Here is a 95077-nt window from a genome sequence, read left to right as displayed (position 1 = left end):
CAGGGCGCTCGGGTGAAGGTTTCCTCATCCTGAGGAGCCGCGAAGCGGCGTCTCGAAGGACGAGGAAACCTTCATGCGCTGCCATCTGGAGCTCCCCCTCGTGCTTCGAGACGCCCGCTTCGCGGGCTCCTCAGCATGAGGGGGAGGATTATCGTCCTACACCCGAGCGCCCTCATGGCCAAGGCCGCGGCTCTTGACGCAGCCCCAAAAATGTCGCATTTGAGCAAAGCTTTAGCAACAGAATAGACATTTGTGCGTAATGCGCGTCGGGGCGAGCGTTCGTGAAAAAGACTAAAATCGGCGCTCTCGTCGTTGCCGCGTGCGTTGCTTGCTTCGACGCTTCCGCGCATTCGGAGCCGGCGCCCGAGCAATCGGAATTGGAGCGTCTGGCGGCTCACGTCCGCACGCATCCGACCGATTACGAGCAGACCTACGCCTATATTCGGCTCGCGACGGAGCTGCACGACGAGGCCGCGATCGGCGCGCTCGAGCGCCTGCTGATGTATAATCCCGCGCTCGGCCGCGCGCGCAAGGAGCTCGGCTTTCTCTATGCGCGCATCGGCGCCTATCAGAGCGCGCTCTACAATCTGCGTGCGGCGTTGAAATCGGCCGATCTCGATTCCGCGCAGAAAGCGCAGATCGAAGCGCAGCTTCCCGATATCGAGAGACGCACGCAGGCGAGCCGCCTCTCGGGAAATCTGCAGATCGGCGTTCGCACGCAGTCCAACGCCGCCTATCTGCCGTCGAGCGGCCTCTATGACGTCGGCGGCGTGCAGACGCCGGGCGGCGTCACCGGACGACAATCCGACGCCAACACTTTCGAGCAGGCGCAGCTGACGCACGACTATGATTTCCAGAATCAGCGCGGCGACACGCTGGAGACGCGCGGGCTGGCCTATGCGACGCAGCAATTCGCATTGTCGCAATATAACGTCGCCTTGTTCTCGCTCTCCACGGGTCCGCGCTTCGGCCTATCGGACGTCGCGCCGGGCCTTTCGGTGAGGCCCCATGTCTCGGGCTCGGCCTCGCTCGTCGGCAATCTGAATTATCTCAACACGGGCGGCGCCGGCGTCAGCCTGCGTCAGATCTTCGGCGATCGGCTGTCGCTGGAGCCGGGCTTCGAATGGTCGCGGCTCTGGGTCAATTCGGGCGCCGCGTCGGGAAGTGGCGCGCAGACGGTGGCGACGATCGCGAGCGGCGATGTGTTCACCGGCTCGCTCGGCGTCAGCCTGCGCATTTTCGACAATGTGCGTCTCGAGGGACGCGGCGCCTTCTCGCGCGCGGCGGCCTATGTCGCGATGCAGGCCTCCGATCAATTCGACCTGCAGGCGATGTTGCGCCTGGAGGTCGATCCGCCGCTCGCGGAAATGCCGCGCCGATGGACCATCGCGCCTTACGCGCGATTCACGCAGATCGCCTTCGACATCGCCAATCCCGCGCTCGATCCGTTCCGCGTGCGACGCGACGACGCCTGGACCTATGGCCTCGCGCTGGACGCGCCGATAACGGCGGAATTGGGCGTCTCCGGCCATCTCGAGTTTCTGCGCAACGATTCGAACATATCGAGCTTCAAGATGCAGAATGTCTCCTTGACCTTCGGGCCGACGGCGAAATTCTGACAAGGGGGAGGCGATGCGAAATCTGCCCGGCGCGGCGCTCCTCGCGCTCTTTGGTCTTTGCGCGACGAATGTCCGCGCGGATGTCGTCGGCAATGTCGGCGCCGTCAATCCGGCAGCGCAAGGAACGCCGCCCGGCGGATCCGCCAAAGGATTGACGCTCGGCTATGGGGTCGTCGATCGCGAGCGCATCGACACCAAGACCGACGGCCGCGCGCAGATCGTCTTTCTCGACAAATCGACGCTCGGCGTCGGAGCGAACAGCTCGGTGACGATCGATCGTTTCGTCTACGATTCGGCCGCCGGCGCCGGCAAGCAGAGCCTGTCCATCACCAAGGGCGCGCTGCGTTTCATCGGCGGCGAGGTGAGCCATGGCGTCGGCATGGAGATCAAGACGCCCTCGGCGACGATCGCCGTGCGCGGCGGCATGGTGCTGGTGCGCGTCGGCGGCGCCGATTGCCGCGATATCGCTCGAGCGGGCGGATGCGACGAGATCGTGCTGCTGAATGGCGTCGCCACCATTGTCACTGCGAAAGGTCGTCGCATCCGTCTGACCCGTCCCGGCTATGGCGTGGTCATCGGCTCGGGTGGCGAAGAGATGTCCGATCCGGCGCCCGCCGGCGAGGCCTCGATCGAAGGCTTCGACCAGCAATTCGCCAGCCTGCCCGGCCAGACCGGCGGCGCGAGCCTCGGCTCGCTGCCGACGGGCGCGCAGGCGCTCGCGCATCTTGGGGCTCTTCGGGAGCCCGATCGCACGCCTTGGGCCGGGCTCGGGGCGATCGGCGCGCATTGGGGCGGCGCCGGCATAGCGCAGAGCCGCGCGCAGACGAATAATCAGACGGTCGCGACGCAGACGCACCAGGCTCTCGTCGCCATCGTCGCCGCGCAGCACGCCGTCACGGGCGGCGGGACGGCCTCCTCCGGCGTGACGATCGATCCCGGCAATCCCACCAGCGGCGCGGTGGGCGCGCTATTCGCGGGTGGATTTTGCGTGTGGGGCTGCGTGACGCCGACTTTCGTCTCGCAGAGCGTCTCGGGAACGATCACCACCATAACGCTGCAGGCGACTTTTCCCGGCTATGGCTATTTCCTGATCGCTTTGTCGGTGGATGCGGCGAACATAAATTATGTCGTAGGCCAGACCTCGGCGTCCTTCAACGGCGCATTCGGCGCTTCCATCGTCTATCATCCCGAGAGCGGCGCCGCGGCGCAGACCAATACCTATAACTTTGTGATCAATGAGCTGCTGAGCTGGTCCGGCGCGGTCTCGGCCAATGGGGCGCCGACCTCATTCACCGTCAGCGGCAGCGACACGCTGAATTTCGTGAATGCGGCCGGCATCGTCCTCGAGCCGCCGCCGACATCGACCAATGCATTCTTCAGCCTGCCGAACGGCTTCACGCAGACCTTCGACTTCTCTTATCCGTGACGGGCCGCCTTCGGCGGCCGAAGCCTCCAGTTCACGCCGGCGCTCGCGCGCCGCCGCCGTTTGCTGCGTCGCTGACCAGTCGATGCTCTCAGGACTTTCTCGGGGACGAATTCTGATTCGATCGAACGATTCCGTTCGATCGCAAAGCGCCCTCTCCAGCCGAAGCGGATGCCGATTCGGCGCTGGCAACCGCTGTGAACAGCTCTAGAGCCCGCGCCGAAGCGTCAGCGGCCGGCGATGTCGTCCCGATCTATCGAAAAGCGGCCGGCGATGTCGTCCCGATCTATCGAAAAATGGCGCGCCCGAAGAGATTCGAACTCCTGACCCCCAGATTCGTAGTCTGGTGCTCTATCCAGCTGAGCTACGGGCGCCTTACGGTCCGTTCCGCGTCACGAAGATGCGTCGAACCGGTGGAGAGGTCGTTTAGCGGCTACGAGGCCGCTTGGCAATAGGAAGATATTTCCCCCGCCAAGACGCTTGCGCTGCCCTACGGCTGCGATAATTACCGACGATCCTGATGCCGACGCTCCTTGAATGTAATAAAATAGGATTGATGATGGACGAGTTCGGGTCGAATGGCGTGCAGATCGCCTATATCGATTTTCCGCCGCTGACGGAGGATCGCGAGGAGCCGATCGTTCTCATTCATGGCTTTGCCTCGACGCATGCCGTGAATTGGCTCTTTCCCCAATGGGTCAAGACTTTGACCGAGGATGGACGGCGCGTCATCGTGCTGGACAATCGCGGCCATGGCCGCTCGGAGAAAATTCACGATCCTACGGCCTATGATCTCTCGATGATGGCCGGGGACGTCGCCAATCTGCTCGCGAGCCTCGGCGTCGCGCGCGCCGATGTGATGGGCTATTCCATGGGCGCGCGAATCGCCGTCACGCTGGCGTTGGACCATCCCGAGGTCGTCCGCTCCCTCGTGCTCGGCGGCATCGGCGCCAATCTCGTGACCACCGGTCTGCCGCGCGGCCTGGCCGAGGCCATGGAGGCCGAGCGCATAGAGGATATCGACGATCCGCTGCTGAAGATGTTCCGCGGCTTCGCCGAGGCGACGCGCGCCGATCTTCCCTCTCTCGCCGCCTGCGCGCGTGGCCCGAATCAGACCGTCGACCGCGCCCGGCTCGCCGCGATCACGGTTCCCGTGCTGATCTGCGTCGGCACGCGCGACGAGGTGGCCGGCGATCCGCATCCGCTCGAGCCGCTGTTCCCGGACGCCCATATCGTCGATATTCCCGGCCGCGATCACAATCGCGCCGTCGGCGATCGCGTCTTCAAGCAGGCGGTGCTCGATTTCCTCGCGCAGCGGGAATAGGCCGCGGAGCCAAGCCATGACCGACAGCGGCCCCGCTCGGCTCGTCGCCTTCTCCGGCGTCGATCCGCTTTTCACCCGCCTCTCGGCGGAGGCCGAGGCCGCCGCTGGCCGCGAGCCCAATATGGCGGCCTTTCTCTATGCGGCGGTTCTGGCGCAAGACAGCCTCGAGGCCGTGGTCGCGCATCGTATCGCGCAGCGTCTCGCGGCGCCGGAGCTGCCGGCGACCGTCATAGAGCGGCTCTGCCACGATCAGATGGCGCGAGATTCGGCCCTGGGCGCGGCGCTGCGCGCCGATCTCATGGCCGTTTTCGACCGCGATCCGGCCTGCACGCGGCTGCTCGAGGCGGCGCTCTATTTCAAGGGCTTCCACGCCATCCAGACCTATCGGCTGGCGCATGGGCTGTGGCGCTCCGGCCGCAGCGATCTCGCGCTCTGGCTCCAGAGCCTCGCCTCGGCGCGTTTCCAGACCGACATCCATCCGCAGGCGCGAATCGGCGCCGGCTTCTTCCTCGATCACGCAACCGGCGTGGTGATCGGCGCCACCAGCGTCATAGCGCACGACGTTTCCATGCTGCATGGGGTGACGCTGGGCGGCTCCGGCACCGCCGGCGGCGCGCGCCATCCCAAGGTGCGCCATGGCGTGCTGATCGGCGCGGGGGCCAAGCTGCTCGGCGACATTGAGATCGGCGAGCGCGCGCGCATAGCGGCGGGCTCTGTGGTGCTGGAATCGGTGCCGGCGCATAAGACGGTCGCCGGCGTGCCAGCCCGCGTCATCGGCGATGTGGGCGCGGCCGAGCCGGCGCTGACGATGGATCAGATCATCGACGAGTCGCACGATCCGGGGTTGTAGAAGAGTCGACTTCCACAACTTTTCCTCATGAGGAGCGGTCGGAGTCTCGCGGCTCACCCTCACTTCGAGACAGCGGCTTCGCCGCTTCCTCAGCATGAGGGCGAGACTGAAATCACGCGCTCACCCCCCGAACCGATTGCTCTTCGGGAACCCCCGCGGCGGCAGACGCCCCGCTTCCGCCCTATGGGCGATCCATTCGCTCAGCTCGCGCTTGTCCACGGTGAAGGTGCGGCTGGACGAATCGACCCAGGTCAGCCCGTCGGCGAGCGCGAAGACCTTGGCGTCGGCGACCCCGCCGTCCTTGTAGCGTTGCAGCCGCACGCCTTTGCCGCGCGCCATTTGCGGCGCCTCGGCGAGCGGGAACACCAGAAGCTTGCGATTCTCGCCGATGATGGCGACGTGATCGCCCTCAGCCGGGGTCACGATCCTCAGCTTGGACGGCGGCTCCACATTGAAGACGGCGCGGCCCTTGCGCGTCGTCGCGACGAGATCGTTCTGCGAGACGACGAAGCCGCGGCCGTCGTCGGCGATCAGCAGCAGCAGCGCATCCGGCGTCTGCGGCAGCACTTTCACGATCGCCGCATCCTCGTCGATATCGGCCATCAGCCGCATCGGCTCGCCATGGCCGCGCCCGCCCGGCAGCTTGGCGGCGTCCAGCGTATAGGCCTTGCCATTGGAGGCGAGCGCCAGAATCTTCGATGTCGTCTGCGCGAAGAAGGACGTTTCCAGCGCATCGTCGCCCTTGAACTGCAATTGCGTCAGATCGGCCACATGGCCTTTCAGCGCGCGTATCCAGCCCTTTTGCGTCACGACGATGGTGATCGGCTCGCGCTCGATCAGCGCCTCGGCGAGATCGATATCGGTCGCCTCGGGCGCATCCTCGAAAGTCGTGCGGCGCTTGGCGAGCTTGGCGTCGGCGCTGATCGTCTTCTTCAGCTCGCGAATCTGCGTGGTGATCGTCTTCCACTGCTTGCCCTCGTCGGCGAGCAGCGATTCGACCTCCGTCTTCTCCTCGAGCAGCTTCGCATGCTCTTTGCGCAGCTCCATCTCTTCCAGCTTGCGCAGAGCGCGCAGGCGCGTGTCGAGAATGTAATCGACCTGCACGTCGGTCAGCTCGAAAGCCGCTTTCAACGCCTGCTTGGGCTCGTCCTCCTCGCGGATGATGCGAATCACCTCGTCGAGATTGAGGAAGACGATGATCATGCCCTCGAGCACCTCGAGTCGGCGCACGATCTCCGCCAAACGATGACGCGAGCGGCGCTCCAGCACCTCGCGGCGATGATCGAGCCATTGGCGTAGAGCCTCGTCCAGCGAGACGACGCGCGGCACGGCGCCATCGACGAGCACGTTCATATTGACGGGGAAACGCACCTCCAGCTCGGAGAGCTTGAACAGCGTCTCCATCATCAGCGCGGGATCGACCGCGCGCGTGCGCGGCTCGATGACGACGCGCACATCTTCCGCCGATTCGTCGCGCACATCGCCAGCGAGCGGCGCCTTCTTCTCGACGATCAGCTCGGCGAGCTTCTCGATGAGGCGCGACTTCTGCACGCCATAGGGAACCTCGGTGACGACCGCGACCCATTGTCCGCGCGCGGTCTCCTCCTTGTGCCAGCGCGCGCGCAGGCGGAAGGAGCCGCGCCCGGTGCGATAGGTCTCGATGATCTGCGCGCGCGGATCGACGACGATGCCGCCGGTCGGAAAATCCGGTCCCTGCACGAAGGTGAGCAATTGCTCGGCATTGGCGTCGCGATGGGCGATCAGATAGAGCGCCGCGTCGCACAGCTCATTGAGATTATGCGGCGGAATGGAGGTCGCCATGCCGACGGCGATGCCTTGCGCGCCATTGGCGAGAAGATTGGGGAAGGCCGCCGGCAGCACCACCGGCTCCTGCTCCTCGCCCGAATAATTGGGGCGAAAATCGATGGCGTCCTCGTTGATGCCCTCGAGCAGCAGCCGCGCGACCGCGGTCATGCGCGCTTCCGTGTAGCGATAGGCCGCGGCGGCGTCGCCATCGACATTGCCGAAATTGCCTTGCCCGTCGACGAGCGGATAGCGCGAGGAGAAATCCTGCGCGAGGCGCACCAGCGCATCGTAGATCGCTTGATCGCCATGCGGATGGAAGGAGCCCATCACATCGCCGACGATCTTCGCGCATTTCTTGAATGGCGTGTTCGGGTCCAGCCGCAGCATCTGCATTCCGTAGAGAATGCGGCGATGCACCGGCTTCAAGCCGTCGCGCGCATCCGGCAGCGCGCGTCCGGTGATCGTCGAGAGCGCATAAGTGAGGTATCGCTCCTCGAGCGCCGTGCGCAATTCGACCGGCAGCGCATCTCCGCCGCCGTCTTCCGTCGTCGTCGTTCCGCTTTTCGCCATATCGCCGACTCCCGCCCTTTCGGCGTTTACTGCGTGCGCTTATATCCCGTCGCGACTCTGGCGTGAACCATTGCCGTCGCTGCGTGCTTCCACTAAGACAGCCGAGCTTTCGGCGTCCCGTCGCAGCGCCGTCTTTTCGAGCAGCATCTCATGAAGAAGCCTCTCCTGTTCGCGTTTTTTGTCGCCGCCGCCCTCGCAGGGGCCAGCGCCCGCTCCATGGCGCTGGAAGCCTCGCTGCTCGATTGGCTGCCCTTCCTGCATGAGGATGCGGCGGAGAAGAAAGACGCGCGTCACGGCTCGGCGCAGGCGCTGTGCAAGGAAGTGGAAGTGCCCATCGACGAAGGCTATGGCGTCAGCCGTCATGAGCGCCGGGTGGTGTGCGAGCAGGAGTGACGCGCCTCGAGCGAGCCTGAAGGCTCGCATCACGACGCCGCCGCAGCGGCCACATAGCGCGCGCGCGCCTGCGGCGTCGTGAGCCCGCGCGGGCCGAAGACGTCGCGCTGCAGAAAATGCCCGGTGAGGCGGAAAGCCGCCGCCAGCTCCCCCGCATCGGCCGGCGCAGGCGCCGGCATTCGGAGAAACTCCGGATAGGGCAGCAGCCTGTCGCGCCAGGGCGCGCCGGCGGCGCGGGCGACGGCGCGGCCCGTCTTGGGCGACACAAAGGCGAGATCGGCCGTCTCCCCCGTCAATGCGCAGCGCTCGAGATCGAGGCCGAAGCCCAGCGCCGCCAGCAGCGCCAGCTCGAAGCGCGCCATCAGCGCCGGGGCGAGATCGAGCGAATCGAGCCGATCGGCGATCACCTCGGCCATATCGAACAATTCGCCATGCGGGTCGCGCTCCGGCAGCAGCCGTAGCAGCGCGCAGAGATGTCCGACGCCATGCAGAGCGAAGGCGCGGTCGATGAGTCGCGCCGCCCGCGAGCGCAAAGGCTCCACGGCGAAAGCGCCGAGATGCTGCTCGAGCCGCGCCCGCCAGGCGACCTCGACACTATTGCCCGGCTGCAGCACGGAGCGCAGCGCGCGGCCGGCGCCGCCGCGGACCATGCCGGCGTGACGGCCATGCGCGCGCGTCATCAGCTCCAATATGACCGCGGACTCGCCGTGGCGCTTGACGCCGATGACGAGCCCTTCGTCCCGCCAATCCATCTATCCTGTCACAGCTCGGAGAGCTTCACATCCGGCGTGTATTTGAAATCATAGACGTCCTTGGTGATCGCCTGACCGCAGATCACCTTGCCTTTCGTGGCGTCGAAGGTCAGCGTCGGCGAGCCGTAGAGCGACCAGCCGAGGCTCAGCGCCTCGGTGACGCGCTTGCAGAACTCCACATCGTCTGGACCGGTCAGATAGCGATAGACGGTCGATCTCTTGCCTAGAGTTGCGGACATTGTGACCCCTCGAATGGCCGGCGGGCGATTCGCCCGGGCGCTCGCGCCGTCATCTTCGCGCCCGCGGCATCGCGCAAGGATTTTCTCTAGCGCCGCCCGGAATTGAAGAGCCGCAGCACGAACCAGATCGGCACCACGATGACCGCGCCGGTGATCACATAGCCGATGACCGTATGCACCGCGCCGAAGCCGAGCGAGGAGATGCGGTCGAAGAAGCGCCGCGCGCCATGGACGAGATCCATGGGCTCGATCTCCAGCCACATCAGCAGCGCGCCGACGACCAGCGAGACGAATAGCAGCTTGACGAGCACTTGCAGCGGCGAGCCGCCGAGAAAATCATGGAGTCGACTATTGGAGGCCATGCGTCCTTCGCTCTCGATTGCGGTCCCTGCCGATCGCCTCGTTTCGCGCTCTCCCTCTCCCCGCTCGCGGGGAGAGGGAGAAGGCGCGCCGCGAAACGATCACGCGAAATTCTATCAGAGGCTGTCGCCCTTGGGAGCCTCCTCGCGGAAGAGCTGCATCATGCGCCGCAGGAATCGCTCGGTAAAGGAGAGCGCGCGCTCGAACTCTTCCTCTCCGGGCAGGCCCTTGCGGGGGGCGGTCGCCTCGGGCGCGGCGCCGGGGAGCTTGGCGCGCAATTGCGCGTTCTCACGCGCGAGGCGCTCGATCTCCCCCTGCAGCGCGGCGCGCTCCTCTGCGGCGACTCGGCAGACGGAGAGCCCGCCGTCCACCGTGCAGAAGGAGACCGCGCCGGTCTGCTTGTCGAGCCGCAGCATGCCGCCCTCGGCCGGGCTCATGGCGAAGCGGCCGGCCTCGCTCTGGGAGGGCTCGGCGGCGGGGGCTTCGGCCCGCGCGGCGGCGGAAAAAAGCACGGCGAGACAGACGAGGGAAAAGATGCGCATCGGCTCCGACCAGTTTCAGCAGGCCGCCCCTCGAGGCCCCGCTCCGATGTGGCGAGAGGGGCGGCGCGCGTCAATAGGCGGGCAACAATCCTCCCCCTCATGCTGAGGAGCCCGCGAAGCGGGCGTCTCGAAGCACGAGGGGGAGCTCCAGATGGCTGCGCATGAAGGTTTCCTCGTCCTTCGAGACGCCGCTTCGCGGCTCCTCAGGATGAGGAAACCTTCACCCGATCGCCTTGCGGCGTTGCTCCCGCTCAGTCCTTGGGGCCGAGGAGCAGCACGCGCAGCAGGCCGGTCGGCCGGAAATCGGCGGCGCGCATCTCGAAGGCGGTGGGCGAGATTTTCTTCAGATCGGCGAGGCAGAAGCTAACGAGGCGCGTCGGCTTGCCCTTGTCCACCACGAGGCGGAATTGCCGAACCGGCGCGGCCGGCGCGCCGGCGCCGAGATCGAAGGAGATGCGGCGCTCCTGCAGCTCGGCGACATTGGCCTCGGGGAAGATCCGCGCCACGGGCTGCGGCTTTTTCGGCGCATCCGCCGCTATAGCCTCGTCCGGCGGAAGCGCGGCGGCTTCCTGCGCCGCCGAGCGCCGCGCCGCAGCGGCGGAGACCATTTTGTCGACGCCCGCGAGAAAGGCGCGATCGAGGCAATAATCGGCGCGGCGGCGCTCCACCTCCGCCGCCAGCTCCTTGGAGGAGCGCAAGGGCTCGCGCAGCACGCTGTCGCGCGCGACGCCGACGCTCGAGCGAAAGCGAAAATCGAGCAGCGCGCTCTGTCCGGGCGCGAGATCGAGCATGCGCGTCGCCGCGCCGAGCACCGACCAGCGCGGCGCGTAGATCGGATGTCCCGCCTGATCGACGCCATTCTCGGCGATGAGCCCGTCCTTGACGAGCCGCGCGCGGGCGTCCGGCGTCAGAGCGGCGAGCTTGTCGTGAAAAAAGCCGATCGGAACCAGCGGCAGGCCGCTGCGACGCAGCGCAGCGGTCACATCCTTGCCGTCGACGAAGGCGCTCTGCGTGACCGCGAGCGGCGCCGGCTTTTGATCGATGGTCGCGGCGAGGCCGATGTAATTGACAGGGTCGGCGCCCGGAATGGACCAGGCCGCATCGGGATCGGAAAAATCGATCTCGGGCAGAGGGAAGGTCACAGTGGTCCGCGCCGGCGCTGCGGTCGGATTGACGATGCGATATTTCAGCGAGCTGTTCTGCGCTCCGAGCGTCAGCTCCATCTGCTCGACGACGAGCCCCGCCGCCTCGAGCCCGGCGAGCTCCGGCCCGCGATGGACCAGCTCCTGAAGAGTCTCTTCCGCCCGCGCCCCCCAAACGCCGAGCGCCAGAACCGCCGCCGCCAATCCGGCGCTCCGGGGGAAAAGAAAATTCATCGAAAGCCGCCTTTCATTGCGAATGCGCGCGAGAATATCGTCTCCGGCGCGAAAGCGATATGGGCGGGCGCACAGCGCGATTGACGGCGATGGCCTATCGAATAGGCTGATATGCATTGCTCGAGATCATAGAGGGAGCGGATCATGGGACGGCCGGCTGCGCGCGTGAGCGATCCTGTGGCCCATCCTCTGCCGCCGGTGCTGACGCCCGGCCCCGGCAGCTTCAATGTGTTCATCGGCCAATTGCCGGCCTGGCGCGGCGTCGGCGGCGCGGCGGCTGCGGCCATTCAATCCGCGAAATCGGCCTCCGATGCGACGATCCAGGCCGCCGAGGCGGCGACGCTCGCCGCCGCCGGCACGCCGGGCGCGCCCGCCGCTCTGGCGGCCGAGCAGGCGACCAAGGCCGCGGCGGCCGCCAGCATGGGATCGCTGATCAGCGGCGCCGCCGGCGGCGCGGATATTCACATGTGCGCGACGCCGCTGCCGATCCCGCCCCATGGGCCGGGCGTGGTGGTGGACGGTTCCACCAGCGTCTTCATCAACGGCCTGCCCGCCTGCCGGCAGGGCGACACAATCGTCGAGGCGGTCGGCCCGCCGAACAAGATCGTCATGGGCCTGCCGACCGTGCTGATCGGCGGGTAGGGCGATCACGTTTTCAGGCGGTCGCGCTCTCTTCCTCGATCTTGGCTTCCAGAAGCCGCTCCGGCCGGGTCAGGAACGCCGCCGGAATATCGGCGCGGGCGTCCTCGGTCGGGCCGCGCACGGGCTCGGGCGGGGTCGCCCAGACGAAAGCGTCGAGCTTGCCGGTGACGGGGGAGGCCGGCGCCCAGCGCCGCGAAATGACGCCATCGGCGATCCAGGCCGGATCGCGCGGCGCGCGCGACCCGCGGGCGAGCCATTCGCGCACCGGCCCGCTGGGGCCGTTCTCGGCGTCCTCGAGCTCGGCCATCAGCAGGCAGACCTGGGCGGTCGGCGTCTTGCCCTCGGCGACCAGCGGAGCCAGCGCCTTGCGCGCGGCGCCGAAATCGCGCGCCGCGAGCGCCACGCGCGCGACGAGAATTCCCGCCTCCGGCGAATGGGAAACGGAGGAGGCGAATTTCTTCACACGCGCCAGACGCTCGGCGTTGGACTCGCTCGGCGCGATCTCGAGAAACGCTTCGGCGATATCGGGATGCGGATGCTCGGCATAGGCTTTCTCGAGCAGCTTCAGCGCTTTGGCGCTGTCGCCATGGCGGGCGAGCAGACGTCCGATCAGCGCGATCGCCGGAACCAGATCGGGCGCGCGCTTCACCGCCTGGCGGGCGAGATGCAGCGCCTCGCTCGGATGCTCGGCCTGCTTCTCCAGCGCCAGGGCGGTCTCCACCACGGCGCGCAGGCGCTGGGCGGTCGGCAGATCGATGGCCTTGGCCTTCAGATTGGCCTCGACGGCGATGCGCGCCTCTTCCCAATTGGCCTGGGCGCCGTGATGCTCGAGCAGCGCATGGCCGGCCCAGGGCAGCGGCGTGAGCTGATGCGCCTGATCGGCGAAATGATGCGCCGCCTCGTCGTCCTTGCGGCGCTTGGCCTCTATGTGCAGGCCGCGCAGGCCGAGAAGGCGCGTCTCCGAGAGCTGCGTCATCTCGTGAAAGGCGGTCTCGGCGCCGACGCGGTCGCCCTCGAGCTGGGCGACCTGCGCGCGCAGCAGATAGGTGAGCGGCTCCTTGTCGAGATTTTTCACCGCCTCCTTGGCGGCGCGCTTGGCCTCGGCGACATGGCCGGCGCCGGCCGCCACAATGCCGCGCGAGAGGGCCTGAAAGCCCCGCTCGCGGCGCTTGGCGCGGGAGTTCTGCTTCAAGCGCGCGGGCGCCTGGAAGAAATAGGCGATGATCGCCCAGGCGATGAGGATCGCCGCGATCGTCGCGAGCAGCGCCGCCGCGCCGACGACGAGCGTCGTCTCAATGTGATAGCCGCCCCAGTCGAGCGTGATCGAACCGGGCTGCTCGATGAGCCAGTGGAGGCCGATGGACAGAGCGGCCAGCGCCGCAATGAAGAAGAGCAGCAGAATCATGGGTCGTCGATCCTCGCCTCGGCTCTAAGCGCGCCTGCTTAGATTTTTTGTTTCAGCAGGATTATTGTCTGGCCCTGCTCAGTTCTTGGGTTTTGCGAGCGCATCCAGCGCGCCCGCGAGAATGGAGGCCGCCGCCTTTTCGGCCTCGACGCGCTGGCGGGCTTGTGTCTCCCACTCGCGCGCGACGGCCTTGGCGGCGTCGGGAAATTCGGCGAAAGCGGCCAGCGCCGTCTCGATCTCGCCGCGGTCGAGCGCCGCCTCCAATTTGTCGGCGATGTCGCCGATCGTGGCTTTTTCTTTCTCCGCGGCGCTGCGCACCTTCACCAGTCTGGAGGCGCCTTGCAGCAGCCGGTCGGCCAGGGGGGCGTCGGGCTTCAGATCGGCGGAGGCCTCGAGCTTGCGCACCAGCGGATGGAAGGAGGCGCGCAGCGCGCGCGCATCGGGAGCGCCCTTTTCGGCCAGAGGCGCGAGCGCGGCCAGCGCTTGCGAATCGGCGCCCTGGGCCGAGAGAATGGCGTATTCGGACGGGAAGGGGGCTCCCCGGTCCAGCGCCCGTTGCAGCGAATGCGCCACCACGGCGACGGTCGCCGGATTGGGGCCTTTCTCCTCCGGCGCGGCGGCCACGGGCGCGGGCGGCGGCGGGGCCGGCTCCACCTCGCGCGGGGCGCGGGTCTCGTCCTTGGCCGCGTCGAGCTTGTCGCGCAGCGCCTTCACCTCATCGGATAGCCAGTCGATCCGGCCCTCGAGGCCGCTGACATTATCCTCGACGTCCTGCACCTTCTGGTCCGGGACCTTCGCCTCTGCGCGGGGGGCGGCGGCGGGTTCTGCGCCATTGCGGGCCTGCTCCGCCAGCGCCAGGGCCGAGCGGGCGATGCGCTCCAGCTCGTCCAGACGGCGCGTCAGCGCCTCGATTTGGGCGATGGAAACCGGATTGGCCTCCGCCGCCGCCGGCTTGGCGGGAGCGGGCGGCGCCGGGGGAGGAGCTGCAACGACCGGCGCCGCAGGGGCCGGGACGGGCGCGGGCGTCGCGCTGGGCGCGTTCCAGGTGATGTGATCGCCGCCGGAGCGCGGCGGAACGGCGGGCTCGGCCGGCTTCGTCTCGACAGGGGCGGGCGTCGATTTTTGGAGGGGCTCGGCGAGCTTGGCCGGGCCGGGCTTGTCTGCCGGCTTCTCCGGCTTGCCGGTCGCTTTCACGATCGTCTCGCGCAGCGTGGCGATCAGCTTTTCCGGCCGCGCGAAAGTCTCGTCCACGACAGTGGCGAAGGCCGCGAGCTTCTCATTCTTGTCGCGGAAACGATAGGCGGCGATCGACCCCGCGGTCGCCAGCAGGCCGAGCGTCGCCGCCAGCAGCGTGAAGCGATGCCAATTCTTGCGGCGCGGCTTTTGCGCCGGCGCGGCCTCGCTCGCGGGCGCCGAAATTGCTTCGCTCTCCGTGCGCTCGGCCTCGGCCGGACGTTCGACGGTCGTCGTCGTCCAAGCGTCATTCGCCGATGATTCGCCGGCCGCGTGGCTATCCGCTGCGGGGTCTTTGTCGTGCTGCGCCATGTGCTAGGGGCTCCTCGCCGCAGCCCCTTATAGACGAGGCGGACATTCCGCGAAACATCCGCCGCTTCGTTCGAGCCACGCCGCGACGGGAATTTCCGGCGCGGGCGGCGGCGCCGCTCATCCCTGGCGGGCGAGCAGCGCCTTGATATGCTCGACCAGCTCGCTCTCCGGCGCGGAGAATTGCGCGGGCCGGGCGGATTTCCATTCCTCATTGGTGGAGATGGCGGCGCTCGCTCGCGCGCCCTCTATGAGGTCCTTGATCTGCACCTCGCCCTTGGCGCGCTCGTCCGAGCCTTGGATCACCACGGCCGGGCTGTTGCGCTTATCGGCATATTTCATCTGCGCCTTCATGCCGGAGGAGCCGAGATAGAGCTCCGCCGAAACGCCGGCGTTGCGCAGAGCGGCGACCATGCGCTGATAATCGGCGATATGGTCGCGGTCGAGCGCCAGCACGACGACCGGGCCGAGCCGCGCTGCCGCCGAAACGACCGGGCTGCCGACCAGCTTCAGCGCCGCATAAAGGCGCGAGACGCCGATGGAAAAGCCCGTCGCCGGCGTGTTGTCGGAGCGGAACCGGCCGATGAGCCCGTCATAGCGCCCGCCGCCGCCGACCGAGCCGAAGCGCACCGGATGGCCCTTTTCGTCCTTGGTCTCGAAGGTGAGATCGGCCTCGAAGACCGGCCCCGTGTAATATTCGAGCCCGCGCACGATGGAGGGGTCGATGCGGATGCGCTCCGGGCCGAAGCCGGCGTCACGAACCAGATCCTCTATCTCCAGCAATTCCTCGGCGCCTTCCGCGCCGACATTGCTGCGGCCGAGCAGCTCGAACAGTCCGAAGCGCGGCTCGCCGTCCTTATATTGCCCGCCGAGCGTGAAGGAGAGGATCGTCGCCACCGCGTCATCGGCGAGGCCGGCGCCTTTGGTGAAGTCGCCGCTGTCGTCCTTGCGGCCGGGGCCGAGCAGAAGCTTGACGCCTTCGGGACCGAGCCGGTCCATCTTGTCGATGGCGCGCAGCACGGTGAGGCGGCGGCCGGCGTTCTCGTCGCCCTCGAGGCCGATGGCCTTCATCACCCCGTCCAGCACTTTGCGGCTGTTGATCTTGATGACGTAATCGCCGCGCGGAATGCCGAGCTTTTCCAGAGTGTCGGCGGCCATCATGCAGATTTCGGCGTCGGCGGCCGGCGAGGCCGCGCCCACCGTATCGGCGTCGAATTGCATGAATTGGCGGAAGCGCCCCGGCCCCGGTTTCTCGTTTCGATAGACATTGCCGAAGCGATAGCTGCGGAAGGGTTTTGGAAGCCGGTCGAAATTCTGCGCGACATAGCGGGCCAGCGGCGCGGTGAGGTCATAGCGCAGCGACAGCCATTGCTCGTCGTCGTCCTGGAAGGAGAACACGCCCTCATTGGGGCGGTCCTGGTCCGGCAGGAATTTGCCGAGCGCGTCGGTATATTCGATCGCCGGGGTCTCCAGCGCCTCGAAGCCATAGAGCTCATAGACGGAGCGAATCACGTCGAGCATGCGGCCGGTGGCGGCCAGCTCTGCGGCGTCGCGGTCGGCGAGGCCGCGCGGGGAGCGGGCCTCTATCTTGGATTTCTTCTGGTCTGACATTGGGTGCGCCTTTTCGGCGCTCTTCCTAGCATTTTTGCGCGGCGAGGAAAGCCGGGGCGTCGCCCCTCGGCCAGAACAGCAGATGGCTGCGGCAGTGGGGACAGTCCGAGCTGCCGAATCCCTCGAGCGGAACCGGCAGCGCGGAGAGCGCCGCGACGAGATCGCATTCGCCCTTCGTCTCTGTGATCCAAGCGCCGAGCGATTCGCCGGCCTCGGTCAGCTGGTCGATATGCCAGCGGCGCAGCTTGCCCTGCCGCATATGCCGGCCGAGCCTCGCGCGCAGCCCGCCCGGCCCTTTGGCCGAGCCGCAATAGAGATAGAGCCCCGGCGCGAGCGTCGCCGTGCGACGTCCTGCGCTGGCCTCGAGCGGGCGCGATAGCGCGATGAGCAGCGCATAGGCGCCCGGCGTGGGCGGCGCCTTTGATGCGGCGTGGATGAAAGCGAGCGCGGAAAACGATTGGTCGGGGGCCGCCGGGCGCTCAGCGCGCGCCGAGCGGCGCATCGAGGCGGAAGTGGTTTCTGACGCCATATTGCAGGCCGAGCTTTCGTCCGGGAATCGAGACGCGCATTTCCGGCGGAATGAGGAGGTCGAGCGCCTTCTGGTCGAAACGCGCGGGCAGGCGGGCCTCGCGCGCCAAGGCCTCCACCGTGTCGAAGCGCAGCGTGGACGTCCGATAGAAGCCGTTGACATAGCGCATTCTGATCTCGCCGATCAAATCATAGGCGCGCCGCATCGGCTCGGGGACTCTGGCGCGATCTATTCCATAGGCGAGCAGCAGGCCCGGCCGGGCGAGGAAGAAAATGCCGAGCGCGGTCGCCTTCTCGCAGCGCGGCTGGCGCATGATCCAGAACAAGGGAGCGTCGCCGAGCTCGCGATTAAAGCCGAGCATCATTCTGTGCCAGTCGTCGCTGGAGGCGAGCGGCAGCCAATCGGCGATGAATTGCGCATATTCGCCGTCGCCCGGCTCGAGGCTCGCGGCGCGCTCCTCGACCCAGCGACGCAAGAGATCGTCGACCGCGAGAGGCATAGGAAGACTCCGGTTCTTCAAAAACGACGAAGCGACCGCGAAGCCCCATTCGGCGAGAGACTGGCGCTGAGCGCACTTCTCTCTTCCCGCGCGACGGGCTTCGACGTAAAAAGGGGCTCCCCGTCCCGCGCGTACGCGAAACGGGGAGTTGGACAACACCGTGAGAACCTGAACCGCAAAGGACCGACCTCGACGGATGAGGCCGCGCTCCGGAGGGGTAGAGCGTCGCAGCAAGGAGAACCGCCTCAACGAACAAAGCGATGTCGCAAGTCGCAGAGCAGTGGAGGCGGGACCTAGACTTGTTCTTTGCAAGACGATTGCCCGTTTGGGCGCTCTCTTTATGCCTCGGCTCGTTATGTAATGCAACTACATAAATTGGGCGCAATGCCCGATTTGGCGCGGCCGCTATGCATAAACAACCGGCAATTCGCGCTCGACGCATTCTCGCCCTCCAGCTGATCCGGGCCGTGACCAGACCGACTCGACGAGAGATTTTGGGCTTTGGAGCAGGCGCTTTCGCCACTCTCGGCGGCGGCGCGCGCGCTAACGCCGCCGCGCCGGACGCGACCGAATGGCTACAGCGGCGGCTGCGCGAGGCTGCCCGCGCCGGAGGCGCCCTGCGGTTGCCGCCCGGCGTTCTGCGCATTCGCTCGCTCGTCATCGAGGATAAGGTCACGATCATCGGCGCCGCCGGCGGCTCTGTGCTGCAGGCGATCGGCGCCGGCCCGTTGCTGCGCGCCGCCAATATACTGGCGCTGACGCTGGAGAATGTGAGCTTCGACGGCGGCGGCGCACGCTTCGCCGATCGCCGCCAAGGCCTCCTCGATCTCGCCGATATTCCAAAGCTCGCCGTGACTGGCTGCACGATCCGCCGCTCGGGCGGCAGGGGAATAAATCTCCTGCGCTGCGGCGGGCGCTTCGCGCAGAATATCGTCGAGGATGTGCGCGACGCCGGCTATTTCTCGCTCGATGGGCTCGGCGTCGACATAGACAATAACAAGCTGCGCCGCTGCGGCGACAATGGCGTGCAAGTGTGGACGACTTCGGCCGGCCGTTACGAGGGCTCGCGCATCCGCAATAATGAGATTGTCGATATTCGCAATCTCTCCGGCGGCGACGGCGCCTATGGCAATGGCGTGAGCATTTGGGGCTCCGGCTTCGTGCGGGTGGAGAAGAATGTCATTCGCCGCTGCGCCTATACGGCGGTGCGCAACAACGCCGGCCATGATGTCGAGGTCGTCGGCAATGATTGCGCCGGCTTCGGCGAGCGCGCCATGTATGCGGAGTTCGGCGCCAAGCGCGCGAGCTTCCGCGACAATAAAATCGACGACGCCGGCGCCGGAATCGCGCTCGCCAACGCCGAGCGGGGCACGGACATAGGCTTCGTGATCGGCAATCGGATCACCGGCCTGCACGAGACGCATCCCGATGACGAGTTCGGCCCCATTATGAGCTGGCTCACCGGCATAGAGGCCGAGAGCAATGTGGAGATCGCCGGCAACACTGTGATCGGCGGCTGGATGGGCGTGCGCTGTGGCGGCTATCGGCAGAATATTCGCGTCGAGGGCAATGAACTCGTCGAGAATGATTATGGCGTGACCTTTCAGATCGGCGAGGGCGTCGGGCCGGCGGTCATCGCGCGCAATAAGATCATCGGAGCGAAAAAGGCGGCGATAGCCGCGATCGCGGGTCAGGACATTCTGCCGGGAGACGTCGCGCGGCCGGGCGCCGCGGCCAAATATCCGCGGCTCACGATAGAGGGCAATGAGGTCGGCTGAAACTTAACATTGCGTCAACAACCTCGAGCGCATGATCGCGGGCCAGTCCCTTGGAATATCTTCATGACGACGCTCGCCACCTATCTGCAGATCGCCAATAATCAGTCGAAATGGCAGGCGATGACCGCCAAATCGCCGGACGTCGCGACTCAGACGCAATATTTCGAGGATAATATCGGCAAGGTGACGTCGATCGACGAATTCATGAAGAACTCGCGGCTCTTCAATTATGCGATGACCGCGTTCGGCCTCGGCAGCATGACCTACGCCAAGGGCCTGATGCAGAAAGTGCTCGAAGGCGGCGTCTCCAGCAACTCGGCGCTCGCCAACACCATCAGCAGCGCCAATATCAAGGCCTTCGCGCAGGCATTCGACTTCGCCGCCAATGGCGAGACCACGACCACTTCCTCGACGCTCGTCGACAATGTGGTGAGCCGCTACACGGAGCAGGCGCTGGAAACGAGCCAGGGCGAGCAGAATCCGGGCGTGCAGCTCGCGCTCTATTTCCAGCAGCATGCGCCGGATTTGACGAGCGCCTACGGCATTCTCGCGGACAGCAATATTTTGACGGTCGTGCAGACGGCGCTCGGCATTTCGTCGAGCACCTCGTCGCAGTCGATCGACACGCAATATCGGCTGCTGTCGTCGAAGGTGAATGTCGACGACTTCAAGGACCCGAAGAAGCTGCAGCAGTTCATCGCCCGCTTCGCCGCCCAATATGATTACAACAATGGCGGCGACGCCAATTCGCAGAGCTCCCTGCTCTCGACGCTGTTCGATACGTCCGGCTCCGGATCGACCTTCGGGCTCGATTCCAGCCTGATGCTGAACATGCAGGGGATGAAGTTCGGCTATTTCTGATCCGGCGAAAAGCGGCTTCCGCGCAGGAAGCGGAAACCGCTTTTGGCAAAAGCGTCAGAGAATATTCACCGTCACGGTGATATGCGCGATCCCGCCCGAGCCCGAATACCAGTCATAGGAGAATGTGTCGGTTCCCGAGGCGTTGGGGCCTGCGTGGTAGAAGAGCTTGGTGCCGGGCACGCGCTGGGTGTTGCAGCGCGACCGCGGATTGCCGGGACGGAAATAGGCATAGCCGGCCTCGCGCCGAATCTCGACCCGGCCCTGTGAGGGGGCTTGGGTGAGCGTGACGCGATCGGGACTGTCGGCGCGCGAGCAGTCTGGATTGATCTTGGCGGCAAAGCCGAGCGAGGCGGTGGAGCCGCGCGGGACAGAAATCGTCCTCTGCACGGAGGCCTGGCTGCCGCCAGCGTAAATATAGGCGCGCGGGCCGGTATTGCAGGCGGAAAGGCCGAGAGCGGCCGCCAATAAAGCGATGCGTGCAAAACTCATGGTCGGCAATCCATTGGTGAGCGACGGCGCGTTCTAGCGTGAAAGCGCTTTGTTCACAATGGCCAGGGTTCCGTTTGCATTCCGTTTGCGGCGGCGCGCCAAAAATTCGGCGCGACTTCGCCGCGAGCCGGAAACATCTCGAACCTCTCGGACAAACGGAGGAAATCCCTATCGACGAAGCCGAAGCGGGGGCGTCGTCGAAACGAGGATTTTTCATGAAGCCAGTCATCACGGCTCTGGTTCTGGCCGCAGCTTTCTCCGCTGGCGCGCAGGCGGCGGATCTGCCGTCGCGCGAGCGGGTCTTCCAGCCGCCCCCGACGCCGCCGGCTTTCGCATGGACCGGCGTCTATGCGGGTCTCGATATCGGCGCCGGCGCGTTCGCCTCCGGCACGTCCGACGCCGGGGTCTCGGGCGGCGGGCTCGTCGGCTACAATCACCGGATCGGCCCGCTCTTCGTCGTGGGCCTCGAGACTGATTTTTCGGGGACCAGCCTCTCCGGCGGTGGTCGCGGACCCGATCCGCTGGGCCTGCGCGGACCCGAGGGGGCGCGCTCGCTGCCCTGGTTCGGGACGCTGCGCGGGCGCTTCGGCGTCACCGGCTTCGATTCCCGCGTGCTGTTCTACGGCACGGGCGGCTTCGCCTATGGCGACGTCGGCGGATCGGTCCGCGAAGGCTGGACCGCGGGCGGCGGCGTCGAATGGGCCTTCGCGCCGCGCTGGTCGGTCAAGACCGAATATCTCTTCACCGATCTCGGCGAGAACGGCGGCGGCGATCCGGGCGCGGCGCGCGGCGCGAGTTTTCACACCGTCCGCGTCGGCGTGAATTATCATTTCGATCTGCCGTCGCGGTGATCGAGACGCGTTCGCGCGGCTTGCTCGCGGCGCGGCGAATTGCTAGATAGGGCGTGGATGGCTGGCGGGGTTTCCCTTCCAGCCTCTCCGTATTTTAAAAACACGGGCATTTTCGATCGGGCCGCGCCGGCCAGTTCTCTGAGCAGAACTCTCGTTTCCTCTAGGCCTCGCTTCGGCGGCGGGAGGGGACTTCCGATCGAGAACGCCCGATCCGCAACGCCAACCCCATGCCGGCGCCGCGCCCGAAAGGGCATTCCAGGAGAACTCATGTCAACTGCTACTGAGCGCGCCCCGTCGCGCGAGGACTTTGCCGCCCTGCTCGAAGAAAGCTACGGAGAAAACGAAGCTTTCGAGGGTTCCGTCATCAAGGGCCGCGTGGTCGCCATCGAGAAGGACGTCGCCGTCATCGATGTGGGCCTCAAGACCGAGGGCCGCGTCGCCCTCAAGGAATTCACCGGCTTCGGCCGCGACCCGGCTCCCAAGGTGGGCGAAGAGGTCGAGGTCTATCTCGAGCGCATCGAGAACGCGCTCGGCGAGGCCGTCATCTCGCGCGACAAGGCGCGCCGCGAGGAGAGCTGGGTCAAGCTCGAGAAGGCCTTCGAAAGCAATGAGAAGGTCGAAGGCGTCATCTTCAATCAGGTCAAGGGCGGCTTCACCGTCGATCTTGACGGCGCCGTGGCCTTCCTGCCGCGTTCGCAGGTGGACATTCGTCCGATCCGCGACGTCGGCCCGCTGCTGAACGTGCCGCAGCCCTTCCATATTCTGAAGATGGACCGCCGCCGCGGCAATATCGTCGTTTCGCGCCGCACCGTGCTCGAGGAGAGCCGCGCCGAGCAGCGTCACGAGATTGTGGCCAACCTCGAAGAGGGGCAGGTCATCGAGGGCGTCGTCAAGAACATCACCGATTACGGCGCCTTCGTCGATCTCGGCGGCATCGACGGCCTGCTGCATGTCACCGACGTGGCCTGGCGCCGCGTCAATCATCCGAGCGAAGTGCTCACCATCGGCCAGACCGTGCGCGTGAAGATCATCAAGATCAATCACGAGACGCATCGTATCTCGCTGGGCATGAAGCAGCTGCTCGAGGATCCGTGGCAGGGCATCGAGGCGAAATATCCGATCGGCGCCAAATTCCACGGCCGCGTCACCAACATCACCGACTACGGCGCCTTCGTGGAGCTGGAGCCGGGGATCGAGGGCCTCGTCCACGTCTCGGAAATGTCCTGGACGAAGAAGAACGTGCATCCCGGCAAGATCGTCGCGACGAGCCAGGAAGTCGACGTTCAGGTGCTCGAGGTCGATCCGGTCAAGCGCCGCATCTCGCTCGGCCTCAAGCAGACGCTGCAGAATCCGTGGGAGGCCTTCGCCGAGAAGCACCCGCAGGGCTCCACCGTCTCCGGCGAGGTCAAGAACAAGACCGAGTTCGGCCTGTTCATCGGCCTCGATGGCGATGTGGACGGCATGGTCCATCTCTCCGATCTCGACTGGAATCGCCCCGGCGAGCAGGTCATCGAAGAGTATAAGAAGGGCGATGTCATCACCGCTCAGGTGCTCGACGTCGACATCGAGAAGGAGCGCATCTCGCTCGGCGTGAAGCAGCTCGCCAATGATCCTTTCGCCTCGGTCGCCGAAGAAGGCGCGGGTGGCGAGGTGAAGAAGGGCGCTGTCGTCACCACCGAGGTGCTCGAGGTGAAGGAAGCCGGTCTCGAGGTGAAGATCCTCGGCACCGACCTCACCACCTTCATCAAGCGCAACGAGCTGGCGCGCGACCGCGCCGACCAGCGTCCCGAGCGTTTCGCCGTCGGCGAGAAGGTGGATGTCCGCATCACCCTCTTCGATCGCAAGGCGCGCAAGGTCGCCGTGTCGATCAAGGCGCTGGAAATGGCCGAGGAGAAGGAGGCGATCGCCCAATACGGCTCCGCCGATTCGGGCGCCTCGCTGGGCGACATTCTCGGCGCGGCCCTCAAGGCCCGCGAGGAAGCGCCGAAGAAGTAAGACGACGATCGAGGGAAAGCGCTTTCCCTCGCTCTGTTCTCAGCGCCCGCTCTCTTCAGAGAGCGGGCGTTTTCTTTTTTGAAGCCGTCATGCGCCGCCTTCTGGACCTGTTCGCGCTTCGAGACGCCCCGCTTGCGCGGGGCTCAGCACGAGGGAGGCATCACGCGGCTCTTTGGTTTCGATTCCTCGCCGTCATCGCGAGCGGAGCGAAGCGATCCAGAGTCGCGGGGCGGCTCCTGGATTGCTTCGCCTTCGGCTCGCAATGACGCGCCGGTCACTCCGCGGCGGTCTTCAATTCCTCCGCGCGCACCACATCCAATCCGCGGAAGATCGCGCAGCGCTGGAATACGGCGATATCCGGCTTGACCTGCTTCTGATGGCAGAATTTCGCCGTCAGCTTGGCGAGGCCCTTGATGTCGCGGCCCGTCGCATAGGGGAAGACGGTGACGAGATCGTCGATCAGCGCATCGGCGAGCTTCAGCTCGAACTGATCCGACATCACGCGCCAGATGCGGCGCTTCGCGTCATCGTCCGGCGGGCTGTATTTGATGAGCGCGATGCAGCGGGAGACGATCGCCTCGTCGATATCATCGACGCGATTGGTCGTCAGGAACAGCAGGCCGTTGAAATATTCCAGCACACGCAGGAACACGCCGACCACGGCGTTCATGGCGATGTTGTCGTCGCGCCGCTTGATATAGACGTCGGCCTCGTCGATCAGCATCACCGCGCCCCAGCGTTGCGCGCGGGTGAGGATTTCCTTCAGCGCGGTCTCCATCGTCGCGACATTGAGGCCGAGCTGGCCGGAATGCACGCGATAGAGCGGCCGCTGAATAATCTCCGAATAGACTTCCGCAGTGAGCGTCTTGCCGACGCCGGGCGGGCCGGCGCAGAGCACTGTGGTGCCGCCCGACTTGCCGGCGACGATATCGTCCATCAGCACGTCCATCTCGGCGGTCAGAATGTCGATGAGATCGGTCTGCTCGGCGGGCAGCACCAGCTTCTGCTTCAGTGCGGGCTTATATTCATAGAGCTTCATCTCGTCGACATGCACCCACACATGGTGATGCAGATCGAGATGGAACATCAGAATGTAAGGGTGCACCGGAATGCGCTTGAAGAGATGTTCCGGAATCTGCTGCTGCATCACCGCGAGCTCGTCCTCGACGGTGAACTTATTGCTCTTCGACGCTTTGCGGATGAAATTGCCGAGCACGTCGCCGGGCGATTCCAGCGTCAGGCTGCGCGCCGAGAGAATGGCCTCGTCATTGACGAGGCGGGCGTCGCCGCCGCTGGTCGACAGCACCACGACATCCTTGCGCGACCAATCCGTGTCGCGATGCGAGGCGTTGGGGTCCTCGGCGTGAAAGCCGGTGCCGCGGCCGGTGAACTGCTGGCCATAGCGGCCGCGCCAATCGAAATAGGTCTCGGTCGCCGTGTCGAAGGCCGCGATCAGCTCGGGCGTCTCGCGGATAAAGCCTTTGACCGCGAGAATCTCGTTGATCGTGCGGCCCGCGATCTCCGCCGCCATGATGCGAATGGCGTTGGTGGTCAGCACGCCCTTGGCGTTGGATTTCAGCTCGATCATCACCTTGCCCGCCTCGTCGTTGGAGGCCGGCACATAATCGAAGCGGGTGATGACGTAAGGCAGAGGCTTGGAGGCGACGCTCGCCGTGAACAGCCAGCCGCGAATGGCGTCGGCGGTCAGATAGCGCACCATCGCCGGCAGAACCAGCTCGAGCTCGGTGGCCTCGAAGCGCTTGCCGCCGGCCTTCAGCGCGCCGCGCAGCGTCGCGAGCTGCGCAGCGCGGGCGCGCATGTCCGGGCCGGCCGCGCGATAGAGATCCTCGAGGAAGGTCAGCTCCTCGTCGGAGAGATGAGAGAATTCGACCTCGACTCTGTCGCTGAAGCGCAATTGTTCCGCGAACCCTGCACGGGCCGGGAATCGCGCCATCAGCGATTCGACATATTGGCGTTCGATTTGAATATTCATCGCCGCTCTCGCCTGTCATCGGGATAGGGGGGAAGCGTCAGAATGCGCGTGTCTTCGACAGGCCCTCCGACGGTGAAGTGGTAGACGTCCTGGAACTGCATATCGCCCGGCGTCAGGCCCAGAAGCTCATGGACCGTGTCGTCGAAGAAGCAGCCGATGCCGGTGCCGGCGATGCCCGCCGCGGTGGCCCAGAGATAGAGAGCCTGGCCGATGAGGCCGGCCTCGAAATGCAGGCGCCGATAGGCGAAGGCGCCGTCCGCCGCGAGCGCGCGGTCGAATTCGGCGATCATCGCGACGCTGAAGCAGCCCTTGCCGGAAATGGGCTGCAGACAAGCGAGCTTGGTCGCCTCTTTTTCCACAGAGCCCGCATAGAGCCGATAGAGCGGCAGACCTTCCAGCTCGACCAGCGCCCATTCGAAGTCCTTGCGCGAGGCGTCGCGCAGCCGCGCGGCGACATCCGAGTCGCGCTGCAGCGCATAGAGGCCGGGCTCCAGGCCATCGACGCGATGCACGAAGAGAATGAGCGTGATCGCCGCGCCCCAGGGGAAGGCGGAGAGCAGGGTGGATTCGCTCGGCAGCGTCGAGGCGATGAGCGCGGCGAAGGCCTCGCGCGAGATGGAGGTGGTTCCGTCCATCTTCTGCGCGCTGCGGCGCTTGCGCACGGCGGCGCCGATGGAGACGCCTTCGAAACCGGGCGCCGGCCATTGCGCGCGCGTCGGCGCCGGGGGCTTGGGCTGGCGCGGCTTGCGGCAGAATTGCCCGGCGAGATCGATGATCGGCCAGCCGTCGTGATCCTCGCTCAGCCGATTGGCCTGGCCGCGGAACTCGCGCGGCGCGTCGATGAGAGCGAAGAGATCGAGCGGCGTCGCCGGCCCCGGCTCGGTCGCGATCCACATCAGCAGATCGGGATGCTCCGGCTCGCGCTTGTGCCAGGCGTCGTCACGATCGAGGCCGACGAGCGCGGCGATCTCGCCGTCGGAAGGATCGGCCAGCGCCTGCGCGCGCCAGCCGAGCGCGGCGGCGGCCTGGGCGACGGCGCCGATCGCATGGCCGGCGTCGAGCTGGCAATAGCGAAAGGCGCGCTCGCCATATTTCCACGCCTCACGCCAGGGAATGGAGGAGAGGGCGAGCAGAAACCCGCCCTTGGGCAGCACGCGCGGCGCCGTATAGGTCGCGCGCTCCTCTAGCGCATGCAGCAGCGGCGCATAATGATAGAGTGCGGCGCCGGCGCCGAGCCCCTCCACCGCATCCAGCAGCACATAGCTTTCGGTGGGATGCAGATTGCCGGAGGAGGGGTTGTTGCGCAGCGCCCAGGTCGAGCCTTCATAGCTCTTCCAGGCGCTTATGCCGAAGGAAAGCTCGAGGAACAGGCCGAGCGCCCGAAGATCGAGCGCCGCCGGCTGCGGCGCAGGGCCGGGGAAGGAGGGCGTCTCCTCTATGATGGGCAGCGGCGTCTGCCGCACGCCCTCGAAGAGGCGGAAGGGCGAGGGCTGCGACGTCCAATCGAGAAAGCCCGGACCCATCGCATAGCGGTTCGGCGCATGCTTGGTGCGCCGATGGTAGCCGCGAATTTCCGTCGGCATGGTATCGCGATCGTCGAAGCTCATAAGCGCTCCCGCTCCCCGCCGCAGAGACGGGGAAGGTATGGATTTTGATTGTCGGCCACTCGATCGGATCCCGACACGCAGCCTAGGGGGATTCAAGGATCGTGCCTTGTTCGCTGCGCCGCAAAAAAATGATCGGCGCCAGCAAAATCAGTCTGATAGTTAAATGCAGCCGTGTCGGTTTGGGAACGGCTCGAACAAAAGGAGCCTACCGATGTCGCAAATTGTCGAAGTCGCAGCCGCCGAGCATCGGCATTTTGGCGCATTGGTGACGATTCGCGTGGGCGAGCAGCCGCTGCGGCGGCTGACCCCGAACGAGGCGGGCATTCTCTCCCGCGCGCTGGCGGCGGTCGCCAATGGCTCCAGCGCGGAAAAGACCATCTTCATGAGCCCGATCGCCAGCGATCACGAGTTCGAGGCGCAGGTCCAGGACGATGGCGTCACGGTGAAGGCCACGGACGGGCCGGAAATATTTCTGGACTGGACGCAGACCCGCATATTGGCCGAGGCGCTGGCGAAGCTGGCGGGCTGACGCGGGCTTCGTCCCGCTCGCGCGCTCATGCTTGCAACCCGAGGCGAAGGCGCGTATTTTCATCATCGGATCGGCGCAGCGCCGATGAGACCGAGGAACTGAGCTTTGGCGGCAATGGCCACCATCACGATTGACGCGGCGCGCTCCTCGGCGCTCGAGACCGCGCGTCTTCTTTCGAGCCTGCTGCTTCTTAGTCGCCCCTGAACGCCCCCAGGGCCGCCCGGCCCAGGCATTCAGGGGACTGCCGAGCTAAGACGAAACGAGAGCGCCTGCAGAGCGGGCCGAGCAGTTCAGGACGAAGCCATGACCGACAATAATCCTTCCGCCGCCCGCGACGCCGATCGCGTCGTCATTTTCGACACCACTCTGCGCGACGGCGAGCAGTCGCCCGGCGCCTCCATGAACTTCGAGGAGAAGCTCGAGGTCGCCGACATATTGGACGAGCTGGGCGTCGATATCATCGAGGCCGGTTTCCCCGTCGCCAGCCAGGGCGATTTCGAATCGGTGCTCGAGATCGCCAAGCGCGTGAAGAACGCGACCATCGCCGGACTCGCCCGCGCCGCCGCCAAGGATATCGACCGCTGCGCCGAGGCGCTGCGCCACGCCCGCAATCCGCGCATCCACACCTTCATCTCCACCTCGCCGGTCCATATGAAATACAAGCTCCAGATGGAGCCGGAAAAAGTATTGGAGATGATCGCGTCTTCCGTCTCGCGGGCGCGCAATCATGTCGCCGATGTCGAATGGTCGGCCGAGGACGGCACGCGCACGGAACATGATTTCCTGTGCCGCTGCGTGGAGACGGCGATCGACGCCGGCGCGACGACGATCAATATTCCAGACACGGTCGGCTATTCGACGCCGCAGGAATATGAGGCGCTGTTCCGCATGGTGCGCGAGCGCGTGCCCAATGCCGACAAGGCGATCTTCTCGGTCCATTGCCATGACGATCTCGGCCTCGCGGTCGCCAATTCGCTGGCCGGCGTGCGCGGCGGCGCGCGGCAGATCGAATGCACCATCAACGGCATAGGCGAGCGCGCCGGCAACGCAGCGCTGGAAGAAGTGGTGATGGCGATGCGCACGCGCCCCGATGCGCTGCCCTATCGCACCAACATCGACGCGAAACTCCTGACTCGCGCGTCAAAACTCGTCTCGGCGGTGACGTCATTCCCGGTGCAATATAATAAGGCCATCGTCGGCCGGAACGCCTTCGCGCATGAGAGCGGCATCCATCAGGACGGCATGCTCAAAAACGCGCATACGTACGAGATCATGACGCCGGAGAGCGTCGGCGTGTCCAAGACCTCGCTGGTCATGGGCAAGCATTCCGGCCGTCACGCCTTCAAGGAGAAGCTCAAAGAGCTGGGCTATGAGCTGGGCGAGAATGCGCTGGAGGACGCCTTCAAGCGCTTCAAGGATTTGGCCGACCGCAAGAAGCTCGTCTATGACGAGGATATCGTCGCGCTGGTGGACGACGAGATCGTGACCGCCAATGACCATATAAAGGTCGCGGCGCTCACCGTCATCGCCGGCACGGCCGGGCCGCAGACGGCGGCGCTGACCCTGGACATAGACGGCGAGAAGAAGACGCATCAGGCGACTGGCAATGGTCCCGTCGACGCCATTTTCAACGCCATCAAAGCGCTGGCGCCGCATGAGGCCTCGCTCGAATTGTTCCAGGTCCATGCCGTCACCGAAGGCACCGATGCCCAAGCGGAAGTCTCGGTGCGTCTGTCGGAGGACGGAAAATCGGTGACGGGCCGCGGCGCCGATCCGGATACGCTGGTCGCCTCGGCGCGCGCTTATGTGGCGGCGCTCAACAAGCTGATGGTCAAGCGCAATAAGACCAAGCCCGAGGCGATGAGAGCGGGCTGAGGCTTTCGCCTGTTCATATTATTCGAGGGACGCGGCGACGCGTCCCTTGTTTCGTTTTGCCGGCTGGCCCGAAATTCTCTACAAGGTTCGCGGATGGCGCGACGTCCCGTCATTGCGAGGAGCGAAGCGACGAAGCAATCCAGAGCCGCGGCCCACGGCTCTGGATTGCTTCGCTTCGTTCGCAATGACGGCTGTCCGCGCCTGTCATCGACTCCAAGCGAAGGAAGCGCGAAATGCCGTCACTCGACAGTTTCAAAGCCCTAGAGACGCTAAAGGTCGGAGACGACACCTATCACTTTTTCTCGCTGAAGGCGGCCGAGGCCAATGGCCTCGAGGGCGTCTCGCGACTGCCCTATTCCCTGCGCGTGCTGCTCGAGAATCTGCTGCGCAACGAGGACGGCCGCTCCGTCACCAAGGAGAATATCGAAGGCTTCTCCAAATGGCTGACCGAGAAGGGCAAGGCCGAACGTGAGATCGCCTTCCGCCCGGCCCGCGTGCTGATGCAGGATTTCACCGGCGTTCCCGCCGTCGTCGATCTCGCGGCGATGCGCGACGCTTTCGTCGCGCTCGGCGGCGATCCGCAGAAGATCAATCCGCTGGTGCCGGTCGATCTCGTCATCGATCACTCCGTTATCGTCGACGAATTCGGCACTAGAAAAGCGCTCGAGGCCAATGTCGAGCTCGAATATGAGCGCAATGGCGAGCGCTATCGCTTTTTGAAATGGGGCCAATCTTCCTTCGACAATTTCCGCGTCGTGCCGCCGGGCACGGGCATTTGTCATCAGGTCAATCTCGAATATCTCGCCCAGACCGTCTGGACGAAGAAGGAGAAGAGCCGCAACGTCGACGGCAAGAAGGAGACGATCGAATACGCCTATCCCGACACGCTGGTCGGCACCGATTCGCACACCACAATGGTGAATGGTCTCGCCGTGCTCGGCTGGGGCGTCGGCGGCATCGAGGCGGAGGCGGCCATGCTGGGCCAGCCGCTTTCGATGCTCATTCCCGAGGTCGTCGGCTTCGAGCTGACAGGCGAGCCGAAAGAGGGCGTCACCGCCACCGATATCGTGCTCACCGTCACGCAAATGCTGCGTAAGAAGGGCGTTGTCGGCAAATTCGTCGAGTTCTTCGGCAAGGGGTTGCCGCATCTCTCGCTCGCCGATCGCGCGACCGTCGCCAATATGGCGCCGGAATATGGCGCGACCTGCGGCTTCTTCCCCGTGGACGAGGAGACGCTGGACTATTTGAAAATGTCCGGCCGCTCCAATTCACGCATCGATCTCGTCGAGGCCTACGCCAAGGCGCAAGGGCTCTTCCGCGAGGCCGACACGCCCGACCCGGAATTCACCGACACCATCTCGCTCGATCTTTCAACCGTGGTTCCGTCCCTCGCCGGGCCGAAGCGCCCGGAGGGCCGCGTCGCGCTCGAGGATGTCGGAACCGCTTTCGCGAGCGCGCTCGCGAGTGAATATAAAAAGCCCGGCGATGTGACGCAGCGCTTCTCCGTCGAGGGCACGAATTACGATCTCGGCCATGGCGATGTCGTCATCGCGGCGATCACCTCCTGCACCAACACCTCAAATCCGAGCGTGCTGATCGGCGCCGGCCTGCTCGCCGCCGCCGCCCATGAGCGCGGCCTCAAGGTAAAGCCTTGGGTGAAGACCTCGCTCGCGCCGGGAAGCCGCGTCGTCGCCGAATATCTCGATAAGGCTGGCCTGCAGAAGGATCTCGACAAGCTCGGCTTCAATCTCGTCGGCTTCGGCTGCACCACCTGCATCGGCAATTCCGGTCCGCTGCCGGCGCCGGTCTCCAAGACGATCAACGATCATGACATCGTCGCGGCGGCGGTGCTGTCCGGCAATCGCAATTTCGAGGGCCGCGTCAATCCGGATGTGCAGGCGAACTACCTCGCTTCGCCGCCGCTCGTCGTCGCCTTCGCGCTGGCCGGCTCGGTCGCAAAGGATTTGACCAAGGAGCCGCTCGGCCATGACAAGAAGGGCGAGCCGGTCTTCCTGCGCGACATCTGGCCGAGCAACGCCGACATTCAGAAATACATCCGCAAGAATGTGACGCGCTCGCTGTTCCGCGACACTTATGCGGATGTCTTCGAGGGCGACAAGCATTGGCGCAAGGTCGACGCCCCCTCGGGCGAGACCTATAAATGGTCGGGCGGCTCCACCTATGTGCGCAATCCGCCCTATTTCGAGGGGCTGACCAAAGAGCCCAAGCCGATCCAGGACATTGTCGACGCGCGCATTCTGGCGCTGTTCGGCGATAAGATCACCACCGACCACATCTCGCCGGCGGGCTCGATCAAAGCCGCCTCGCCCGCGGGACACTGGCTCACCGAGCGCCAAGTCTCGCCGGCGGATTTCAACCAATATGGCACGCGCCGCGGCAATCACGAGGTGATGATGCGCGGCACTTTCGCCAACATCCGCATCAAGAACCATATTCTGCGCGATGAGGCGGGCAATACGCCGGAGGGGGGCGCCACCAAGCATTTCCCCGATGGCGAGACGCTCTCCATCTACGACGCCGCGGCGAAATATGCCGAGGAGGGCGCGCCGCTGGTCGTCTTCGCCGGCGCCGAATATGGCAATGGCTCCTCGCGCGACTGGGCGGCAAAGGGGACCATGCTGCTCGGCGTGCGCGCCGTCATCGCGCAGAGCTTCGAGCGAATCCACCGCTCCAATCTCGTCGGAATGGGCATTCTGCCTTTGACCTTCGAGGTGGGGACGAGCTGGGCCTCGCTCGGCCTCACCGGGGCGGAGAAGGTGACGATCCACGGCCTCGCCGGCGACACGCTGACCCCGCGCCAGACGCTCCACGCCGAGATCGTCTATCCGGACGGCAAGCAGCTGAGCGTGCCGCTGCTGGCGCGCATCGATACGCTGGACGAGCTCGAATATTTCAAGAATGGCGGCATTCTGCCCTACGTTCTGCGCCAGCTCGCCGGCTGATAAAGGCGGCGTCTCGGACGTTTTCTCCTTCTCCCACTTGTGGGAGAAGGCGCCCCTTGCGTCAGCGAGGGGCGGATGAGGGCTCGAGGGACTGCCGCGCGTTACGGAAAAGCGCGAATGCTGCGGGGACCCTCATCCGACCCCGCTTCGCGGGGCCACCTTCTCCCGTGAACGGGAGAAGGGAGCGCCCTTCCTGATAGATGAGCTGAATTCATTCATCATCTTACGGCAAAGCTTTTGACAAGCCGCCCGATCGGCTCCATGAGATGAATAATTCTCATCCATAGGAGGCGGCGATGCGGGCTCTGCCCTCGCTTGTGTCCTTGCGCGCGTTCGAGGCGGCGGCGCGGCGCGAGAGCTTCAAGCTCGCCGCTGCGGAACTCGGCGTCACGCCGACGGCGATCAGCCATCAGATCCGGGGTCTCGAAACCGAGCTCGGCCTGCGTCTCTTCACGCGCAAGGCGCGCGAGGTCGCGCTGACGCCGCAAGGTCTTGCGCTCTATCTCGATTTGCGCGTCGCCTTCGATTCCATGGCCGAGGCGGTGGATCGCGCGCGCCGGCCGAGCGAGCGCAAGCAGGCGGCGACCCTCTCCGCCACCGTCGCCTTCACCTCACGGGCGCTGGCGCCGCGCGCCGAATCCTTCCGCGGCCAGAATCCGGGCTGGGATCTGCGGCTGCACGCCTCCGACCGCCCGGCCAATCTGCGCGCTGGCGAGGCGGATGCGGCGATCCGCTGCGGCGTCGGCCAATATTCCGGCCAGGTGGCGACGCCGCTGTTCACAGACCGCTACGCGCCCGTGTGCAGCCCGCGGCTAGACATACGCCGCCCCAAGCATCTGGCCGGGGCGACGCTCATTCACCGCGAATGGGGGCCGCACGCCAATGGCCCGCGTCTGCCGAGCTGGCGCCGCTGGGCCGACGAGCGCGGCTCCAAGAGCTTCGACCCGGAGGTCGGAACCGTCGTCGCGGACGAGGAGAGCGCCATACGCGCCGCCGTCGCCGGTCAGGGCGTGGCGCTGGCCAGCCTGTCGTTGGTCGCCTCCGAGCTCGCCTCCGGCGCGCTGGTGCAGCCCTTCGGCCCGGTGCTCGACGGCTTGCAATATGACTTCGTCCATCCCCTCGGCGCCGAAGACCGGCCGGCGGTCGCCGCGCTGAAGGATTGGGTCGTCGCCGAATTCGCCGCCGAGCCGTGCAGTCTTCCGCGCGGCTGAAAACAGCCGCGAAGCGCGGTCAGTTGCCGAAGGGGCTCGTCATCGGCGCCGACTGCCAGCTCTTCACGCTGGTGACGGAGCGATAGCGCTGTCCCGGTCCATAGGCGAGCGCGTGAGAGCGATGCGGCCGATGATGCAGACCCGCGACATGGGTCCGATGCGGCTTATGGGCGGCGTAGCGCGTCGCCGGCGAGGAGCCGGTGATGGAGATCTGCGCGCCCTCCTCCTGCACCAGCTTGTAGAGCGTCGCGGCGTTGGCCGGCGAGACGCGCACGCAGCCATGCGAGGCGGGACGGCCCAGCGCGCCGGTCGCATTGGTGCCGTGGATCGCGTAGCCGCCGCTGAAGAAGATGGAATGCGGCATGGGCGACATGTGATATTTGCGCGAATAATGCATTTTCTGCAGGCCGGTGGGCGCATAGGTGCCGCGCGGCGTCACATAGCCCGCGCGGGCGGTCGAGACCGGCCAGCTATACGAGCCCTTGGAGGACTCGACCTGCATTCTCTGGGTGGAAAGATCGATATGGATTTGCACGGTCGCCTGCGCCGCGCCGATCGATGCGAACATCGCAACGAGAACGAGCCCGAGGGCTTTGAAACAACGCATCACAACACTCCCCGACGAACACGAGACACACGCCGCACAGTTAGGGCGGCATAAAAAGGCGCCGCCTACGTAGGGGCAATCTATATCCGAGGGTAAGGTTGACGCGAAAGCCAAAAAACGAGGCGAATCGATTCGCCTTCTCTTTCCGATGCTGCGCGGACTGGCGAAAAGACCGAAAAGCGCCCAGAATCTGACCGATTCTCGCTTCCGCTCCCTCACTTCGCCACGAAAGCCGCAGAAATGATCCAATCGAGATCGGCCGCACTCGTTCTCTGGCTCGCCGCGATCGCCCCGGCCTTCGCGCAGGACAGGGGCACGTTGGACCCCAAGCCCTTGCCGCCGCTCGCCCATCCCGACGATCCGTCGACGCCCGCCAAGGAGCTCTTCGGCCGCGCCACCAGTCCCGCCCCGCTCGATCCCGATCCGATCGGCTTTTATTCGCATGGCTGCCTCGCCGGCGCCGAGGCTCTCCCGGTGAACGGCCCGAATTGGCAGATCATGCGCTTGTCGCGCAATCGTTTCTGGGGCCATCCGGCGCTCATCGGCTTTCTGCAGCGCCTCGCCCCGGCGGCGTCGCAGGCCTCCGGCTGGCCGGGCCTGCTCATCGGCGATATTTCGCAGCCGCGTGGCGGGCCTATGCTGACCGGCCACGCCTCGCATCAGATCGGCCTCGACGCCGATATTTGGCTCACCCCCATGCCGCAGCGGGAATTGTCCCGCGCCGAGCGGGAGGAGATGTCCGCCACCGATATGGTGCGCGAGGATCGGCTCGATATCGATCCCAAGGTGTGGACCGAGGGGCATCTCGCGGTTCTGCGCACGGCGGCGCGCGCGCCGGAGGTGCAGCGCATCTTCGTCAACGCCGCCATCAAAAGGGCGCTGTGCCGGCAGGCGACGGGCGACCGCTCCTGGCTCGCCAAGGTGCGCCCCATGTTCGGGCACAATTACCACTTCCACATCAGGCTCTATTGCCCGAAGGATGCGGAGAGCTGCAAGGATCAGGACCCCGTGCCGGCGGGCGACGGCTGCGATTCATCCCTGGCCTGGTGGTTCACCGACGAGGCGCTGCACCCCAAGAAATCGACTAAAACCTGGCCGCCCATGACCATGGCCAAGCTGCCCGGCGAATGCCGTGAGGTGTTGAAGGCGCGATAGATGAATCGAATTCAGCTCGGATCGACGCTGAGCCCTACGGGGCAGGCGACGCCCGTCCCGCCCAGGCCGCAATAGCCGTCGGGGTTCTTGGCCAGATATTGCTGGTGATACTCCTCGGCGTAATAGAAGCGCGGGGCCGGCGCGATCTGCGTCGTGATCGGCCCGAAGCCTCGGCCCGCCAGCGCCTCGCCATAGGCGCGCTTGGACGCCTCGGCGATCCGCAGCTGGTCGTCCGAATAGCAGAAGATCGCCGAGCGATATTGCGTGCCGACGTCATTGCCCTGCCGATTGCCCTGCGTCGGGTCGTGGCTCTCCCAAAAGACGCGCAGCAGCTCCTCATAGGAGATTTTCGCGGGGTCGAAGACGACGAGCACCACTTCCGCATGGAAGGTGCGGCCCGTGCACACTTCTTTATATGTGGGGTTCTCCGTGGTCCCGCCGGCGTAGCCGACGGCCGTCGTATAGACGCTCTCGCCGAGCTTCCAGAAGCGGCGCTCCGCGCCCCAGAAGCAGCCGAGCCCGAAGACGGCCTGTTCCAGCCCCGGCGGAAAGGGGGCTTCGATAGGATGATGATTGACGAAGTGATCGGTCATTTTTATCGACCTTTCGCTCGATATGCGCCGAGCCCCCGATATGGCCCCGCGGCGCCGGCGGCGAAAGGGCGGTCAGCGTAAGGGATAGTCGATCGGCCGGCGGCGCTTGCGGCTCAATGCAATGAGCAGGCCGCCGAGGCCGGTGAGCGTGAGGCTCAAAGGCGCGAGCAGCAGAGCGAAGACGATGGAGCCCCAGATTTGCGGGGCCTTCTGCTCCAGCGCGATGCGAAAGGCCTTCATCTGCGCCGGAAAAAGATCGGCCGCGCCTTCGCTGAGCGGGGTGACATGCAGCCCGTCCCCGGCCAGCGAGCGCGTGCCGTCGACGATGAGGGCCGCAAATCCCCCGGCCAAAAGGAGGAGACCGAGAAAACGGACAATCAATCTCAGCATGGCGGTTTCGAGCCCCAAGGGGAGGCTGATGAATAGAATGCGCCGGGCCGTCTGTCCACGCCGGGCCGCCACGAGGCGAGAGAATGTCGCTTCGGCGTGGATTTCCCTACGGAAAGATTTGCACTCTGGCGGCTTGTGAATATAGTGCGCGCCGATCCGGGGCCGAATCTGAGCCGGCCAGGGTCGATGGAGGGGTGGCCGAGTGGTTGAAGGCGCACGCCTGGAAAGTGTGTATACGGGAAACCGTATCGCGGGTTCGAATCCCGCCCCCTCCGCCAGTTCGGCCGATTTTCCTCTTCGGTCCGATATTCTTGCCGCAAGACCGCAAGCGGCGTGGCGAACCGCCGTTTCCATTCCATCGCCTGACGTTGTTGCAGCCTAAAACGGCCGATCGCCGTCCGGCGGTAGGGTTACGCTACGCTCGTTCAGCCATTATTCTGGCGACACTCGCCAAAACGCCTTCCTGCGCCGCAGTGGAGCCTGGCGCGTTTCCGAGATAGGCGGCGACCACGATCGGCTCACGACCGGGCGGCCAGATCACACCAATATCGTTGGTGGAAATTCCCTCCCAAGTGCCGGGCTTGTTCGCAATGCGCCATCCGGCAGGCAGTCCGACGCGCAAGCGTCGCGTGGCCGCGTCCTTGGCCTCGACCATCCAACTCGTCAACCTTGCACGCGACGCTTGGGAAAGGGCATCGCCCAATAGCAGCCGGCGCAATGTCCCGACCATGGCGCGGGGCGTCGTCGTATCGTGCGTTTCGCCCGGCTTTACGACATTGAGCGCCAATTCGAAGAGATCGGACCGCGTGACATGATCGCCGAGGGATCGCAAATAGGCGGTAAGAGCGGTCGGACCGCCAAAACTGTTCAGCAACAGATTGGCGGCGGTGCTGTCGCTGACGGTGATAGCCGCCTCGCAAAGCGCCTCGATCGACATGCCTTCAGGGCCGACATGAGGGTGGGTCGCCTTGTAAGGGGTCACCAGGTCACGCTCGGTGAAGACGATGCGCCGGTCGAGCCTTTCCTTTCCGAGGTCGACACGGGCCAGGACATGGGCGACGGCCAGCGCCTTCATTGTGCTGCACATGGCAAAGCGCTCGTCGATTCGGTTACCTATGATCCGACCGGTCGCACAATCCAGCATGGCCACCCCCAGCCGCCCAGCGCTGCGCGCTTCGAGCTCCTCGAGCTCGGCTTCGATGCCTCGAGGGCTGCTCAGGGCATTGGAAGAGGTCGACAGCGGCGCTGCGACAGCCATTGTCATCGAGGCGATCGCGGTACGACGGGTCAGGATTCGAGAAGACATGGAGTTTCCATACTATGTGCCCATTCCGGTGAAAGGATGATACCTCTTGAAAAATCGACTTGTCGTGATTTCTGGCTGTTCGGGTGGAGGGAAGTCGACCCTCCTGGCCGAGCTGAAGGCTCGCGGCCATATTGTCGTGGAAGAACCTGGTCGCCGCATCATCGCCGAGGAAACGGCCAGCGGTGGCAGCGCATTGCCGTGGGGCGATCTCGCGATGTTTCTGCGTCGCGCAATCGGCATGGCGCTGGCGGACCACGTGGCGGCGGTGGAGCAAAAGGGCTGGGTGTTCTTCGATCGCGGCCTTGTCGACGCGGCGTCGGCATTGGAAGCTTTGATCGGCGAACCGGTCCTGCGTCCGTTGTGTATAACGCATCGCTATCATCGCCGCATGTTCATGGCGCCGCCTTGGCCCGACATCTATGTGACCGATACGGATCGCAAGCACGGGTTCGATGCGGCGGTGGTCGAGTATCGCCGCCTCATGGAGACCTATCCGGCGCTGGAGTATGAGGTGTTGCACCTGCCGAAGAGCACTACGGCGGCGCGTGCCGATTTCGTGCTGGCCTCCCTGGATGGCATGAACGCGGCGGACGGACGAAGCCAAGTGGCATCATAGGACTATAAGTGCAGTTGCAGTTCTTATCTTCGTCGGACGCAACCCAAGCTCTCGCCGCCACTGAATCGCCCTTCGCCGAATGAGCGCGACGCCCGCGGGTGAGCTGCGCCTTATGCGGAGACTTCCGTAACTTTCCTCGGCTATTCAGCGAACTCGCTCCGCGAAGCGCGCGCATTTCTGCTGCGCCTGCCAGACGCGTGGAGGTGGGCGCCGATGAGAGAAGCTCGGATCGCATGGATCGATAATGCGAAAGGGATAAGCGTCATCCTCGTCGTCATGATGCACTCCGCGCTCGGCGTCGGGGAGGCCATGGGGGGCGAGGGGCTGCTGCATTGGCTGGTGGCTTTCGCCAAGCCGTTTCGCATTCCCGGCTTCTTCTTCATCGCCGGGCTCTTTCTGTCGCGCGCCATCGATCAGGACTGGCGGAGCTATCTCGACAAAAAGGTCGCGCATTTCGCCTATTTCTATTGCCTGTGGCTGTTCATCCAATGGCTGTTCAAGAGCGCGCTGCGGCCCGGCGCCGATCCGCTGACCGCGCTCGGGCAATTGGCGCTCGCCCTGGTCGAGCCGTTCGGAACCTTGTGGTTCATCTATCTGCTGCCGATCTTTTTCGTCGCCACCAAGCTGCTGCGCCTCGTTCCGACGCCGATCATGCTGCTGGCGGCCGCTCTGCTGGAGATGGCGCCGATCGAGACCGGCTGGGCGGTTCCCGACGAATTCGCCGCCCGCTATGTCTACTTCCTGTCCGGCTATCTGTTCGCGCCGCAGGTCTTCGCTCTGGCCGAATCGGCGCGGCGGCATCCGCGCGAGGCGCTCTGCTGGCTGCTCGGCTGGGCTATGGCCGACACGGCTCTGGCTTTCTCGCCCTCGCCCTCGGCGGATTATCCGACGCTCGCCTTGCTGCCGCTGGTCAGCCTCGTCACGGGCTTCGCCGGCGCTGCGGCGGTCATCGCCGGGGCCGCTCTGCTCGCCGATCTTCCGTCGATGGAATGGCTCCGCTACTGCGGCGCCAATTCGCTGGCCATCTATCTCGGATTCTTTCTGCCGATGGCGGCCGCCCGCAAGCTGATCGTCGATCATGATCTCGTGGATAGCGTGGGCTTGGCCTCGCTCATCGTCACTATGGCCGGCGTCACCTTCCCGCTGCTGCTGCATCGCGTGACCGAGCGGGGGCGATTCCGCTTTTTGTTCGAGAGGCCGCGGTCCTTCCGGCTCGAGCCCGCCGAATCGGGCGCCGCGCGGTCGGCGCGGCAGAACGCTGCGTAGAGCGTCGGGGATTTTTGTCCTGTGGGTGAGGAGGGCCGCGGGCCTAGGCCGCGGACAACGGGACAGCGCCCGTAAGTCGCCTATCATCTGAAGCGATGATCTTTGGAGCGGGCGAAGGGATTCGAACCCTCGACCCCAACCTTGGCAAGGTTGTGCTCTACCCCTGAGCTACACCCGCATCCGTGTCGCGGCGACGCGACGGGGGTCCTTATGCCGTAATCGAAGCGTGATTGCAACTGTCTCGGCGACAGTCTCGCACGGCTTCGCACAGGCTGTGGATGATCTATCTTTTCGCCGCCGGCTGCGCTAATCCCTGCGGTCTCGCGCCGGCGCCCGAAATGGCGGCCCGGCGCGCGAATTCTTGTACTCGGCCCCTGTCCGCCCGCGGATTTCCGCCCTTGAGCCACTCGACGCCAGACGATTCCGACATCCGCCGCAAGCGCATAAAAATTCGCGCCTGGCGCCGCGGCATGCGCGAGATGGACATATTGATGGGCCGTTTCGTCGACGCCACGGTCGATTCTCTGCCCGAGGCCGAGCTCGACGATCTCGAAGCGCTGCTGGACGCCGAGGATGATGTGGTTTTCCGCTGGCTGTCGCGCGCCGAGCCGGTTCCCCCGCGCTACGACACGCCCCTCTTCCGCCGGATCGCAGCTTTCCACACGCATGAGAAGCCGATCGATCTTTAGAGCATGTTCCCGAAAGGCGCGAAGCGGTTTTCGGAAGAGAATATGCGAGTTCAAACAGCTCCAAACGGCCCCGACGTTCCGATGACCGATCTCAAATCCGCCGTCGCCCGCCTGGAAAAGGGCGACAAGCTCCGCTTCGTGAATGTCCCGGACGGTTTCGACGCTTTCGTCGCCGCCGATCTCACCCGCGCGCTGGCCCGCGTCGCGGAGGGGCGGCCGGCCGTCTTCGTCCATGTGGCGCGCGATGCGCAACGCTCGGCGGCTTTTCGCGAGGCGTTGCGATTCGCCGCGCCCGAGGTGGAGGCGCTGGATTTTCCCGGCTGGGATTGCCAGCCCTATGATCGCGTCTCGCCCAACGCCGCCATTTCCGCCCGCCGCATGACGGCGCTGGCGCGTCTCGCCCGCTCCAAATCCTCGGCCGAGCGGCCGCGAGTCGTCATGACCACGGTGGACTGCCTGCTGCAGCGCGTGCCGCCGCTGGAGAATGTCGCCGCCGATACTTTTTCCGCCGCGCCCGGCAATGTCGTGCATCTCGACGAGCTGGCGCTGTGGCTGGAGACCAATGGCTTTCTGCGCTCCTCCACCGTGCGTGAGACCGGCGAATACGCCCAGCGCGGCGGCATCGTCGATCTCTATGCGCCGGGAATGCCGGGGCCGATCCGCCTCGATTTCTTCGGCGACACGCTCGAATCGATTCGCAGCTTCGATCCCGAGAGCCAGCGCACCATCGGGCAGCTGCGCTCGCTCGATCTCGTGCCGATGAGCGAGCTGCGGCTCACCAGCGACACGATGCGGCGCTTTCGCCAGGCCTACACCACGCGCTTCGGCGGACAGACGCGCGGCGACGCGCTCTATGAGGCGATCAGCGAGGGCCGCCGCCATCAGGGCGCGGAACATTGGCTGCCGCTCTTTTATGCGCGCATGGGCAGTGTTTTCGATTATGTGGGCGAGGCGCCGCTGCTGCTCGATCCGCTGGTCGAGGAAGCCGCCGGCGAGCGGCTGACGCAGATCGCCGATTATTACGACGCGCGCAAATTCGCCTATGACGCGGCGCCGGCCGACTCCAACTACAAGCCGCTGCAGCCGGATCAGCTCTATCTCACCATAGAGGAATGGCGCGGCAAGCTCGAGGGCCGCAGCCTCGCGACCTTTTCGCCCTTCGCCGCGCCCGACGGCGCCGGCAAGGAGACGATCGATTGCGCCGCCCGCGCCGGCCGCGATTTCGCGCCCGAGCGCAATAATGAGGACACCAATGTCTTCGAGGTCGCCGTCGAGCATGTGAAGGCGCTGCGCGGCGCCGGCAGAACCGTCGTCGTCGCCGGCTGGTCGGACGGCTCCTGCGAGCGTCTCGGCAGCGTGCTCGCCGAGCATGGGCTGCGCGATCTCAAAACCGTCGCCTCTCTGCCGGCGGCCTTGGCGCTCGGCAAGGGCGCGGCGGCGCTCGCCGTGCTCGGCGTGGAGCATGGTTTCGAGACGGAAGGCCTCGCCATTCTCGGCGAGCAGGACATTCTCGGCGACCGCCTCGTGCGCCGCCGGCGCAAGACCAAGCATACGGAAAATCTGCTCGGCGAAGTCGCCGCGCTCTCGGCCGGCGATCTCGTCGTGCATGTCGATCACGGCATCGGCCGCTTCATCGGCCTGGAGACGATCACCGCGGCCGGCGCGCCGCACGACTGCCTCGAGATTCACTATGCCGGCGGCGACAAGCTCTATCTGCCGGTCGAGAATATCGAGCTGCTGACCCGCTACGGCTCCGAGGATACGGAGGCGGTTCTCGACAAGCTCGGCGGCGTCGGCTGGCAGACGCGCAAGGCGCGGCTGAAGAATCGCATTCGCGAGATGGCCAAGGGCCTCATCGCGATCGCTGCGCAGCGCAGCCTGCGGCAGGCGACCAAGCTCGTCCCGCCGGAAGGGCTCTACGACGAATTTTGCGCGCGCTTCCCTTACGACGAGACGGAGGATCAGGCCGCGGCGATCGAGGCGGTGCTGGACGATCTCGGCTCGGGACGGCCGATGGATCGGCTCGTCTGCGGCGATGTCGGCTTCGGCAAGACGGAAGTGGCGTTGCGCGCCGCCTTTTGCGCGGCGATCAATGGCCGCCAAGTGGCTGTCGTCGTGCCGACGACATTGCTCGCGCGCCAGCATTACAAGACTTTCTCGACGCGCTTCTCCGGCCTGCCGATTCGCGTCGCGCAATTGTCACGCATGACGCACGCCTCCGACATGCGCCTCGCCAAGGCCGGCATTGCGGACGGTACAGTCGACATCGCCGTCGGCACGCACGCCGTGCTCGGCAAGGCGATCTCCTTCAAGGATCTCGGCCTCGTCATCATCGATGAGGAGCAGCATTTCGGCGTCGGCCATAAGGAGCGGCTGAAAGAGCTGCGCGCCGAGGTGCATGTGCTGACGCTCTCGGCGACGCCCATTCCGCGCACTTTGCAGCTCGCCATGACGGGCGTGCGCGAATTGTCGCTCATCGCCACGGCGCCGGTCGATCGTCTCGCCGTGCGCAGCTTCGTTTCGCCCTTCGATCCGCTCATCGTGCGCGAGGCGCTGCTGCGCGAGCGTTATCGCGGCGGCCAGGCTTTCTTCGTCTGCCCGCGCATCGAAGATCTGGAAGACGCCGCCGCCTTTTTGCGCGAGGCTGTGCCGGAGGCGAAATTCGTCATGGCGCATGGGCAAATGGCGGCCGGCGATCTCGAAGAGCGCATGACGGCTTTCTACGAGGGGAAATTCGACATTCTCCTCTCGACCACCATCGTCGAATCGGGCCTCGACATTCCGACGGCCAACACGCTCATCGTCTGGCGCGCCGATATGTTCGGCCTCGCGCAGCTCTATCAGCTACGCGGGCGCGTCGGCCGCGCCAAGACGCGCGCCTATGCGCTGTTCACCACGCCCGCCAATAAGACCATCACGCCGCAAGCGCAAAAGCGTCTCGAAGTGTTGCAGAGCCTCGACACGCTCGGCGCTGGCTTCCAGCTCGCGAGCCATGATCTCGACATTCGCGGCGCCGGCAATCTCCTGGGCGAGGAGCAGTCCGGCCATATCAAGGAGGTCGGCTACGAGCTCTACCAGCAGATGCTGGGCGATGCGATCACGCTGCTGAAGGCCGGCATAGAGGAGCCGGAGGAGGAGGCCTGGTCGCCGACCATCGCCATCGGCGCGCCGGTGACGATACCGGAAGATTATGTGCAGGACCTCACTCTGCGCCTGCAGCTCTATCGCCGTCTGTCGACGCTGGAGACAGATCAGGACATCGAATCCTTCGCAGCGGAACTGATCGACCGTTTCGGCCCGACGCCGCCGGAGGTGGAGCTGCTCTTGAAGATCGTCGCCATCAAAGCGCTCTGCCGCCGGGCGCATGTGGAGAAGCTGGAGGCGGGCCCCAAGGGCGTCATCGTCGCCTTCCGCGACGGCAATTTCGCCGATCCAGCCGGCCTTGCGCGCTTCGTCATGGAGCCGGGCACTCAGGCAAAGGTGCGCCCAGATATGAAGATCGTCTTCATCCGCGATTTCGCCGATATGAAAAGCCGTCTCGAGGGCGCGCGCCGCATATTGCGCACGCTGGTGTCGATCGCGGAGAAGAAGAAAGCGGCGTGATCTCGTCGCGCTCATGCGCGACGAGCCCGACGGCCTCGGTCAGTGGCCGCCCTTGGCCTCGTGATAATTCTCCACATTGGTCTGGAAATCGGCGACGCATTCTTGCGGAACCTCGTCGGCGATCTCGGGCCGCGCGTCGAAGCAGCCGCCGAGCATTTCCGGGCCGGGCGGAAATCCCTTGCAGAGCGAGACATAGATCGCATTGCATTCGCGCGAGAGTTTTTCCTCCAGCGTTCTGGCGATGAGCAGGCCGTCGATCAGGTCGCGCGCCTCCTCATTCGTCTTCGCCGCGCCGATGATCATGGGCTCGCCGCGCAGATCGAAGACCATGAGCGTTGAGGCCGCGGCGCCGTCGGCGCGCTGATAGGCGACGCGCACGATCAGCCCGGCCGGCGCGCCGGCGGGATCGAGCCGCCATTCGGCCAGTTTCGCGCCCGTGACATTGGGAAAATTGCCGAGCGAGAAGGCCGAGGCCATGGGCCATTCCAGTGAATAGAGCGTTTTGCCGCGCTCCAGCACGAGGAAGCTGCGCGGATCATCGTCCACGACATAGACGGAAAAGCCGCCGACGCCGGCGCAGTGGAAAATCGCGGTCCTGCCGCTCCTCTCCAGCGTGCGGTTCGCGAGCTTCAGGCGATCCGTCGCGGGGCAGTTCTGGAGAGAGCTATATTGCGATTTCGGCTCCGCGGCGGGAGCGGCGCAGGCGTGGCAGGTGAAAGCGTGGGAGGTGAAGGCGAGAAGAGAAAGGGCTATTCCGCGGATCATGCCGGCTCGGCCTTTCGATGCGACGGGGGCGGCGACTATATAGCGACCGACGAAGGGCGAAGCGATGATCGGCGCTGCTCAGCCCTGGATCTCCTTCAGTCTCGCCCCGCGGGCGACGCAGACGCGATCGCGGCCCAGCGTCTTGGCGCGGTAGAGCGCTTCGTCCGCGCGGCGCATGGCGTGGGAGAAGCTCTCGTCCGCGGCGATTTCGGCGACGCCTATGCTGACGGTGATCGGGGGCAGGCGCGGCGTGACATGCAGCGCCGCCGCCTGCCGGATCATCTCGGCGACGCGCCGTCCTCGAGCGAGCGGCGCGCCTGCCAGGAAAATGACGAACTCCTCTCCGCCCAGGCGGCCGGCGAGCGCGCCTTCGGGGGTCGTCAGCCGCAGCAGCGCGGCGAAATATTGCAGAACCTCGTCGCCGACCGCATGGCCGAATCGATCATTGACCCGTTTGAAGTGATCGAGATCGAGGAGAACGACCGTCGTCGGATCGCGCTCGGCCTGCGCGCTCGCGAGCCGAGGCGCGCAAGCGAGGTCGAAGCCGCGCCGGTTCAAGAGCCCGGTCAATTGATCGATCTCCGCCGCGCGGCGCGCCTCGCGGATCGCCTCCTGCGCGACGATGAGCAAGGTGAGCAGCCCCGCTGCGATCAGCAGAACGCCCGTCGCCGATTGCGAGGCGATCGCATAAGAGCTGGCGACATATTCGCTCGGCGTGCGGCCGACGCCGAAGGCGGTCGCGAAAAAGGGCTTCGCGAGGAAATGCGCGGCGATCAGCCCATAGAGGCCGGCGAGCGCTATTTCGAGCGCCGCGCGTCGGCCCGCGAGCAGGATGATCCAGCCGCAGCAGGCTGTCGCCAGAGCATAGGGCGTCTGATAGACGAGGTTGAAGGCGAGACTGTCTTGCGGCCATTCGCCGATCGCCGCGCCGCTGAGCAGCGCCGCGCCATAGAGCCCCGCGACGGCGCTCCAGCGCGGGCCGCGACCATAGAAGCGGGCGAGAGAGGCCGACATCAGAAACAGGCCCGCGCAAAAGCCCACATAGTTCAGCGCGCCGAAGATATCGGGCCAGACTCCCAAGTGAACGACGAAAAGGCACAGCGGAGCCGACATTCCGAGCATGTAGCTCGCAGCGAACCACAACGCCCGGCGGTCGGCCGGATTGGCCAGAGCGACGAAGGCGAAGCTCGCAGCGAACAGCGCCGCGATCATGACATTGACGATGAGAGCGTAGGACGCGCCGAGCATGGGACTCCCGAGATGCCGGGAATAGACCTATAAGGTTGACAATTCGCGTCATTTTCATGTCGGCGATCATTGGAGGACGAAAGATTGCGACCGAACGAGACAGAGACGACGACCGGCCTCATCGCGCATTGGCGCGCCATTCCGCTCTATGCGCGCATCATCGTCGCCGTGGCGCTCGGCGTCGTCGCCGGCCTCGCGCTCGGCGATTCGGCGCATATCCTCGGGACGCCAGCCAAGCTCGTCCTGCGCCTGCTGGGCGCGCTGGCGCCGCCGCTGATCCTGCTCGCCATCGTGCAGGCGCTCATGCGCGCGCATCTCGCTGGCGGGCAGGCGCTGCGCCTCGTCGCTCTGCTCCTCACCAATACTCTGGTGGCGATCTTCATCGGACTCGCGGTGGCCAATGTGCTGCAGCCGGGCGCCTGGACGACGGCAGCCCCCGGCGCCCCGGCGAAATCTGCGGGCGGCGCGGCCGATCCGCTGATGCAATTTCTCGACAGCGTGCCGAAGAGCATTCTGGGGCCTTTCGGCGACAATGGCGCGGTGATGGGCGTCATCTTCATCGCCGTCGCTTTCGGAATCGCGCTGCGCGGGCTGCGCACGCATGAGGTGCGCACGGTGGAGGATCTCGTGCATGTGGCGCTGACGAGCCTCATCACCATTCTGCATTGGATCATCGATGTGGTGCCGCTCGCCGTCTTCGGCCTCATCGCCAGCATCGTCGGCGTCAGCGGCTTTCGCGATTTTCTCGCGCTCGGCGGATTCTTCATCGCTGTGCTGACGGCGCTGGCGCTGCAATTCCTCTATTACGCGCTGCGCATCAGGCTCGGCTCATGGGCGAGCCCGCTGCATGTGGTCGCCGGCGTGCGCGATGCGCTGCTGATGGCTTTTTCGACCGGCAGCTCCACGGCGACCATGCCTTTGACCTATCAGCTTCTGCGCGAAAAGGTGGGGCTGCGCGAGCAATCGGCGAGCATGGGGGCGCTGGTCGGCTCCAATTTCAACAATGACGGCACGGCGCTCTATGAGGCGATGGCGGCGCTCTTCGTCGCGCAATTGCTGGGGCTGCATTTGACGTTGGGGCAGCAATTTCTGGTGGCGCTGACCTCCGTCGTCGCCTCTGTGGGAGCGGCCGGCATTCCAGAGGCCGGCCTCGTGACCATGACCATGGTGTTCCGCGCCGTCGCGCTGCCGACGGATTATATCGCGCTGCTGCTGACGATCGACTGGCTGCTGGATCGCTGCCGCACGGCGATCAATGTGATGGGCGATGTGACGGTGAGCTGCCTGCTGGACGGCAAAACGCGGGCAATCGAAACGCGGGCAAGCGAAACAGGGGAAGGCGAGGGCGCGTCGCCCCCGCCTCTTTGATGCCCGCCGCTCAGGCCGCGCCGTAGAGCGCCAGCGTGCGCCGCGCGCCGTCGAGATGCAGGCGCTCCACCATGCGGCCGTCGATCTGCGCGACGCCGATCGCCGCATTCTCCGGCGCGTCGAACAGCTCGACGATCTTGCGCGCGAATTCGATCTCGGCCGGCGAGGGCGCGAAGACCTCGTTGACCGTGGCGATCTGGCCTGGATGGATCAGCATCTTGCCGTCCATGCCGAGATCTCGGCCCTGCTCCGCCTCGCGGCGCAGCCCTTCGAGATCGTTGAAATCATTGTAGATGCCGTCGATGATATCGACATTGTGCAGACGCGCCGCCAGCACCGAGGCGGAGAGCCAGGCGACGAGCGCCGGCCGGCCCGGCGTCAGCCTTGCGCGCGTCGATTTGGCGATGTCGTTCGGCCCCAGCATCATGGCCGAGAGCGGCGCCTCCTGCGCGGCGCTGGCGATCTTTTCAATGTCGAAAAGCGCGCGCGGCGTCTCGATCATCGCCCAGAGCGTGGTGTGGGCGGGCGCGCCGGCGGCCTTCATATCGCGCGCGGCGCGCAGAATATCGTCCCGGCTATTGGCCTTGGGGACGACGATGGCGTCCGGCCCCGCCGCGGCGACGGCGGCGATATCGGCGGCATACCAGGGCGATTCGAAGACATTGACGCGCACGATGATCTCGCGGGAGCCATAGCCGCCGCCCTTCACCGCGGCGACGACCTGCTCGCGCGCCGCCTCCTTGGCGGCCTCGGCGACGCCGTCCTCGAGCTCGAACATCAGCACATCGGCTGCGAGCGTCTTGCCCTTCTCCAGCGCTCTGGCGTTGGAACCCGGCATGGCCAGCACGCTGCGTCGCGGTCGCGAAATCATGGCTCTCTTTTTCTCCCCTTGCCTCGTCGGTCGCGCTCCACAATAAAGGAGCCGCCGCCGGCGCGCCATCGCCCGGCTGTCACGATCTGACGATCACGTGCGGAAGCGGAAATGGAGCGCGCCACCCTCCCCTTCAGGGGGAGGGTCGGACGGCGAAGCCGTCCGGGGTGGGGTGAGCCCGAAGAGTCGGGGCGTCACCCCCTCCCGAGCGCCTTCGGCGCTCGACCTCCCCCCTCGAGGGGGAGGTGGAAACGCCTCATCGGCCGATGATTATGATGATCGTTTGCGCGTCACGAGGAGCGAATATGACCGAAGCCGGCCCGACAGAGCAGCCCGGCGACATTCTCCCCGCCCATCTCGAGAAAGGTTACGAGACCTTTCTCGCCGGGCGGTTTCGCAGCGAGCAGCAGAGATTCCACGAGCTGGCGGCGGAAGGCCAGAAGCCGCGGACGATGGTGATCGGCTGCTGCGATTCGCGCGTCGCGCCGGAGGCGATCTTCGACGCCGGGCCGGGCGAGCTGTTCGTCATTCGCAATGTCGGCAATCTCGTGCCGCCCTATGCGCCGGACAATCAATATCACGGCACCTCGGCGGCGCTGGAATATGCGGTGATGGCGCTGAAGGTGAATCACCTCGTCATTCTCGGCCACGCCCAATGCGGCGGCGTGCGCGCCTATGCGGAGAGCCAGGCCGATCCCTACACGCGGCCGCTCTCGGCCGGCGATTTCATCGGCAGCTGGATCAAGCTGCTGGCCCCGGCCGCCGAGCGCGCCGGCGCCATTCCAGACCCTCTCACGCCCGATTATGTCGAGCGGCTCGCCTTCGAATCGATCAAGCAGGGCGTCGCCAATCTGCGCAGCTTCCCCTGGATCGCGACATTGGAGCAGCGCCATTATCTCTCGCTGCACGGCGCCTATTTCGGCGTGATGGACGGCAGGCTGCTGGCGCTGGATGAGGCCACGGGCCAATTCTCGCAGGTCGCGCCGCAGGCCCATGCCGCCGCCTTCGCCCAGCCGCGGTTCTGAATATGGCGATCCCGCAGATCGACGGCCTGTCGCAGCTCGCCGATCGCTATGACGCGATCCTCTGCGACGTCTGGGGCGTGCTCATCGACGGACGCTCGCATTTTCCGGTCGCCGCCGAGGCGTTGGAGAAATTCCGCGCCCGCGGGGGCAAGGTGGCGCTCGTCACCAACGCCTCGCGGCCGAGCGAGGAGGTCCGCCGGCAGCTCGACGGGCTCGGCCTGCCGCGCGCCGCCTATGACGATCTCGTCAGCGCCGGGCAATTGACGCTGGAGCAGATGGTCGCGCGCGACGGCGAGGCGTGCCATCACCTCGGCCCGCCGCGCGACAATGGGCTTTTCGAGGCCGCCGATCGGCTTCTCAGCGGAAAATTCCGCCGCGTCCCGCTCGAGGACGCCGATTATGTCGTCTGCACCGGGCTCATCGACGAGCGCCGCGAGACGCCGGACGATTATGCGAGAACGCTGGAGCGCATGCGCGAGCGCGGCCTGCCCATGCTCTGCGCCAATCCGGACATTGTGGTCGGCATCGCCGGGGAGCTGGTCTATTGCGCCGGCGCTCTGGCCGAGCGTTACGCCGCGCTGGGCGGCGAGGTGGTGATGGCCGGCAAGCCCTATCTTCCGATCTACGCCGCCGCTCTCGGCCGCATCGCCGCTCTCGCCGGCGAGGCCCCCGCCCGCGTTCTGGCGATCGGCGACGGAGTGGCGACGGATTTGCTGGGAGCTTCCCGCGCTGGCCTCGACTCGCTGTTCTTGACCGAGGGGGTGCATCGCGACGAGCTCTACCCGCCGCCGGACCGCCGGCTGGACGCCGCCGCAATGGGGGCGCTTCTGGCCGGGGCCGGAGTCAAACCGGTTGCATTTGCGCCGTTTCTGGTGTGGTAGATGGAGAAACGGCCCAGCGGCCTCTTCCGCCTGGGCGACAAAGGCCGGTGACCGCATCCATGTCGACGCCCTTCAAGACCTATTATTTCGAAGACCTCGCCATTGGAATGCGCGAGACCTTGATGAAGGCCGTCATGGACGACGACGTGATCGCCTTCGCCGATCTCTCCGGCGACCGCAATCCGATCCATCTGTCGGACCATTTCGCCAGCAAGACGCGCTTCGGCGAGCGCATCGTGCACGGGCTCTACACGGCCTCGCTGATCTCGACCGTCATCGGCATGTATCTGCCGGGGCCGGGCGCGGTCTATCTGTCGCAGACGCTGAATTTCCGCGCCCCGGTGAAGATCGGCGACGTGATTCACGTCGTCGTCGAGATCGTCGAGCTGATCGAGAAGGGCCGCCGCGCCCGCCTGCATTGCGAATGTCTGGTGGACGGCAAGGTGGTGCTGGACGGCGAGGCCTGGGTCATGGTGCCGAGCCGCGAGCAGGCGACCCGCGCCGCGCAATTGGCCAAGCCCGCCGCCTCCGCCTGAGCCGCGGCGTCTTCGCTGCGGCTCATTTGCGGCGCGCCACGATGAACAGCCGCGGAAAGAGCAGCAGAATCTTTCCGTCCGTCCGGCGCGGATAGGCTTTGGCGAGCGACGCTCGATAGGCGGCGACGAAGTCTCGCGCCTCCCCCTCCGTCAGCGGCGCGAGAAACGGGCGCAGCCCTGTCGCTCTCACCCATTCGACGATCGCATCCGCCCCCGCCAGCGGATGGGCGTAGGTCGTGCGCCAAACATCCGTCTCGCAGCCCGCTTCGTGCAGCAGATCGTAATAGGCCTCGGCGTCGAGGATTTTCGAGCGGATCGCCGAGGCGTCGCCGATTTTCTGCGCCCAGGGTCCGGCGACGGCGGTCTCCCGCATCAGCCGATGGCTCGGCTCGTCCTGATTATCGGGCATTTGCACGGCGAGGACGCCGCCCGGCGCGAGCTCGGCGACGAGGCGGGGGAGCAGCGCGCGATGATCGGGGAGCCATTGCAGCGAGGCGTTGGCGAAGAGGAGATCGGGCGCCGCATCGGGACGAAAATCGGCGATATCCGCTAAGGTGAAGTCGGCGGCGGGGAGGCGGGCGCGGGCGGCGGCGATCATGGCGGGCGAGGAATCGACGCCGAGCAGACGGGCTGTGGGAAAACGCCCGGCCAGCAATTCTGCGCTATTGCCCGGCCCGCAGCCGAGATCGATGATGAAGCTGGGCGCCTCGAGCGGAATGCGAGCCAGCAGCTCGCGCGCGGGCCGCGTGCGTTCTGTCTCGAAAGTCGAATAGAGAAGCGCATTCCAGTCGGCCATGATCGAGCCAATTCATCTGTCGCGGCCTCTGCGAGCCCGCTCGAGCGGCGCCGCTCGGCCGCATCATCCCTCGCCAATGCGGCGAGGATTCGTCCTTCGGCTCCTGCGCTCACGGACTTGCGCGTCGCAGACACGGGGCGGCCCTTCCAGCGCCGAACTCGCGCCCTTTTTCGCCGCCACGCTCACGTAGAAAACGTCTTCGGCGCCAGCATGATAGAAGATGAGACGCGGCAATGTGGGACATGAGGCGAGGAGACAAGGGCATGAGCGCGGGCATGAGCGTCAGACCTACGCTGTCCGGCGCCCTATTGGCCGCCGGCCTCGCCGCCACCACGGCCATGGCGGGCGATCTCGGCTATCCGGCCTCGGCGCTCGGCGAATTTTCGAGCAAGCCGCGCAGCGCCTTCGACAGTGCGCCGCCGCTCGCCGCGCCTTTCGTCCTGCCGGCGGACCCGGAGCAGACGGCGACCACGGCTCCCGCCCAACCTCCCGTCCAACCTCCTGCCCAAGCTCCCGTCCAAGCTCCCGTCCAAGTTCCAGCCCAAGCTCCCGCCCGAGCCCCGGTCCGAGCTCACGCGCCGCCTCCGGCCGCCGCCGCGCCGGCGCCGGTCGCCGAGGCCGAGGAGCCGGCGCCGCCGCCCTCCGATACGGCTCCCGCTCCTGCAGGCGCGCTCGACGAATATGAGGCGCGCTGCTTCGTGAAGCTCCAGGGCCGCGTCGTGACCGCCAAGCCGTGCCGCATCCTGCGCGAGCCGAAGGAAATCATCTTCGAGATCGACGAAGGCCCGCTGACGATCAAGCTGCGGCAGGGCCGCGTCTGGACCGCGCGGCTCAAGGATCACGATCTCGGCAATGTCTACCAGACCGGCCCCTGCTGGGGCGCAAAGGGTTTCTACGCCTGCGACCGCGGGAAGCTCTGATTTTACTGCGATTTAACGCCCCGGCCTTCTTCCTGCGGCTCGCTGCGCAGGCCCTTGGGGCCGAGCGTCTTGGCGATGATCGCCTCGGTCGCCGACGTCCAGCCGGGCTTCGCATGGGCGATGGGCGTCGGCCCTTCGCCGGGGACGATGTGAACGAGGCGGAAGCCGCGCGCTTTCAGCTCGCGTAGAAAATCCGGCATCATCGCCGCCGTCGAGGGCCGCGGATCGTGGAACAGCACGATGCCCTTGCCGGCCGCCTGCAGCCGCGACATCACCAGCTCCAGCTCGGCGCGCGGCGACATTTCCTGCCAGTCCGAGGCCCACAGATCGGCGCCGAAGACCGAGACGTCGCGGTCTTCCAGCCAGCGCACCAGCTGCGGCGTGTCGGCGAAGCCGGGAAAGCGGAAGAAGGGGAAATGCGGCGAGGGCTCGCCGGTGGGAAAGCCAGCGGCGGCGTCGACGGCGCGGAAGCCTTTTTCTATGTCGGCCTGCGCCGTATCCTCGCTCATCAGCCGCAGCGTGCGGGCGGGGTGGCTATAGGAATGATGTCCGGCGTTATGCCCTTCGGCGACGATGCGACGGACCAGCGCCGGCGATTCCGCCGCATGGGAGCCGACGAGAAAGAAGGTCGCCCGCGCGCATTCCGCCTTCAGCGCATCCAGCACGCGCTCGGTCGCGCCATGGGCCGGGCCGTCGTCGAAGGTGAGGACGACCTCGTGATCGGCGAGCGCCAGCGTGCGCGGATAGGTCTGCAGGCCGAGCGCCAATCCCTCGCTTCCGTCGATCGCGATCGTCCGCGAGACGCCCAGCGCCTGCGCGCCGCATTCGGCCGCGCCGGCGGCGGCGGGCATGAGGGCGAGCAGAGCCGCAGTAAGACGAAAGAGAGTCGAAAGAACATGCATAGGCGGTTTGCTTTCCCGGCGCGGCGCGTTATGGGAGCCCTGTCCCGGTCTCGCCGGCCGGTTGGCTCCCCTCGCGCATCGATCAGGCCCCCATATGTCGCAAGACCATGAAAAATCGGCGCCTGCGGAAGGAAATTTTCGTGACGAGGAAACCGGCGAGCCGCGCGCCGATTTCGTCGCCGCGGTGGAAGAGGCCATCGCCGAAGGCGATTCCGGCCATGTGAAGGAGCTGGTCTCCCCGCTCCACGAGGCGGATGTCGGCGCGCTGATCGAATTGCTCGATCACGAGGAACGCCCGCGCCTCGTCGAGCTGATGGGCGACGAGTTCGATTTCGCCGCTCTGACCGAGATCGGGGAGTCGACGAGAGAAGACATCCTCGAGGAGCTGCCGGTCGCGACGCTCGCCGAGGCGATGCGCGAGCTCGAGAGCGACGACGCCGTCGCCATTCTGGAGACCCTGGAGCCCAAGGAGCAGGCCGAGGTCCTCGAGGCGCTGCCGGCGCAGGAGCGCATCATTCTGCGCCGCTCGCTGGAGGCCGCCGAGGGCACGGCCGGGCGCCTGATGCAGACCACGCTGATCGCCGTGCCGCCCTTCTGGTCGGCGGGCGAGGTGCTGGATTTCTTCCGCGCCACCGAGCCGGACGAGCTGCCGGACAATTTCTTCGAGGTCTTCGTCGTCGATCCGGCCTATCGGCTGCTCGGCACGGTTTTTCTCGACGCGCTGGTGCGCGCCCATCCCAAGACGCGCGTCGAGGAGATCATGCAGGCGGACCGCCGCCGCGTGCAATTCGACGAGGACACCGAGGAAGTGGCGCGCCTCTTCGAGCGCTATAATCTTGTGTCCGTTCCCGTGGTGGACGAGGCGGAGCGGCTCGTCGGCGTCATCACCATCGACGACGTCGTGGACGTCATTCAGGAGGCGGCCTCCGAGGAGATCAAGGCGCTCGGCGGCGTCAGCCCGGACGAGGAGCTGACCGACAGCTTCTGGTGGATCGTCAAGAGCCGCTTTCTCTGGCTCCTCATCAATCTCGGCACCGCCTTCATCTCGGCGAGCGTGCTGAAGACCTTCGAATCGCAGCTGCAGCAAATGGTGGCGCTGGCCGTGCTCGCGCCCATCGTCGCCAGCCAGGGCGGCAATTCGGCGACGCAGACGATGACGGTGACGGTGCGGGCGCTGGCGACGCGCGAGCTCTCGCGCTCCAACGCGCTTCGCATCATAATGCGCGAGCTGGCGACGGGGGCCTTCAATGGCGCGGCTTTCGGCGTGATCACGGGGCTCGTCGCGGCCAATTGGTTCCAGACGATCGGCCTCGGCCCGGTGATGGCCATGGCCATGTTCACCAATCTCGCCGCCGGCGCGCTGGGCGGCATTCTGGTGCCCATGCTGCTCGAGCGCTGGAAGGTCGATCCGGCCGTCGCCTCCAGCGCCTTTGTCACCACTGTCACCGATGTCGTCGGCTATGGTTCCTTTCTGGGCATAGCCACGTTATGGTTCCGCCTGGGTTGAGTCGCGCGGCCGAGACTGTGGCGAATCGCGCCGGCTTTGGGGAATTAACGCTTCGTTACCGGCTTGCGGGATATTTTCGCGCAATGCGATCGAACGAGATTTTCGCGGCTGCGGCCGCCGTCCTCCTTTCCACGGCCCTCTCCGGCTGCGGCAGCGCCGTGGATCCGTCCTATAGCGCGCGCCCGCGCTTTGCGACCAGCGCGCCGCTGGTCAACACGCGCAAGGACCCGACCTATCTCGCCTATGCGGTGCCGGAGTCGCAGCTGCACGCCTATCCGGCGACGCGCAGCGCCGAATTCTCCGTGCATGGCGTCGATGTCTCCAAATATCAGGGCGATATCGACTGGCAGGCGGTGAAGGAGTCCGGCGTCGGCTTCGCCTTCATCAAGGCGACCGAGGGCGGCGACGCGCTCGACTCCAAGTTCCAGCGCAATTGGGCGGCGGCCAAGGCGGCCGGCGTGCCGCGCGGCGCTTATCATTTCGTCTATTGGTGCCGGCCCCCGCATGAGGAGACCGGCTTCTTCAAATCCGTCGTGCCGGTGGAGCCGGACGCGCTGCCGCCAGTGCTGGACGTGGAGGCGACGCCCACCTCCCGCAGCTGCAAGCGCACGCTCTATCGCGAGGAAGTGCTGCGCGACATGCGCGTCATGCTCCAGGATATGGAGCGCCATTACGGCAAGAAGCCGATCATCTACAGCTCGGTGGATTTCTATCAGGCGATCCTGCATTCCGGCGCGCTGGCGGAATATCCGATCTGGGTGCGCTCGACGAAATATCATCCGGCGGTGCGCTATGGCGACCGCAAATGGACCTTCTGGCAATATCGCTCCGACGGGCATGTGCCCGGAATCTCCGTCGCCGTGGATCAGAACACATTCAACGGCAGCCATGCGCAATGGCGGGAATGGCTGGCCGATCAGACCGGGCTGAAGGCGCAGCCGGTCGCCACGGCGGCCGCCAAGCCGATCGACGATCGCAGCATAGAAAAGCTGATCGAGGAGGATCCGGCGATGCTGCCCTCCGCGATGAAGAACGCGCAGTGATCCCCCGCCGGGCGGCGCGCGCGCGAGCCTTTTGGCTCGCCCTCGCGACGACGCTGCCCGCGGCCGAAGCGGCCGGCTGCGGCGCCGGCGATCCTTCGCTCGTCGGCCATTATTATCTCAGCGGCGTGATGGAGACCGGCTCCGAGCTGCTGCTGCGGCCGGACGGGCGCTTCGACTATATGCTCGCCTATGGCGCGCTGGACGAGATCGCCTCCGGCTGCTGGTCGCGCCAGGGCGATGTGGTGACGCTCGCCGTCTCGAAATTTCAGGCGAGCATGGACGATCCGATGAAATTCGATCGGCTCGCTCTGACCGTCACGCCGCGGGGCGGCCTGTCGCGGCGGTTCGAGGGCGGCCGAACAGGCGTCTATTCGCGGCCGCGCGGCGGCCGCTGAGCGCGCCCGGAGCTGCGCTCTGGCGAAATCGGGGCCGTTTTGAAATTCGCATTTTGACCCTGAGCGGTCATTCGATATCGACAAGAATTTCGTGCAGGCTCCTCGAGGATCAGAACGTGGTCGAGGTCAAACAGTGGCCGCGTCACGGCTTTCCGATTTGGGCGCGTTGCGGTGTCGAGGCGGTCTAATTCGCATACCTCCCTTCGCTCTTCAGACTTTTGGGATTATGCTGCTTCCAACAGGATATTGGCGTAGGTTGGCGTCGGTCCTCCAAGGTCGGGCGCTTCCCCATGGGAAGCAAAAAAGAGCGTGTGCAATGCCCGCTGTCAGACCAACGCAATTCGTGACCGAGGATCGAAAGCCCGGCGATGTCTGCGGACCAGCGAGTACGCTCTGGATCAGTGAAGCGGCGGCGCTGACGCAGTTCGGCGCCCTCATCGAGATCCTCGAGCCCGGGTCACTGTCCTCCCTCGAGCATTGGCACAGCGCTGAGGACGAGTTGCTCTATGTCCTGGAAGGCGAAGTAACGCTGATCGAGGGCGCTACCGAAACGATTCTCCGCGCTGGCGATGCAGCCACTTTCAAAGCTGGCGTCGCGATTGGCCACCATCTGCACAACCGCAGCGAACAACCAACTCGCTGCCTGGTTATGGGCGCGCGTGCGCCTATCGATAAAATCACATATCCGGATCATGATCGGGTCTGCCATCGAGATCGCTCCCTTCCCGACGACATCTGGACCGACGGCGCAGGGACGCCGGCAACTAACCCATATGCTTGAGATCTAGCGCTTCTGTATCGTTGAACGGCGTGCCGATTCATTCTCGATATTCGAAGCGATGCGTTTGGCGCCTCGGCGAAATTCGGCATGCCCACCGCCACTCTGCCGCCCCCTTGCCCAATCGCTGGCCAAGGCGGGCGAAATCGTCTAGTGTGCCGGAACATTCGAGAGCATCAACGCTTTTGAAGGATTCTCGGCGTCGTAATATCGACGCAGTTTCGAGCGTGTGCGCCGTTTAACGAATTTTCCAAAGGCCCGGACGGGGAACGTCCGAGGCGACGCCTTCATAGACGAAAGGATGAGGCCATGCGGCTTGCTGCGGCGATCTTCGCCACTTGCGTATCTTTTTCCGCGCTGGCGCTCGAATTGCCCGCCGCATCCCCGGCGGATAAGGCGCCCGCCGCCGTCGCCCAGCTCGACGTCCGCGTCCCCGAGACCGCTCCGGTCGTCGATGTCGCGCCTCTCCCGCCCGTGATCGAGCGCTCGGTCGTCGCGCGGCCGGCGTCCGCCGCCACGCATCGCAAGGTCAGGCGCATCGCCCGGCGGCCCGGCGCGCTCGCGCATCATTCGGCGCCGCCGCGCCGCCGGATAGAGGCGCACGCGCCCCTCCTTCCGACGCCTGTAGCGGAGGCGCTGCGCCCCGCCCCGCGGCGTTGCGACACCATCGCTTGCCCTCGCTTCGTGCTCGTCGGCGTCGGCTTCTGAAGAGAACCGATCTCACGAAATGACGCGGCCGCGCCGAAGAGGCGCGGCCTTTTTCGTTTCATGAGGCCGCGTCGCTGCGGACGCGGCCTCCACTCATGCTTCAGCGGTCACGGCGGTGATCGTGATGGCCGTGATGGTCGTGATCATGATCGTCGTCGTGATCGTGATCTCGATCGGCGAAGACGAAGAGATCGACGAGATCGCCGATGGCCGGCCGATTGGCGGGAATATAGGGATTCTCGCGCGAGGGAATCGGGTTCGGCAGATTGTCGCGGCTGAGATGCGAGACTGTCGGCAGCTTCCAGTTCCGCTCGATGAATTTCAGCAGCGAGATATGGTCGTAATAAGTATGGTCGACATAGCCCTTCTTGGCGTAGGGCGAGACCACGATGAGCGGAATGCGCGTGCCGTCGCCGAAGAAGTCCACCGGCTGAATATAGCCCGAGTCGTAATAGCCGCCGCCTTCGTCCGTGGTGATGAAGATCGCCGTGGAGTCCCAGGCGGAGGAGCCCTGCACGCGCGCGATCAGCGTCTTCAGGAATTGCTCATAGAGATGGCTGGTCGAATCGGCAGGATGCGCGGCGAAGGCCTCGAAGGGACGCACGAAGGAGACGGCCGGCAGCGCGCCATCGGTCAGATCGGTCAGGAAAGCGCCATAGTTCTGCAGCTTGGCGTATTCGCTCGTCGTCATCACCTGCAGATAGCCGGTGAGCGGATCGCAAATGCCGCAATAGGCGTGGAAGGGCGCCCCGCCCGCCACGGGGAAATTCACGCCATCGACGGAATTGGCGAAGACGGTGGGATCGTCGCCGCGATCGGCGCTGTAATATTTCCACGACACGCCATGCGCGGTCAGCACATCGACGATGGTCGAGGCCTTCTGCGGCGGCAGGGTGAAGTTCGTCGCGCCGAGCGCGCGCGTCACCGAGGGCTTCTCGTTCCAATACATGTTGTAATTGTTGACGAGGTAGTAATGCCCCGGCGCGCATTTGCGCTCATAGGTCCCGTTTCTGCGCAACTGCTGATCGACAGCGGCGACGCCCGGCTGCGAGAGATCATGGCAGTTCACATAGGAGCCGCCGCTATAGCCGTCCTGCGTGTAGTAATTATTCGTGCCGCTGACCGGATCGGGATTCTCGATCTGATTGACGGGCGGCGTCGCGGGCGAGCCGTCGAGACGCGCGGGATCGGTATAGAAGGCCGCATGGCCGGTGACGATCGCCTGGAAATTGGCGCCCGTGCCGCCCATCACCGCCTGATGAAAATTGTCGCTGATCGCATAAGAATCGGCGAGCGATTTGAAATAGGGCGCGTCGCCGGTCTGCGCGACGCCATGCGCGTCCGTATAGGCGTTCATGTTGAAGAAGCCCATGGAGATCGCGCCCTCCTTGGGATCGAAGCCGGCGGGGGGCTTGCCGTTGGAGCCGGTGCCGATCGTCTTCTCCACCCAGACGAATTTGTCGAGCTTGCCGCCGTCCCACTGCTGCCACATCTGGAAGAAGCGATGCACGGGGTCGCCGGTGTAAGCGGCGTAGGAGACATATTTGCTGATCTGATAAGGCCCGTTGGGCAGATCGGTCGGGAAGCGCGTATCCGGCACGCCCTGGGGAACGCCGGCCGCATAAGTGGTGTAGGGCTGCGGCAGCGTGGCGTAGGCGCCGGTCGAAGGCGTCACCACCTCATAATGATGGAGATCGGAGCCGATGTTCTGCGCCGCCTCGGAGAAATGCGGGCCGGGCGTTCCATCGGCCTTGATGATGCCCTTGCTCAGCAGATTGTCGACGCTCTGACCGGCGGCGGGACGATAGCCGCCGAAGAGATTGTCGAATGTGCGATTCTCGCCGACGACGATGATGACATGCTTGATCGGCGTCCGTGTGGACGGATCGGCCTTGGCGGAGATCGTGATCGACGTCGCGGTGAGCGCCGTCGTCGCGAGACAGGCGCTCTTCAAAAGCAGACGTATGTTCATGTGGCCCTCGCATTTTCAGAGGAAAAGCACTTTTCCAATCTCGAGGCCGGCGCTCGCCGTGAGCGTCGCGGCAGGCCAAGCTAGCGACGCCCGATCTCAGCGCGATGGCTGCGCAATGAAGCTCTCGTGACTGCGGTGGCGCTATCGGGCGCGAGCGCCGAGGCGACGTGCGACTTTGCCGCATGCTTGACGCGCCCCGCTCCGCAACTAGCTGACTGTCTAGAAATGCGCGTTTTTCGTTGTTTTTTCCGACAAAGTAGAAGAAGCCGGAAATTTGCGGCTTTCCCGCCAATCGCGCATCGTTTTCGCATATTGCGAGACTCTTCAACGCGTTCTACCTACACGCATGTAGTCGACGACAGCAGCAACAATGACGAAAGGCGTCACTGATGGCACATACGACAGCGGAGCTCGAGGCGATCCTCATGCAGCGCTCGCTCACCGACGTGGAACTTCTCGCGGCGGCGGACAAGGCCGAGGATTTTCGCATCCTGCCGGACGCGTCGGTGATCAAGATCGGGGGGCAGAGCATCATCGATCGCGGCCGCTCGGCGGTCTATCCGCTCGTCGATGAGATCGTCACCGCGCGCAAGACGCATCAGATGCTGATCGGCACGGGCGCCGGCACGCGCGCGCGTCATCTCTATTCCATAGCGGCGGGCGTCGGCCTGCCGGCGGGCGTGCTCTCGCAGCTCGGCGCCTCGGTCGCCGATCAGAACGCCGCGATGCTCGGACAGCTGCTCGCCAAGCACGGCATTTCCGCGGTGGAAGGCGCCGGCCTCTCGGCTGTGCCGCTCTATCTGCAGGAGGTCAACGCCGTCGTGTTCAGCGGCATGCCGCCTTATAATCTTTGGATGCGTCCGGCGGCCGAGGGCGTCATTCCGCCCTATCGCACCGACGCGGGCTGCTTCCTCATCGCGGAGCAATTCGGCTGCAAGGCCATGATCTTCGTCAAGGACGAGCAGGGCCTGTTCACCGCCAATCCCAAGACCGACAAGAATGCGAAATTCATCCCCAAGATCACGGTCGACGAGATGAAGGAGCAGGGCCTGCAGGATTCGATCCTCGAATTTCCGCTGCTCGATCTGCTGAAGTCCGCGCGTCACATCCGCGAGGTGCAGATCGTCAACGGCCTCGTGCCCGGCAATATGACCCGCGCTCTTTCCGGCGAGCATGTCGGCACCATCATCACCGCGAGCTGAGACAGACCATGACCCACACTTACAACATCAAGCATGTCGCCTCTCCGCTCGCGCGGCAGACCCTTCTCGACTCCGAGCTGACGCGCCCCGTCGCCGGCAAGCGGCCGATCCGCGTGCTGCCCTGGCTGCAGGTGGTGAAGATCGGCGGCCGCGCCATCATGGATCGCGGCGCCGAGGCGATCTTGCCGCTGGTGGAGGAGATCCGAAAGCTCATGCCCGAGCATCGGCTGCTCTTCCTCACCGGCGCCGGCGTGCGCGCGCGTCACCTCTATGGCGTCGGGCTCGATCTCGGCCTGCCGGTCGGCTCGCTGGCCCCGCTCGCCGCGAGCGAGGCCGGCCAGAACGGCCACATACTCGCGTCGCTGCTCGCGCCGGAAGGCGTCTCCTATATCGAGCATCCGACCATCGCCAATCAGCTGGCGATTCATCTGAGCGCGACCCGCGCCGTGGTGGGCAGTGGCTTCCCGCCCTATCACCATCATGAGTTCCCGGGCTCGCGCATCCCGCCGCATCGGGCCGATACGGGCGCCTTCCTGCTCGCCGACGCCTATGGCGCCGCCGGCCTCACGATAGTGGAGGATGTGGACGGTCTCTACACGAGCGATCCCAACGGTCCGGACGGCGAGAAGGCGCAGCTCATCCGCGAGACGAGCTTCTCCGAGCTCGCCGATCACAAGGGCACGCTGCCCTTCGACCGCGCCTTGCTCGAGGTGATGGCGACCGCGCGCCATATCGATCATGTGCAGATCGTGAACGGCCTCGTCCCCGGCCGGCTCACCGCCGCTCTGCGCGGCGAGCATGTCGGCACGATCATCCACACGGCCGCGCGCCGGAACAGCTGACGAAAGCAACACCGACATCTCGCGCCGTCGATTTTCGATGGCGCGAGATATATGCAAGATGGGTGAGGCAGCCCTCACCCCTCCCCGTGCAAATTCCTCTCCTCCATGCGCGCGAGGAAGAAGAAGCACAGAGCGATGAACATCGCCCCCACCAGAAAAGCCGTGCGGAAGGTCTCGCGCAGCGCTTCCACATCGGCGCGGGTGGCGGCTTCGGCCACGAGAGCGCCATGGCCGGCGCCGATGACGATCGCGCCCATGATCGCCACGATCAGCGCCGCGCCCAGCTGCCGCGAGAATTGCATCACCGCTGTCGCCGTGCCGAGATTATGCCCCGGCGCCGCGCTCTGCACGCAGACCGTCGTCACCGGCAGCATGGCTCCGACGCCGAGGCCGACGATCGCCAGCAGCGCATCCAGCGCGGCGAGCGGCAGATCGGCGAGAAATTGCCGCGCGGCGAGCAGAGCGACGAAAGCGAGAACGAGCGCCGTCAGCGGCGCCGCCTTGTAATGGCGCACACGGCCGAGCAGCCGTCCAGAGATGGTGGCGCCGGTGACTGTCGCCACGGTCAGCGGGATCAGCGCGAGGCCGGATTGGTCGGCTGAGAGGCGCAGCGCGCCCTCGAAATAAATCGGCATATACATGGTCAGCGCGACGAAGGTTCCGAGCCCGAAGCCGCCCGCGAGAATGGCGTTGCGAATAACGTCGTCGGCCAGCACGGCGAGCGGGATCAGAGGCTCCTCCGCCGTCTTGGTGCGCCAGGCGAAGATCGCCCAGCCGGCGAGCGCCGTGGCCAGCATGGCGAGAATGGGCGCCGAGCCCCAGGGATAGCGCACGCCGCCCCAGGAGAGCGCGAGCAGCGAGGCGACCGACGCGATGACGAGCAGCGCGGCGCCGCCGACATCGACGCGATGCGGATGGCGACGCAGCGGCAGCCGCGCCAGCTTGAAATAGGTCATGAAAAAAGCCGCGAGGCCGAGCGGCAGATTGATCCAGAAGATCAGAGACCAATGCAGATATTCGGCGAAGACGCCGCCGAGGATCGGCCCGCCGACGCTGGCGCCGGCGAAGACGACCGAGAAATAGGTGAGCGCGCGGCCGCGCTCGCGCACGCTGACGAGATCGGCGATGATTGTCTGCGCCAGCGCGATGAGCGCGCCGCCGCCCGCGCCCTGCACCGCGCGCGCGATGGCGAGCCAAGTGAGGTTCGGCGACACGGCGCAGGCGACCGAGCCGAGCACGAAGGTGCTGATGCCGATCAGCAGCATCACGCGCACGCCATGAATATCGGCGAGCTTGCCATAGAGCGGCGTCAGCGCGGTCGCAGCCACGAGATAGGCGGTGACGATCCAGGGCAGATGCGCGAAATCGCCGAGGTCCTGGCCGATCGTCGGCAGAGCGGTGGCGACAATGGTCTGGTCCAGCGCCGAGAGCAGCATGGCGAGGCCGAGCCCGATCATGATCTGCAGCATCTCGCCTCTACTCAGATCGGCGTGCGAGAAGCCGGCGGCGGGCTTGTTCACTTTTGGGGGTCCTCTCCGCGAATCGCTGGGCGAAAGCCTGAGCGTGCGAGTATGGCGCCGTCGCGGCCGACGACGATGATCTCGAGCGCGGTCGCCGGATTGGCGAGCGCCGCTGCGGCCGTGTCCCATGCGCGATGCGCGATCGGCGCGGCGAGGTCCAGCCCGGCTCCACGGGCGGTCGCCTGCGCCTCCAGCGCGCTATTGGCTTTTTCGATCGCCGCGCAGAGCGCCTCGCCGGCGCCGGCCGCGCGGGCGGTCGCCGCGAGATCGGGTAGATCGACCGAGGAGCGGCTGGAGTGAAGGTCGAGCCGGCCCTGCGCCAGCTTGGTCAGCTTGGCGAAGCCGCCGGCGAGGGTCACGCGCGGAACCGTATGCCTGCGCAAATATTTCAGCAGGCCGCCGGCGAAGTCGCCCATTTCGATCAGCGCCTCCTCCGGCAGGCCGTAGAGCTTGCGCACGGCGTCTTCCGAAGTGGAGCCGGTGGTCGCCGCGATATGGTCGAGGCCGCAGGCGAGGGCGACGTCGACGCCGCGGTGGATGCTGTCGATCCAGGCGGAGCAGGAATAGGGCACGACGATTCCCGTCGTGCCGAGAATGGAGAGCCCGCCGATAATGCCGAGCCGTCCGTTGAGGGTCGAGCGGGCGAGCTCCTCGCCATTCTCGACGGAAATCTCGATTTGCGCGTCCGGCGCAGCGCCGAGCTCGGCGGCGGCTTCCGCTATCGCCTGCCGCATCATGGCGCGGGGAACGGGGTTTATGGCCGGCTCGCCCGGCGGCAGCGGTAGGCCGGGGCGCGTCACCACGCCGACGCCGGGGCCGGCGGCAAAGCTCACCCCCGCGCCGGCCGGCGCGCGCCGCACCTTCGCGCGGATCAGCGCGCCATGGGTGACGTCGGGATCGTCGCCCGCATCCTTCACCACGCCGGCCTCGGCATAGTCCCCGCCGCGGGTGAATTGCGCGAGCGCGAAGGCGACGCGTCTTCCGCCCGGCAGGCCGATCTCCACCGGATCGGGCGGCTCGCGCCCGGAGACGAGCGCGACGAAGGCCGCCCGCGCCGCCGCAGTGGCGCAGGCGCCGGTGGTCCAGCCGCGGCGCAGCGGGGGCTTTGTCGAGTCCGCGTCTGTCATGGGCGACACATAAACCGCATTCTCTCCGCGCGACACTGCGCGCGAGTTGGACTAGAAGAATGTCCTCGTCCAGAGCAGCGAGACAGGGGGCCGAAATGACGCGCAATCTCCTCGATTTCCATATTCTCCTCGCGCCGGCGGAGGCCGGAGGCGGCGGCTTTTCGCTGTCCAGCCCGGATATCGCCGAGGGCGCGACCATCGATCGCAAATTCGTTTTCAACGATTTCGGCGGGACGGGCGACAATGTCTCGCCACAGCTGAATTGGAGCGAGCCGCCGGCGGGAACCAAGAGCTTCGCGCTCTTCTGTCATGATCCCGACGCGCCGACCGGCGGCGCCGGCTTCTGGCACTGGCTCGTCGTCGATATTCCCGCCTCCACGCGCGCGCTGGCGCAAGGCGCCGGAGCGGTGGGCGACGCTGGTCTCCCGGCGGGCGCGAAGCCGATCCGCAACGACTATGGCTTTTCCCATTGGGGCGGTCCTTGCCCGCCGGTCGGCGATCCGCCGCATCGCTATGTCTTCACCATCTATGCGCTGAGCATCGAGACGGTGGAGGCGCCGGAGGGCGCGACGGCCTCGCTCGTCGGCTTCATCGTCAATCAGAATGTCCTCGCCAAGGCGAGCCTCACCGGCCTCTACGGCCGCTGAGCTTTGCTCGCTGCTCTCGCGGATAATTTGGCGCTCGCCGCGCTCGGTCTTTCGATCGAGGCGGCGATCGGCTATCCGCAATGGCTCTTCGCCGCCATCGGCCATCCGGTCACTTGGATCGGCGCGCTGATCGCCGCGCTCGATCGCCGGCTCAATCGGGGTGGCGCGCCGCCGCTGCTGCGTCGTCTCGCCGGCGTCGGCGCGATCCTCATCGTCGTCGCCATCGCTTGCGGGATCGGCCTTCTGCTGCAGGCGGCCTGCCTCGCTTTGCCTTTCGGGATTGTCCCGCTCGCCGTGCTGACCTCGAGCCTCTATGCGCAGCGCAGCCTCTATTCGCATGTGAAGGATGTTGCAGAGGAGCTCGACGTCTCGCTCGAGCGCGGCCGCGCCAGCGTCGCAAAAATCGTCGGACGCGACGTCTCGCGGCTGAATGAGGCGGGCGTGAGCAGGGCGGCGATCGAAAGCCTCGCCGAGAATTTCTCGGATGGGGTCATCGGCCCGGCCCTCGCCACCGTCTTGTTCGGACTGCCCGGGGCACTCATATACAAAGGCGTGAATACGGCCGACAGCATGATAGGCCACAGGACGATGCGACACGAAGCGTTCGGTTGGGCGAGCGCCCGATTGGACGATCTCCTCAATCTTCCCGCCGCGCGCCTCTCGGCGGCTCTCATCGCGATAGGCGCCGCGCTGACGGGGACCTCCTTCCGGGCCGCGATTTCGACCTGCCTGCGCGATGCGGGCGCGCATGCCTCGCCCAACGCCGGCTGGCCGGAGGCGGCGATGGCCGGCGCCCTGGATTTGCGGCTCGGCGGCCCGCGCGCCTATGGCGCCCATGAGGTCGCGGGCGTCTGGCTCGGCTCGGGCCGCGCAGAGGCGACGCCGGCGGATATTCGCCGCGCCTTGCGGATTTTCAGCTGCGCCGCGGCGACGGCGATCTGCGCTTTCGCAGGCGCCGCTCTGGTGTTGCTCAGTAATTGAGCAGATTAGCTGGTGCTCGAGCGGGCGAAGTGAAAAATTTTTGGCGCCTAGCGCAAAACATCACCAGATTTCATTTCAGGAGACATTGACTATGCTATAATTTCTTTTTTGTGCGTCGCAGCACAGCTCGAATGAGCGGCGGCCGCGCATGAAGGGAGCGTGGAGAGATGGACCGGATATCGTACCAGTTCTATGAGATGATGCATCTGGCTTTCGCCCCGGCGCGGGCGATGTCGGACGCGACTCTCACGACCTTCAAGAGCCCGTTCAATCCCTTCGCGCATACGTCGGTAGGGCGCAGCGTCGCGGCGGCGGCGGAATTGTTCGAGCGCATGACGCGCCGCTATGGCAAGCCGGTCTTCGATCTTCCCGAGACGCTCGTCGATGGCGTGGCGACGCCCATCGTCGAGGAGGTGGTGTGGGAGCGGCCTTTCTGTCGGCTGCTGCATTTCCAGCGAATCTTCCAGGGCGAGGCGCCGCGCCAATCCAAGCTGCTGATCGTCGCGCCAATGTCCGGCCATTACGCCACGCTGCTGCGCGGCACGGTCGAGGCCTTTTTGCCGAGCCATGACGTCTACATCACCGATTGGTGCGACGCGCGTTCCGTGCCGACCGAGAAAGGCGTCTTCAGTCTCGACGATTATGTCGATTATCTCGTCGATGCGCTGCGCCTCTTGTCGAAGCGCGACGATGGCGTTCCGCTGCATACGCTCGGCGTCTGCCAGGCGTCCGTGCCGCTCATCTGCGCCATTGCGGCGCTGGATGGCGAGGGCGGCGTCGATGCGCCGGAATCCATGGTGCTGATGGGCGGACCGATCGATCCGCGCCGCAGCCCGACGGCGGTCAATCGCCTCGCCGTGGAGCGCGGCGTCGACTGGTTCCATCGCAATTGCATCCACAGCGTGCCCTTTCCCCATGCCGGGTTCGGGCGCAAGGTCTATCCGGGCTTTCTGCAGCTCTCGGGCTTCATGGCGATGAATCTCGAGCGCCATGTCGCCGCGCATTTCGATATGTTCAACCATCTCGTCGAGGGCGACGGCGATTCCGCCGAGAAGCATCGCGACTTCTACGACGAATATCTCGCGGTCATGGATCTCGCCGCCGAGTTCTATCTCGAGACGGTCGAGAAAGTGTTCATCCGCCATGAGATTCCGCAGGGCCTGCTGCGCCACCGCGGCGAGATCATCGATCTTTCCGCCATACAGCGCACCGCGCTGCTGACGGTGGAAGGCGAGAAGGACGATATCTCCGGCGTCGGCCAGACCTACGCCGCGCAAGAGCTGTGCGCCAATATTCCGGAAGTCCGCAAGCAGCATTATCTGCAAGAGGGCGTCGGCCATTACGGCGTCTTCAACGGCTCGCGCTTCCGCCGCGACATCGTACCGCGCATCCGCGATTTCTTCACGCGGGTGGAGACTTATTCCAGCTGAGCGGCGCGCGCTTCTCCCCGCGCGCTTCGCGGCGGGGAGAAGCCTCGAAATCGTCAGGCGCGGCCGAAGATCAGGATGAAATTATTGGCCGGAAGATCGACGATCTTCTTCAGCGCGATTCCATGCGGCGTGGCCGCCTTCTCGAGGTCCCGCACATCCTTCAGCCCCCATTCGGAGACCTGGGCGGCGAGGATTTCCTTATCGAAGGCTTCATTGGAGGCGGTCGTATATCCGCCCTCCACCTTGAACGGGCCATAGATGGCGACGAATCCGTCCTTGGCCAGCAGCTTCGCCGCGAGCTGCGCGATGCCGTCGGCGATGGCGACGGGCGCGACCTGGAACAGATTGACGACGAAGATCACGTCATAGAGGCGATCTTTCGCATCGGGCCAGGTCTCGGAGTTGGTGAGATCGATCTTCAGTGGATCGGCGACATTGGCGGCGCCGGCTTCCGCGCGCTTGGCTTTGATCGTCTCGAAGACATCGGCGTCGTAATCAGAAGGCTGCAGGAACAGCTCCTTGAAGTGCGGCGCGAAATAATTGATGTGATTGCCGGCGCCGCTGGCCAGCTCGAGCACATTGCCGCTCTTTGGAAAAATTTCCTTGAACACGTCGAGGATCGGATCGCGATTGCGATTGCCCGCCCAAGCGACATAGGGGCTGAGCGGATAGGGATCGATCGGCGGACGGTCGGCGGGAATGACGACGGCCTCGGCGGTGACGTTCGACATTGCTTGCTCCTCCTTTACGCTTGCACAGGGAATTCGCGCGCCGTCAGGCGGCGAGCAGCTCGGCGAGATGGCGATCGATCGCCGAATTATAGGCGGCGTCCGCTCCAAAGAGAGCGAGATGGCCCCAAGTCGACGAAACGCGGCGCAATCGGCTCTTGGGGATGAGCTTCTGCTCGGCCTCTATGTCGGCGAGCGGGAAGAATCCGTCCTCGTCGATGGCGATGACGGAGGTCTCTGCGCGAATTCGGCCGAGCGCCGTCGCGAGATCGCCATCGGCGTTTCGCGAGACATCGGCGTCGCGCCACTTGCGCAGCAGCAGAAGAAGATTGTTGGGGTCCTGCGGCAGGAAGTGATTCTCGACGAAGCCGGTGACGAAATCATCCGTCGTCGTGAAGCCCAGCTCCGCAAAGCCGCGCGTGTTGTAGAGCGCCGGAGAGAAGCCGGAGGCAGCAAAGACGCGCGAATGTCGGCGCAAGCCGCGATGGACGCGAGAGGCGCGCTCGTACCAGCCCTCCTCGAAGGCGGGATCGGAGGTGATCGCGTCGATGAATGTCTGCACCAGCAGGCGATTATGCGGCGTGCCGCGCGCGAGGCCGGCGATGGGCGCGGCGCGGCGCACCGCCTCGGGAAAACGCACGGCCCATTCATAGGTCTGCTGCGCGCCCATGGAGCCGCCGAGCACGAGAGCGAGGCGCTCGATTCCGAATGTCTCCGTCACCAGACGATGCTGCGCGCGCACGTCGTCGGCGATCTCGACCTTGGGAAAGCGCGCGGCGCCGAAGGGTGCGCGCGTGTTGCTCGGCGAGCTGGAGAGGCCGGCGCCGATCTGATTGACCAGGATGATGAAATATTTTTCTGGATCGAGCGCGCGGCCGGGGCCGACATAGGCGAGCTCGAGAATTTTCGACGAGCCGGAATACCAGCTCGGAAACAGCACGGCGTTGTCGCGCGCCGGCGAGAGCTTTCCGAAAGTGGCGTAGGCGATCTCGAGGTCGCGTATCTTCTCTCCGCTCACGAGATCGAAATCGCCGAGCGCCTGCGTCTCGAAAGGGCCGTGGGTCTTCTGCGAGTAGTAAGCCTCGGTCACGAATGCCTCCGCGTCGGTTCGCGCAGATGCTGCTAAATCATATCGAAAATATCAAGAGATAAAAATTGGGCAGGCGAATTGTCGCATATAAAACAAAACTGTCATATTGCCATGCTGCCGCTACGACGAAAATTAGCGTTGTTAGACTAGTGGGATTATGATTTTAATTGCCGCCGAATGCGCGTGAGGCGCGAGAGATTCGCGGAGGCCGGCATGGGTGAGAAGATATTTCTCTACGCTGAAATTCAGGTGTCGATTCCTTTCGAGCAAATCCCCTGGAAAGAGATCGATGTCGCGATGAAGAAAAATCCCGGCATAAAGAGCAAGACTTGGCTCAGCGGGATCAACACCAACACAATCGGCGGCTTCTACGAATTCGACTCGCTCGAGAACGCCAAGGCCTACGCCACCGGCTATCTCGCCGAGGCGGCGCAGCAGCTCGGCGGCTCGCTGACGGTGCGGCTCTACAATGGCGATGTCGTCGCCGAGGCCAGCAAGGCGATCTACTCGCCCTTCTACTAAAGACGCGTCGCTCGCGAGGTCGAAGGCCGCGAGCTTCGCGGCCTCCGCGCCCGAGCATGCTTCTCTCGCGCCACGCGCGAAACATCATGCTCATAGGAGGCGGCCCGCGGGGCGCCGCGCTTTTCCGCATGGAATCTCCCCACTGGCGCGGAAACGATCTTCTCCGTGACGCCCGGTCCCGATAAGCTTCGTCATGTCGCCGGCGGCGAACCGAACGCTCTCGAGGAGGACGCCATGACCAGCGGAGATCAATTCCCCGTCACCCGTACCGAGGAGGAGTGGCGCGCGCGCCTCACTCCCGATCAATATGTCATAATGCGCCGCCATGGCACCGAGCCGCCGGGCAGCTGCGCGCTCGACCAGGAGAAGCGCCCTGGCGTGTTCTCCTGCGCCGGCTGCGATCAGCCGCTCTTCGCTACGCGCCAGAAATTCTCGAGCGGCACGGGCTGGCCCAGCTTCTTCGATCCGCTCGACGGCGCCATCGCCACCTCCGTCGATCACACCCATGGCATGACCCGCACCGAGGTGCATTGCAGCCGCTGCGGCTCGCATCTCGGCCATGTGTTTCCCGACGGCCCGCCGCCCACCGGTCTTCGCTATTGCATCAATGGCCTCGCCCTGACTTTTTTTCCCGAGTGACGGGCGGGTAGGCGCTACCCCATTCGTCGAGCGACCCTCCCCTCCCCCGCTCGAAGGGGTACGGGTGGGCCGCGACGACGCTCTGGCGCGAGCTTATACGCTCCTTTCGATCGGGAGCGCGGGCGCACGGGACTATATTTCCCACTCTGGATATTGATTTTCAAACCTATACGGGACGAGCCGGCCGCGGCGCGCGCGCCATGCCAGTCGATCACGAACGCTCTGATCGGATAGGTAAAGGGTGGGCGGACGGCCCCGGCTGTTCGAATGTGCGAAGAGAGCGGGACGCGACTCCGAACGAAGAGGAGAGCGTCGCAATCGCTCGATTTCCGCGGAAACTGTGGGCTATATCGCCTGATATTTTCGCTTGACGAGGAATTTCGATCTCTCCATAGCCACGGGGCCGCGGATATCGATCGGCGTCTTGCGGGCAGGAGACGATGTCGCAGGGCCGAATGTCCGCCAGCCGTGGTTCTTGATGAAACTATCGGAAGGTTCTAGTTTCGCGGAACAATGACGGCGAAGACCGGGTTTCTCGGTCTTGGCCCGACGGTCGTTGGCGGCGCGCGCAGGGATTTCCACTGCGCGGGGCATGGCCACTCGGCCCGGATAAATCTTCGAGGGCGGGCGAAACGCTTTCTGCGAGGGGAGAGAAATTGTAATGTCCGATACGTCCATCCCGGCCAGCGGGAAAGGCAACCAGCATCTTTCTCCCAAATCCGATATCGAGATCTCTCAAGCGGCGTCCATGCGTCCGATCGTCGACGTCGCCCGCGAGAAGCTCGGCATCCCCGCCGAACATGTGTTGCCTTACGGACATTACAAGGCGAAAATCTCCCTCGACTATCTCAGCTCCCTGCAGGACCGCCCGGACGGCAAGCTGATCCTCGTCACCGCCATCACGCCGACGCCCGCCGGCGAAGGCAAGACGACCACCACGGTCGGCCTGGGCGATGCGCTCAATCACATCGGCAAGAAGGCCATCATGTGCCTTCGCGAGCCGAGCCTCGGCCCCTGCTTCGGCGTGAAGGGCGGCGCCGCCGGTGGCGGTTATGCACAAGTCGTGCCGATGGAGGACATCAACCTCCATTTCACCGGCGACTTCCACGCCATCGGCGCGGCCAATAATCTGCTCTCCGCGCTCATCGACAATCACGTCTATTGGGGCAATTCGCTCGGCATCGATCCGCGCCGCATCTCCTGGCGCCGCGCTGTGGACATGAACGACCGCTCGCTGCGCTCGATCGTCTCCTCGCTCGGCGGCGTCGCCAATGGCTTCCCGCGTGAGGACGGCTTCGACATCACCGTCGCCTCCGAGGTGATGGCGATCTTCTGCCTCGCCACCAGCCTCGAGGATCTTCAGCGCCGGCTCGGCGACATCATCGTCGCGCAGACGCGCGACAAGAAGAACATCCGCGCCTCCGAGCTGAAGGCGCAGGGCTCCATGGCCGCGCTGCTGAAGGACGCCATCGCCCCCAATCTGGTGCAGACGCTCGAGAATAATCCGGCCTTCATCCATGGCGGGCCTTTCGCCAATATCGCGCATGGCTGCAATTCGGTCATCGCCACCAAGGCGGCGTTGAAGCTCGCCGATTATGTGGTGACGGAAGCCGGCTTCGGCGCCGATCTCGGCGCGGAGAAGTTCTTCGACATCAAATGCCGCAAGGCCGGAATCAAGCCGGACGTCACTGTCATCGTCGCGACAATTCGCGCGCTGAAGATGCATGGCGGCGTCGCCAAGGATGATCTGAAGGTCGAGAATGTCGCGGCGCTGGAGAAGGGCTTCGCCAATCTGAAGCGCCATATCGCCAATGTGCAGAAGTTCGGCGTGCCGGTGATCGTCTCCGTCAACCGCTTCAGCACCGACACGCAGGCGGAGATCGAGCTGCTGCAGAAGCTTTCCCAGGCCGAGGGCGTCGATTGCGTGCTCGCCGATCATTGGGGCTCGGGCGGTCCGGGCGCGGCGGAACTCGCCCATAAGGTCGTCTCGACGATCGAGGCCAAGCCCACGCAGTTCAAGCCGCTCTACGCCGATGATCTGCCGCTGGTGGAGAAGGTGCGCACCATCGCGCGCGAGCTCTATGGCGCCTCGGACATCGCGCTCGATCCGTCGGTGAAGACGCGCTTCGCGGAGCTGGAGAAAGAGGGCTTCGGCCATCTGCCGGTCTGCATCGCCAAGACGCAATACAGCTTCTCGACCGACGCCAACGCCAAGGGGGCGCCCTCGGGTCATGTGATCCCGGTGCGCGAGCTCCGGCTGTCGGCGGGCGCGGAATTCGTCGTCGTCGTCTGCGGCGACATCATGACCATGCCGGGCCTGCCCAAGGTTCCCGCCGCCAACAATATCGAGGTCGGCGCGGACGGGCGGATCGCCGGCCTGTTCTAGAGCGCTCTTCGCTCGAACGATCTCGTTCGAGCGATCAGAGCCCGCTCTGAGCGCGGCCGCCGCGGGAAGAAGCAACGGGCGCCGGGCCTCGTTCCCCGCGTCCGACGAAAACAAACTCGAACCGATGAGCTCGAAGGGAGCCCAAGACATGTCGAATTCCAGAATTCCGGGCCGCAATTTTCTGTTCGTTCCCGGCCCGACCAATATTCCGGACCGTATCCTGCGCGCGATGAATGTCGTTTCCGAGGACCATCGTTCGCCGAAGTTCCCCGAGTTGACGCTGCCGCTGTTCACCCAGCTCAAGAAGGTCTTCAAGACCGAGAGCGCTCAGGCCTTCATCTTCCCGGCTTCGGGCACCGGCGGCTGGGAAGCGGCGATCACCAACACTCTGTCGCCCGGCGACAAGGTCATCGCGCAGCGCTTCGGCCAGTTCACCCATCTGTGGATCGACCTTGCCAAGCGCATCGGTCTCGATGTGATCGAGCAGGACGAGGAGTGGGGCGTCGGCAACAATCCCGACCGCATCGAAGAGACGCTGAAGGCCGACAAGAATCACGAGATCAAGGCCGTCTTCGCCACCCATAACGAGACAGCCACGGGCGTGACCTCGGACATCGGCGCCGTGCGCAAGGCGATCGACAACGCCAAGCATCCCGCCATGCTCTTCGTCGATGGCGTGTCCTCCGTCGGCTCGCTGGACTTCAAGCAGGACGAGTGGGGCGTCGACGTCGCCGTCTCCGGCTCGCAGAAAGGCTTCATGCTGCCGGCCGGCCTCGCCATCATGAGCGTCAGCCAGAAGGCGCTGAAGGCCGGCGAGACCGCCAAGCTGCATCGCGCCTATTTCGACTTCCAGGATCATGTGAAGGCGAACGCCACCGGCTACTTCCCCTACACGCCGGCGCTGCCGCTGCTCTACGGCCTGCGCGAGTCGCTCAATGTTCTGTTCGAGGAAGGCCTCGATCAGGTCTATGCGCGTCATCACCATCTCGCCGAGGGCGTGCGCGCCGCGGTCGCGGCCTGGGGCCTCAAGCCCTGCGCCAAGGAAGCCAAGTGGAACTCCGACACTGTGACCGCGATCGTGGTGCCGGAAGGCTTCGACGCAGCCAAGGTCATCGAGATCGCCTATAAGCGCTACAATCTCGCGCTCGGTGCCGGCCTCAACAAGGTCGCCGGCAAGGTGTTCCGCATCGGCCATCTCGGTGATCTCAACGAGCTGATGCTGCTCGGCGCCATCGCGGGCGCGGAAATGGCGATGCTCGACGTCGGCATTCCGGTCACGGCCGGCAGCGGCGTCGCGGCAGCCCAGGCCGTCTATCGCGCCAATCCGATCCTCCAGGCCTGATGATTCGCGGCCTCGCCCCATTGCGGGCGAGGCTGCTTCTTCAATACGAGACGCGACGTTTCGACGTCGCAAAATGTCGAGCCGAAATGGCCGAGCGACTTCGGGGGAAGCAGCAAACATGTCGCACAAAATCGTCTTTCTCGATCGCGAGACGCTCGACGCCAATTTGCGCAAGCCGAATTTCCCGCACGACTATACGGAATATGCGCAGACCTCTCCGGCCGATGTGGTCGAGCGCCTCAAGGGCGCGACCATCGCCATCACCAATAAGGTTCCGCTGCGCGAGGAAGCGCTGAAGCAGCTTCCCGATCTCAAGCTGATCGCCGTCGCCGCCACCGGCACCGACGTGATCGACAAGGCCTATACGACGGCCAATGGAATCACCGTCTCCAACATCCGCAATTACGCCTTCAACACGCTTCCCGAGCATGTGATCGCGCTGATCTTCGCGCTGCGCCGCAATCTCGTGAACTATGTGGATTCGGTGCGCCGCGGCCGTTGGCAGGAGTCGAACCAGTTCTGCTATTTCGACTATCCGATCTATGACATCGCCGGCTCGACGCTCGGGATCATCGGCTATGGCGCGCTCGGCAAGTCGATCGCGACGCGCGCCGAGGCGCTGGGCATGAAGCTGCTCATCAATGACGTCGTTCCCGGCCCCGGCATCGTCGACATTCCGACCATTCTGCGCGAGGCCGATGTCGTCACGCTCAATCTGCCCCTGACGCCGCAGACCAAGAATCTCATCGGCGCGAAAGAGCTCGCCTCGATGAAGAAGACGTCGATCATCATCAACACCGCGCGCGGCGGCATCGTCGATGAGCAGGCGCTCGCCGATGCGCTGCGCAATGGCGTCATCGCCGGCGCGGGCTTCGACGTGCTGACCGTCGAGCCGCCCAAGCAGGGCAATATTCTGCTCGATCCGACGATTCCCAATCTCATCGTCACGCCGCATGTCGCCTGGGCCTCCAAGGAGGCGATGCAGGTGCTGGCCGATCAGCTGATCGACAATGTCGACGCCTTCGTCGCCGGCGCGCCGCGCAATCTGGTGACGGCGTAAGCGCAGTTGCAGTCTCGCGCCCGACCAGGCGTCATGGCCGGGCTCGTCCCGGCCATCCACGCCGAACGGCGGTGGAGCGGTCGAGACGAAACAGGAATGACTCGGCGCATGTCGGGCGCCTTGCGTGGCCTCGTGGCGTGGATGGCCGGGACGAGCCCGGCCATGACGGACAGCCTTTCACAGGAACTGCTATGACTCAAAAGCTGCTCTTCCTTCTCGACACCGATGCGGTCCCGAGCGTGTTCGACACGGTCGTCGCCTATGACGGCGGCGCGGATCATGTCATCGGCTACGCCAATGTGACGCCTGCGAATGTCGGCGCGCTGGTCGATGGCGCGATCTACACGCGCGGTCCGAAGGAGAAGCAGTTCACCGCGCTCTTCGTGGGCGGCGGCGATATGGTCGCCGGCGAGACCTTGTTCAAAGCGGTGCGCAAGCGCTTCTTCTCGAATTTCCGCGTCTCCGTGATGCTCGACTCCAACGGCTCCAACACGACGGCCGCCGCGGGCGTGGCGCTGCTCGCCAAGGCCAAGCCGCTCGCCGGCAAGAAGGCCATCGTGCTCGCCGGCACCGGCCCGGTCGGCCTGCGCGCCGCGGCCTTCCTGCATTCGGAGGGCGCCGAGGTCGCCATCACCTCGCGCCAGAAGTCGCGCGCCGACGCTGCGGCGGCCGCGCTGCAGGAGCGTTTCGGTTTCACGCCCACCGCGATCGAGGCGGTGGATAACGCCGCCCGCGCCGCGGCGGTGAAGGGAACCAATATCGTCTTCGCGGCGGGCGCCATCGGCGTGCAGCTGCTGGAAGAGCAGGATTGGCAGAATGATCCGACGATCGAGCTGCTCGCGGACGTCAATGCGCAGCCGCCGCTCGGAATCGGCGGCGTCGAGGCGATCGACAAGGCGAAGGAGCGTCACGGCAAGATCGTCATTGGCGCGCTCGGCGTCGGCGGCTTGAAGCTGAAGCTGCATCGCGCCTGCATCGCGCAATTGTTCGAGAGCGCCGACAAGGTGCTCGACGCCGAGGAAATCTACGTGCAGGCCAAGGCGAACGCCTGACTTTCGAGGGATCGACGAGAATGACCAAGGACGAAACGATCGGCAAATTTCTCGACGATCTCGCCAGCGAGCGTCCGACGCCGGGCGGCGGCGGCGCCGCTGCGGTGATGGGCGCCATCGGCGCGGCGCTGGTGTCGATGGTCGCCAATCTCACCATCGGCAAGAAGAATTACGAATCCGTCGAGGAAGATCTCAAAGCCGCGCGGGCCGAGGCGGAGCGCGTTCGCGCCGAGCTGACCGCCGCGATCGACGAAGATGTCGTCGCCTTCAATTCTGTGATGGGGGCCTATGGCCTGCCGCGCGCCACCGATGAGGACAAGGCCGCGCGCTCGGCCGCCATTCAGGCCGCGCTGAAGGACGCCACGCTCGCGCCGCTGCGCGCCGTGAAGGCCTGCTTCGAGGTGATCGTCCTCTCCGAGGCCGCCGCCGACAAAGGCAATCTCAACGTTATCAGCGACGCCGGCGTCGCCGTTCTCGCGGCCAATGCCGGATTGCGGAGCGCCGCGCTCAACGTCTACATCAATGCAAAAGCGATCAAGGATCGCGAGTTCGCAGAGAAACAGATCGGCGAGGTCGAGGCTCTGCTGGCCGCCGCCGCCGAGAAGACCGAAGCCGTCTACAAGGTCGTGAGAGACAAGATCGGCTCGTAATTTCACTCTCGAGCCGGCGATAAAACTGCAAGGGGAGAGGAAACATGGACGTCCATGAGTATCAAGCCAAGGAATTATTGGCGAGCTGCGGCGTCGCCGTGCCCCCCGGCACCGTCGCTTTCAGCCCCGATCAGGCCGTTTACGCGGCGACCGAGCTCGGCGGCTCGCATTGGGTGGTGAAGGCGCAGATTCACGCCGGCGCGCGCGGCAAGGCGGGCGGCATCAAGCTGTGCCGCACCTATCACGAGGTTCAGCAGGCCGCGCGCGAATTGCTCGGCAAGCGTCTCGTCACCAAGCAGACCGGGCCGGAAGGCAAGCCGGTGCAGCGCGTCTACGTCGAGCTCGCCGACCCTTACGAGCGCGAGCTCTATCTCGGCTTCGTCCTCGACCGTAAGCTCGAGCGCGTGCGCGTCATCGCCTCCAAGCATGGCGGCATGGAGATCGAGGAGATCGCCAAGACCGATCCGGACGCTATTCTTCAGGTCATCGTCGAGCCGGCCGTCGGCCTGCTGCCGTTCCAGGCGCGCGAGTTGGCCTTTCAGCTCGGCCTGAATCTCAAGCAGGTGTCGCGCGCGGTTCAGTCGATCCTCGGCGCCTATCGCGCCTTCCGCGACAATGATGCGACCATGCTGGAGATCAATCCGCTGGTCGTCACCAAGGACGACAAGGTGCTCGCGCTCGACGCGAAAATGTCCTTCGACGACAACGCCCTGTTCCGTCGCCGCAACATCGTCGACATGAATGATCCCTCGCAGTCCGACCCGCGCGAAGCGCAGGCGCTGGAGCATGCGCTAAACTACATCGGGCTCGACGGCGAGATCGGCTGCATCGTCAATGGCGCGGGCCTCGCGATGGCGACGATGGACATGATCAAGCACGCGGGCGGCAATCCGGCGAACTTCCTCGATGTCGGCGGCGGCGCCTCGGCCGAGCGCGTCGCGACGGCGTTTCGTCTCGTGCTCTCCGACGCCAATGTGAAGGTGGTGCTCGTCAACATCTTCGCCGGCATCAATCGCTGCGACTGGGTCGCGCAGGGCGTCATCGACGCGGTGAAGGCGACCAACATCACGGCGCCGCTCGTCGTGCGTCTCGCCGGCACCAATGTCGAGGCCGGCCGCAAGCTGCTCGACGAGAGCGGCATCAATGTCATCACCGCCGATTCGCTGGCCGACGCCGCCCAAAAGGCCGTCGCCGCTTGGCGCTCCGTGAAGTGAGCGGCGAGGCCGGGAGGAAACAATGAGCATTCTCATCGACGAAAAAACGCCCATCCTCGTCCAGGGCATCACCGGCGACAAGGGCAGCTTCCACGCCAAGGAGATGATCGACTACGGCACCAATGTCGTCGCCGGCGTCACTCCGGGCAAGGGCGGCAAGACCGTGCATGGCGTGCCGATCTTCGACACGGTGCGCGAGGCGGTGAAGCAGACCGGCGCGACCACCAGCATCACCTTCGTGGCGCCGCCCTATGCGGCCGACGCGATCATGGAGGCGGCCGACGCGGGCATTCGCCTCATCTGCTCCATCACCGACGGCATTCCGGCGCAGGACATGATGCGCGTGAAGCGCTACTTCCTGCGCTATCCGCGCGAGAAGCGTCCGACGATGGTCGGGCCGAACTGCGCCGGCATCATCAGCCCCGGCAAGGCCATGCTCGGCATCATGCCCGGCCATATCTACAAGCAGGGAAATGTCGGCCTCATCTCGCGCTCCGGCACGCTCGGCTATGAGGCGGCCTCGCAGCTGAAGGAGCTCGGGCTCGGCATCTCGACCTCGGTCGGCATCGGCGGCGATCCCATCAACGGCTCGTCCTTCCTGGATCATCTCGTGCTGTTCGATCAGGATCCGGAGACGGAAGCCGTGCTCATCATCGGCGAGATCGGCGGTCCGCAGGAGGCCGAGGCAGCGGCCTGGATCAAGGAGAATTTCTCCAAGCCGGTGGTCGGCTTCGTCGCCGGCCTCACGGCGCCCAAGGGTCGCCGCATGGGCCATGCGGGCGCCATCATCTCGGCGACCGGCGACAGCGCCGCGGAGAAGACCGAGATCATGAAGTCCTACGGCCTCGCCGTGGCGCCGAGCCCGGCCGAGTTCGGCTCGGCCGTCGCCGCCGTGCTGAAGCGCGCGTGACACGAGAAACGCCTCTTCCCGCGCCGCGGGGAGAGGCTCCCATCCGCCTCACCATAGCCAGGGAGACTGCATGACCGCCGACCAGAAGGTCTTGTCCGAATCGACCTCGTCCGCCGCCCCTTCGGCGCTGGCGACGCGATCGGTCAAAGAGGCGGCGGCTTTTCTGCTCGACCAGCTCGTGGGCGTGGTGAAGCGCCATCAGCCGGAGATCGCGCCCGTGCTGAGCGGCTTCGGCTCCTCCGCCGGCCTGCCGCCGGCGCTGATGGCGCGGGCTCTGCAGGCGCAGGGCATATGGTTTCAGCTGCTCTCCATCGCCGAGCAGGCCTCGGCCATGCGCCGCCGCCGCACCATAGAGCGCGCCAAGGGCCGCGACGAATTGCTCGGCTCCTTCGCCCATGTTCTGGCGGACGCCGCCAAGTCCGGCGTCACCGCCGACGAGATTCGCGCGCAGCTCAAATCGCTGCGCATTCGCCCGGTCATCACCGCCCATCCGACCGAGGCCAAGCGCGTCACCGTCCTCGAGAAGAATCGCAAGATCTATCTGCTGCTGAAGGATCTCGAATCCTCGCGCTGGACCGATCGCGAGCGCGCCAGCCGCATCGGCGCCGTCGGCGATCAGATCGAGCTTTTGTGGCTCACCGGCGAATTGCATCTCGAGAAGCCGACCGTCGAGCACGAGGTCGCCTGGGGCCTGCATTTCTTCGCCGAAAATCTTTTCGATCTCGCGCCGGAGATGCTCGCCTCCTTCGAGAGCGCGCTCGCCGCTCATTATCCCAATGAGCGCTTCGATATCACGCCCTTCTTCCAATTCGGCTCCTGGATCGGCGGCGACCGCGACGGCAATCCATTCGTCACCAATGCGGTGACGCGCGAGACGATGACCGTCAACGCGCTCGCCAGCCTCGAATATTATCGCCAGCGCATTCTCGATCTCGCGCGCGTGCTGTCGATCAGCGAAGGCTCGGTGACGATCCCGGCCGAGTTCCGCGCCGCGCTCGAGGCGGAGCTGGCGCAGGTCGAGGACGCCGACAGGATCAAGACGCGCAATCACGGCGAGGCCTTCCGCCAATATCTCACCTGCGTGCTGCGCAAGCTCGACGAGACGATCCTCACCACCAAGGGCGAAGGTCGCGGCAAGGCGCGCTACGGCAACGCCGACGAGCTGATCCGCGATCTGCGCATTCTGGAGCAGGCGTTGATCGAGAGCCGCAGCCCGTCGCTCGCCGCCGATATGGTGCGGCCGGCGCGGCGCGCGGTGGAGATTTTCCGCTTCAGCACCGTGCGTCTCGATCTGCGCGAGAACACGACGCGCACCAATAATGCGCTGCGCGACATTCATCGCATCAAGACCGGCAAGGATGCGCCGGACGTCGACTCGCCCGAGTGGCAGGCCTGGCTCATCGCCGAGCTGGCGCAGCCGCGCAATGGCGTTCCGCTCACAGGCCTCGCGCCGGAGTCGCAAGATACGCTCGACATGTTCGCGCTGGTCGCGGACATGCGCTCGCGCCTCGATCGCGAGGCCTTCGGCAGCTTCATCCTCTCCATGACGCATTCGGTCGCCGATGTTCTCGGCGCCTATGTGCTGGCCAAGCATGGCGGGCTCTATCTCGATGACGCCGGCCTCGAGCTGTGCACCCTGCCGATCGTGCCATTGTTCGAGACGATTCCCGATCTGCGCGCCGCGCCCGTCATCATGCGCGAGCTGCTGCGCGTGCCCGTCGTGCGCCGCAGCACGCGCTGGCAGGGCAATGTGCAAGAGGTGATGATCGGCTATTCCGACTCCAACAAGGACGGCGGCTTCATGTCGTCGAACTGGGAGCTGGCGAAAGCGCAATCCAAGCTGACGCGCCTCGGCGAGGAGCTGGGCGTCGCCATCGCCTTCTTCCACGGCCGCGGCGGCTCGGTCAGCCGCGGCGGCGCGCCGACCGGACACGCCATCGCCGCGCAGCCGGCGGGCTCCATTCGCGGCCGCTTCCGCGTGACGGAGCAGGGCGAGGTCGTCTCCTTCAAATACGCCAATCGCGGCACGGCCTCCTATCAGCTGGAGCTGCTGGCGAGCAGCGTCTTCGCCCATGCGCTGAAGTCCGAGCGCGAGGATGCGCTCGTTCCCCGCGCGGAGTTCGACGATGCGCTGGAGGCGCTCTCCGGCGCCTCGCTCGCGGCCTATGGCAAATTCATCGCCGATCCCGATCTCGTCGCCTATTTCCAGGCGGCGAGCCCGCTCGAGGAAATCTCGCTGCTCAATATCGGCTCGCGGCCGGCGCGTCGCTTCGGCGCGCGCAGCCTCGCGGATCTGCGCGCTATCCCTTGGGTCTTCGCCTGGGCGCAGAACCGTCACGCCATCACCGGCTGGTATGGCGTCGGCTCCGGCCTCACCAGCTTCATCGAGGTGCGCGGCGAGCGCGGCCTGCAGCTGCTGCATCGCATGTTCGAGGATTCGCGCCTCTTCCGCCTCATCCTCGACGAGGTGGAGAAAACGCTGGCGATGGTCGATCTCGGCATTGCCCGGCAATACGCTTCGCTGGTCGCCGACGAAGCCGTGCGCAAGAAAATCTTTTCGGCGATCGAGGCCGAATATCACCTCACTTGCGAGAGCGTGCTGCGCATCACCGGCGGCGGCGAGATCGGCGCGCGCTTCACCGACTATCAGGCGCGGCTCGCGCATCGCCTCGCCACCATCAACGAGGTCAACCGCGAGCAGGTGGAATTGCTGCGCCTGTTCCGCACCACCGAAGAGGAAGCGCTGAAGGAGGAATACAAGTCGGCTTTGCTGCTGTCGATCAGCTGCATCGCCGCCGGCCTCGGCGCCACCGGATAAGCTCTTACACAGGGAAAGGGAGTCATCATGAGTTTCACTTTGATCGAGCAGGCGACGCCGCGTCTCCATCGCTCCGAGCTGGCCGTTCCGGGCTCTGCCCCGGGCATGTTCGAGAAGGCCGCGACCTCCAAGTCCGACCAGGTCTTCCTGGACCTCGAGGACGCGGTCGCTCCGGACGACAAGGAGCAGGCGCGCAAGAACATCATCCAGGGCCTCAATGAGATCGATTGGGGCTCCAAGACCATGACGCTGCGCATCAACGGCCTCGACACGCATTTCTGCTATCGCGATGTGGTCGATGTCGTCGAGGCCTGCCCGCGTCTCGACGTGATCCTCATTCCGAAGGTCGGCGTTCCGCAGGACGTCTACGCCATCGACATGTTGGTCACGCAGATCGAGAGCTACAAGAAGCGCACCAAGCGCATCGGCTTCGAGCTGCTGATCGAGACCGCGCTCGGCATGGCCAATGTCGAGGCGATCGCTCAGGCTTCGAAGCGCAATGAGGCGCTCTCCTTCGGCGTCGCCGACTATGCCGCTTCGACCCGCGCCCGCACCACCGTCATCGGCGGCGTGAACCCGGATTATGGCGTTCTCTCGGACAAGGACGCCGAGGGCAATCGCCAGTATTTCTGGGCCGACCAGTGGCATGCGGCGCAGACGCGCTTCCTCGTCGCCGCGCGCGCCTATGGCCTGCGTCCGATCGACGGCCCGTTCGGCGACTTCGGCGATCCGGATGGCTATATCGCCGCCGCCAAGCGCGCCGCGGTCCTCGGCTTCGAGGGCAAGTGGGCGATTCATCCCTCGCAGATCGATTTGGCCAATCAGGTCTTCACGCCTTCCGAGGCGGAAGTGAAGAAGGCCCGCCGCATTCTCGAGGCGATGGAGCAGGCGGCCAAGGAAGGCCGCGGCGCCGTGTCTCTCGACGGCCGCCTGATCGACATCGCCAGCATCCGCATGGCGCAGGCGCTGATCGACAAGGCGGATCAGATCGGCGCTGCGTAAGCAGCCGAATCGTCGGGCGCGCATCCTTCTCCCACAAGTGGGAGAAGGGAGAACACGACGGTCGTAGCGCTCTCTCCCTTCTCCCTCAAGCGGGAGAAGGGAGAACGTCGAGATTCAGGGATTTGGTCTATGTCTGACGACTACCGCACGCTTCTCCGCGCCATGTTCGACGCCGCTGTCGGCGCGGCGCATCCGTCCGTCTGCCTGCCGGCCTTCCTCGAGAAGATCGCGCCGCCCAAAGGCCGCACCATCGTCGTCGGCGCGGGCAAGGCGGCGGCCTCCATGGCCGCGGCGGTCGAAGCGCATTGGCCGCATCCGATCGAGGGCCTCGTCGTCACCCGTTACGAGCATGGCGCCCCCACTTCCAAGATCGAGGTGATCGAGGCCTCGCATCCGGTGCCGGACGCCGCCGGCCGCGCCGCCGCGGGACGCATCCTCGCGAAGGTCCAGGGCCTCACTGAGGACGATCTCGTGCTCGCGCTGATTTCCGGCGGCGGCTCGGCGCTGATGGCGCTGCCCGCGGACGGCGTCAGCCTCGAGGAGAAGCAGGCCGTCAACAAGGCGCTGCTGAAGAGCGGCGCGACCATTTCCGAGATGAATTGCGTGCGCAAGCACCTCTCCGCCATCAAGGGCGGACGTCTCGCCCGCGCCGCCGCGCCGGCCAAGGTCGTCGCGCTGATGATCTCCGACGTGCCGAACGACGATCTCTCCGTCATCGCCTCCGGCCCCACAGTGCCGGACCCGACGACGCGCGAGGACGCGCTCGCCGTCATCGCCAAATATAAGATCGACGCGCCGGCCGCCGTGCTGGCCTATCTTTCGTCGGACGCCTGCGAGACGCCGAAGCCCGGCGACAAGATTTTCGATCGCGTCGAGAACATTCTCATCGCGACGCCGCAAGGCTCGCTGGACGCCGCCGCCGCAGTGGCGAGCAAGGCCGGCTTCACGCCGCTCATCCTCGGCGATCTCGAGGGCGAATCGCGCGATGTCGCGCTGGTCCACGCGGGCATCGCCCGGCAGATCGCCCGCCATGCGCAGCCGATCGCGCCGCCCGTCGCCATCATCTCCGGCGGCGAGACCACCGTCACCGTGCGCGGCAATGGCAAGGGCGGCCGCGACGCGGAGTTCCTGCTGGCGCTGACGCTGGCGCTCGAGGGCTTCGGCGGCATTTCCGCCATCGCCTGCGATACGGATGGAATCGACGGCAGCGAGGACAACGCCGGCGCGATCATGACCGCCGATTCCTTCGCGCGGGCGGCGGCGCAGGGCGTCGATCTCAAGGCGCTCTTCGCCAATAACGACGCCTATACGGCTTTCGAGAAGCTCGGCGATCTCCTCGTCACCGGCCCGACGCGCACCAATGTGAACGACTTCCGCGTCATTCTCGTGCCCGGTCGGGCGAGTTGAGGGCATTCCGGGCTTGCCGGCCGCATCTGTTATAATATAACATTTGAAAATGAACCGACCGCAATCGGCGATTTTTCAAAAGGACGCGCCCGCCGCTCATGCGCATGGCGAGCGCGCCGACGGCCGCGTCTCGCTGCTGCGCCTTTCGGCGGGCGAGCGGCTTCTCGCCGCGGCCGCCGTGCTGGCGCTGCTCTGGGCCGCGGTCTATTGGGCGCTGAGCTGAAGGCGCGACGAATGAGCGCTGGCGCGATCCGGCTGGAGAATGTGACGCTCGGCTATGAGCGTCGCCCGGCCGTGCATCACATTTCCGGCGTCGTCGAGGCCGGCGCGGGGCTCGCCGTCTGTGGGCCGAACGGCGCCGGCAAATCCACTCTGCTCAAAGCGCTCGCCGGCCTGTTGACGCCGCTCGGCGGTCGCATCGTCTATGACGGCCTCGCATTGCGCGATATCGCCTATCTGCCGCAATCCGCCGAGATCGATCACGCCTTTCCGATAGATGTGCTGGATTTCGTCTCCATGGGCGCGATGCGCCGCATCGGGCTTTTCGGCCGCGTCGGCGCGGCGGAGCGCGCCCGCATCGCATCGGCGCTCGCCGCGGTCGGCCTCGCGGGTTTCGAGGACCGCGCGATCGGCACGCTCTCCGGCGGCCAGATGCAGCGCGTGCTGTTCGCGCGGCTGCTGGTCGAGGATTGCCCGGTCATTCTGCTCGACGAGCCTTTCGGCGCCATAGACGCCCGAACCATCGACGATCTGGTGAAGATCATCGCTCGCTGGCGGGAGGAGGGCCGCACCGTCATCGCGGTTCTGCACGAGCTCGATCTCGCCCGCCGCGCCTTTCCGCAGGCGCTGCTGCTGGCGCGCGAGCCGATCTTCTGGGGCGCGACGCAAGAGGCGCTGTCCGAGGCGCATCTCGCGCAGGCGAGCCACATGGTCGAAGCGTACGATCGTGAGGCCGAGGAATGCCGGCGCGACGAGACTCCCCATGCTGCATGAGCTCTTCATCGCGCCTTTCGTCGATTACGAATTCATGCGCCGCGCGCTGGTCGGCGCAATCGCTCTGTCGATCTCCGGCTGCCCGCTCGGCGTCTTCCTGATTCTGCGCCGCATGTCGCTGGCCGGCGACGCGCTCTCGCACGCCATTCTGCCGGGCGCGGCGCTCGGCTATCTCGCCTGCGGTCTGTCGCTGCCGGCGATGACATTCGGCGGCCTGCTCGCCGGCCTTGCGGTCGCCGTGGCGTCGAGCGCAGCGGCGCGCTGGACGGCCCTGCGCGAGGACGCTTCACTCGCGGCTTTCTATCTCGTGTCGCTGGCGCTCGGCGTCGCGCTCGTCTCGCTCAAGGGCTCGAATGTCGATCTCCTGCATGTGCTGTTCGGCTCGGTGCTGGCGCTCGACGACGCCACGCTGATCTTCCTCGCCGCCATTGCGAGCTTCACTCTGTCGGCGCTCGCGCTCGCCTATCGGGCGCTGGCGCTGGACACTTTCGATCCGCTCTTCGCCCGCCGCGTCAGCCCGCTGGGCGAATGGATTCCCTTCGCCTTTTTGGCGCTGGTGGTGCTCAATCTGGTGGCCGGCTTCCATGCGCTCGGCACGCTGATGGCGGTCGGAATCATCATGCTGCCGGCCGCCTCGGCGCGGCTGTGGACGCGCGACCTCACCGGGGCGCTGCCGCTGGCGGCGGCGATCGGCGCGGCCTCTTCTTATTTCGGCCTCGTCCTGTCCTTCCGCACGGGCCTCGCCGCCGGACCCGTGATCATCCTCATGGCGGGCGGCGCTTATTTCCTCTCTTTGATTTTCGGAAAGACCGGCGGCGTGATTCGCTTGCGGAGGCCCAAGCGACATTTGGAGGGGTGACGCATGGAAACATCGCGCGCGACGTCCTCGCATTTTTGCCTTTTGTCGCGTCGCGCCGTGCTGGCGACGCTCGCGCTCCTCGCCTCGCCGCTTCGCGCCCAGCCTGCGCCGCTGCCGCCGCCGAGGCTGCCGGTCGTCGCCAGCTTTTCCATTCTCGGCGATCTCGCCCGCATCGTCGGCGGCGACCGCATCGACGTCACGACCATCGTCGGGCCGAACGGCGACGCCCATGTCTATCAGCCGAGCCCGCAGGACGGGCGCCGCCTCGCCGCGGCCAAGCTCGTTTTCGTCAACGGCCTCGGCTTCGAAGGCTGGATCGACCGGCTCGTCGCCGCCTCCAAGACCAAAGCCCGCATCGTCACCGCGAGCCGAGCCGTCACGCCGCGCAAGGAGGGTGAAGGCGTCGATCCGCACGCCTGGCAGGATGTCGCCAATGTCAAAATCTATGTCGCCAACATAAGAGACGCGCTGGTCGAGGCCGATCCGGACGGCGCCGCGCGCTACAAGGCCAATGCCGCGGAATATCTCCATGCGCTCGGCGCGCTCGACGCCGAGATCGTCGCGGCGATCGACGCCATTCCGCGGGCGCGCCGCCGCGTCGTCTCCACTCACGACGCTTTCGGCTATTTCGCGGCGCGCTATGGCGTGGAGTTCATCGCGCCGCAGGGCGTCTCCACCGACGCCGAGGCGAGCGCGCGGGACATCGCCCGCATCGTCGATGCGGTGAAGGCGCATAAGGTCGCGGCCGTGTTCCTCGAGAATATCGTCGATCCGCGCTTCGCCAAGCGCATCGCCGCGGAGACGGGGGCCAAGGTCGGCGGCACGCTCTATTCGGACGCGCTCTCCCCGCCGGACGGCCCGGCGCCGAGCTATCTCCGGCTGATGCGCTTCAATGTGAAGCAATTGACCGAGGCGCTCGCGCCCTGACGCTCACGGTCGCCCGACGATTTTCGGCCGGATTTTCGTTTATACTATTCTCAGGCGCGCTGGCGATCCCGCGCCCTGGAGCCTGTCCCATGCGATTTCACCTGTCTCTCGGCGCCGCTTTTTGCGTGCTCTGTCTCCCTGTCTTTTCGCCTGTCCTTCCGGCCGCCGCGGATGAGACGCCGCGCCGCAAGCCCGGCCTTTGGCGCATGGAGCATGTCATGCAGGGCGCGCCCTCGCCGAGCGGCGAGGTGGAAATGTGCATCGACGAGAAGACGGACGACATTCTGCGCCAGAACATCGGCGAAAACGGGCCGAAATGTGAGAAGCTGAGCTTCACCCGCGACGGCGATAAATATCGCGTCAGCTCGGTCTGCAAGCTCGACAAGTCGGTGACGAAGACGGAAGGCGTTTTCACCGGGAGCTTCGACTCCGCCTATCGCGGCGAGCTTCACATCACTTATACGCCGCCGATCCATAACCTCGCCTCCGCGGATATGGTGCTCGAGGCGAAGTGGCTCGGTCCGTGCAAGCCGGGCCAGAAGCCGGGCGACATCGCGATGCCGGGGCTGCAGGGCGGGCAAATGAACATGCAGGAACTCATGAAGAAGCGCGATCAGCTTCGCAAGAACGCGCAATAGGAGAACCGCCTTGACCGACAAGATTCCCGTCACCGTCCTCACCGGCTATCTCGGCGCCGGCAAGACGACGCTGCTGAACCGCATCCTCACCGAGCAGCACGGACGGCGCTACGCCGTCATCGTCAATGAGTTCGGCGAGATCGGCATAGACAATGACCTCGTCGTCGGCGCGGACGAGGAAATCTTCGAGATGAACAATGGCTGCATCTGCTGCACAGTGCGCGGCGATCTCATCCGCATCATCGAAGGTCTGCTGAAGCGCCGCGGCAAGTTCGACGCCATAATCGTGGAGACGACCGGCGTCGCCGATCCCGCGCCGGTCGCGCAGACCTTCTTTGTCGACGCGGATGTGAAGGCGGCGGCGCGGCTCGACGCGGTGGTGACGCTCGCCGACGCCAAATTTCTGGCGCAGCGCCTCGCCGATGCGCCGGAGGCGAAGAATCAGATCGCCTTCGCCGATGTGATCGTGCTGAACAAGACCGATCTCGTCACGCGCGAGGAGCTGGCCGAGGTCGAGGGCCGAATTCGCGCCATCAATCCTTATGCGACGCTGCATCATGCGGTGAAGGCGCAGGTGCCGATCGAGGCGGTGCTGGAGCGCAATGCTTTCGATCTCGATCGCATATTGGAGATAGAGCCGCGCTTCCTCGAGGCGGAGGATCACGATCATCACGATCATGATCACGGCCAACATGAGCAGGGCCATGACCACGAGTGCGGGCCGGATTGCGGCCACGATCATCATCACGAGCACGAGCATCATGACCATCACGCGCACGCGCATCACGACGATCACGGCCATGGGCTGAAGCATTATCACGATGAGGAGATGGGCTCGGTCTCCATTCTCCACGAGGGCGAGCTCGATCCCAATGTCTTCGTGCCCTGGCTCAATGAGTTCGTTCAGCGCGAGGGCGCGGATATTCTGCGCTGCAAGGGCATCGTCGCCTTCACCAACGAGCCGAAGCGCTTTGTCTTCCAGGGCGTGCATATGATTCTGGACGGAGATCTGCAGCGCGACTGGCGCCCCGACGAGAAACGCAGCGCGCGCCTCGTCTTCATCGGCCGCAAGCTGAAGGAAGAGACGATCCGCGAGTGCTTCGAGAAGGACGTGCTGCGGCGGATGTGATCTTTCCGCAATTCGGCGCGCGGCGAGGGTCTCTCGCCGCGCGTTTTCCTCGCAGGGAGAGCGAGCGCCTCCCTTTCGGCGCCAGCGAGTCATCGGATAGAAATAGTCATCGCGATCGAGCAAAGAATTAGAAAAGCGTCTCGCGCATTCTGCTCCGCTCGAGACGTGGCGCCGCCCGTCTTGCGATCGGGGTGAAAGCTTGAAGGAATCGCTCGCGCATTGCGCTGTGGCGGGATTGCTGCTGGTCGCGCTGCTGCGGCCGACGTCGGCGGCCGATCCGGCCCACACTTCCGCCTATGCTTGGGTTCCCGAAACGATTTCGACGGACGGCAAGCGGCTGCTGGCGAAAATCGGCGGCGATCACGCCATCATCCCCACTTTGCCGGAGCCCGGCGATCATGATGGCTGGGCGCGGCTGCAGGCGGCGGCCGCTGCGGCGCGCGAGGTCGATCTCGCCGCCTTGCGGGCAAAGGGCGTCGCCGTGTCGCGAATCGAGACCGACGGCGTCTCCTATTTCGACATTGCGCCAAACGGGCTCGTCGATGACGGATCGGTCGTCGTCTATCTCCATGGCGGCGCCTTCGTGTATTTCGACGCGCGTGGCGCGCTCGAGGGAATGGCGAAGCTCGCGCGCGTCTTCGGCCGTCGCATCGTCGTCGTCGATTATCGACTCGCGCCGGCGGCGAAATGGCCGCAGATCACGGGAGATGTGGTCGCCGTCGTCAAGCGCCTGCTCGCCGGCGGCGCGCAAATGCGGCGCATCGCCATGTTCGGCGATTCCGCCGGCGGCAATCTCGCTGTCGCGACGACGCTGAAGATGCGCGACGAAGGCCTCGGCCTGCCGGGCGCCGTGGCGACATGGTCGCTGACGGCCGATTTTCGCAACGCCGCCGACACGCGCGTCACGCTGCGCGACGCCGATCCGATCATGTCCTATGAGCGCCAGATCAAAAACGCCATGCTCGCCTATGCGGATGAGAAGGATTGGGCGCATCCTCACGTCTCGCCCGTCCATGGCGATTTCGAGAAAGGCTTTCCGCCCGCTCTCATTCAGGTGGGCACGCGGGAAATTCTGCTCAGCGATTCGGTGCGACTGTATCAGGCGATCGAAGCGGCGGGGGGAACCGCCAAGCTCGACGTCTATGAAGGCATGCCGCATGTGTTCCAGGGGCAGATTCCGAACGCGCCGGAATCGCGCCTCGCCGTCGCCAAGATGAAAGCCTTTTTCGACCGGCATCTCGCGCGCTGAGCGAGGCCATGCTCACCCGTGCACGCCCGGCGCCTCGCGCCCGGTGCGGGCGACATATTCCGTATAGCCGCCGCCGAACTGATGCACGCCCTCCGGCGTCACCTCCAGCACGCGATTGGAGAGCGACGCCAGAAAGCGCCGGTCGTGCGAGACGAACAGCATGGCGCCCTCATAGGCCGCGAGCGCCTCGACCAGCATCTCCTTGGTGCCGAGATCGAGATGGTTCGTCGGCTCGTCCAGCACCAGGAAATTCGGCGGGTCATAGAGCATTTTCGCCATCACCAGCCGCGCCTTCTCGCCGCCGGAGAGCACGCGGCATTTCTTCTCCACATCATCGCCGGAAAAGCCGAAGCAGCCGGCGAGCGTGCGCAGCGCGCCTTGTCCCGCTTGCGGAAATGCGTCCTCCAGCGCCTCGAAGACGCTGTGCTCGCCGTTCAGCAGCTCCATGGCGTGCTGCGCGAAATAGCCCATCTTCACATTGGCGCCGAGCGCCGCCGCGCCTTCGTCCGGCTGCGCGGCGCCGGCGATGAGCTTCAATAGCGTGGATTTTCCGGCGCCATTGACGCCCATCACGCACCAGCGCTCCCTGCGCCGCACCTGAAAATCGAGGCCCTCGTAAATGCTGCGCGAGCCATAGCGCTTGGAGACGCGCGAGAGCGTCGCCACCTCCTCGCCGGAGCGCGGCGCCGGCGCGAATTCGAAAGCGACCGATTGGCGCCGGCGCGGCGGCTCGACGCGCTCGATCTTGTCGAGCTTCTTCACGCGGCTCTGCACCTGCGCGGCATGCGAGGCGCGCGCCTTGAAGCGCTCGATGAATTTGATCTCCTTGGCGAGCATGGCCTGCTGCCGCTCGAATTGCGCCTGCTGCTGCAATTCATTCTGCGCGCGCTGGCGCTCGTAGAATTCATAATCGCCGGAATAGGAGTTGAGCGAGCCGCCGTCGATCTCGATGATCTTGCCGACGATGCGATTCATGAACTCGCGATCATGCGAGGTCATCAGCAGCGCGCCGGGGTAGCCTTTCAAAAATCCCTCGAGCCAGATCAGGCTTTCGATATCGAGATGGTTGCTCGGCTCGTCGAGCAGCATGGCGTCCGGGCGCATCAGCAGAATGCGCGCCAGCGCGACGCGCATCTTCCAGCCGCCAGACAATTGCCCCACATCCCCGTCCATCATTTCCTGGCTGAAGCCGAGACCGGCCAGCACCTCGCGCGCGCGACCGTCCAGCGCATAGCCGTCCAGCTCCTCGAAACGCGCCTGGACCTCGCCATAGCGCTCGAGGATCGCGTCGAAATTCTCTGCGGCGTCGGGATCGGCCATGGCGGCCTCGAGCTCGGCCAGCTCGGCGGCGACGGCGCTCACCGGGCCTGCGCCGTCCATCACCTCGGCGACGGCGCTGCGGCCGGCCATTTCGCCGACATCCTGGTTGAAATAGCCGATGGTGACGCCGCGATCGACCGACACCTGGCCCTCATCCGGCCGCTCCTGGCCCGCGATCATGCGGAAGAGCGTCGTCTTGCCGGCGCCATTGGGGCCGACCAGTCCGACCTTCTCGCCGGGAAGCAGCGCCGCCGACGTTTCGATGAAGAGGAGCTGCTGGCCGTTCTGCTTGCTGATGTTCTCGAGGCGTATCATGTCCGCGCGCTTATCTGTGAATTGCGCGGGTCTTATGACATAGCGAGGCGGATTCCCGAAACCGGGCCGTCTCGGGCGATCTCGTCCTCTCCCCGTCGGCGCGGGGAGAGGAAAACCGCGCGCGTCTTACGCGACGCCCTTCTCATTGAGGAAGGAGCCGTAGAGCTTGTCGATTTTCGGAATATGATCGGTCAGCCAGCCGACGAGAAACGCCGCCGTATCGGCGGTCACTTCCGCCTCGCCGGCGTGGAACTTCTTCTGCAGATCGAGCGCTGCGGCGACCAGCTTGTCGTGCTCGGCCTTGTGGCCTGGAAAGGCCGGATAGCCATAGGCTTCGAAATTCGCTTCTTCCGAGGCGAAATGCTCGGCCACATAAGCGATGAGCGCGTCGAGATCGCGGCCGACGGCGTCGCGATCGCCGCTCGCGACCGCATCGCCGAGAACATTCAGCAGACGGAAAATTTCCTGATGCTCTATGTCATGCTTGGAGACGTTGGTGGCGAATTGCTCTGGCGTCCAGGTGATGAGCGACATGCCTTTTCCTCCATCGAATGATTGGTTCGATCGAGGCGCGCCGCGACCGAACGAAGAGTCGCGTAAAGGGCGCGTCGCCGCACGTCGTTGATGAGCGTCAATAAAGGACGAATTGCCGCTGCGGCATGATGCGGCCTTAGGGGCGCGCCAGACGAGAGCGAGCCTTAGAGGCTCGCATCTCGAGCAGCTGTCACGCCTGCGCTTTGGCGGCCTGGCTCTTCTGCCTGCGCCTGCGCTTCTGCTCTACGGCGCCGGGGCGTGCGGAAGCGGCGGCGGCGCGCTCCTTCTCCTGGCGCAGCGAGCCGGTCATGGCGGCGACGAGCCTTTGCGCGGCGCGCGGCGGCGTCGAGCGCATCAGCGCGATGAGAGAGCGTATGCGCTCCACATCCGGCGAGGCGCGCTCGGAGCCGAGGAAAATGCGGATCGCCGTGTCCTCGCATACGCCGAGCGCGAGCAGGGCGAGCGCCAGCGCCTCCCCGCTTTTGTCCATGAGAATGGCGCGCGCGCGCGACTTGCGGCAGTCGAGCGCTTCCGCCAGCGCCTCGGCCAGACCCTCGAAATCGCGCGCGACGGCGCAGGCGTCGATCTCCTCGGCCAGCGCGGGCGCGGGCCGCGCGACATATTCCGGCCCATTCGAGACGAGAGCCTGCGTCGCCGCCTCCAGCAGAATGCGTGAGCGCTCGCCGGAATCGGCGGCGAGGAACAGCGCTTCCGGGTCCACCGCGAGATCGGCGCGGTCCAGCAATATGCGGGCGAGCCGCAGGTCGTCGCGCGCCGCCTGCAGCAGCGAGCGCCGCGCCGCCTGATCGAGATGCAGGCGCCGGTTGGCGGCGAGCGCGCAGAGCACCTCGCTCTCGCCGCGCGAGGCGAGGCCGGCGACGATCTTGCGCTCCAGCGAGGAGCGGCGGGCGATGGCGACGGCGAGCTCCGCGGAGCCATGCTCGGCGAGCGCGCGCACGAGGCCGGCGTGAATGACCGGCGCATATTCTATGGCGATGCGCGAGACGCGCCCGCCTTTGTCCAGCAGCCGCGCGACGATTCCGCGCGGCGTGTCCGGATGGCGGCACAACTCCAAAGCCCGCTCGGCGACCACATCGGCGTCGAGCACATCGATGAAGCCTCCGACGAGCGTCTCGAACTGCTCTATATCGGCCGCCGGATGCAGCGGACGCGCGACGAACTGGTCGACGATCTCGCGGAACAGAGCCGCCTCGGCCTTCCGATTTTCGCTTTCGCCTCGTGGCATATACGCACCAATCGCAAACTTAATACACGAACAGCGATTTTAGCGCGTGGACATTGACGCAACATTAACCCTCGGCGGCCCCTAATCGCCCTATCGACCGATCGCGCGATTTGCGCGGTTCATTGCGGGGGCCGGTTCATTGCGGGGGCGATGAAATGGGCGAGCTCATAGCCTTCTCCTCGAAGGCGCGGCCGGCGCCGCAAGCGCCGCCCGCCGTCGGCGAGGCGCAAATACTTTTCTTTCTCGGCGTGCGTTATGTGCGGCCGGAGGATGCGGCGACGAAAACGCCGGGGGGCGGCGGCAAGGCGACGGGCGGCGGCCGCAAGCGCAAGCGCCGGGCCTGAGCCGTCAGTCGGCGAGGATCAGCGCCCAATAGACCTTGTATTTCGCATTGGGCGCATAGGCGGTCGCAATGCCCATGCGCGTCGCTTTCTTCATCAGCAAATTCTTATTGTGCGGCGGCGACTGCCGCCATCCCGAGAACGCCTCGGCGAGCGTGTGATAGCCGGCCGAGACATTCTCCGCCGCGCTGACGCTGCGCATTCCGCGCGCGGTGAGGCGCATGTCCAGCGTTCCGCGCACCTCATGGCTCAGCGAATTGGCGGAGGCCATGGCGCTCGCCTGCGCCTGCGCGGCCTCTTGCAGCGAGGCGTCCAGCGCCAGCGCCGAGAGCCCATTGTTGCTGCGATAGAGCGAGATCATGTCCCGCGCCGCCTCGGCGTCGACGCGCGCGTTCGGCGCGGCGAGCGAGCGATAGAAGCTCGGCTGCTCGGGCTCTTTCGGCAGACGGCTCTCGCTCGTGCAGGATGCGAGCGCGAGCAGCGCCGCGGCCGGCGCGAGGAAGCGAAGGGAGTGAGACATGCGCTTTTGTCTGTGAGCGGAAGGAAGCGGAACGCGCGCGCCTTCTACACTCATTCGCCGGCGACCGCATAGTCCCGCTCACGTGTGGTCTCCAGCGCGCGCGGCGATGGCGCGAAAGGCTCCAGCCCCATCACCTGCACCACCGCCGGCGCCGGCGCGGGGGCGGAAATCTTCACTTCCGCCTCGGCGAAGCGGCGATAAATGTCGAAGAGCAGATCGCTCTTCACCCGCGTCGCCTGCTCGACATCCTCGACATAGCACCACAGCTCGAAACGGAAGGCCGTCTGCTCCATGGAGAGGAACATCACTTGCGGCGCCGGAATGCGCAGCAGCCCGTCCTGCGCCTTGGCGGCGGCGAGCAATAGCTCCCGAATCTGCTCGGGATCGACGCCCGAATGCGGGGCGATGGCGATTTTGATGCGGCCGATGCGATCGTTGCGCAACCAATTCTTAACCACGCCGGAAACGAGATTGGAATTGGGCACGATCATCGTCGCGCGATCGAATGTCTCGATCTCGGTGGAGCGCACATTGATGCGCTTCACATAGCCCTGCTCGTCGCCGAGCACGACCCAATCGCCGACGCGGATCGCCCGCTCCCACAGCAGGATGAGGCCGGAGACGAAATTATTGACGATCGACTGCAGGCCGAAGCCGATGCCGACCGACAGCGCGCCCGCGACGATGGCGAGCCGCTCGAGGCTGAGGCCGAGCTCGGCCAGCGCCACAGAGACGGCGAGAATGAATCCGGCATAGCCGAGGCTGGCGCCGATGGAATGGCGCAGGCCCATGTCGAGCCGCGTCAGCGGCAGCAGGCGCTGATCGAGCCAGCGGCGCAGCGCCTTGGTCGCCCCGTAGGTGAG

87 protein-coding genes and 3 tRNA genes (1 of these 90 running past the window's edge) are annotated in these 95077 nt (G+C 65.5%); 55 read left to right on the top strand and 35 right to left on the bottom strand.

Annotated features, from left to right (window positions below; all coding sequences use genetic code 11):
• The first annotated feature begins 281 nt into the window (after nucleotides 1-281).
• Together A1351_RS03700 and A1351_RS03695 are read left to right on the top strand one after the other, a co-directional pair.
• Nucleotides 282-1619 (top strand): tetratricopeptide repeat protein, encoded by a 1338-nt coding sequence (locus A1351_RS03700; RefSeq protein ID WP_024878076.1) that lies wholly within the window; start codon nucleotides 282-284, stop codon nucleotides 1617-1619.
• 13 nt (nucleotides 1620-1632) lie between these two features.
• Nucleotides 1633-3045, top strand: coding sequence for a FecR domain-containing protein (locus A1351_RS03695; protein ID WP_064032234.1), 1413 nt, complete (start codon nucleotides 1633-1635; stop codon nucleotides 3043-3045).
• 294 nt (nucleotides 3046-3339) lie between these two features.
• Here A1351_RS03695 and A1351_RS03690 read toward each other — a convergent pair.
• A tRNA-Arg gene (locus A1351_RS03690) sits at nucleotides 3340-3416 on the bottom strand.
• A gap of 185 nt (nucleotides 3417-3601) precedes the next feature.
• On the opposite strand from A1351_RS03690, the gene A1351_RS03685 reads away from it, so the two are divergent.
• Both A1351_RS03685 and cysE read left to right on the top strand, forming a co-directional pair.
• Nucleotides 3602-4366 (top strand): alpha/beta fold hydrolase, encoded by a 765-nt coding sequence (locus tag A1351_RS03685; protein WP_024878074.1) that lies wholly within the window; start codon nucleotides 3602-3604, stop codon nucleotides 4364-4366.
• A gap of 16 nt (nucleotides 4367-4382) precedes the next feature.
• On the top strand, nucleotides 4383-5216 hold the full coding sequence (gene cysE, locus A1351_RS03680; RefSeq protein WP_064032233.1) for a serine O-acetyltransferase: 834 nt from the start codon (nucleotides 4383-4385) through the stop codon (nucleotides 5214-5216).
• A 120-nt stretch (nucleotides 5217-5336) separates the two neighbouring features.
• Here cysE and parC read toward each other — a convergent pair whose 3' ends face one another.
• Nucleotides 5337-7592, bottom strand: coding sequence for a DNA topoisomerase IV subunit A (gene parC / locus A1351_RS03675; protein WP_064032232.1), 2256 nt, complete (start codon nucleotides 7590-7592; stop codon nucleotides 5337-5339).
• 150 nt (nucleotides 7593-7742) lie between these two features.
• Between parC and A1351_RS03670 the strand changes: the two genes are divergently transcribed.
• A complete protein-coding gene (locus tag A1351_RS03670; protein ID WP_064032231.1) occupies nucleotides 7743-7985 on the top strand; it encodes a hypothetical protein in 243 nt (80 codons plus the stop codon).
• Nucleotides 7986-8014: 29 nt separating this feature from the next.
• On the opposite strand, the gene recO is transcribed toward A1351_RS03670, so the two are convergent.
• The 5 genes from recO to A1351_RS03645 form a co-directional block, all read right to left on the bottom strand.
• On the bottom strand, nucleotides 8015-8737 hold the full coding sequence (gene recO, locus A1351_RS03665; RefSeq protein WP_064032229.1) for a DNA repair protein RecO: 723 nt from the start codon (nucleotides 8735-8737) through the stop codon (nucleotides 8015-8017).
• An 8-nt stretch (nucleotides 8738-8745) separates the two neighbouring features.
• Nucleotides 8746-8976 (bottom strand): DUF1737 domain-containing protein, encoded by a 231-nt coding sequence (locus A1351_RS03660; RefSeq protein WP_024878069.1) that lies wholly within the window; start codon nucleotides 8974-8976, stop codon nucleotides 8746-8748.
• Nucleotides 8977-9062: 86 nt separating this feature from the next.
• On the bottom strand, nucleotides 9063-9338 hold the full coding sequence (locus A1351_RS03655; RefSeq protein ID WP_018267394.1) for a DUF6460 domain-containing protein: 276 nt from the start codon (nucleotides 9336-9338) through the stop codon (nucleotides 9063-9065).
• A 114-nt stretch (nucleotides 9339-9452) separates the two neighbouring features.
• The gene (locus A1351_RS03650; protein WP_024878067.1) at nucleotides 9453-9878 is read right to left on the bottom strand and encodes a hypothetical protein; all 426 of its coding nucleotides are present in this window, start codon (nucleotides 9876-9878) and stop codon (nucleotides 9453-9455) included.
• A gap of 251 nt (nucleotides 9879-10129) precedes the next feature.
• The gene (locus A1351_RS03645) at nucleotides 10130-11254 is read right to left on the bottom strand and encodes a DUF4424 family protein (protein WP_024878066.1); all 1125 of its coding nucleotides are present in this window, start codon (nucleotides 11252-11254) and stop codon (nucleotides 10130-10132) included.
• A 144-nt stretch (nucleotides 11255-11398) separates the two neighbouring features.
• Between A1351_RS03645 and A1351_RS03640 the strand changes: the two genes are divergently transcribed.
• Nucleotides 11399-11896, top strand: a complete 498-nt coding sequence (locus A1351_RS03640; protein ID WP_064032227.1) for a PAAR domain-containing protein — start codon at nucleotides 11399-11401, stop codon at nucleotides 11894-11896.
• A gap of 13 nt (nucleotides 11897-11909) precedes the next feature.
• Here A1351_RS03640 and A1351_RS03635 read toward each other — a convergent pair whose 3' ends face one another.
• The 5 genes from A1351_RS03635 to A1351_RS03615 form a co-directional block, all read right to left on the bottom strand.
• The gene (locus A1351_RS03635) at nucleotides 11910-13301 is read right to left on the bottom strand and encodes a heme biosynthesis protein HemY (protein ID WP_064032225.1); all 1392 of its coding nucleotides are present in this window, start codon (nucleotides 13299-13301) and stop codon (nucleotides 11910-11912) included.
• A gap of 78 nt (nucleotides 13302-13379) precedes the next feature.
• The gene (locus tag A1351_RS03630; RefSeq protein ID WP_064032223.1) at nucleotides 13380-14846 is read right to left on the bottom strand and encodes a COG4223 family protein; all 1467 of its coding nucleotides are present in this window, start codon (nucleotides 14844-14846) and stop codon (nucleotides 13380-13382) included.
• A gap of 117 nt (nucleotides 14847-14963) precedes the next feature.
• Complete coding sequence (gene hisS, locus A1351_RS03625) at nucleotides 14964-16454, bottom strand: histidine--tRNA ligase (RefSeq protein ID WP_064032220.1); 1491 nt, start codon at nucleotides 16452-16454, stop codon at nucleotides 14964-14966.
• Between the two features lie 25 nt (nucleotides 16455-16479).
• Nucleotides 16480-16983, bottom strand: coding sequence for a DUF123 domain-containing protein (locus tag A1351_RS03620; RefSeq protein ID WP_245267191.1), 504 nt, complete (start codon nucleotides 16981-16983; stop codon nucleotides 16480-16482).
• The gene (locus tag A1351_RS03615; protein ID WP_064032218.1) at nucleotides 16934-17482 is read right to left on the bottom strand and encodes a DUF4274 domain-containing protein; all 549 of its coding nucleotides are present in this window, start codon (nucleotides 17480-17482) and stop codon (nucleotides 16934-16936) included. Before A1351_RS03615 ends, A1351_RS03620 begins: the two co-directional genes overlap by 50 nt.
• Before the next feature lie 467 nt (nucleotides 17483-17949).
• On the opposite strand from A1351_RS03615, the gene A1351_RS03610 reads away from it, so the two are divergent.
• Nucleotides 17950-19260 carry a TIGR03808 family TAT-translocated repetitive protein gene (locus tag A1351_RS03610; RefSeq protein ID WP_245291564.1) on the top strand — a complete coding sequence of 437 codons (1311 nt, stop codon included), beginning with the start codon at nucleotides 17950-17952 and terminating at the stop codon, nucleotides 19258-19260.
• Nucleotides 19261-19323: 63 nt separating this feature from the next.
• The gene (locus A1351_RS03605; RefSeq protein WP_064032216.1) at nucleotides 19324-20121 is read left to right on the top strand and encodes a DUF1217 domain-containing protein; all 798 of its coding nucleotides are present in this window, start codon (nucleotides 19324-19326) and stop codon (nucleotides 20119-20121) included.
• 54 nt (nucleotides 20122-20175) lie between these two features.
• Here A1351_RS03605 and A1351_RS03600 read toward each other — a convergent pair whose 3' ends face one another.
• Nucleotides 20176-20610 carry a hypothetical protein gene (locus tag A1351_RS03600; protein WP_134187976.1) on the bottom strand — a complete coding sequence of 145 codons (435 nt, stop codon included), beginning with the start codon at nucleotides 20608-20610 and terminating at the stop codon, nucleotides 20176-20178.
• Between the two features lie 215 nt (nucleotides 20611-20825).
• Here A1351_RS03600 and A1351_RS03595 point away from each other — a divergent pair, with 215 nt between their 5' ends.
• Both A1351_RS03595 and rpsA read left to right on the top strand, forming a co-directional pair.
• Nucleotides 20826-21461: an outer membrane protein gene (locus A1351_RS03595; RefSeq protein ID WP_064032214.1), complete on the top strand. Its 636-nt coding sequence runs from the start codon at nucleotides 20826-20828 to the stop codon at nucleotides 21459-21461.
• Nucleotides 21462-21728: 267 nt separating this feature from the next.
• Entirely contained in the window at nucleotides 21729-23456 is a 1728-nt protein-coding gene (gene rpsA / locus A1351_RS03590; protein WP_024878055.1) for a 30S ribosomal protein S1, read from the top strand.
• A gap of 274 nt (nucleotides 23457-23730) precedes the next feature.
• Here rpsA and A1351_RS03585 read toward each other — a convergent pair whose 3' ends face one another.
• Nucleotides 23731-25449 carry an ATP-binding protein gene (locus A1351_RS03585; protein WP_024878054.1) on the bottom strand — a complete coding sequence of 573 codons (1719 nt, stop codon included), beginning with the start codon at nucleotides 25447-25449 and terminating at the stop codon, nucleotides 23731-23733.
• Nucleotides 25446-27032 (bottom strand): SagB/ThcOx family dehydrogenase, encoded by a 1587-nt coding sequence (locus tag A1351_RS03580; RefSeq protein WP_064032239.1) that lies wholly within the window; start codon nucleotides 27030-27032, stop codon nucleotides 25446-25448. Before A1351_RS03580 ends, A1351_RS03585 begins: the two co-directional genes overlap by 4 nt.
• Nucleotides 27033-27267: 235 nt before the next feature.
• On the opposite strand from A1351_RS03580, the gene A1351_RS03575 reads away from it, so the two are divergent.
• From A1351_RS03575 to A1351_RS03560, 4 genes are all read left to right on the top strand, one after another.
• Entirely contained in the window at nucleotides 27268-27585 is a 318-nt protein-coding gene (locus A1351_RS03575; protein ID WP_024878052.1) for a hypothetical protein, read from the top strand.
• 303 nt (nucleotides 27586-27888) lie between these two features.
• The gene (locus A1351_RS03570; protein WP_064032210.1) at nucleotides 27889-29460 is read left to right on the top strand and encodes a 2-isopropylmalate synthase; all 1572 of its coding nucleotides are present in this window, start codon (nucleotides 27889-27891) and stop codon (nucleotides 29458-29460) included.
• 233 nt (nucleotides 29461-29693) lie between these two features.
• Entirely contained in the window at nucleotides 29694-32423 is a 2730-nt protein-coding gene (gene acnA / locus A1351_RS03565; RefSeq protein ID WP_064032208.1) for an aconitate hydratase AcnA, read from the top strand.
• Nucleotides 32424-32719: 296 nt separating this feature from the next.
• A complete protein-coding gene (locus A1351_RS03560) occupies nucleotides 32720-33634 on the top strand; it encodes a LysR substrate-binding domain-containing protein (protein ID WP_026599733.1) in 915 nt (304 codons plus the stop codon).
• 19 nt (nucleotides 33635-33653) lie between these two features.
• Here the strand turns inward: A1351_RS03560 and A1351_RS03555 are convergent, their stop codons facing one another.
• On the bottom strand, nucleotides 33654-34241 hold the full coding sequence (locus A1351_RS03555) for a L,D-transpeptidase (protein ID WP_024878048.1): 588 nt from the start codon (nucleotides 34239-34241) through the stop codon (nucleotides 33654-33656).
• A gap of 240 nt (nucleotides 34242-34481) precedes the next feature.
• Between A1351_RS03555 and mepA the strand changes: the two genes are divergently transcribed.
• On the top strand, nucleotides 34482-35396 hold the full coding sequence (gene mepA / locus A1351_RS03550) for a penicillin-insensitive murein endopeptidase (RefSeq protein WP_064032206.1): 915 nt from the start codon (nucleotides 34482-34484) through the stop codon (nucleotides 35394-35396).
• Between the two features lie 11 nt (nucleotides 35397-35407).
• Here mepA and msrA read toward each other — a convergent pair whose 3' ends face one another.
• Entirely contained in the window at nucleotides 35408-35989 is a 582-nt protein-coding gene (msrA, locus tag A1351_RS03545; RefSeq protein WP_157096071.1) for a peptide-methionine (S)-S-oxide reductase MsrA, read from the bottom strand.
• A 72-nt stretch (nucleotides 35990-36061) separates the two neighbouring features.
• Nucleotides 36062-36379 carry a hypothetical protein gene (locus A1351_RS03540; RefSeq protein ID WP_024878045.1) on the bottom strand — a complete coding sequence of 106 codons (318 nt, stop codon included), beginning with the start codon at nucleotides 36377-36379 and terminating at the stop codon, nucleotides 36062-36064.
• 188 nt (nucleotides 36380-36567) lie between these two features.
• On the opposite strand from A1351_RS03540, the gene A1351_RS03535 reads away from it, so the two are divergent.
• A tRNA-Ser gene (locus A1351_RS03535) sits at nucleotides 36568-36657 on the top strand.
• 137 nt (nucleotides 36658-36794) lie between these two features.
• Here A1351_RS03535 and bla read toward each other — a convergent pair.
• Entirely contained in the window at nucleotides 36795-37685 is an 891-nt protein-coding gene (gene bla / locus A1351_RS03530; protein WP_036308515.1) for a class A beta-lactamase, read from the bottom strand.
• 46 nt (nucleotides 37686-37731) lie between these two features.
• On the opposite strand from bla, the gene A1351_RS03525 reads away from it, so the two are divergent.
• Together A1351_RS03525 and A1351_RS03520 are read left to right on the top strand one after the other, a co-directional pair.
• Entirely contained in the window at nucleotides 37732-38301 is a 570-nt protein-coding gene (locus A1351_RS03525; protein WP_024878043.1) for an AAA family ATPase, read from the top strand.
• A 213-nt stretch (nucleotides 38302-38514) separates the two neighbouring features.
• Entirely contained in the window at nucleotides 38515-39567 is a 1053-nt protein-coding gene (locus A1351_RS03520) for an acyltransferase family protein (protein ID WP_064032200.1), read from the top strand.
• A 103-nt stretch (nucleotides 39568-39670) separates the two neighbouring features.
• On the opposite strand, the gene A1351_RS03515 is transcribed toward A1351_RS03520, so the two are convergent.
• Nucleotides 39671-39745 (bottom strand) — tRNA-Gly (locus A1351_RS03515).
• A 220-nt stretch (nucleotides 39746-39965) separates the two neighbouring features.
• Here A1351_RS03515 and A1351_RS03510 point away from each other — a divergent pair.
• Both A1351_RS03510 and mfd read left to right on the top strand, forming a co-directional pair.
• The gene (locus tag A1351_RS03510) at nucleotides 39966-40256 is read left to right on the top strand and encodes a succinate dehydrogenase assembly factor 2 (protein WP_024878041.1); all 291 of its coding nucleotides are present in this window, start codon (nucleotides 39966-39968) and stop codon (nucleotides 40254-40256) included.
• Between the two features lie 81 nt (nucleotides 40257-40337).
• On the top strand, nucleotides 40338-43859 hold the full coding sequence (gene mfd / locus A1351_RS03505; protein WP_064032199.1) for a transcription-repair coupling factor: 3522 nt from the start codon (nucleotides 40338-40340) through the stop codon (nucleotides 43857-43859).
• Nucleotides 43860-43898: 39 nt separating this feature from the next.
• Here mfd and A1351_RS03500 read toward each other — a convergent pair whose 3' ends face one another.
• A complete protein-coding gene (locus A1351_RS03500; RefSeq protein ID WP_064032197.1) occupies nucleotides 43899-44624 on the bottom strand; it encodes a hypothetical protein in 726 nt (241 codons plus the stop codon).
• A gap of 78 nt (nucleotides 44625-44702) precedes the next feature.
• Nucleotides 44703-45872: a diguanylate cyclase gene (locus tag A1351_RS03495; protein WP_064032195.1), complete on the bottom strand. Its 1170-nt coding sequence runs from the start codon at nucleotides 45870-45872 to the stop codon at nucleotides 44703-44705.
• An 84-nt stretch (nucleotides 45873-45956) separates the two neighbouring features.
• Here A1351_RS03495 and A1351_RS03490 point away from each other — a divergent pair, with 84 nt between their 5' ends.
• Complete coding sequence (locus A1351_RS03490; RefSeq protein ID WP_064032237.1) at nucleotides 45957-47240, top strand: dicarboxylate/amino acid:cation symporter; 1284 nt, start codon at nucleotides 45957-45959, stop codon at nucleotides 47238-47240.
• A 10-nt stretch (nucleotides 47241-47250) separates the two neighbouring features.
• Here A1351_RS03490 and A1351_RS03485 read toward each other — a convergent pair whose 3' ends face one another.
• The gene (locus tag A1351_RS03485; protein ID WP_024878037.1) at nucleotides 47251-48111 is read right to left on the bottom strand and encodes a CoA ester lyase; all 861 of its coding nucleotides are present in this window, start codon (nucleotides 48109-48111) and stop codon (nucleotides 47251-47253) included.
• Nucleotides 48112-48416: 305 nt separating this feature from the next.
• Between A1351_RS03485 and A1351_RS03480 the strand changes: the two genes are divergently transcribed.
• The 3 genes from A1351_RS03480 to A1351_RS03470 are packed head-to-tail and all read left to right on the top strand — an operon-like array spanning nucleotide 48417 to nucleotide 50553.
• The gene (locus A1351_RS03480) at nucleotides 48417-49136 is read left to right on the top strand and encodes a carbonic anhydrase (RefSeq protein ID WP_026599717.1); all 720 of its coding nucleotides are present in this window, start codon (nucleotides 48417-48419) and stop codon (nucleotides 49134-49136) included.
• 2 nt (nucleotides 49137-49138) lie between these two features.
• A complete protein-coding gene (locus tag A1351_RS03475; RefSeq protein ID WP_064032194.1) occupies nucleotides 49139-50017 on the top strand; it encodes a TIGR01459 family HAD-type hydrolase in 879 nt (292 codons plus the stop codon).
• A gap of 59 nt (nucleotides 50018-50076) precedes the next feature.
• The gene (locus A1351_RS03470) at nucleotides 50077-50553 is read left to right on the top strand and encodes a MaoC family dehydratase (protein WP_024878034.1); all 477 of its coding nucleotides are present in this window, start codon (nucleotides 50077-50079) and stop codon (nucleotides 50551-50553) included.
• Nucleotides 50554-50575: 22 nt separating this feature from the next.
• On the opposite strand, the gene tam is transcribed toward A1351_RS03470, so the two are convergent.
• Complete coding sequence (gene tam / locus A1351_RS03465; protein ID WP_024878033.1) at nucleotides 50576-51349, bottom strand: trans-aconitate 2-methyltransferase; 774 nt, start codon at nucleotides 51347-51349, stop codon at nucleotides 50576-50578.
• A 263-nt stretch (nucleotides 51350-51612) separates the two neighbouring features.
• On the opposite strand from tam, the gene A1351_RS03455 reads away from it, so the two are divergent.
• Nucleotides 51613-52269: a hypothetical protein gene (locus A1351_RS03455; protein WP_064032192.1), complete on the top strand. Its 657-nt coding sequence runs from the start codon at nucleotides 51613-51615 to the stop codon at nucleotides 52267-52269.
• A 2-nt stretch (nucleotides 52270-52271) separates the two neighbouring features.
• Here the strand turns inward: A1351_RS03455 and A1351_RS03450 are convergent, their stop codons facing one another.
• Nucleotides 52272-53171 carry a polysaccharide deacetylase family protein gene (locus tag A1351_RS03450; protein ID WP_024878030.1) on the bottom strand — a complete coding sequence of 300 codons (900 nt, stop codon included), beginning with the start codon at nucleotides 53169-53171 and terminating at the stop codon, nucleotides 52272-52274.
• A 94-nt stretch (nucleotides 53172-53265) separates the two neighbouring features.
• On the opposite strand from A1351_RS03450, the gene mgtE reads away from it, so the two are divergent.
• From mgtE to A1351_RS03425, 5 genes are all read left to right on the top strand, one after another.
• Nucleotides 53266-54678, top strand: a complete 1413-nt coding sequence (gene mgtE / locus A1351_RS03445; RefSeq protein ID WP_024878029.1) for a magnesium transporter — start codon at nucleotides 53266-53268, stop codon at nucleotides 54676-54678.
• An 83-nt stretch (nucleotides 54679-54761) separates the two neighbouring features.
• Entirely contained in the window at nucleotides 54762-55721 is a 960-nt protein-coding gene (locus A1351_RS03440) for a GH25 family lysozyme (RefSeq protein ID WP_024878028.1), read from the top strand.
• A complete protein-coding gene (locus A1351_RS03435; RefSeq protein ID WP_024878027.1) occupies nucleotides 55718-56116 on the top strand; it encodes a hypothetical protein in 399 nt (132 codons plus the stop codon). Before A1351_RS03440 ends, A1351_RS03435 begins: the two co-directional genes overlap by 4 nt.
• 316 nt (nucleotides 56117-56432) lie before the next feature.
• Nucleotides 56433-56897, top strand: a complete 465-nt coding sequence (locus A1351_RS23625) for a cupin domain-containing protein (protein ID WP_083967066.1) — start codon at nucleotides 56433-56435, stop codon at nucleotides 56895-56897.
• 306 nt (nucleotides 56898-57203) lie between these two features.
• A complete protein-coding gene (locus tag A1351_RS03425; RefSeq protein ID WP_064032190.1) occupies nucleotides 57204-57602 on the top strand; it encodes a hypothetical protein in 399 nt (132 codons plus the stop codon).
• Between the two features lie 100 nt (nucleotides 57603-57702).
• Here the strand turns inward: A1351_RS03425 and A1351_RS03420 are convergent, their stop codons facing one another.
• Complete coding sequence (locus A1351_RS03420) at nucleotides 57703-59574, bottom strand: alkaline phosphatase family protein (protein ID WP_024878024.1); 1872 nt, start codon at nucleotides 59572-59574, stop codon at nucleotides 57703-57705.
• A gap of 389 nt (nucleotides 59575-59963) precedes the next feature.
• On the opposite strand from A1351_RS03420, the gene A1351_RS03415 reads away from it, so the two are divergent.
• Nucleotides 59964-60776, top strand: coding sequence for a uridine kinase (locus tag A1351_RS03415; protein WP_024878023.1), 813 nt, complete (start codon nucleotides 59964-59966; stop codon nucleotides 60774-60776).
• Between the two features lie 8 nt (nucleotides 60777-60784).
• Entirely contained in the window at nucleotides 60785-61618 is an 834-nt protein-coding gene (locus A1351_RS03410) for a molybdenum storage protein subunit alpha (protein ID WP_024878022.1), read from the top strand.
• 74 nt (nucleotides 61619-61692) lie between these two features.
• On the opposite strand, the gene A1351_RS03405 is transcribed toward A1351_RS03410, so the two are convergent.
• Both A1351_RS03405 and A1351_RS03400 read right to left on the bottom strand, forming a co-directional pair.
• Nucleotides 61693-63138: an MDR family MFS transporter gene (locus A1351_RS03405; RefSeq protein ID WP_024878021.1), complete on the bottom strand. Its 1446-nt coding sequence runs from the start codon at nucleotides 63136-63138 to the stop codon at nucleotides 61693-61695.
• Nucleotides 63135-64265: a cobalt-precorrin-5B (C(1))-methyltransferase gene (locus A1351_RS03400; protein WP_024878020.1), complete on the bottom strand. Its 1131-nt coding sequence runs from the start codon at nucleotides 64263-64265 to the stop codon at nucleotides 63135-63137. Before A1351_RS03400 ends, A1351_RS03405 begins: the two co-directional genes overlap by 4 nt.
• Before the next feature lie 95 nt (nucleotides 64266-64360).
• Here A1351_RS03400 and A1351_RS03395 point away from each other — a divergent pair, with 95 nt between their 5' ends.
• The 3 genes from A1351_RS03395 to A1351_RS03385 all read left to right on the top strand — a co-directional run bounded on the left by A1351_RS03395 (nucleotide 64361) and on the right by A1351_RS03385 (nucleotide 67323).
• Entirely contained in the window at nucleotides 64361-64912 is a 552-nt protein-coding gene (locus A1351_RS03395; RefSeq protein WP_024878019.1) for a YbhB/YbcL family Raf kinase inhibitor-like protein, read from the top strand.
• Nucleotides 64913-64915: 3 nt separating this feature from the next.
• The gene (gene cbiB / locus A1351_RS03390) at nucleotides 64916-65893 is read left to right on the top strand and encodes an adenosylcobinamide-phosphate synthase CbiB (RefSeq protein ID WP_024878018.1); all 978 of its coding nucleotides are present in this window, start codon (nucleotides 64916-64918) and stop codon (nucleotides 65891-65893) included.
• A 167-nt stretch (nucleotides 65894-66060) separates the two neighbouring features.
• A complete protein-coding gene (locus tag A1351_RS03385) occupies nucleotides 66061-67323 on the top strand; it encodes a polyhydroxyalkanoate depolymerase (protein WP_024878017.1) in 1263 nt (420 codons plus the stop codon).
• Nucleotides 67324-67376: 53 nt separating this feature from the next.
• Here the strand turns inward: A1351_RS03385 and A1351_RS03380 are convergent, their stop codons facing one another.
• Together A1351_RS03380 and A1351_RS03375 are read right to left on the bottom strand one after the other, a co-directional pair.
• A complete protein-coding gene (locus tag A1351_RS03380; RefSeq protein ID WP_026599705.1) occupies nucleotides 67377-68054 on the bottom strand; it encodes a DUF938 domain-containing protein in 678 nt (225 codons plus the stop codon).
• Between the two features lie 43 nt (nucleotides 68055-68097).
• Entirely contained in the window at nucleotides 68098-69141 is a 1044-nt protein-coding gene (locus tag A1351_RS03375; protein ID WP_024878015.1) for an alpha/beta fold hydrolase, read from the bottom strand.
• A gap of 213 nt (nucleotides 69142-69354) precedes the next feature.
• Between A1351_RS03375 and A1351_RS03370 the strand changes: the two genes are divergently transcribed.
• The 19 genes from A1351_RS03370 (at nucleotide 69355) to A1351_RS03285 (ending at nucleotide 89938) form a co-directional block, all read left to right on the top strand.
• Nucleotides 69355-69663, top strand: coding sequence for a YdhR family protein (locus A1351_RS03370; RefSeq protein ID WP_018267453.1), 309 nt, complete (start codon nucleotides 69355-69357; stop codon nucleotides 69661-69663).
• A 234-nt stretch (nucleotides 69664-69897) separates the two neighbouring features.
• Nucleotides 69898-70302 (top strand): peptide-methionine (R)-S-oxide reductase MsrB, encoded by a 405-nt coding sequence (gene msrB / locus A1351_RS03365; RefSeq protein WP_026599704.1) that lies wholly within the window; start codon nucleotides 69898-69900, stop codon nucleotides 70300-70302.
• Nucleotides 70303-70963: 661 nt separating this feature from the next.
• On the top strand, nucleotides 70964-72688 hold the full coding sequence (locus A1351_RS03360) for a formate--tetrahydrofolate ligase (protein WP_024878013.1): 1725 nt from the start codon (nucleotides 70964-70966) through the stop codon (nucleotides 72686-72688).
• A 148-nt stretch (nucleotides 72689-72836) separates the two neighbouring features.
• Nucleotides 72837-74030, top strand: a complete 1194-nt coding sequence (locus A1351_RS03355; RefSeq protein ID WP_024878012.1) for an aminotransferase class V-fold PLP-dependent enzyme — start codon at nucleotides 72837-72839, stop codon at nucleotides 74028-74030.
• A gap of 118 nt (nucleotides 74031-74148) precedes the next feature.
• Entirely contained in the window at nucleotides 74149-75090 is a 942-nt protein-coding gene (locus tag A1351_RS03350; protein WP_024878011.1) for a D-2-hydroxyacid dehydrogenase, read from the top strand.
• Nucleotides 75091-75281: 191 nt separating this feature from the next.
• The gene (locus A1351_RS03345) at nucleotides 75282-76142 is read left to right on the top strand and encodes an NADP-dependent methylenetetrahydromethanopterin/methylenetetrahydrofolate dehydrogenase (RefSeq protein WP_024878010.1); all 861 of its coding nucleotides are present in this window, start codon (nucleotides 75282-75284) and stop codon (nucleotides 76140-76142) included.
• A gap of 20 nt (nucleotides 76143-76162) precedes the next feature.
• A complete protein-coding gene (gene fchA / locus A1351_RS03340) occupies nucleotides 76163-76792 on the top strand; it encodes a methenyltetrahydrofolate cyclohydrolase (RefSeq protein WP_024878009.1) in 630 nt (209 codons plus the stop codon).
• 44 nt (nucleotides 76793-76836) lie between these two features.
• The gene (locus A1351_RS03335; protein WP_024878008.1) at nucleotides 76837-78006 is read left to right on the top strand and encodes a malate--CoA ligase subunit beta; all 1170 of its coding nucleotides are present in this window, start codon (nucleotides 76837-76839) and stop codon (nucleotides 78004-78006) included.
• Nucleotides 78007-78028: 22 nt separating this feature from the next.
• Complete coding sequence (sucD, locus tag A1351_RS03330) at nucleotides 78029-78916, top strand: succinate--CoA ligase subunit alpha (RefSeq protein ID WP_018267462.1); 888 nt, start codon at nucleotides 78029-78031, stop codon at nucleotides 78914-78916.
• 70 nt (nucleotides 78917-78986) lie between these two features.
• Nucleotides 78987-81734, top strand: coding sequence for a phosphoenolpyruvate carboxylase (locus A1351_RS03325; RefSeq protein ID WP_024878007.1), 2748 nt, complete (start codon nucleotides 78987-78989; stop codon nucleotides 81732-81734).
• Nucleotides 81735-81761: 27 nt separating this feature from the next.
• Nucleotides 81762-82736 carry a CoA ester lyase gene (locus A1351_RS03320; RefSeq protein ID WP_024878006.1) on the top strand — a complete coding sequence of 325 codons (975 nt, stop codon included), beginning with the start codon at nucleotides 81762-81764 and terminating at the stop codon, nucleotides 82734-82736.
• A 129-nt stretch (nucleotides 82737-82865) separates the two neighbouring features.
• Entirely contained in the window at nucleotides 82866-84143 is a 1278-nt protein-coding gene (locus A1351_RS03315; RefSeq protein ID WP_064032188.1) for a glycerate kinase, read from the top strand.
• Nucleotides 84144-84192: 49 nt separating this feature from the next.
• Nucleotides 84193-84366, top strand: a complete 174-nt coding sequence (locus tag A1351_RS24355) for a hypothetical protein (RefSeq protein WP_157096070.1) — start codon at nucleotides 84193-84195, stop codon at nucleotides 84364-84366.
• A gap of 11 nt (nucleotides 84367-84377) precedes the next feature.
• Nucleotides 84378-85136, top strand: coding sequence for a metal ABC transporter ATP-binding protein (locus A1351_RS03310; RefSeq protein WP_064032185.1), 759 nt, complete (start codon nucleotides 84378-84380; stop codon nucleotides 85134-85136).
• The gene (locus A1351_RS03305; RefSeq protein WP_024878003.1) at nucleotides 85126-85995 is read left to right on the top strand and encodes a metal ABC transporter permease; all 870 of its coding nucleotides are present in this window, start codon (nucleotides 85126-85128) and stop codon (nucleotides 85993-85995) included. Before A1351_RS03310 ends, A1351_RS03305 begins: the two co-directional genes overlap by 11 nt.
• Before the next feature lie 3 nt (nucleotides 85996-85998).
• Complete coding sequence (locus tag A1351_RS03300) at nucleotides 85999-86922, top strand: metal ABC transporter substrate-binding protein (protein WP_157096069.1); 924 nt, start codon at nucleotides 85999-86001, stop codon at nucleotides 86920-86922.
• A gap of 89 nt (nucleotides 86923-87011) precedes the next feature.
• Complete coding sequence (locus A1351_RS03295) at nucleotides 87012-87560, top strand: DUF3617 family protein (protein ID WP_064032183.1); 549 nt, start codon at nucleotides 87012-87014, stop codon at nucleotides 87558-87560.
• 10 nt (nucleotides 87561-87570) lie between these two features.
• Nucleotides 87571-88689 (top strand): GTP-binding protein, encoded by a 1119-nt coding sequence (locus A1351_RS03290; protein WP_064032181.1) that lies wholly within the window; start codon nucleotides 87571-87573, stop codon nucleotides 88687-88689.
• Nucleotides 88690-88888: 199 nt separating this feature from the next.
• Entirely contained in the window at nucleotides 88889-89938 is a 1050-nt protein-coding gene (locus A1351_RS03285; RefSeq protein WP_051592591.1) for an alpha/beta hydrolase, read from the top strand.
• A gap of 12 nt (nucleotides 89939-89950) precedes the next feature.
• On the opposite strand, the gene A1351_RS03280 is transcribed toward A1351_RS03285, so the two are convergent.
• The 3 genes from A1351_RS03280 to A1351_RS03270 form a co-directional block, all read right to left on the bottom strand.
• Nucleotides 89951-91573 (bottom strand): ABC-F family ATP-binding cassette domain-containing protein, encoded by a 1623-nt coding sequence (locus A1351_RS03280; RefSeq protein ID WP_064032179.1) that lies wholly within the window; start codon nucleotides 91571-91573, stop codon nucleotides 89951-89953.
• 126 nt (nucleotides 91574-91699) lie between these two features.
• The gene (locus tag A1351_RS03275; RefSeq protein WP_024877997.1) at nucleotides 91700-92107 is read right to left on the bottom strand and encodes a bacteriohemerythrin; all 408 of its coding nucleotides are present in this window, start codon (nucleotides 92105-92107) and stop codon (nucleotides 91700-91702) included.
• 190 nt (nucleotides 92108-92297) lie between these two features.
• Entirely contained in the window at nucleotides 92298-93353 is a 1056-nt protein-coding gene (locus A1351_RS03270) for a hypothetical protein (protein WP_026599698.1), read from the bottom strand.
• Nucleotides 93354-93508: 155 nt separating this feature from the next.
• Here A1351_RS03270 and A1351_RS03265 point away from each other — a divergent pair, with 155 nt between their 5' ends.
• Nucleotides 93509-93697, top strand: coding sequence for a hypothetical protein (locus A1351_RS03265; RefSeq protein WP_024877995.1), 189 nt, complete (start codon nucleotides 93509-93511; stop codon nucleotides 93695-93697).
• 4 nt (nucleotides 93698-93701) lie between these two features.
• On the opposite strand, the gene A1351_RS03260 is transcribed toward A1351_RS03265, so the two are convergent.
• Together A1351_RS03260 and A1351_RS03255 are read right to left on the bottom strand one after the other, a co-directional pair.
• Entirely contained in the window at nucleotides 93702-94214 is a 513-nt protein-coding gene (locus tag A1351_RS03260) for a CAP domain-containing protein (RefSeq protein WP_024877994.1), read from the bottom strand.
• 50 nt (nucleotides 94215-94264) lie between these two features.
• Nucleotides 94265-95077, bottom strand: partial view of a DUF3772 domain-containing protein gene (locus tag A1351_RS03255; RefSeq protein ID WP_064032177.1) — the 3' portion only. Its footprint extends 1845 nt past the window's final position; only the last 813 of its 2658 coding nucleotides appear in the window; the start codon falls outside the window, past its right edge; the stop codon is at nucleotides 94265-94267.

The organism is Methylosinus sp. R-45379 (assembly GCF_001644125.1).
Taxonomy (GTDB): Bacteria; Pseudomonadota; Alphaproteobacteria; order Rhizobiales; family Beijerinckiaceae; genus Methylosinus.
The sequence above is the reverse complement of the archived record's forward strand: the minus strand, read 5'-3'. Positions and strand labels throughout refer to the sequence as shown.

Coding starts and splice junctions, on each gene's coding strand:
- A1351_RS03695 (WP_064032234.1), top strand. CDS start 1,633: ATGCGAAATCTGCCCGGCGCGGCGCTCCTCGCGCTCTTTGGTCTTTGC.
- A1351_RS03685 (WP_024878074.1), top strand. CDS start 3,602: ATGGACGAGTTCGGGTCGAATGGCGTGCAGATCGCCTATATCGATTTT.
- cysE (WP_064032233.1), top strand. CDS start 4,383: ATGACCGACAGCGGCCCCGCTCGGCTCGTCGCCTTCTCCGGCGTCGAT.
- parC (WP_064032232.1), bottom strand. CDS start 7,592: ATGGCGAAAAGCGGAACGACGACGACGGAAGACGGCGGCGGAGATGCG.
- A1351_RS03670 (WP_064032231.1), top strand. CDS start 7,743: ATGAAGAAGCCTCTCCTGTTCGCGTTTTTTGTCGCCGCCGCCCTCGCA.
- recO (WP_064032229.1), bottom strand. CDS start 8,737: ATGGATTGGCGGGACGAAGGGCTCGTCATCGGCGTCAAGCGCCACGGC.
- A1351_RS03660 (WP_024878069.1), bottom strand. CDS start 8,976: ATGTCCGCAACTCTAGGCAAGAGATCGACCGTCTATCGCTATCTGACC.
- A1351_RS03655 (WP_018267394.1), bottom strand. CDS start 9,338: ATGGCCTCCAATAGTCGACTCCATGATTTTCTCGGCGGCTCGCCGCTG.
- A1351_RS03650 (WP_024878067.1), bottom strand. CDS start 9,878: ATGCGCATCTTTTCCCTCGTCTGTCTCGCCGTGCTTTTTTCCGCCGCC.
- A1351_RS03645 (WP_024878066.1), bottom strand. CDS start 11,254: ATGAATTTTCTTTTCCCCCGGAGCGCCGGATTGGCGGCGGCGGTTCTG.
- A1351_RS03640 (WP_064032227.1), top strand. CDS start 11,399: ATGGGACGGCCGGCTGCGCGCGTGAGCGATCCTGTGGCCCATCCTCTG.
- A1351_RS03635 (WP_064032225.1), bottom strand. CDS start 13,301: ATGATTCTGCTGCTCTTCTTCATTGCGGCGCTGGCCGCTCTGTCCATC.
- A1351_RS03630 (WP_064032223.1), bottom strand. CDS start 14,846: ATGGCGCAGCACGACAAAGACCCCGCAGCGGATAGCCACGCGGCCGGC.
- hisS (WP_064032220.1), bottom strand. CDS start 16,454: ATGTCAGACCAGAAGAAATCCAAGATAGAGGCCCGCTCCCCGCGCGGC.
- A1351_RS03620 (WP_245267191.1), bottom strand. CDS start 16,983: ATGGCGTCAGAAACCACTTCCGCCTCGATGCGCCGCTCGGCGCGCGCT.
- A1351_RS03615 (WP_064032218.1), bottom strand. CDS start 17,482: ATGCCTCTCGCGGTCGACGATCTCTTGCGTCGCTGGGTCGAGGAGCGC.
- A1351_RS03605 (WP_064032216.1), top strand. CDS start 19,324: ATGACGACGCTCGCCACCTATCTGCAGATCGCCAATAATCAGTCGAAA.
- A1351_RS03600 (WP_134187976.1), bottom strand. CDS start 20,610: ATGAGTTTTGCACGCATCGCTTTATTGGCGGCCGCTCTCGGCCTTTCC.
- A1351_RS03595 (WP_064032214.1), top strand. CDS start 20,826: ATGAAGCCAGTCATCACGGCTCTGGTTCTGGCCGCAGCTTTCTCCGCT.
- rpsA (WP_024878055.1), top strand. CDS start 21,729: ATGTCAACTGCTACTGAGCGCGCCCCGTCGCGCGAGGACTTTGCCGCC.
- A1351_RS03585 (WP_024878054.1), bottom strand. CDS start 25,449: ATGAATATTCAAATCGAACGCCAATATGTCGAATCGCTGATGGCGCGA.
- A1351_RS03580 (WP_064032239.1), bottom strand. CDS start 27,032: ATGCCGACGGAAATTCGCGGCTACCATCGGCGCACCAAGCATGCGCCG.
- A1351_RS03575 (WP_024878052.1), top strand. CDS start 27,268: ATGTCGCAAATTGTCGAAGTCGCAGCCGCCGAGCATCGGCATTTTGGC.
- A1351_RS03570 (WP_064032210.1), top strand. CDS start 27,889: ATGACCGACAATAATCCTTCCGCCGCCCGCGACGCCGATCGCGTCGTC.
- acnA (WP_064032208.1), top strand. CDS start 29,694: ATGCCGTCACTCGACAGTTTCAAAGCCCTAGAGACGCTAAAGGTCGGA.
- A1351_RS03560 (WP_026599733.1), top strand. CDS start 32,720: ATGCGGGCTCTGCCCTCGCTTGTGTCCTTGCGCGCGTTCGAGGCGGCG.
- A1351_RS03555 (WP_024878048.1), bottom strand. CDS start 34,241: ATGCGTTGTTTCAAAGCCCTCGGGCTCGTTCTCGTTGCGATGTTCGCA.
- mepA (WP_064032206.1), top strand. CDS start 34,482: ATGATCCAATCGAGATCGGCCGCACTCGTTCTCTGGCTCGCCGCGATC.
- msrA (WP_157096071.1), bottom strand. CDS start 35,989: ATGACCGATCACTTCGTCAATCATCATCCTATCGAAGCCCCCTTTCCG.
- A1351_RS03540 (WP_024878045.1), bottom strand. CDS start 36,379: ATGCTGAGATTGATTGTCCGTTTTCTCGGTCTCCTCCTTTTGGCCGGG.
- bla (WP_036308515.1), bottom strand. CDS start 37,685: ATGTCTTCTCGAATCCTGACCCGTCGTACCGCGATCGCCTCGATGACA.
- A1351_RS03520 (WP_064032200.1), top strand. CDS start 38,515: ATGAGAGAAGCTCGGATCGCATGGATCGATAATGCGAAAGGGATAAGC.
- mfd (WP_064032199.1), top strand. CDS start 40,338: ATGACCGATCTCAAATCCGCCGTCGCCCGCCTGGAAAAGGGCGACAAG.
- A1351_RS03500 (WP_064032197.1), bottom strand. CDS start 44,624: ATGATCCGCGGAATAGCCCTTTCTCTTCTCGCCTTCACCTCCCACGCT.
- A1351_RS03495 (WP_064032195.1), bottom strand. CDS start 45,872: ATGCTCGGCGCGTCCTACGCTCTCATCGTCAATGTCATGATCGCGGCG.
- A1351_RS03485 (WP_024878037.1), bottom strand. CDS start 48,111: ATGATTTCGCGACCGCGACGCAGCGTGCTGGCCATGCCGGGTTCCAAC.
- A1351_RS03480 (WP_026599717.1), top strand. CDS start 48,417: ATGACCGAAGCCGGCCCGACAGAGCAGCCCGGCGACATTCTCCCCGCC.
- A1351_RS03475 (WP_064032194.1), top strand. CDS start 49,139: ATGGCGATCCCGCAGATCGACGGCCTGTCGCAGCTCGCCGATCGCTAT.
- A1351_RS03470 (WP_024878034.1), top strand. CDS start 50,077: ATGTCGACGCCCTTCAAGACCTATTATTTCGAAGACCTCGCCATTGGA.
- tam (WP_024878033.1), bottom strand. CDS start 51,349: ATGGCCGACTGGAATGCGCTTCTCTATTCGACTTTCGAGACAGAACGC.
- A1351_RS03455 (WP_064032192.1), top strand. CDS start 51,613: ATGAGCGCGGGCATGAGCGTCAGACCTACGCTGTCCGGCGCCCTATTG.
- A1351_RS03450 (WP_024878030.1), bottom strand. CDS start 53,171: ATGCATGTTCTTTCGACTCTCTTTCGTCTTACTGCGGCTCTGCTCGCC.
- mgtE (WP_024878029.1), top strand. CDS start 53,266: ATGTCGCAAGACCATGAAAAATCGGCGCCTGCGGAAGGAAATTTTCGT.
- A1351_RS03440 (WP_024878028.1), top strand. CDS start 54,762: ATGCGATCGAACGAGATTTTCGCGGCTGCGGCCGCCGTCCTCCTTTCC.
- A1351_RS23625 (WP_083967066.1), top strand. CDS start 56,433: ATGCCCGCTGTCAGACCAACGCAATTCGTGACCGAGGATCGAAAGCCC.
- A1351_RS03425 (WP_064032190.1), top strand. CDS start 57,204: ATGCGGCTTGCTGCGGCGATCTTCGCCACTTGCGTATCTTTTTCCGCG.
- A1351_RS03420 (WP_024878024.1), bottom strand. CDS start 59,574: ATGAACATACGTCTGCTTTTGAAGAGCGCCTGTCTCGCGACGACGGCG.
- A1351_RS03415 (WP_024878023.1), top strand. CDS start 59,964: ATGGCACATACGACAGCGGAGCTCGAGGCGATCCTCATGCAGCGCTCG.
- A1351_RS03410 (WP_024878022.1), top strand. CDS start 60,785: ATGACCCACACTTACAACATCAAGCATGTCGCCTCTCCGCTCGCGCGG.
- A1351_RS03400 (WP_024878020.1), bottom strand. CDS start 64,265: ATGACAGACGCGGACTCGACAAAGCCCCCGCTGCGCCGCGGCTGGACC.
- A1351_RS03395 (WP_024878019.1), top strand. CDS start 64,361: ATGACGCGCAATCTCCTCGATTTCCATATTCTCCTCGCGCCGGCGGAG.
- A1351_RS03385 (WP_024878017.1), top strand. CDS start 66,061: ATGGACCGGATATCGTACCAGTTCTATGAGATGATGCATCTGGCTTTC.
- A1351_RS03380 (WP_026599705.1), bottom strand. CDS start 68,054: ATGTCGAACGTCACCGCCGAGGCCGTCGTCATTCCCGCCGACCGTCCG.
- A1351_RS03370 (WP_018267453.1), top strand. CDS start 69,355: ATGGGTGAGAAGATATTTCTCTACGCTGAAATTCAGGTGTCGATTCCT.
- msrB (WP_026599704.1), top strand. CDS start 69,898: ATGACCAGCGGAGATCAATTCCCCGTCACCCGTACCGAGGAGGAGTGG.
- A1351_RS03360 (WP_024878013.1), top strand. CDS start 70,964: ATGTCCGATACGTCCATCCCGGCCAGCGGGAAAGGCAACCAGCATCTT.
- A1351_RS03355 (WP_024878012.1), top strand. CDS start 72,837: ATGTCGAATTCCAGAATTCCGGGCCGCAATTTTCTGTTCGTTCCCGGC.
- A1351_RS03350 (WP_024878011.1), top strand. CDS start 74,149: ATGTCGCACAAAATCGTCTTTCTCGATCGCGAGACGCTCGACGCCAAT.
- A1351_RS03345 (WP_024878010.1), top strand. CDS start 75,282: ATGACTCAAAAGCTGCTCTTCCTTCTCGACACCGATGCGGTCCCGAGC.
- fchA (WP_024878009.1), top strand. CDS start 76,163: ATGACCAAGGACGAAACGATCGGCAAATTTCTCGACGATCTCGCCAGC.
- A1351_RS03335 (WP_024878008.1), top strand. CDS start 76,837: ATGGACGTCCATGAGTATCAAGCCAAGGAATTATTGGCGAGCTGCGGC.
- sucD (WP_018267462.1), top strand. CDS start 78,029: ATGAGCATTCTCATCGACGAAAAAACGCCCATCCTCGTCCAGGGCATC.
- A1351_RS03325 (WP_024878007.1), top strand. CDS start 78,987: ATGACCGCCGACCAGAAGGTCTTGTCCGAATCGACCTCGTCCGCCGCC.
- A1351_RS03320 (WP_024878006.1), top strand. CDS start 81,762: ATGAGTTTCACTTTGATCGAGCAGGCGACGCCGCGTCTCCATCGCTCC.
- A1351_RS03315 (WP_064032188.1), top strand. CDS start 82,866: ATGTCTGACGACTACCGCACGCTTCTCCGCGCCATGTTCGACGCCGCT.
- A1351_RS24355 (WP_157096070.1), top strand. CDS start 84,193: ATGAACCGACCGCAATCGGCGATTTTTCAAAAGGACGCGCCCGCCGCT.
- A1351_RS03310 (WP_064032185.1), top strand. CDS start 84,378: ATGAGCGCTGGCGCGATCCGGCTGGAGAATGTGACGCTCGGCTATGAG.
- A1351_RS03305 (WP_024878003.1), top strand. CDS start 85,126: ATGCTGCATGAGCTCTTCATCGCGCCTTTCGTCGATTACGAATTCATG.
- A1351_RS03300 (WP_157096069.1), top strand. CDS start 85,999: ATGGAAACATCGCGCGCGACGTCCTCGCATTTTTGCCTTTTGTCGCGT.
- A1351_RS03295 (WP_064032183.1), top strand. CDS start 87,012: ATGCGATTTCACCTGTCTCTCGGCGCCGCTTTTTGCGTGCTCTGTCTC.
- A1351_RS03280 (WP_064032179.1), bottom strand. CDS start 91,573: ATGATACGCCTCGAGAACATCAGCAAGCAGAACGGCCAGCAGCTCCTC.
- A1351_RS03275 (WP_024877997.1), bottom strand. CDS start 92,107: ATGTCGCTCATCACCTGGACGCCAGAGCAATTCGCCACCAACGTCTCC.
- A1351_RS03270 (WP_026599698.1), bottom strand. CDS start 93,353: ATGCCACGAGGCGAAAGCGAAAATCGGAAGGCCGAGGCGGCTCTGTTC.
- A1351_RS03265 (WP_024877995.1), top strand. CDS start 93,509: ATGGGCGAGCTCATAGCCTTCTCCTCGAAGGCGCGGCCGGCGCCGCAA.
- A1351_RS03260 (WP_024877994.1), bottom strand. CDS start 94,214: ATGTCTCACTCCCTTCGCTTCCTCGCGCCGGCCGCGGCGCTGCTCGCG.